Raw genomic sequence first — 85,466 nt, forward strand, 5'->3', positions numbered from 1 at the left:
CGCCCCCTCCGGCGTGCGCGAGAGCCGCGTGTCGCTCGCCCGTGCCTTGGGCGTCGCGGCCATGGCGGCGTCGAGAACCGGCACGGCGGCTTTTCCTCCCCCCGCGAGGCGCAGCGCCTGCGCGCGCACCTGCGCCACCCGCCGGGACCAGCCAGCGCCGAAGGTTTTCCAGGTCGAGAGCGCGCGCAGCATGGCAAGCCGCCGGTCGCACACCTCGCCAATCAGCGACGCCACGTCGCGACCCGCCAGCGCGGCCAGCGTCGCCTCGCCGATCTGCCCGTCGGCGGCGACGCCCAGCGCCCGCTGCAGCCATTTGGCGGCCTGCGCCGCGCCGGAATTCACCGCCGCGTCGAACAGGCAGTCGTCCAGCCCGGCCGGCAGGTCGTCGCCGCGCACCGCGACCCAGTATTGCACGCGATAGATCGCCCTGAGCTCGGCATCCGTGATCTGGCGCACGTTGCGGGTCTTCAGTCCGGCCCGCCGGCGCCAGCCGTCATAGACGCGCTGGGTCACGCCCTTCATGGTCGCCCCGCCGGGGTCGCGAGGATGGTCGGACCAGCCTCCCTCATGCACGAGGACGCGCGAAAGCGCCCCGTCGAAGCTCGACGCGGTCATGGCAGCTCCAGATCTTGGGTTGGTGGGCCCTTGGCGGGCGCAGTCTTCAGGCGGCGGGCGAGAGCAGTGGCTTCTCGTTGCGCCGGTTGAGCCTCTGGCGCAGCCGCGCCAGCGGGCGCTCCACCAGCCGGTACATCAACGCGCTATAGGCCCAGGTGCCGAGGATCACGAACGCCGCGCGGATGGCGGGATGCGCCTCGGGGAACCGGCTCTCGGCAATGCCGATGAACACGAAATGCACCAGATAGATGGTGAATGAATACAGCCCGATGGTCTGCATCGGCTTCGAGCGCAGCAGCCGGGTGACGACGGGGATGTCGGTCTGCAGCACATAGGAAAACAGCACGAACAGCGCGGCGCCCTGAACCGAGTAGCGGATCGTCTGCCGGAACTCCTCGTTGCGGATCGCGAACATCGCCAGCAGCGCGAGGAGAGCGACCCCGACTTGCCAGCGCGTCGGCCGCCACGCCGCGCGCCCCTCCAGCACCGGGTTCTGCCACAGCGCCAGCACGCAGCCGAACAGGATCGAGTCGATCCGAGTATGGGTCATCTTGTCGTTCGGCGCGACGATACCGAAACCGTAGACATTGGCCAGTCGCACCATCAGCACGGCGACGCAGGCGATCGCGCACCACAGCGCCAGCCGCTTCGGCCCAACGCGCGGCAGGAACAGCCCGACCACCAGCGGGAAGAAGAAGTAGAAATGCTCCTCCACCGCCAGCGACCACAGCGGCATGCCGGGAAAGCCGTCCAGCGTGGTGTAGACGTCGGTGTAATTGGTCAGGAACAGCACATCCGCCGCCACGCCCGGCCAGTCGATCGGCCGCCCGATCAGCCCGACGCCGATGCAGGCGAGGCTGAACGCCCCGGTGATCCAGAACGGCGGAATGATCCTGAGCACGCGCCGCGTGTAGAAGCCGGCATAGCTGATGCGGCCGCTATTGTGCATTTCCAGCCGCATCAGCGAGGTGATGAGGTAGCCGGAGAGAAAGAAGAAGATGGTGACGCCGAAACCGCCCGGCACGATGCGGTCGAGCCCGAGATGCGACAGCACCACGATACCTACCGCCACCGCGCGGATGCCGTCGAGGTCCGGCAGATGCGGCATGCGGGTGACCGCCAGCGCGTCGGGCACGGGCACAACCGATCCGGCCGCGGGCTTCGGGCGCTCTATCCTCACCACGTCTCCAGGGTCCCCGGCGCCGAGGCGCGGAATATCGAGGCGAGAGCTAGCATGCAACAATCCGGCCGTCGACATGGCGGGCCGTGGCGCGATGGTACCCGGCGCCGCAGGCTTCTTCGTTCTCACTCACAGCCGGCCGTCACTGCGACGCTGGCGCCGGCCATTCCTCCGGCGCGACCTCGCGCACCGGCAGGCCGGCGAGCCATGCGTGGCGCGTCGCATGCGCGGGGTCGACGAGCACCGCCTCCGGCAGCACCCAGCTCGTGCCGTCGCCGAGCGGGATCGGATCGAGCGCGGCGCCCGGCGCGGTCGGGCCGCGCACGGCATCGGCCTGTTGTTCGGTCAGGATGATCATGGCGTCACGGCTCCCACGGCGATCAGATAGGCGCGCAGCGCGTCGCGCAGGGTCAGCATCTCGGCCGCGCTCAGCCCGGCGCCCCAATGCGCGGCCGCGATCTGGTTGATGCCGTAGAAGGTGCCGGACCGCAGCACGTCGAGCGGGCTTCCTGGCAGCGCGCCGGCGGCCTCGCTCATGGTCGCCCCCGCCACGCCATCGGCATAGGCGGTCGCAAGGTCGCTCGCGGTACGCGACCAGGCGAGATGGCGCGCATAGGTGCCGTTGATGGTCATGGCCGCGCTCGCATGCACCGCGAACAGCGCCGCGCGCTCGGGACTGGAGCCGGGGCGAGCAATACTCAGCCGCGCATTCCCGGTGCTCGTGTGGTAGCCCACATCGTAAGAGGTGCTGGCCGTACCCACCGGTATGCTGGTCAGCGGCCACATGCCGAGATGCGCCGAGGTTGCGGTCATCCGGCTGCCGCCGCCGGTGGGGAGGAAGCCGCCGGCAAGCCGGCTGGTCGCCCCGTCGCCCTGCCAGCCGCGATCGGCGGCGAAGCTGGGCGAGTTCACCGCCGTCAGGTCATAGGCGTCCTGCACCCAGTTCAGCCGGCTCGCCTGCTCGTGATGGGCGGCGAGGATGTAGAGCGCGTCGAGCTTCGCCCACACCCCACCGGCCTTGAGCGCGCCGATCAGTGTCGAGACGAGGTGCAGGCGCTCCGGCGCGGGCGCCGTGGTCATGCGTGCGGCGAGCGCCTGCGCCTCCGGCAGCAGCAGGCGCCCGCCCTTCCGCCGCGCCGCCTGGGCGAGGCCGAGACCGATACCGAGCATAGGGGAGTGTCTCCTCATCTGCGGCCCCGCGGGCGCGCGGCGCGGCCCGCGGGGTCCGGCGCGCCTCAGTCGATGGTGTGGACGACGATGCCGGCGGTGGAGCCGGTCGCGTAGACGCGGCGCACCAGATATTCCGGCACGCTCGCCTGCCCGGTCGGCAGCGGCAGGGTCAGCGGCGCGTCGTCGGCCGCGTTCACCGGCAGCAGCTTGATCTGCGCCGAAGCAAGGCTTGCCGGCACGAACACGCGCAGACGCGCATAGCGGGCGAGGTCGAGCGTGTCGCTCGGCGTGACCAGCGTGCCGGCACGGCCGAGGCCGGTCGGTGAGACGGCGACACCGCGCCAGGGGTCCTTGGCGGAATCATAAGGCATGTCTGTTCTCCGAAGGATGGAACGTGAAGGCCCGGCTCAGGTCGGCGCGTTGAAGACGAGGGTGTAAAGCACCAGCTTCACCCGGCCGCCGGTGAAGCTGCCGCCGGCGGCGGTCACGCGCAGCGGCGTGTCGGCGTAGAAGGCCTGCGGGCCGATCGCCCCGACATTGCTCGCCCCGGCCGCGATGCCCAGCGTGCCGCCGAACTTGGTGGTCTCCCCGGCGATGCCGACGCCGTAGGAGGTCGCCCCGGTGATCGCGGTCACGGTGCGGCTCGCCACCGCGAGGCAGATCGCGCGGTTGGGGATGACGATGGTGGACGCGACGAAGCTGCCCGCCAGCACCAGTTCCTCCTCCACCGCCCGCAGCGCCGCCGCGCCGCCGGAGGCCGTGCCCGCCATAAGATCGGACCAGCCGGTGCCGTCATGGATCAGGCTGAGGCGCTCGGCGGCGACGAAGGCACGCCAGCCCGCGCGCGGCACGAGAAACCGCCAGCCGCCATCATACAGCGCGATCTGCCCGGCATGCCCCGCCCAGTCGCCGCTGCCCCCGGCGGCCACCAGATGGCGGTCGCCATTGACCGGAGCGCCGGGCGGGGTGGTTCGCGTGCGGTCGAGCACGGCCAGCTGCGTCGCCGCGTCCAGCAGCGTCAGCGCCTCATTATGGGTGACATGCTTCTGCGCCTGCGCGGCCGCGAGCAGCGGCAGCGCGAGAAGAGGTGTCGTCTCGCTCATGGCGTGTGTCGGTCCTGTTGGCGGTTCAGAGGGTCAGATGCGCGTCCAGCGGCGCGCCGGCGCCGACGCTGGCGGAGAGCTGCACCACGCGGATGTCGAGCGCCGCCTGCGGCCCGCCGAAATCGGCGGTCTCCTGCGCGCTCGCATAAAGCTGCGAGGGCATCGTGGTCTCGAAGCTGCGCACCACCGCGCCGCCCGAGAGGATGTCGAGCCGGTAACGTTCGCTCGCCTCGTTCAGCGGCACCTCGGCAAGGTCCCAGGAATCCCCGCCCGAGCGGGTCCGCCGGATCCAGCTCAGCGTCACGCCGCCCGCCCCGCGCCGCGCGCGGGCATGGACCGGGGCGAGCGGCAGCAGCGCCCGCGCGGTCAGGCGCGTCGAGACTTCAGTGACGCCGGCATCGCCATGCCCGCGATCCGAGCGCCCGACGCGCAGCGTCACGCTGCGGCCAAGCGGATCGAGGCCGGCCGCGATCGGCGCCAGATTGCGGTCGAGCCGCACCAGCGTGGTGCCGGCGGGCCAAACGTCGCGCGCCATCGCCTCGGTGCCGAGCTGTCCGCGCAGCAGGCCGCCGAGCCGCCAGCTATTGGCCCCGATCAGCGCGGCGTCGAGAAACTGCACGATCTCCGCCGCCCCGTCGGGCGCCACCAGCGCCAGCGTATTGGCGCCGCCGAGCACGTCGATCTCGCTCAGCCCCGCCAGCACCCCGCCATTGAGCGCTACGTCAAGGCTGACGCCCCGCCGCCAGCGCCACACCTCGTCCGGCGCCAGCGCCTCCAGCGTCCGGCCAAGGGTGGCGGGCGCGGCCAGGCTCGCCACCGCCTCGAAGCTCGCCCCGCTCAGGCTGCGCCACAGCGTCATCGCGCCGGGCCAGGGCCGGGCGAAGGCGGCGAGCCAGCCGAGCGGCGGCGCGGCCGGATCGCCGTCCGGCAGCGTCGGCAGCGCCAGCGCCACCAGTTCCGGCGGTCCCGAGGACTGCGGCAGCGGCAGGGGCGCGGCATGCCCCTCGCGCGCGGCGAGCCGGAACACGCCGGGATCGATGCTGCGCGCGCTCACCGCCCGCGCCTCGGCGTCCTCGATGCCGGTGATTTCCATCAGCCTCTCGCGCCCGTCGCGCGTGAGCCGCACCAGATCGCCCGGCTCCAGCGCGAGCCGCGAGGGCGCCAGCGCGAAACTCGCGCTCTCGCGGCTCGCCCAGGCGTCCTGCAGGTACATTTCCGCCAGCCCGGCGGCGAGGCCGGTATCGGCGACCATGGCGAGGTCCAGCGTCGCCTCGGCGCGGGCCGTGCCGGCCAGCCGGCGCGAGCCCGCCGTGGCGCGGCGATAATCCCCCGCCGCCTCGATGAAGCCGAGCGTCACGCTCAGCGGCAGTTCCGCGTCGCCGGCCCGCACCCGCCCGAGCGCCGGCTGGCCCTCGACGGCCACCAGATCGTCATCGCCGATCGCAATCGCCGTCCCCGCGCCGCGCATCCGCAGCGCCAGCCCGCCGCCGCGTTCCGCCAGCGCGAAGCCGAAGGCCCGCGCCAGCGGCTCCAGAGCGCCGCGCGCGCTGGTTGGCCGGTCGACCACATAGCCCTCGATCACCCCGGTCAGCCCCGCGCAGTCGATATCCGTCACGCCGAAATCGGCGGCGAGCCGCGCGCACAGCTCGCTGAGCGGCGCGGCGCCGAGCCGCCCCGTGAGCCAGTGCCCGGTGCGCCAGTTCGCACCATCCGCCCACACCGCCTCGGCGCGCGGGAACGCTGGAAACGGCCGCGCATCCCAGGTCCAGGCATAGAGCGTCGCGGGATCGACCATCCGCCCGCCCGGCAGGCCGCCATGGACCGGATTCACGCCGTCACTGTGGAAAGCGTCGAGCATCGCCTCCAGGTGCCGGCGCTGCATCAGGTCGTCGCGCTGGCCATTGGAGAACGGCGGCAATCCGCTTTCCACCGATTTCGGGTCGGGAAACACGCTCGGCCGGTTCGCGCCCTTGTCGACCGCCGCGCAGCCGATCTCGGTGAGCCGCATCGGCTTGGAACCCGGCACGTAGGCGGTCGGCGCCACTTGCCGCACCCCGCCGATCCGCTCGTGATGGGCATTGCCCCACCAGCTGGCGAGGTCCTTGACGCGGAACACCCACGGCTCGCCATAGGCCCCGTCGGTGATCGGGCTGCGCGCCTGCGCCGCCCGCGCGGCCTCGTCCGGGTAGAACCAGTCATAGCCGTCGCCGCCATTCACATTGCCGGCGAGATAGGCCCGGTCATAGCCGCTCTCGTAGAGCTGCGCGTCGAGATGGGCGTCGCCGTCGCGCCAGTCGGCCAGCGGCGCGTACCAGTCGATGCCGATGAAATCGATCGCCGGCGACGCCCACAGCGGATCGAGCGGAAAGCGCACATGCGCGCCGCCCTCCATCACATGGGCCCCGTATTCGGTCCAGTCGGCGGCATAGGACACGCGGGTGCCCGCCCCGACGACGCTTTTCACATCCGCCGCCAGCGCGGTCAGCGCGCTCACCGCCGGATAGCTGCCGGCGCCGGAGCGCACCCGGGTCAGCGCCGCCATCTCCGAGCCGATCAGCATCGCCTCGACCCCGCCCGCCGCCACCGCGAGCGTGGCGTAGTGCAGCACCATGCGCCGCAGCGTCCATTCTTCCGGCCCGGAATAGAGCACCTGCCCCGAGGTGACGGTGAAATGCCCCGGCGCCGCGCTGCCGAACAGCGCGTTCACCTGCGCCGCCGCGGCCGCGGTCGCGTCCGGCGATCCGGGACGGCCCGGCGCGGGGTGGCAGGTGATGCGCCCGCGCCAGGGATAAGCCGGCTGCGCGCCGGCCTCGCTCCATGGGTCGGGCAGCGTGTTGCCGGCGGCGATGTCCATCATCACGAAGGGATAGAGCGTCACCTTCAGCCCGCGCGCCTTCAGCGCCTCGATGGCGCGGCGCACGCTGTCGTCGGACGGCGTGCCGCCATAGGCTGGCTTGCCGTCATATTGCGTGACGAGATAGGCGTCGGCCCGCGTCTGGCCCGCGACCGCCCAGTCGATCGGCAGCACGCCGAGCCGGTTCGCCTTCACCCGCCGCTCGACGCCCGGCTGGATCAGGCAATTGCCGGCGCGCAGATCGGTGCCGAACCACGACACCACCAGCGCGACATGCTGGAGGTTCGGGCAGCAGGCGAGCAGCTGATCCAGCGAAGCGTCGAGATCGCTGGCGGCGAAGGTCACATGCCGGTTTTCCGGCGCATAGGCGCCCGGCCCTTCCAGCCGCGTCACCTCGCGCGGGTCATAGGCGAATTCCGAGGAGCCGGGGATCAGCGTCACCGCCGTCAGCCGGGTCTCCAGCTCGCCGATGGCGCGCTCGACCTCGACGGAGATCTGCGGCAGCCGGTTGCCATAGGGCGCCAGCGCCAGCCGCTCGAAGGCGATATAGGCGAGCCCGCGATAGGCCGGCGCGTTGCCCGCACCCTCGAAGGCTTCGATCATCGGGTCGGGCAGTTCGTCCTCGCCGCCGAGGTGCACCCGGATGTCGAGCCCCTGCCGGTCGAGTTCCTGCCCGTCGGCCCAGATGCGACCGATCCGGTTGACCCGCCCCTCGCAGATGCCGACCGCGAAGCGGCCGTAATAGCTGTAGGTGGTGGAGGTCGATCCCCCGCCCATTCCCGAGCTTTTGCCGCCGGAGGATTGGGTCTGCGTCGCGATCACCTCTTCCACCGGCGCCGCCCAGATCACCTGTCCGGCGAGCCGCGCGCGGCCATAAACGCGCGGCATCGAGGCGCCGTCGGTCGAGGTCATCGAGCCGAGATCGTCGAGGCGCGGGCCTTCCGCGTGCCGGCCCGGCGTCAGCAGCGTCTGGTCCAGCACCGCGCCGCCCAGCGCGCCGAGCGCCCGCCCCGCCACCGCGCCGAGCGGCCCGAACAGCGCCCCGCCAACCGCCGCACCCGCCGCGCCGAGAATGAGTGTCGCCATGATGCCCTCTCTTGTCCGATATGCGGGTCGCCCCTCGCACGCGCGCCGCGCGCCCTCTCCCGCCGCGAAGAGGGCCAGGTGAGGGCGGATGCCCCGCCATCATGTCCGGCGCGCCATTGCATTGACGCCGCCCGTGCGCCCCACGCGCGACGCACCCCCTCTCCCCGCCGGGGAGAGCGCTGGGGTCGGGGCCACGCGCAACAAGTCACGCCTGCCCTCGTCGCCTCGGACCGCCCTGCCCCGCGCGGGCCTCACGCCCCCGGAAACGCGAAGGCGTAGGCGAGCCGGCGCCGCCACCAGGGCGCGAGGAACACCTCGGCCACTGCCGCGCCGTCATGGGCGTGCACCATGCGCTCCGGCGTCACCAGAAGAGCCGCGTGCTTGGCCGGCACGCCGGGCCTGAAGCGGAACAGCAGCACGTCGCCCGGCCGGATCGCCTCGACCGCCACCGGGCGCAGATGGCGCATCCCGGCCTCCAGCATCTGCTCGGCCCCCGTGGCCTCGGCCCAGTCCGGCGTGTAGGCCGGCAGCGCCTCGGGCTCGTCGCCCAATACTGCCCGCCACACGCCGCGAATGAGGCCGAGACAGTCCGCCCCGTGGCCCTTGCAGGAGGCGCGGTGCAGATAGGGCGTGCCGATCCAGGCCCGCGCTTCCGCGACCAGCCTGCCGCGCATTTCTTCCGCCGTTCCGCCCATCACAGCCCTCCCGGCCGCGCCACCTTCAGCACGGCGTCGTTGCCGGGCATGTGCGGCATACCGCGAAAGTTCAGCGCATTGCCGAAGCGGGTCCGACAGGTGGCGAAGCGCTTGTCGCAGCCGGCGGTGACGGTAAAGGGATCGCCCGCCATCATCGGCTCGGGCGGGCGCTGCCACAGTTCCAGCCGCACCACGCCGCCGGCCGCGGCATGGGTCTTCACCTCGACCGAGACGCCGGTATTCGCACCGCTGGTGAAGGTCAGCCGCCCCTGCGTGAAGAAGCCGGCGGCGAAGCTCTCCAGCCCGCCGGCCCTGAGCAGCGCCGGCCCCTCCACCGCGCTGACGCCGCCGGTGCCGGTGAACCCGCCGGCCAGCGCCACGCCGCAGCGCGCATCGCCGAGATCGGCGTCGCAACTGCTGGCGAACAGCCGCCCGCGCACCACGTTCAGCGCCTCAGCGAGCCCGCGCAGCTCGGCGACGAAGCGCCCGTCCTCGCGTCGCACCTCGCCGATCCGCGCGCGCCGCAGCGCAATGAAATTGACCGGCGCCGACCAGTCCGCCAGCAGCAGCTCGACCCAAGCGCCGTCATAACGCCCGGCGTCGAGATCGGCCTCGGTCATCGCCTCGTCGGTCAGCGCGGCGGACATCTCGCCGCCATCGACCGCGAAGCCGAGCTGCGTCGCGGTCTCGCTGCCCGAGACGCCGCCCGCCGCGCGGAAAACCGTGCCATCGACGGCAAGGTCCTCGTCATGCTCGGTCAGTGCCAGCACCGCGCCGTCGCGGCGGGTGATGCGCCAGCAGCGCGCGAGCGTGGTCGCCCCGCCCGCCAGCGCGGCCGCGAATTCGGGGGGCAGCGTCTTCATGGCCGGATCTCCACGATCGGGATGCGGGGAATCTCGCCGGCCTCGAAGGCGGTGAGGTTCACCTCCAGGAAATCGCTGTCGAAGCGCACCGGCACGTCGAACTGGTAGCCCGCCGTCACCTGCGCCCCGCTCGCGGGCACATGGCCGGGCAGGAAGGTCACGATTCCGGTCGTCGCATCCAGCGTGAAGCCGGTGCCCGCCACCTTTTCGACGCCCGCCACCGCGACGCGCACCGTCCCGGCGACAGGCTTGCTGATCGGGCGGGTATAGGGCGCGTGCACGCCGCCATAGGTCTTCACCAGCGCGAAGGCCGCCTGCGCCCCAGTGCCGAGGCCGAGCCCCTGGTCGAACGGCGTCACCGCCGCCCCGGGCGCAGCCGAGGCATGGTCGAGCCGGTCACGCCAGCGAAAGCCGTAAAGCCGCCCGCGCCGCTCCTCGAAAAAGGCGACGATGGCCGAGAGCTGCGCGAGCGATTTCACGCCATAGCCGGCATCCCAGCGCCGCCGCGAATGCTTCAGCCTGGTGTTGCGTTCCTCGCGGCCGGTCAGCGTGGTCACGATCTCGGTCGCGCGCTCCGGCCCGCCTGCCGCGCCGAGCGCGACATCGAGCGGAAACAACGCCTCGTGGAAAGCGGCCATGCTCACAGCCTCCTCTCGCCGCGCGCCACCGCGCGCGAGACCAGCCCGGCGAGATAGGCTTCGGAGCGGCGGAACGAGGAGGCGTCCGGCGTCGAAACGTTCACCGTCACGTTCACCGCGCGCCCGCCGCTCCCCGCCGCGACGCCGAGCCGGCCGTCCGGCCCGCGCGACAGCGGCAGGATCGCCTCCGCCCCGGCCTCGCCCATCAGCCCGACATTGCCGCCGGCCATCGGGAAATAGGTCGGCGCCGCCACCACTCCGCCCGAGGCGAAGGGCAGCACCCGTCCGCCCGCGAGCGCGTCGCCATCGGCAAAGCCTGCAAGCCCGCCGGTGAGGTTGCCCAGCACGCCGGCGATCCCCTGCTCCACCGGCCGCAGTGCGACGTCGAGGGCGAGCGAGGACAGCCGGCCCGCCAGCGAGCGGAACACGTCGTCCGCCTCGCGGCCCTTGACCACGGTTCCGGTCAGCGCGTCGCCCACCGCCCGGCCGAAGCCGCGCGCCAGCCGCTCCGCCTCGCCGATTTCGCGGCGGAACGCCGAGGTATCGGCGGAAATCTCCACCGTCATATCGTCCAGTTCGGCCATGGAAGCCTCATTGATGAAAAAGGAGGGGGCGACGAAGTGCCCTCAGTCGGGAAACCGCGCCATCAGCCCTTGAAGCCCGGCGCGGTCCATCGCGGCGCGGGCCGGGCCGGCATGGGCGGTCATCGCCGCCGCCAGTTCGCGCGGCGTCAGCGTCCAGAAATCGCGGGAGGCGAGCCGCAGGCGGCCGAAGCCGAACGCCATCGCCTGTTCCCAGGGAAAGGCGGTCGCGCCGGCCTTCAACCCGCCTGCGGCGCCGTAGGGCCCGATGCCACCCCGCCCGGCTCGCCCGCGCCTGGCACCGTTCCGAAGGTCGCGGCGATCAACTCGCCGACGAGGCGCGCGAACCCCGCCGCCCCGCCGGGCGTGGTCATGCGCGCCACCTCCGCGTCGCTCACCTCCTCGCCTGCCCCACGCAAGCCTGCGGCGAGGATTGCCACCGCGTCCCGCGCCGACAGCCGCCCGCGCGAGAAGCGCTCGGCCAGCGCCATCAGGTCGCTCGCGCCAAGCGCGCCTTCCAGCTCGGCCAGCGCGCCGAGCGTCAGCACCAGCCGGCGCGGTCGCCCGTCGAGTTCGGCGGCGATCTCGCCGCGGTGCCGGTTCACCGGAGCCTGTGCCATCGCCCGCCCCTCACAGCGCCGCGAAGCTCAGTTCGCCCGCGCTCTCCAGCGCGATGTCGAACGTCACCTCGCGGTCGTGCTCGGCGGCGATCTCCAGCGCGGTGATCTGCAGCGGCCCGGTCACCGTGCCGAAATCCGGGATCACCACCTGGCAGTTGCGGATCACCCCGTCGAAGAAGCTCTGCCGCAGCAGCGCGTCAGAGGCGGCATCCTTGAACACGCCCGAGCCGGAGACCGAGGCGCGCTTCACGCCGCTGCCGGCCAGCAGCTCGCGCCAGCGCCCGGCGCTCTCGGCATGGGTAATGTCGACCGGCTCGGTGTTGAACGCGATCTGCCGTGAGCGCAGCCCGGCGACGGTCACATAGGCGGTGCCGTCATGCATCTTCAACAGCAGGTCCTTGCCCTTCTGCGCGGCCATGGGTTTTCCCTTCGTGGTAGTCAGGAACGGTTAACGTTGTTGGTCTAGAGTGAAGACATCGCGTGAGAATCCGGTCGGAATCGACTTACATTTTTGATTCCGAAATCCCGGCCAAGCGACTTCATGTTCAGAATCAGATTCAAGGCCGGAAGCTGAGTCTGCTCAGAGTCTTGGCGCCACTTTTTCATCTTCATCCAATTTCTCAATTTGACTCCGTCACCGCCCGCAGGCGGATGGCGGCCCGGTAGGTCTTCCCGCCCGCCTCCCGACGGGTCTCGGTCCCCGTCACCCGCAGGTTCACCAGCCGGTGGCCGGGCAGCGCCGGAGCCATCCCCTCCAGCACGTCGCGCACCAGCCCGGCGATCGCCTGCGCCTCGCGATGCCCGCCCTGGCGCGACCAGGCATGGAGCGTGAGCAGGTGCTCCTCGCCCTCTTCCGTCGCCGTCGACCAGTCGTTCACCCGCCCCTCGGCGAGCGTGACATAGGGCAGCTCGGCGCCGGCCGGCGGCTCGTCATGGACGCGGGCGCCGCCCAGCGCGGCGGTCAGCGCGGCATCGTTGGAGAGCGCGGCATGGATCGCCGCGCGCAGCAGGTTGGCGGCGCTCATCGGTCCCTCCTCGGAATGGTCGGCACAGGAAGGCGCCAGCGTCTGGGACTGCGTTTCAGCCGGGCGAGAAGTTTCACGGCGTCTCCTCCCGGCAGCGGCAGAGCAGGCGGCGCCCGCGCCCTTCCGGGTCGCTCACCGCCTCCACCTCGAAGCGCCGCACGCCCAGCCGCAGCCGGTCGCCGGGCTGCACCGTGGCGGGCGCGCGCACCGTGATGTCGTGCGTCAGCGCCGCGACCGCGCGGTCGGCACTCAGCTCCGGCCGCGCCCGCGTCTCGATCGCGCCCCAGAGCGCATCGACCGCGATGAAGGCGCGGGTCACCCCGCCCTGCCCGTCCGGCGTCTCCACCGGCGTCTCGTGCACCAGCCGGTGCCGCAGGCTCCCGAGCGCGCTCACAGCCGCATCACCCGATAGGGCGCGACCAGCGCGCCGAGCCGCTGGGGAAAGGCGGCGGCGGGGCCGGTCACGTCGCGGTGCTCGTAGAAATGCGCCAGCACCACCCGCACCGCCTCGATCAGCGCCGAGGGCACATGGTCCGCGCCCGCGCCATGGCCCGCCACGATGTCGATGGCGATGCCCGCGAGCGGACGCCCCGGCGCCGGCACCATGTGCCGGTCGACCCGGATCAGCCCCGGCAGCCGCGCGGCGTCGCACAGGAACGCCTCCGCCGGCACCGCGATCTCCGTGCCGGCGGCGTCGATCACATGGGCGGCGCTCACCTCGCGAAGCGGGTTCACCGGCGCGGTGATCAGCCCGCAGGCCGGCCAGGCATCGCGGACGATCCGCCAGCTCTGGTCGATCAGCACGCGCCGCGTCAGCGCCTCCACGGTGGCGCGGGCGGAGGTGATCAGCGCACCGATCAGCGCGTCCTCGGCGTCGTGGTCGACGCGCAGAAAGGTCTTGGCCTGCGCGAGCGTCAGCGGCTCGACCGCGGGCCCGGCAAGAAGCAGGGCGGACATGGGGGCTCCTGTTGTGTCGTGGTGAACATGCCGGCGCGGCCGCGGTTGACGGCACCGGCGCGGGCGGCGAGAACGGCGCTCAGCTCCACGCCGGAACCGCCCATGCTCCGCCTCGACCGCTTCCTCTCCCGCCCTCTGCCCCGCCGCCTTGCCCGGCCGCTTTCCGCCGCGCTCGCGCTCGGCGTCCTGCTCGCTCCGGGTCTGGCTCCGCCGGCGCAGGCCATTGTCGGGGGCGCGCCCGCGTCGCGTGACCTGGCGGCGCAGACCGCGATGATCGTCTCGACACGCGGCGCCTCCTGCACCGGCGTCGTTGTCGTGCCGAGCGTGGTGCTCACCGCGGCGCATTGCGTGCAGCCGGCGGCGGATTACGCGGTGGTGGTGTTCGAGGCCGGCACGCCCCGGCTGATCCCGATCACCCGCATCGCGCTGCATCCGCGCTTCGATCCGAATTCGTTCGAGACCCGGCGCCCGACGCCGGACCTCGCCTTGGTCAAGCTGGCCTCGCGGCTCCCCACCTCATTCCGCCCGGCCAGCCTGTCGGCGGAGGTGGCGCTGCCGGCGCGGCGCACCGGCTTCACGCTCGCCGGCTTCGGCGTCGCGCGCGATGGCGACGGCGCCTCGGCCGGCACCCTGCGCACCGTCGATCTGCCAAGCATCGGCACCACGGGCGGCATCATGATCCGCCTGTCCGACGGCGCGGCGAAAGGCGGCTGCACCGGCGACAGCGGCGGCCCGGTGTTTCTCGACGGCACGGTGGCCGGCATCATCGGCTGGTCGACGGCAGCGGGCGGTGCGCGCGGCTGTGGCGGCGTCACCGGCGCGACGCTGGTCGGCCCGCAGCGCGCCTGGATCGACGCGACCGCGCGGTCGATGGGGAACTGAGCGGTCCCGGCTTATCCTGCATCAAGGACGACACGGCGCCCGCGCCTATCCTGACAACAGGGAGGTCGGCCATGCCCCATGCGACGCCGCGTTTTGCGCCTTACCCGCTCGGGCGCGTCTACCAGCTCATCGAGCCCGGCCCGGTGGTGTTGCTTGCCACCTCCCGCGCCGGCACGCCCAATGTCATGACCATGTCCTGGCACATGATGGTGGAGTTCACCCCGCCGCTCATCGCCTGCATCGTCAGCCCCGGTGACCATTCCTTCGCCGCGCTGAAGGCAACGCGCGACTGCGTCATCGCCATCCCGCCGGTGGAGCTTGCCGACACCGTGGTCGGCATCGGCAATTGCTCCGGCGCGCACGTCGACAAGTTCGCCCGCTTCGGCCTCACGGCGCTGCCGGCCGAAAAGGTCGCCGCGCCGCTGATCGGCGAGTGCTTCGCCAATCTGGAATGTCGGGTGGTCGATACCCGCCTGGTGAACCGCTACAGCCTGTTCGTGCTGGAGGTGGTCGCGGCGTGGATCGACCCGAAGCGCGAGGCGCCCCGCACCATCCACCATGCCGGCTATGGCCGGTTCAGGGTGGATGGCGAGGAGATCCTCATCGACTCCCGCATGCCCTGAGCGGGCGAAGGCTCACGCCGCGAACTTCAGCAGCTTGATCGCGTCGAAGTCCTGCACGCCGCCGCCCACGCGCTTGGTGGTGTAGAACAGCACATAGGGCTTGGCCGAATAGGGGTCGCGCAGCACCCGCACCCCGGCGCGGTCGACCACCAGATAGCCGCGGCGGAAGTCGCCGAAGGCGATTGACAGGCTGTTATTGCCGATCGAGGGCATGTCCTCGGCCTCGTGGACCGGGAAGCCCAAGAGACTCGGCTGCGCGCCCGGCGCGGTCGGCGGCGCCCACAGATACTGGCCGTTCTCGTCCTTCAGCTTGCGCACCGCGCCTTGCGTGCGGCGGTTCATCACGAAGCTGCCGTTCTGGCGATAGCCGGCCTTCAGCGCATAAACGAGATCGACCAGCGGATCGGACGGGTTGGCGGCCGGGAAGTCGCCGGCCGCGCCGGTGGCGATGAAGCCCAGCTTGCCCCATTCCCAGGCGCTCTCGTCGACGCTGGTGTAGGAGAGGAAGCCCTTCGGCTTGTTCACGCCGTCGCCGGTCACGAAGGCGGTACCCTCCTGCGAGGCGAAGGCGGCCTCGACCTCGATCGCCAGCCACTCGTCGAGATTGACCGCCGCGTCGTCGAGCAGGGTCTGCGTCGCCGCCGGCATGGCGTAGAGCTCCATCGCCGGGAAGGCGAGCTCGGCCAGCACCGGGCTGGTGGTCTGCGGGCGGGCGGCGGTCTCGGCGACCCAGCCCACCGCCGGGCCGGAGGTCATGAACGGCTTCTTGTAGGTGCCGCCGGAAATCACGCGCACATCGGCGATGGCGCGGATCGGGGAGAGCGCCGTGAGGCGCTTGCCGATCTCGCGCTCGGTCTCGCTCGGCACGACATAGCCGCCATCCGCGCCGACACCGGCCGACATCGCCTTGGCCTCGATGCGCTTGAGCCCCGAGGCCTCGCCGAGCCGGACATAGGCATCGAACGCCGCCTTGTGCTCGCGGGCGGCGAGGTCCGCCACCATGTCGGCGCGCCCGCCGAGACCCGGCCGGCGCGACTTGAGCACCAGCTCGTCGATCAGCGCCTTCTGGCTGTCGAGCGCGGCATTGATGCGCTCCACCTTGTCGAGCGTCACCGCATCGACGCCGCGACGTTCCAGCTCGCCGAGCCGCTGGTCGTTGGCGTCCTTGAACGCCTCGAAGGCGCCCATGAATTCCTCGAAGGCCGCCGAGACTTCCGGGCCGGCGGACTTCACTTCGGGAGCGGGAGTACGAAGGGTCATGTGGCTCATATCCTTGTTCGGAAAGAAGAAACAAACATGCCGTCATCGCCGGGCTTGACCCGGGGATCGGTCCTACATCGCAGTCGCAGGCTTCACACGCCTCACGCCGGCAGCGGCGAAAGCCCCGGCAGCGCCCGCAGCCGCCGCGCGCCCCGCCGGATCGCGGCGGCGAGCGAGCCGCCGGCGCGCTTGACCCCGGCGATCCGCGCATCGGGCTGCTTGGGAAAGGTCACCACCGAGATTTCCCATAGGTCGATCCGGGCGAGCCGCCGCACCTTCGAGCGCGGATCGGTGCGCCCTTCCACGGCGCGGAAGCCGATGGAGAGCCCGTCGAGCGCGCCCGAGCGCATCAGCGCCAGCACCTCGCGGGCGCGGGCGACATCCAGCGTCAGCCGGCCGCGCACGAACAGGCCGCGCCCATCCTCGGCAATCTCGGTCCAGGTGCCGATCGGCTCGGCCGGGTCATGCTGGAACAGCATGCGCACCCCTTGCGTCCCGCGTTCGGCGAGCGAGCGGGCGAAGGCCCCGGGCAGGATCATGTCGCGCCCGAGATCGACCCGGCCGAACAGCGCGGCATAGCCCTCGAAGCTGCCGTCCGGCTGGATCGCGGCGAGCGCCCCGGCCGAGGCTTTGGTCTCCAGCGAGGGCGCGAAGCGGCGGGAAACACCGAGGCTCATGCGCCCTCTCCCTGTCCGCCCGGCTTGCGGGTGGCTGCCGCGCGCTCCAGCTTGCCGAGCGTGCGGGCGAACTGGCGGAACACCTGCGGCACGTCGCCCGCGCGGGTGGGCGCCGGCAGCTTCGGCGCGAGCCGGTGGAACTTGCCGGGCAGAAACGCCCGGATTCGGGGTGTGCCGGTCATGGATCGTCTCCGAACTGGCTGTTGAAGCGCGCGATCTCGCGCACGAAATCGTCGAAGCGGCGCACCGCCGCGCCGAGCTCACGAAAGGCGGCCCAGGCAAAGCCGGAGGCGCCGAGCGCCCACATCAGCAGCGCGAGATGGCCCAGATCGCCCCGCGCGGCGAAAGCCTCGATGAGGGTCTGCATGCGCGCGCCTTTCCTGATGCGATCGGTATGGGCACTGCCGAGACGCCCCGGGTGGGACCATGGCAATCACTGCGCCCCGGAGGGAGCCGAGAAAGCCCCGTTCATTGCGCGCCGCCTTGGCGCGCATGGCGCCGACGAGCACGGGGATGTCCCTAAGCGCACTTTGCTCCCCTCCTGTCGGGGAGAGGGCCGGGGTGAGGGGCCGATACCGGACAGCCCTGCACGGAACCCGCCCCACTCAAGCCTCATCCCGCCAGCAGCGCCGGGATTGTCCGAAGCCGGCGCGGCCATCCGGCCCGCGATCCCCGATCACCGCGTGCCCGGTATGAGCCGCTGAACATGGCAACCCGCCCACCCCTTCGGCACGAGGTGTATGCCGCCGCGGGTGTCTCCCTACATCCGCAAGTGGGTGTCCCGACCGCTCCCCGCCGGTGAGAGAGCCGAGGCCGGGCAGCCCCGCACGGAACCCGCCTCACTCAAACTTCATCCCGCCCGTAGCGCCGGGAGGGTCAACGACGGGGCGCGGCCATCCGGCCCGCGACCTCGATTCACCGCGACGCGGCGCGGGGACGCGCATCCGGGGATGACGGCGCCTTGGCTCCCGCCTTCACCCCACCCCGTATCCCACCGCCTGCCGCTTCTCCTCATCGGTGAGGAAACCAGCCTCCGAGACCCGTCGCCACAGCGCCTCGCGCTCGGTGGAGAGCGCCTCCACGGCGTCGAGGTCCGGCTCCAGCGTCAGCGGCCCGGTGCCATAGGCCGGCGCCAGCCAGCCGGCGAGCGCGGCGCCGATCCGGCGCGCCATGGGCAGCACGGTCTGGCGCCAGAACACCCGGTTGGCCTCGGCGTAATTGGCGTAGGTCGCGTCGCCCGGAATGCCGAGCAGCATGGGCGGCACGCCGAAGGCCAGCGCGATCTCGCGCGCCGCGGCGTTGCGCGCCTCCAGAAAGTCCATGTCCTTGGGCGAGAGCGAGAGCGGGCGCCAGTCGAGCCCGCCTTCCAGCAGCAGTGGACGTCCGGCATTGCCGGTGCCGGAGAAATTGCTCTCCAGTTCCTCCTTCAGCCGCTCGAACTGCTCGTCCGAGAGATTGCCCGCCCCGCCATAGACCAGCGCGCCGGAAGGCCGCGCGGCATTGTCGAGCAGCGCCTTGTTCCAGGCGCCGGCGGCGTTGTGGATGTCGAGCGCGATCTGCGCCGCCTCCAGCGGAGGCGCCCCGTAATGGTCGTCCAGCGGGTTGAACAGCGCGATGTGCAGGATCGGCGGAACCGCGCCAGCTCCCGCGACCTCCTGCTGGAAACGCACGCTCTGCCCGCCGGCCGTGTAGTCATAGGCCGCCGCCCAGCCATCGGCGCCGGGCACCACGCGCATGCGGTCGGGCCGCAGCACATGGAGTTCGCGCACCCGCCCCTCCAGGCTCACCGCCTCGACATAGCCATTGCCGGAGAGCAGCAGATGCGCGCTCAGCGCCTCCATCAGCACCGGCCCGCTCATCTGCGGGTTGGGCCGGGCCAGCAGCGCGGCGAGCGGGTGGCTGTCCGGCTCGCGGCCCGCCTCCATCAGCGTGAACACCACCTGCCCCGCGCTCTCGGCGATCATCCGCACGCAGCGATGGGCGATGGCGTTGCGCTGATAACCCTCGCGGGCCAGCGCCCCATAATCGCGCGGCGTCCAGCACGCACGATGCCCGGACAGCAGCGCCACCAGCCCCCCGGTCCGCGAGGCCTTGACCTCGGCCGGGGCCTGCGGGCGGGAGCGAAACGGCAGGCGAAGCGGCATGAGGAAGCTCCAGAAAATGAAAAAGCCCGGCGCGAGCCGGGCTTGATGGGAAGGGTCGGGTAGGTGGAGAGGGGTCAGGCGGCTTCGCGCCAGATAGAAGCCGGTCGAAATCAATGATCTTGGTCGTCGGAGGAGATGCCCCCTGCCTGCTGATAAGCTCCGTGAAGCTGCTTGGCGAGCATTGCGGAGAGCAGTTCTTCCATCTTCGACACGTCGATCCGGCCGTCGCGGAATGCCGCGTCGGCGGCGTCCAGCGCGTCGAAATAGGGTTGTCGATTCTTGGTGATCTGGTCGGGAATGGTCGGCAGTCCCGGCAGCACGGCGCCAAGGCGGATGCAGAGCACCACATAGGAGGTGATGCGCGAAGTGCGTCCGTTGCCATCGGCGAACGGATGAATCCAGTTCAGGCGCCACATCACATAAGAAGCAAGGTGGATCGCCGTCCGATCCCAATGATCATTCACATAATCGCAGAGCTCTTCGATCAGTTCCGGCACCACATGCGAGCCAGGCGGCTCGTGTTTGCTACCTTCGATCGCTACTCCGGCCGGCCGGAAATTGCCTGCATAGCTGCTGATGCCAGCCAGCGCTTCTCGCTGCAATCCGAGGAGATGAGAAACGCGTAACTTGAAGGCGCCACCCCTGTCCAATGCGGCTTGGATCATCGCCAACCCGGCATCATACTGGCGGAGGCCGTTACGGGCCTCCGCTTCCGCTTTCTTGACAGGATCGGTGATCAGTTCGGCTTCATCGGCGCGGCTATGGCGCTGAGCCGGCGTCTCACTGTCCGTCACGCACCTGCCTCGCCAATTTTTCGGCCTGCTCATTCACCATGTCGCGCGTGATGCGATCATTCTCGAACGAGGTATTTCCATAAGCAAAGCTGCGACGCTGCTGTTCGCGATGCTCCGCAGTGGGCTCCACGCGCTTGGCCGCCTCGATCAGCTTCTTCAAATCATTGGTCATTTCGGCCTCCCGCACGATGCAGCCTTGAGAAATGCCCGAACTGAACCATTCCAGATTCGGCATCTTCAATTCGCAAGCTTGGTATATGGGCCCTTTCCCGAAAGTTGCCAATTTGGCAAATAAGCCACATCCCCCCTCACACCCGCCTCACCCGCGGCGCCGTTTCCTTCGGGCCCAGCGCCAGCGCGGTGATCGCCCAGACCAGCGCGTCCATGCGGTCCGGGGAGCGGCCAGAGGAGAGGCCGCCGGTTCCAAAGTCGCACATCTCGTCCTCCAGCGCGGGAAACGCCCCGGCGTGGCGCACGCGGCCGCGTTCGTAGAGCGCGGCCACCGGCTCGGCGCGCAGCCATTTGCCGCGCGTCGCCCGCACCTCGCTCACCGGCACGCCGTCGTCGAGCGTGGCGAGGATGGTACGCACCATCTCCCCGCCCTGGTTCACCTCCACCACCACGCGGTCGGCGGCGAGCCGGTGATGCAGCGCCACCACCCGCGCCCCCCACTGGCTCGGCGTCAGCCCGTGCGCGCTCTCGTCGGCCAGCACATGCACCATGCCCTCGCCGTCGAGCCCGGCGGCGACGATGCCGCAGGCATCCGCCCCCTTGCGCGAGGAGGCGGGCGGGTCCACCGCGACCACGATGCGCGTGAGCGGCGGTGCCTCGTCCTCCCGCGCCTCCTCGATCGCCGCGCGGCGCCACAGCGCGTCCGGCCGGTCCTCGACCAGGTCGCCGTCGAGCTCCTGCCGCCCGAGCCGCGTGCCGGCATAGCGGCCCACCACGCCCTCCAGAAAGGTCGGCGCGAGGTGGACGGCGTTCTCCACCGTGGCCATCCGCGTCACGGCGCAGCGCGGGTCAGCGAGCAGGCGGCGGATGAGGGCGGTCGGGCGCGGCGTGGTGGTCACCATCTGGCGGGGATGGGTCCCGAGCCGCAGCCCGAATTGCAGCATGTCGAAGGCGGCCTCGGCATAGCGCCATTTCGCCAGCTCGTCGCACCAGGCGGCGTCGAATTGCGGGCCGCGCAGGCTTTCCGGGTCGTCGGCGGAAAAGCCCTGCGCGATCGCCCCATTGGGCCAGACCAGCCGGCGGCGCGTCGGCTCCCATTGCGGGCGCTCCTGGCGCGGGTGCACGGCGAGCAGGCCGGAGACCCCCTCCACCATCACCTCGCGCAGGTCGGAGAGGCTCTCCGCCACCAGCGCGATGCGCCCCGCCGCCGGGCCCTGCGCGCCGGTCGCCAGCGCGCGCACCCATTCGGCGCCCGCCCGCGTCTTGCCGGCGCCGCGCCCGCCCAGCATCAGCCAGATGGTCCAGTCGCCGCCGCCCTGCGCCTTGTCCGGGGCCATCTGCGCCGGGCGGCCGAGCAGCGGCCAGCAGTGCAGCAGCCACTGCGCCAGCTCCGGTGAGAGCGCGTCGAGCGCGGCGTCAAGCCGTCCGGTCCGCCAGCACGCGTTCAAGAGTTGCCGCAAGCTCGCGTCGGTAGGCTCCTGCGTCACGCGGCATCTCCTCGTCGTCGATCTCGTTGTCCTCGCCGCGCTCCAGCGCCGCGAGTTCGCGCAGCGAGCGCACCAGCACCGCCAGCGTACGCGCCGCGCGCTCGGTGTCGGCGGCGACCCCGCCCTCGACCTCCAGCCCGGCGCGGGCGACGAGGCGCTCGACGGCGGCGATCTCCGCCTCGATCCGCGCCACCAGCCGGGCGATCAGCGTCCGGCGCGGCAGCGGGTTGGCGGGAATGCCGCCCGGATGGCGGGCCCACCCCCATTTACGCGCCCGGCGAAACAGTGAGCGCGGCGAGATACCGAGCTGCGCCGCCACGTCCTTCAGCGGCACGCGCGTGTCCTCGTAGAGCCGCCGCGCCGTCTCGGTCGGGGTTGCGGCGGAATCGGAACCTGAGGATGCCATCGACACTCTCCCCGAAATGAAAAAGGCCGGCGCCCGATCCTGAAGCGATCGGTGCCGGCCTCGAAAAGCCTCGTCCCCGTCCGGCAGCCCGCCGGCCCCGGACGCATTTGTGGAGCATGGCCAAAAGCTACCCCGGCAGCGTTACGCTGTCAATGACTTTATTCCTATCGTGAGCAAATTTCCTTACAGCGGTTGGGAGGCCTTCCTGCCGGTACAATTGCAGGTCGGGTCAGCGATCCTTCCCATAGCGCGGTGCGATGGTTCCCGGCATGCCCCTCCCACTCTTGAAGGCGGCCGCCCGGCGCGGGAGATCCACACGGCACGCCCACCTCGCCCCGCAGCAGCCTCGGCGACCGCGAGTTCGGGTAGTGTCAGCCAGGCTCAAGCTCCCGCGCCACCAGCGCCGCCGCCTGCGCGACGATACGCCGGCAGTCCTGCGCGGAGGGCCGTTCCGACGCAAAAAGCGCGCGATGCAGCAGGTCCTGCACCGCCATGTCGTGGAACATCCGGGCGAGGTCCGCCCCGTGGGCCTCGTCAATGCCGGGGTGCCGCGCGCGGATGAACGCCGCCATCCGCCCCTGCGTCAGCCCCGGCCCGCTGCGATACCAGAGCGCGCCGAGCTGCGGAAACCTCCCGGTCTCCCCGATCACGAGGCGAAACAGCGCGAGATGGCGCGGCGTCAGCAGGAGATCGAGCAGCGCCTCGCCAAGCCGCGCCAGCCCGGCTTCCAGCTCCAGCCCGTCGAGCTCCACCTCATGGAACGGCGCGAGGATCTGCCCGCAGGCGTGCTCGATGGCGGCAAGGAACAGCCCCTCCTTGCCGCCGAAGAAAGCGTAGATATTGGTCTTGGAGCCCCCGGCCTGACGCACGATCGCGTCGAGGCTCACCCGGTCATAGCCACGGGTGACGAAAAGGCAGGCCGCCGTGGCGCGCAGCCGGTCGCAGGTGGCATGGCCGCGGCCGGTGCGACGAGCGAGAGCCCGCCGCCCGGCCGTCGCCGGGGAGACATCCGACGCGGGGAGGTTCGGCTCACCCGCGTCGCTATGGTCGTCGGCAGCCGTGTCAGGCCCCCTGCTTGAAATAGCCGACCAGTTCGATCTCCTTCAGCAGCGCGTCGACGCCGCCAAGCAGGAAGTCGCGGGTCTTCTCGTCGGTGAACACGCCGTCCTTCACCTTGTCGGCGACGCCCGGCACGGCGAGGTGCGGATAGGTCACCACCCGCGCACCCGTGGCCGAGAGCGTCTCGCGAAGCTGCGCCTGCGCGCGGATGCCGCCGGTGGAACCGGGGGAGGAGGTGAGCACCAGGGTCGGCTTGCCGATCAGCGCGCCCTTGGCATAGGGGCGCGAGCCCCAGTCGATGGCATTCTTCATCGCGCCGGAGGTGCCGTAATTATATTCCGGCGAGGCGACGATGATGCCGTCCGCGGCAGCGATCGCGGCGCGCAGGGCCACGGCCCCGGCCGGCGGCGTCGCGTTGTCCTCGTCCTGATTGTAGAACGGCACGTCGTTGAGCCGGAAAACCGTGAGGTCGGCCTTGTCGGCCAGCGCGTGTTTGAGCGCCTCCAGTAGCGCCGTCGAGAACGAGGCGGCGCGCAGGCTGCCGGAGATGCCGAGAATCTTGGGACGGGTGGACATGGGTCTGAACTCTCCTGCCGAGCATGGCCGCGCATGGGCCAGATGATACCCTTCAGTATCATCCCGCTCCGGCATCGGAAACGGCTTCGACGGCATTCCAGCCCGTGCATTTTCGCAATGGCACGCCGAAAAGCGCCGACGGCGGCGCCGATCAGGCCGGCTTCTTGGGCGGCAGCGGCACCGGCGGCGCGGCGGGCGCGTCGCGGGAGGCGGAAGCCGGCTCCGGCTCGGTGGCGCGGGCGGGAACCTCTGATCCGGCCGCGGCAGGACGCGCGCCCTGCCAGGCTGGGCTCAGGTCGTGCGCGTTCAGCGTGTCGGCGGCGGAAGATCCGGCCGCGCGCTCGGCCACCCGTCGCTTCTGCTCGGCGATCTGCTCGGTGATATAGCCGAGCACAAGTTGGGCTCCGGCTTGAGCCCGCTCGCCAAGCATGTCGATGATCTGGGAACCGATGGCGCAGGCCTGCGGCTGGCGGGTGCAGAATCCCCCGGCATCCGCGACAGCGGAGGACGCCGCCCCCAGCGCCTCCAAAGCTCCAACCTTGGGCTGCTCCCCGACCTTGGGCTGTTGTGCCGGGGTCGACGCCGCGTGTTCGCCCTCCACGCTCCGCCCGCTGCCCGAGTTGCCGGAAAGCCCCGGCAGCAGCAGGAACACGAGGGTCAGCCAGAATGCCACGCGCAACAGAAAGAACATGACAGGTCTCGCGAAGGTCGACGGTCGTCTGCCGCGGGACGCCCCTTGCGCCGCGGCCCGGAATGCCAGCCAGAACATAATAAACGCAAGGCGTTGCTCATCCGATGCCGGGATCGTTCGAATTCGCGCGATCGCGGAAAGCCGATGTTAAGCACGATGCCGGTTTTAGGGTTCGCTTAAGGCCCCTGTGGCACAGTCGTTTCATCGAGCGCCCAACGGCGCGCCAATCATTTTCAGGCTGCTTCATGCCCCGTTCCTATGCGAGCGATCTGCTGGCGAACGATATCGGCCTCGAAGGCGGACGCCTCGCCGATTATGTCCCGCGCAGCGAGCGACGCCGGTCCGACCTGCTGATGGTCTTCCTCGCCGCCGCCGCCTCGGCCGCCGTGCTGTTCAACGCGCTGGCGCTGCAAAATGGCCGTCGCGACGACATCACCTCGCTGTTCTCGCTGGTCTCCGCCCCCAAGCCGGCTCCGGTGCCCCGGAGCGCGCCGGCCGAGCTTCGCGCAGCCGAGCCCGCTCCGCCCGCATCCGCCCCGGCCGCGTCCGCCCCGGAGGCAACGCCGCCCGCTCCCGCGCCCATCGTGCTCGCACCCAGCATTCCGCTGCCCCCGGTGAAGCCCGCGGCCCCGCCGCCGAAGCCGCCCGCCCCGGTGCAGACCCAGCCCGTCCAAGCCCCGGTGCAGGCTCCCGTACCGCTCTACGGCACGCCGGCTCCGTCCGCCGCGACGCAGAACCCCGCGGCCTTCCGTCCGCCGGCGGAAATCGGAGCGTCGGCACGGGTCATGGAAATCCAGAAGGCCCTCGCCAGCATCGGCTACGGCCCGGTTCCCATCGATGGGCGCACGGGAACGGCTACCGAGCAGGCGATCCAGCGCTTTGAGCGCGACCGCCGCCTCCCCGTGACCGGAAACATCAGCGACAAGCTGATCCGCGAGCTCAATGCCGTCGGCGGCTTCTCGATCCGATAGGTCCGCACCATGCGCCTCAAGAGCGCCTTCTGGGTCGCCGCCCTGGTCCGCCGCGCCAATGGCGCGGGCGCGTTCGCGGCGGTGCGCCGTCATGGTTCCGACGAGGCCGGCGCGATCTTCGTGAAGGTGGCGACGCTCGACGGCAATGCCGCGCTCTATGCCCCGGCCTTGCCCTCGCTCGACGCGCGGGAGGACACGGGCGACCGCCTCTTCGAGCAGCGTCTGCCGCCCGGCACGCCCGAGCCCGAGGTGGAGGAGCGGATGCGCCGCGAGTTCGGCTATGATGCCGACCTGTGGTTCGTCGAGATCGAGGACCGCGAGGGCCGGCACTTCCTGGAAATCGCCAAAGACTGAAACGCTTGAACCGGAGCGCGGCTCAGGAGCGCAGCTTCTCCGCCTTCTCCGTTGCCGGTGCGGTGCTGGCGGCTGCCGGCCGGGCGATGGCGAAGTCGCGCATCGAGGGCGCATCCTCACCCTGCCGCGCCGGAGCACGTTTCGCCCCGCTGCGCCACGACGCCACCAGATACTGCGCGCTGGCATTGGGCAACCCGTCGAACATGTCGGCGAGCCGCGCCATGTCGGCGGCCGAGCGCCCGGTCACCGGGTGCAGCCGGAACAGCACGCGCGAGAGAATGGCGAAGGAGAGCCCGAGCGCCCGCGCCGCGACCGCCAGCGCCTGCCCGCTCTCGTCGGCAACGATGCGCGCGGCATTCTCGGCGCTCACGCCCAGCGCCTGCTCCAGCAGCGCGGCCACCGCCGCCGCATCGTCGCAGCGGGCGGCCTCCAGCAGGGCATCGGTGAAGTCCGGCCCCGGCGCACCGACGCGCTCGGCCAGCGGCAGCGGCGCCAGCGTCACGAGGCGCTGCACGATCAGCGCCCGGTCTTCCGGGCTCGCGGAAAGATAGTCGGCCCGTCCCATCGCCGGACGCGGCACGGCAGGTGCCGGCGCCTCGATGACGGCGGCCGGCGAGACTTCGGTCGCCAAGGCCGAGACTGGCTCCGAAGCGACCGGCTCGGGAACGACCGGCGCGGAAACGGCCAACTCGGGAACAGCCGGCTCCGGCACGATCGGCACCGCGATGTCCGCCACCTCCGAGACATCGCCCACGGCAACCGCCTCGCCGAGCATTAGCGAGGCCAGCATCTTGGCGAGGCCGGGCGACACGTCGCGCCGTACCGAAAGCGCGGCCAGATGGTCCTTGGTCGCCGCGCTGGCGATGGTCAGCAGCGTGTCCTCCTCCAGCACCGGCGACAGGCGCAGGATCGGCCCGGCCAGCGCCAGCGGTCCCTTGGCGAGGTGCAGCGCCAGTTCGCGCGGCAGGTCTGCCCGCTCGGCGAGACTGCGCACCACAGGAGCGGCGACGGACGGCCCCACGGCATCGATCAGCCGGATCGCCAGCGTCGCGAAGCGCTCCTGCTCGGTCGCATCATGGGTCGGCGCGGCGAGGTAGAGCCGGCCGAGCATGCGCAGCAGTTCGGGGCGCGTGTCCTGGTTCAGGCGGCGCGCATCATCGATCAGGACTTTGAGGCCGGAGCCGAAGGTGGCAGGCATTGCGTGGACGGGTCTTCCGGTAAATCGACACCGCGCGCCCAGGAACGGGGCGGCTGAAACCAGACTAGCCGCCGGAACGTTAGAAACCCGTTAACCATCATGGTTCGTACTGGGTCCGTACCGCGAAAAAACCCGGTTCGCACGACCCAGCGGAGGACGGAAATGGGATCGGTGGTGCCGTTTCAAATGCGCCGGCCGCGCCGGCTCCCGCAAGGCTCTCTCCCGCCCCTGCGGCCGGCGGAGGCGCAGATCGTCATCCTTCAGGTCGTGCAGCGCCTGCCGGCGCTTGCGAATGAGCCGGCCGCGCAGCTTCCCGCGCCGCGCCCGCCGTCATGATGCCGGCGCGCACATCGCGGTGCCGACCAGCGACCTGACGCCCTCGCGCGCGCCCGGTTCGCGCACCAGCGCGCGCACGAGGACGATGCCCTGATCGCTCGGCGATTCGACCACCAGACGGTCGGCCGCCGTCACCTCGTCATTCTCCGGCAACCCCGCCTTCTGCTTGGCGTTCATCAGGTCGAGTTCCACCATGTCACGGCCGGCGTTGCGGTCGTTGATCGCGTAGAACGGCACGCCATGACGGGTGAAGAACGAGATCGAGGCATAGTCCTCGGTCACCGGGGCCCGCACCTTCAAAGGGCCGTCGCTGAGATCGTACACGCAGACGGCGGTGACGAAGGCGGGGTCCATGCGGGGCAGCACGCCGCTCTTGGCGGAAGGGTCGTCCAGCAGCACCATCTCGTTGGGCTCGCCCACGGCGGCGAGGCGCGCATAGCCGTCCTGCTCGGCATAGAAGGGCAGGATCAGCACCGTGATCAGATGCACCAGCGCGCCCAGCACCAGCGCCACCAGCACCGGCATCACCAGCCAGCGCAGCCCGAGCCAGGAATCGGCCAGCCGCTTCAGCAGCGTCGGCGGCCGCGGCGTGTACCGGGACGGGGTGGTGCGCGAGGGAGCGGTGCGTGGGGAAATCGTGTTCATGGCAGTCTCACGGGCAGCGCTCGGTGATGAGACGCGGCATTTCCGGGGCGTCGCTGTCGCGCGTAGCGAGGCCGAACGGCGTGTCGTAGAGCCGGAGCGTCAGGCCGATGCGGGGCGCGCCCCCGGTCGGCAGCCAGTTCCCGGCGCGCGCGCGGGGGCCGAGCGCGACGTCGAGCGTGCCGTCGCGGTTCCACACCACCTCGGAGCTGGTGAAGCCGTTGCGTTCCGAACTGTGCTCGATCAGCCCGCCATCGGCGTCGGTGATCGTCAGCGTCCAGTAGCGCGCCTGCGGGATCGCGCCGGCGAGCCGGATTTCGCAGCGCCCGTCCAGCGCGCGGCCCTGATCGTCCCGCGTCGCGATAAAGGCGAGACCGTCGGCGAGTTCCAGCGGCAGCTCGCCGGTACGCGCCAGCGCGGCGCGGGCATAGGGGTCGGCCTCCTCGGTGCCGGCCTTGGGCCACACCCGCCACGGCCCGGCCTGCACCACGCCGGGGCCGTAGCCGCCCATGGTCGTGGTCCAGGTCAGCCCGAGGCCGATGGCGGCGCCGAGCAGCAGGGTCAGTATCAGGAGCAGTGCGCGCAAGGTCTGGCAGGGTCCGCTGGAACGAGCCGGCCACCCTTAGCGGGCGGCTGGCGGGAAAGGGGTCAATTATTGCCGGTCGCCGCGCCGAGATCGATCGAGGCGGTGGGTTGGCGCGGCGGCTGCTGGGCGGCCTCGCGCATCTGGGCGGAGAGCTTCATCAGCCGCGCGGCAGAGACCGGCGACAGGGTGACCGGGCGCTGCACGCCGTCGATTTCCAGCGGCGTCGCCTGCGCCACCGCGCCGTCGAGCTTGGGCGCCGGCTGGTTGCCGAGGCCCGGCGTCGGCTTCAGTTCGATGCCCTGATGGGCGAAGGCCATCACCTTCTGCCAGGTCATGGCCGGCAGCGAGCCGCCGGTCATTTTCTTGGTCGAGGTGTAGTCGTCATTGCCGAACCAGATGCCGCCGACATAATTGCCGGTGAAGCCCATGAACCAGGCGTCGCGATAGGCGTTGGTGGTGCCGGTCTTGCCCGAGACCTTGGTGCCCGGCAGCATGGCGCGCCGGCCGGTGCCGTTCTCCACCACGCTGTTCAGCATCGGGTTGATCATGGCAATGATCTCCGGCGGGATGATCTGGCGCGGCTTGGCCGCGTTCTGCGCGAAGTTCCACACCGGCTCACCGGCGGGGGTGCGCATCTCGACCACGGCGTGAGGCTCGACCGAGACGCCGCCATTGGCGAACACCGCATAGGCGGTGGTCATGTCCACCACGGTCACTTCGGCCGCGCCGAGCGGCAGCGCGCGGGTGATCTTGAGCTCGGTGCGCAGGCCCATGGAATGGGCGAGATCAACGATCCGCCCGCGCCCGATCGCCTCGGCGAGCTTGACCGCCACGGTGTTGAGCGAGCGGGTCAGCGCGGTGATCAGCGGCAGCGAGCCGGCATAGGAGCGGCCATAGTTCTGCGGGCACCAGTTGCCGATGCAGATCGGGCCGTCGACCACGATGGTGTTGGGCTTGTATTTCCCGGTCATCAGCGCGGCGGTGTAGACGAAGGGCTTGAACGAGGAGCCGGGCTGGCGCAGCGCATCGGTGGCGCGGTTGAACTGGCTCTCGCCATAGTCGCGCCCGCCGACCATGGCGCGCACGGAGCCATTCGGTTCCATCACCACCATCGCCGCCTGCTTGGCGCCGTAGTCCTTGCCGAACTCGCGCAACGAGTCGCGCACCGCCGTGTCGGCCGCCTTCTGGATGTTCGGATCGAGCGCGGTGCGCACCACGAAGGAGCGCTCGGCATAGCCCTTGGGCAGGGTGTCGACGATGCGCTTCACCTCGTCGAAGGCGTAGTCGAGATAATATTCGGGCACGTCGTCAAGCTTGCGGTCGACCGGGGTCGCCGGGTTGCGGCGGGCGCCGAATACCTGGCCCTCGGTCATGAAGCCGGCATCGACCAGATTGTCGAGCACCACGCTGGCGCGCCCGCGCGCCGCCGGCAGGTTGACGTGGGGGGCGAATTTCGAGGGCGCCTTGAACAGGCCAGCCAGCATCGCCGCCTCGGCGAGCGTCACGTCGCGCGCGGACTTGCCGAAATAATACTGCGCCGCCGCGTCCACGCCGAACGAGCCGCCGCCCATATAGGCGCGGTCGAGATAGAGCTTGAGGATCTGGTTCTTGGTGAGGTGGAACTCCAGCCACAGCGCCAGGAACGCTTCCTTGATCTTGCGCTCCAGCGTGCGCTCATTGGACAGGAACAGGTTCTTGGCGAGCTGCTGGGTGAGCGAAGAGCCGCCCTGCACCACGCCGCCCGCGCGCGCATTCGACAGCACGGCGCGGAAGGTGCCGGGGATGTCGATGCCGAAATGGTCGTAGAACCGCCGGTCCTCGGTCGCGAGCACCGCCTTGATCAGGTGGTCCGGGAACTCCTCCAGCGGCACCGTGTCGTTGTGGCGAATGCCGCGCTCGCCGATCGCGTTGCCGTAGCGGTCGAGGAAAGTGACCGACAGTTCGGCCCGCTTGAGCCAGTCGTCAGAGGTCTCGTGGAACGCCGGCACGGCGAGCGCCAGCATCAGCACCGCGCCGACCGCGCCCCAGGTCATGCCCTCGGACGCGATCTCGACGCCCCAGCGTGCCGGGCCCTGAAGATTGAAGCGCTCGGAGAAGGCGACGAAGCCCTCCCAGATCGCCCGCAGCCGGACGCCCGCCCCGTAGATCGAACTGTCGATCCAGGAATCGAGCGCCAGCAGCACATTCTTCAGCTTCTTCCCACGCGCCGAACCCTCGGCCGGCTCGGGGGCCGGCGTCGTCGGTTCATCCGCCTTCGGCGTGTCGTCCAATTCGCGCCTCTCCGAGAAGCTTCCGCGCCCCCGCCACACCTTATAGCGGAGCCGGCCCCACCATACGAGGGAGGCCACGGGGCTCGCTATCACAGCGCGGCGACGCTATCTAATGTTTGATTGCCGAACGGTGAAAGCGCGATGAATGCCGCGATTGCGCATGCGCACGCCCGGCGCCATGGAATGACGATGAGCCTGCCTGTTTCCGACGAACCGCCATTCTGGCAGACCAAGACCCTCGAACAGATGTCCCCGGACGAATGGGAGAGCCTGTGCGACGGCTGCGGGCGCTGCTGCCTCGTCAAGCTGCAGGACGAGGACACCGAGGCGATCGCCTATACCGATATCGGCTGCAAGCTGCTGGACGATTTCCACTGCAATTGCCGCGACTATGCCAACCGGCAGGCGCAGGTGCCGGACTGCGTGCGCCTCACGCCCGAGACGGTGCGCGCGCTCGACTGGCTGCCGCCTTCCTGCGCCTATCGGCTCGTCGAGGAGGGGCGCGATCTCTACTGGTGGCACCCCTTGGTCTCGGGCGACCGCGACAGCGTGCATGCCGCCGGCGTCTCGGTACGTTCGCGGGTCGCGGCGCTGGAGGACGAGGTGCCGCTGGCCGATTTCATCGATCATCTGGTGCGCTGGCCGCTGCGCCTGCCGCGCGGCGCCGCGCGCCGCAGCGTCGCCAGAAAAGTGCCGTCAGCGCAGCAGCGGTGAACCCAGCATCAGCGCCGCGAAAGCCGTCACCGCAGCTGCACCGAGCCGCGGCACGAGGCGCGAGCAGCCGCCTGCCGCCGCCGCGCGCCCCAGCACCGCGCCGAGCCCCACCCAGCCCAACGCGACCAGCATGGCGAGGACGGTGAAGCCCGCGAGGTAAAGCCCGACCCGCTGATGGCCGAACGGCACGACGCCGAGCGCGAACACCATCGCTTTCGGGTTGAGCAGCGTGGTGAGGAACACCCGAGCCGGCGTGATCACCCGTTCCCCGGCATTGGCCGCGCCACCGCGCCAGAGCTTGAGTGCCATCCAGATCAGATACAACCCGACCGCCACCCGCAGCGCGAGGCCAAGCGCGGGCACCGCGGTGACCATCGGGCCGAGCGCCAGCCCGAGCGTGGTGATGGCGATCAGATAGCCGGCCGCCTCGGCGGGAACGAGCATGAGCGCCCGTCCCAGCCCATCGCTCGCCCCGGCGGTCGCCAGCAGCGTGTTGGTTGGACCGGGCGTTCCCAGAAGCGCGAGAACGGCGAGGACGAAGAGAAGCGGATCGCTCATGTCGCCGCTATAGCGCCCGCCAACCCCGCCCGGCATCCGGCACTCTGCTTAACCGCCGGGACGCAGAAGCAGAACGGGGGAGGCTCTCGCCTCCCCCGCCCGTTATCAATACGCGACGCGCGTGCTCAGTGGTGGATCACCAGCGCGGTGAACGGCCAGACATAGGCCTGGAGCGTCACCAGAAGGCCGACCATCACCGCCAGCGCGACGGAGTGGAAGAACACGTAGCGCAGGATGGTGCCTTCCGAGTTCTGCCAGCCGGTGGCGGTGGAGGCGACGACGATCGACTGCGCGTCGATCATCTTGCCCATCACGCCGCCCGAGGAGTTCGCGGCCGCCATCAGGGTCGGCGACAGGCCGATCTGCTCGGCGGTGATCTTCTGCAGGCCGCCGAACAGCACGTTGGAGGCGGTGTCCGAGCCGGTGAGCGCGACGCCCAGCCAGCCCAGCATGGTGCCGAACAGCGGGTAGAACGGGCCGGTCATGGCAAAGGCGAGGCCCAGCGTGGCATCGAGGCCCGAGTAGCGGGTGAGGAAGCCCAGTGCCAGCATGATCGCGATGGTGGCGAGCGAGAAGCGCACCTTCCACAGCGTCCGGCCATAGATCTTCACCAGCGCCACCGGCGAGAAGCCCATGATCAGGCCGGCGATGACCGCCGACAGGAAGATGCCCGAGCCGGTCATCGACAGGATGTTGAAGTTGAACATCGCGGCTTCCGCGTGAGCGGTCGCAACCACCGGCGGCGTCTTGAACACCATGTTGTGGAGGCCGGTGATCTCGAACTTCTGGATGAACATGCCATCCAGCCAGCCCTTCATCTGGGGAATGCCCCAGGCGAAGACGAATACGGTGAGGATCGCCCAGGGCAGCCACGCCTTGACCAGCGCGCCGGTGGTCGGGCGGGCGGTGGAGAAGTCGGTCGCGCCCTTGCTGGTCGCCCCTTCCGAGCCGTCGCCGCCCTCGCGGCCCTTCAGCGCGGTCGAGGTCCAGATCTTCCTGGGCTGCCACACGCGCAGGAAGGCGATGAGGCAGACCATGGAGACAATGGCGGCCACCACGTCCACCAGCCACGGGCCGTGGAAGTTGGAGACCAGGAACTGGGGAACGGCGAAGGAGATGCCGCAGACCAGGATGGCCGGCCAGATTTCCAACATGCCGCGCCAGCCGGCGAACGCCCAGATCAGCCAGAACGGCACCAGCAGCGAGAAGAACGGCAACTGGCGGCCGATCATCGCGGAGAGGTCCATCAGGTCGATGCCGGTCACGGCGGAGAGCGCGATGACCGGGGTGCCGAGCGCGCCATAGGCCACCGGCGCGGTGTTGGCGATCAGCGACAGGCCCGAGGCGGCGAGCGGCGAGAAGCCGAGGCCGATCAGCAGCGCGGCGGTCACGGCAACCGGGGTGCCGAAGCCGGCCGCGCCCTCGAAGAACGCGCCGAAGGAGAAGGCGATCAGCAGGAGCTGGAGCCGGCGGTCGCCGGTGATGCCCGCGATCGAACGCTGGAGGGTGATGAACGACCCGTTGGCTTCCGTGAGCTGGTGCAGGAAGATGATGTTGAGCACGATCCAGCCGATCGGCATCAACCCGTACATCGCGCCATAGCCGGCGGCGAGGCCCGCCTTTTCGGCCGGCATGCCGAACAGGAACACCGCGATGACGAACGCCGCCACAAGGCCGGCGAAAGCAGCGACATGCGCCTTCATGTGCAGGAAGCCGAGGCCAACCAGCATGACGACGATCGGCACAGCAGCGAACAGCGTCGACAGCGCCAGGCTGCCGAACGGGTCATAGACTTGGTTCCAGGTCAAATTCGGTCTCCTCCAGGGACAAGCGGCGGAGTTTGGCTCCGTATATTGCGCGCGTTCGGCGATTGGGCGCGGCGGCAGCCGAGCCGGTCCCCCTCTCCCCGAGAGGGAAGGAGGTTACAAAGCAGTCATGCTTGGTAAATTCCTCTTACCAGGCGAGTCAATTGGTTAGGCGATTAGCTCTTCGTTGTAGACGCGGCCCGTGGAAAATGCCGATAAGCTGGTAAAAAACAGGGAGGAGCCACATGAGCGAAGGGCTGCGCACGCCAAAGCTGGCCGAGACCATCGCCGAACATATCGAGCGGCTGATACTGGAAGGCGTGCTCCGCCCCGGCGAAAGGCTGGCGAGCGAGCGCGACCTTGCCGAGCGGCTCGAAGTCTCGCGCCCGTCGCTGCGCGATGCGCTTCAGATGCTGGAAGCGCGCGGCCTGCTCGCCACCAGCCGCGACGGCACGCGGGTAACGCAGTTCCTCGCCCCGCTGACCGACCCGCTCGCCAGCCTGCTGCAATCGAGCGAGCGCGTCACCGCGGATTATTTCGAGTATCGCGAATCCGTGGAGCGCAAGGCGACCGGCCTCGCCGCGCGGCGCGCCACCGAGCCGGAACGCCAGGCCATCGCCGAATGCCTCAAGGAAATGCAGGACGCGCATCAGGCACAGGACGCCACGCGCGAGGCCGAGGCCGACATCGTGCTGCATCGCCTGATCTACGGTGCCTCGCATAATTTGGTCATTCTTCACGTCATGCGGGCGTTCTCGGAAATGCTCCGCCGTGACATTTTCTTCAACCGCACCAAGCTGTTCGCGCTCGCCGAATTCCGCGACGACCTGCTGAAGCAGCACCTTGCCATCGGGCAGGCGGTGATCGCGGGCGATAGTGCGGCGGCAGAAGAGGCCAGCCACCGGCATCTGCTCTATACTGGCCAGAGCGTGGAGCGCTTCCGCCGCGACGAGGAGCGCGTCAACCTCGCGGTGCGCCGCCTCACGCGCTCGACGCTGGTCGGCAACTGAGCCCTTCCCGATCAGCCAGGGCCATGCGTGCCGCCGGCAGGCGATTTCCCTGGCAGGTGCGTATATTCTTTTAGAACGATTCTGGCCGAACCCTCGCGGACCGCGTGCATGACGTTACGAATTTCCAGCGTGAGGAAGCTGTTCAAGGCGCGGATCAAGGAGCGCTCGGAGCCGCGCTACACGCTAAGGCCCGCCATGCCGACGGGAACGCCCACGGCCTTCGGCGGCATCGCCCGCTCGCTGCGCGAACTCTGCGTGCAGGAACTCATCGCCTCCACCCCGGCGACCTTCTCCCGTCCCGCCGCTGCGCCGGGTGCGGCGCGCATTCTGGTGCTGGGCAATTGCCAGGCGCCAAACCTCGCCCGCCATATTGCGTCGGGCTGCGAGGCAGCGGTGCTTGGCGTGGAGATGCTGATCTATCACAAGTTCCGACGGGCCTTCGACATTCTGTGCGAGGAATCCGACATCATCGTCACGCACCAGCTGTCGGACATGTTCCGGACCATCTCGACCGCCCACCTGCGGGACCGCTATTCCAATACCAAGAAAATCTACACCCATACCGCCATACACTTTACCGGCGATCATCCCGATCTCGTTTATCTCGGCGGCATGGGCAAGCGCGTGCAGTCGCCCATGGGCGACTATCACTCACGCATCACGCTGCGCAGTTTCATCGCCGGGGAGAGCGAAGAGGGCTGCCTCGCAGCCTTTAACGAGCAGACCTTTGCCGATCTCGGCTATTTCGAGGCGGCCGAGGAGAGTTTCCGCGAATGGGAACGGCGCGAGGCGGATGCCGATCTGCGCAGTTGCGCCTTCGCAAGAGACATCTGGCGCGACGAGCAGCTCATGATGACGGTCAATCATCCGCGGGGCCGCCTGCTGAAGCACGTCTCCGACCAGTTCCTGCGCGCGGAAGGCCTTCCCCCGGCGGGCTACGATCACGAGCTGACGCCGAACCTGCTCCTCAACGGTCCGATCTGGCCGGTCCATTCGCTCCTGATGAAGCATCACGGCAAGACCCACGCCACCCCGTCCCTGATGTGGAATCGCGGCAAGGCGCTGAGCCACGCGGAATTCGTGCGGCGCAGCTACGCGATGTACCGCAAGGTCGGCCGGGACGCGCTGCTGGCGGCAGCGACAGGCGACCAGCAGACCAACGTGCTGGGCGTCACCCGGAACAAGTGACGCGTCGCACCCGACCCGCCGCGCCTCACCCCGCCGCGCGCTGGCCGGCGAATTGGCCGCCATAAGCGCGCTCTGGCACGCCGAGTGTCTGCTCGACGATGAGCTGGCACACTTTCATCCCCGTGCGCAGCCGGATCGGGCGCGGGCCGAGATTGATGATTTCGAGCTGGATGCGCCCGGTAGAGCCGGCATGGATGGTCGGCGCGGTCAGATGCACGATCAACCCAATCCGGGCCAGCGAACTCTTGCCCTCGACGCGGGCGGCAAGGCGCGCGCGAGGGTCGAGATCCACTTTTTCCCAGGTCCAGCCCAGCACCAGCCGGCCGGGATCGAGCACGAAACCGTCCTCACCGATCTCGATATCGCCGGCCATGGCGGCGATGGCTTCCTTGAAGGAATAGCCCGGCCCGGCGGGATCGATCACCGGGTCTTCACCCTCTGCGGGGGGATTGTAAAGCGTCAGCCGGCTGTCGAGCCTCAGGTCGACGCCGTTCGGCGCATAGGCTTCCGGCGGCGGCGCGGGCAGAATGCTGAGCGTTCCCTCGCGCAGCGCGTCTTGAAGGTCCCGGTCGGTCAGGATCAAGGCCCACGGCCCTCCCACATCTTACGCGACAAAGTCTTACGCCACAAAGACTGGCACAACGTCATGATGGGTAACATGTCCGGCGTCCACGGGCGAGACCAGCGGACCGCGGCCATTGCACATGCCCGTCAACCGACCCTATATGCCCGGAACGCGCACCATCCATGAGCAGGCGATGTCAAAGATCGACAACATCATCGAGGATTTCGAGCTCCTGGATAACTGGGACGACCGCTACCGCTATCTCATCGAGCTGGGGCGGACGCTGCCGCCGTTCCCGGAAGAGGAGCGCACCGATGCCACCAAGGTGCAGGGCTGCGCCAGCCAGGTCTGGCTGGTGAGCCGCGCGACGCCCGCGCCCGAGGGCCCGCATCTCGGCTTCCTCGGCGATTCCGACGCGCATATCGTGCGCGGGCTGATCGCGATCCTGCTGGCGCTCTATTCCGACAGGTCGGCGTCGGAAATCGCGGCGATCGATCCCGCCGCGGTGTTCGGCCGCATCGGCCTCAAGGATCATCTCACGCCGCAGCGCTCCAACGGGCTGCGCTCCATGGTGGAGCGCATCCGCGCTGATGCGGTGCGCGCGCTCGCCACGCCCGCGCACTGAGCGGGATTAAGGTCCCGCCGCTCCCGTCGCGCCGCCGGGGGAAGCCGACCAGCTTCGCAGCCGCGCCCGCTCCGGCCCACGTATTTCGGAGGCAAGCCCGTAATGGCGCGCCAGCCGGTCGAGTGCGAGGCCCAGCACGATCTTCGCCGTGCGGGCCGGCCAGCCGCGCTCGCGCTCGACCTGCTCCATCCCCTTGAGGAAACAGCACACGTCGAGCAGCAGCCCGGAAAATTCCGGCCCGGCCGCTTCCAGCGCCCTGGAGAGCCGCTGCTTGGCGGCCGTCGCGACCTCCGACAGGTTCATGCCCGGCGCCGCCCGCCGCCCGCCGGAGCCTCCGACCCCGCTCCAGTCGGCGCTCATGCGCGGCATCATCTGCGCGCGGGTGAAATCCGCGCGCAGCCGCTCGCCGGCCAGAAGCTGAACCGGCGCGATCAGTGCGCGCCCGTCGCGCGCCCGCCGGCGCGCCAACCAGGCGAGCGGGCTCTCGTCGAGATCGACCGCCACATCGGCTCGCACGCCGTCCAGTTCGACCTCGACCGTTCCGATCCGGCGCTCACGCGTCATGTCGCGCGCCCTCCCCGCTGGTCGCGCGGCGCACCTCGTCCTCCAGCGTACCGATCCGCCGGTCCCAGTTCGACACCTCCCGCGATTCCTCGATGCGCCGGCAGGCATGGGCGACGGTCGAGCGATGCCGACCGAATCCGGCGGCGACCCGCGCGATCGGCAGGCCAAGCCCGACATGGGCGAGATACATGGCGAGCGCCCGCGCGCCCGCGCTGGCCCGGCTGCGCCGCGAGGGTTGGAACAGCTCGCCCAGCGGAACGCCCGCCGCCGATGCCGCGGTTCGGGCGGAGATGAGACAAGCTCGGGCATCCGGCGGCGCGAGAGCGGATTGCGATACATGCAGCACGACTACATCTCCCGGTTGAAGGAATATAAGCCTAACATGCCCCACGATAGCCGCAAGAACAAGAAAGGATTTTTACCCAATCCGGCGCTACCGCCGCCTCATTTGCGATTTTCATAAAGGGAATAGGATTTTTATCCGCACCCGCGCGGCCTCGCCGGATAATCGCCGCATCAACCCCGAAGGAGGATCGATGCGACAGGCAAGGCCAAGGCGCAGCGGCATACGCGCGCTGCGCATGGAAGACCCACAGGCCGCCATCGCCGCGCGGGCGGAGGCGTTACGCCCGTTTCTCGGCGGCACGGGCAAGGAGAAACTCGCCAGCCTGCGCCGGCTGCTGCGCGCCGAACGCCGGGCCGCCCGCGCCGGTTTCGGCTACGACGCGACCCGCCACGCCGCGCTGTGCCGGCTGCTCGCGGAATCGGAGCGCCCCGTCGACCGGCCGCACCGCACATGAAAAAGGCCGCCCTGCTTGCGCAGAACGGCCTTTTGAACGTCAGATGACGATGAAGGCGGAGATCAGCGGCGCGGACGGCGGCGCTGCTGGCCCAGGCCCATCTGCTTGGCGAGCGCCGAGCGCGCAGCCGCGTAGTTCGGCGCCACCATCGGATAGTCCGCCGGCAGGCCCCACTTCTCGCGATACTGCTCGGGGGTCATGTCATACTGCGTGCGCAGGTGGCGCTTCAGCGACTTGAACTTCTTGCCATCTTCCAGGCACACGATGAATTCCGGCATGACCGACTTCTTCACCGGCACCGCCGGCTTCAGCGGCTCGGCCACCACCTCGACCTCGCCACGCCCCACGCGCTGCAACGCAAGGTGCACATCGCTGATAAGGGCCGGAAGATCATTCGCGGAAACGGAATTGTTGCTCACATAGGCGGAGACGATATCCGCCGCGAGCTCGATAAAATTGTCGGCGTCCGTGGCTTCGTTCATGGCTCAATCTTCTAATGACATCGAAAATCACGAATGTCTGCAAGCGAGTCGCGTTACACGCCATCACATTGCACGACAATACGCATAATTTCAGCGTAGTTGATTATTCACGGGCATACAATTCGTCCAATAGAATTATTGTGAACCATGTCCAAGAAATTTTCGGTCGCGCACGGCCAATAACTGCGTCACCGGACGTGTTGCGCAGCGTCACGCTGCAATAGGCCAAGCTGAATGCCCCCGAGCACCGCCAAACCACTCGCCGCTTGGGCGCAGTGCCCGGTTCAAGGCTTGAAGTGACCACCGCGTGACACTATCTCGGTGCCATACATCAAGGAACATTCCCATGATTCAGGATCCCGCCTCTCGTCCCCCTCGGCCCAGGGTGGTGAAGACCGATGCGGAATGGCGCGCCCAGCTCACCCCGGAGCAGTATCGCGTAACGCGCGGCCATGGCACCGAATGCGCCTTCGGCGGCCCGCACCTCTCCCAGAAGCAGGCCGGCACCTATTCCTGCGTGTGCTGCGGCGAGCCGCTGTTCCGCTCGGACGCCAAGTTCGAATCCGGCACCGGCTGGCCGAGCTTCTTCCGCCCGGTCAGCGCCGAGGCGGTGGCCGAGTATCACGACCACTCCTACGGCATGCACCGCGTCGAGGTGCGTTGCGCGAATTGCGACGCCCATCTCGGCCATGTCTTCCCGGACGGGCCGCGCCCGACCGGCCTGCGCTACTGCATGAACGGCGTCGCCATGAACTTCACGCCGGATGCGGGCGAGGCCGCGAAATGAGCGTCGCGCAGGTGAAGGACGAAGCCGCCCACGCTCCTCTGGTCCGCGTGTTCCATGGCGAGACGCTGAGCGATCCCTATGCCTGGCTGCGCGCGGAGAACTGGCGCGAGGTGATGCGCGATCCCTCCGTGCTCGCCCCCGATATCCGCGCTCATCTGGAGGCCGAGAATGCGGCGGCCGATGCCTGGTTCGCGCCCCATGCCGAGCTGCGCAAGGCGCTGGTCGCGCAGATGCGCGGGCGCATCAAGGAGGATGACGCCTCCGTCCCCGCTCGCGACGGCGCCTTCGAGTACTTCACCCGCTTCCGCGAGGGCGGGCAGCATCCGCTGATCTGCCGTCGTCCGGCCGGCGCTGAAGGCGAGGAGACCATCGTGCTCGACGGCGACGCGCTCGCCGCCGGCAAGGCCTATTTCCAGTTCGGCGACGCCCGCCGCTCGCCGGACCAGACCCGCATGGCCTGGAGCGCGGACGAGGCGGGCTCGGAGTATTACACGCTGCGTGTGCGCGACATCGCCGCCGGCACCGACCTTGCCGACACCGTGTCCGAGACCACGGGCGATGTGCTCTGGAGCAATGACGGCGCCTTTCTCTACTACATCCGCCGCGATGAGGAGCATCGCCCGAGCTTCGTCTACCGCCATCGCCTGGGCACCACGCCGGATGAGGACGTGCTGATTTATGAGGAGGCCGACAAAGGCTTCTTCGTCTCTCTGGGCCGCACCCAGTCCGGCCGCTTCGGCCTGATTTCCTGCGGGGATCACGAGACCAGCGAAATCAGCCTGATCGACCTCGACGCCCCGCTTGAGGCCCCGCGCCTGGTCGAGCCGCGCGAGGTCGGGTTGCGTTACGGCGTCGAGCATCACCCGGCGATCGCGGGCGTAGAAAGCCTCGTCATCGAGACCAATGCCGACGGCGCCGAGGACTTCAAGATCGTCCTCGCCCCGCTCGCCACGCCCGGCCGCGCGCACTGGCGCGACCTCGTGCCCCACCGCGCCGGCCGGCTCATCCTGTCGCACAGCGCCTATCGCGACCATCTGGTGCGGCTGGAGCGCGAGGACGGGCTGCCGCGCATCGTGGTGCACGCGCTCGCCGACGGCGCCGAGCACGAGATCGCCTTCGCCGAGGACGCCTATTCGCTCGGATTCGATCCCGGCTACGGCTTCGACAAGACCGAGATCCGCTTCAACTATTCCTCCATGACCACGCCCGCCGAGGTCTGGGACTACGACCTCGCCACCCGCGCCCGCGTGCTGCGCAAGCGGCAGGAAGTGCCCTCGGGCCACGATCCCGCGCATTACGTCACGCGGCGCGTGCTGGCGCCGGCGGCCGATGGCGAGTTGGTCCCGGTGTCGCTGCTGTTCTCGAAGGACACCCCGCTCGACGGCTCCGCCCCGTGCCTGCTCTATGGCTATGGCGCCTACGGCATCTCGATCCCCGCCGGCTTCTCCACCTCGCGCCTGTCGCTGGTGGATCGCGGCTTCGTCTATGCCATCGCCCATATTCGCGGCGGCACCGAGAAGGGCTGGCGCTGGTATCGCGAGGGCAAGCTCGCCAATAAGACTAACAGCTTCACCGACTTCATCGCGGTCGCCGAGCATCTCATTGCCGAGCGCATCGTCTCGCCTGCGCGCATCGTCGCTCATGGCGGCTCGGCCGGCGGCATGCTGATGGGGGCGGTCGCCAATCTGCGGCCCGATCTGTTCGCCGGCATCGTGGCGGAAGTGCCGTTCGTAGACGTGCTCAACACCATGCTCGACGACACGCTGCCGCTCACCCCGCCGGAATGGCCGGAATGGGGCAACCCGATCGCCGATCCCGCGGCTTTCGATCGCATCCGCTCCTATTCGCCCTATGACAATGTGGCGGCGAAGGACTACCCGGCCCTGTTCGCGCTCGCCGGCCTCACCGATCCGCGCGTGACCTATTGGGAGCCGGCCAAATGGGTGGCGCGGCTGCGCGAGCTGAAGACGGATGCCAGTCCGCTTCTGCTCAAGACCAATATGGAAGCCGGCCATGGCGGCGCGGCCGGCCGCTTCGACCGGCTGGAAGAAACCGCACTGGTCTATGCCTTCGCGCTGGTGGTGGCGAAGGCCCTCCCCGCGGACTGACAATGGCGGCCCCGGTCGTTTCGTCGACCGGCGCTGAGCGGGCGTGACCTCAGGCTCGCAGGTCTCACTCGGGCCCTGAGGTCTGCCTCGCCCCCGGCAGGGCCAACGAAAAAGGGAGAGCGCGCCCAAGGCCCACTCTCCCTTTTCATGTCGTCACGGCGCTGCCTGCACCGGGCTGCTCCGCGCTTCAGCCTTCAGGCTTGGCGGAGCTGGCGGCGACGTGATCGCGCAGATCCTGCAGTGAGGCGAAACGCAGCGTGCCATCGGGCAGATCGGCTTCGATCGAGCCGTCGGAATACAGCTTGTAAGCCATGCCCCCGATCACGCCGGCCTTGAGCAGGGTCACCGGCGGCTCCTCGGGGGTCTCCTCGACCGGGTCATCCAGCAGGTCGGAGACGTTCAGGAAGGTCGGGGTATCATCCGCCACCGGCTCCGGCGCGGGAGGCGGCGGGGGCGGCGGTGCCGAGGCGAAGGGCGTGAACGGACGGCGTTCCGGCAGCGGCGGGCGCGGCTCGAACGGCTCGTCGCCGAAAGCCGGCGGCACCGGACGCTCGGTGGACATACGCTCGGTAGACGCGCGCTGCGTGGAGGGGCGTTCGACGGAAGGCCGGCTCAGCCCCTCGCGCAGGAAGGACGGCACCTCGCGGCGCAGGCTCTCCGAACTCAGCGGCGGCGGGACGGGTGCAGGCGCAGGAGCCGGCTCCTCGATCTCGACCACCGTTTCCTCGATCACGATCTCGGGCTCGGCCTCAGGCTCGGGCGCCGGCTTGCGGCGGAACCAGGACGGCAGGCCGCGACCGCCGGACGCCGTCTTCTCCTCGTCCACGACCGGCGCGGGGGCCGGCTCGGGCTCGGGCAGGCGCGCGCTCACCGGGGCAGGCTCCGGGGCGGCGGGGCGCACGGGCGGCAGCGGGTCGAGCCGCAGCGGCGGCACCACCGGCGCGGGCGCCTCCTCGGGCGCCTCGTGGCGCGCGGCGGCCAATGGGCGCTCGACCGGGTGCTCGGCGAGGTGCCCGTCAAGGTGCCCGTCAGGGCCGCTCAGCCCGCCATGCTCCTCTTCCGGCTCGAAGTGCAGCACCCCGTCCAGCTTGTTGGCAACATCCACGACTGCGCGCTGAATGGAGCCGAGCGCGAAAAGCACCAGCCCGCCGACGAAGACAATACTGCCGACCGTAAACAGGGCAGCCCCGGAAGTTGTCTCGGACGAGCCGAACCCAATAGCACCCAGGACGATACCGATGGCGGCAACCGCAACGCCGACGCCGATGATGACTGCACCCATAAAGAAACTCCGCCGAGCCGATTCGCCGTCGGCTTTTTCTACGCGACTTTACGTCTAGGACAGACTTTACGAAAGCTCTACGGTGCGCCTGCACGGATGAAGCGGCTTTCTTGAGGCACGGCGCCCGGAAACGGCACTTTCCCCAATCAATCGGCAGGCATTTCGTCGCAAGCGACACTTTTGGTTGTCGGTGAGCCCGGACCGACCTATCTAAATCAACGCCGATCCCGCGCGGTGCGCCCCGCATCCGTCGGGAAAGCCGCGCTGCGGCCGGCCGGATTTCATTTTGCGGAGAGCTGAAATGTCCTTCTCGCTGCCCGACCTGCCCTATTCCTATGACGCACTTGCGCCGTACATGTCGCGCGAGACGCTCGAATATCACCACGACAAGCACCACCTCGCCTATGTGAACAACGGCAACAACCTGCTGAAGGGCACCGAGTGGGAAGGCAAGTCGCTGGAGGAGATCGTCAAGGGTTCCTTCGGCAAGAACGCCGGCCTGTTCAACAATGCCGGCCAGCACTACAACCACCTGCACTTCTGGAACTGGATGAAGCCCAATGGCGGCGGCGCCATTCCGGGCGAGCTTGAGAAGAAGATCGTCGAGGACCTCGGCTCGGTCGAGAAGTTCAAGGAAGACTTCATCCAGGCCGGCACCACCCAGTTCGGCTCGGGCTGGGCGTGGCTCGCGGTGAAGGACGGCAAGCTCATCGTCGCCAAGACCGCCAATGGCGAGAGCCCGCTGGTCACCGGCGCCACCCCGATCCTCGGCGTCGACGTGTGGGAGCACTCCTACTACATCGACTACCGCAACCGTCGCCCGGACTACCTCAAGGCCTTCGTCGAGAACCTGGTGAACTGGGACTACGTAGCCGAGCTGTATTCCAAGGCGGTCTGACCCCGCTTTCCAGCCTGCATGAAGAAGGCCGCCGGCACCCCGTGCCGGCGGCCTTCCTGTTTCAGGGACGCTCCGCCGTGAGGGCGGTCAGTCGTCAGCGTGCAGCCAGCGCGCCACGAAGCCGGCAATCACCGCTCCGAGGATCGGCGCTACCCAGAACAGCCAGAGCTGGCCGACATATTCCCCACCGGCGAAAAGCGCCGGCCCCGTGCTGCGCGCCGGGTTCACCGACGTGTTCGTCACCGGGATCGAGACCAGGTGGATGAGCACCAGCGCCAGCCCGATCGGAATGCCGGCAAAGCCCACCGCCGCGCCCTTCGAGGTGGTGCCGATGACGATGAACAGGAAGAAGAACGTCAGCAGCACCTCGATCGCGAACGCCGAACCGAGGCTGTACTTGCCGGGGCTGAGGTCGCCATAGCCGTTGGACGCGAAGCCACCCGGCACCCAGCCGGCCTGGCCGGAGGCGATGACGTAGAGCACGGCGGCGGCGGCGATCGCGGCCACCACCTGCGCGACCACGTAAGGCAGGACATTGCCTGTCGGGAAGCGTCCCGCGGACCAGAGGCCGACCGTCACGGGAAACACCCCCGGAAATATGGCCGACGGCATAGGCCATGGTCAGCACCGAGAGAGGCGAAGGCTCGGCGTCGCGAAGCACCGCCCGCTTTCAGGCAGGAAAACTCCGTCAGCGCGCGGGCCGCGCTCTCAGCCGGCATAAGGCCGGCGCGGGCGCGGCTGGTCGCTCAGCACGCAGTAATCGTTCCAGAAATTGTACTGGAACGCCGAGCGCCACTGATAAAGCCAGTTGTCACACTCCGCGCGCGTGCGGAAGCATCCCGAGACGGTGCGCGTGTCGAGACGGTTGAGATTGAGACCCCATTGACGCTGGCCGGTGAAATGACCGTACCAAAGCTTCGAGGGCGGAATGCTCCGCGCCATCGCCGTGCAGTCGCCGCCGGGAAAGGTCCCGGTGAATTCGTAGGCTTCCGCCGCCCCTCCGAGCCCGGCCGCCAGCACGGCGGCGGCAAGCATTGTGCTCACGCGCATGATCGAACTCCCACCAGCCACTGCCGGCACGCCATTCTACGCCGGCAAGGGCCGCCGTTCCATGCGCTCAGATCCAGCGCGCCCAGCGGAACAGCCCGACGGCCATGGCGACGCCGGAAAGCGTCGCGAGTACCGTCACGGTCCAGAAGCCGGCGGGATCGTCGGAGCCGGGAATGCCGCCGACATTCATGCCCATCAGCCCGGTCATCAGCGTCAGCGGGGCGAACACCACGGTCACCACGGCGAGAATGAGCATGGAGCGGTTCATCTGCTCGGCGCGCCGTTCCACCATCTGGTCATAGATCACCGCCGCGCGGTCGCGCACCGAATCCAGCTCCTCGGCAAAGCGCGTCACCCGGTCCGCCGCCTCGCGCAGGCGGTTGCGGTCGCGCCCGGTCAGCCAGGCGGCGTCCTCGATGGAAAAATGGTTCAGCGCCTCGCGCTGCGGGGCGATGTAGCGGCGCAGGATGATGGCGACGCGCCGCAACTCCGCGACTTTCGGGCTGAGCGCCGAGAGCGTCATGTTGAAGACGTTCTCCTCCAGCTCGTCCGCCTGCTCCGCCAGCGTGGTGATCACCGTGTCCATGCGGTCGACGAGGCGCAGCGACAGGTCGGCGATGAATTCGCCCGGCGTGCGCGGCGCCCGCCCGCGCGCCAGGGCGTCCTCGAAATCCGCCACCGCCGACAGCGCATGGGTGCGGACCGAGATGATACGCGTCGGCTCGACCCAGAAGCGGATCGAATGCATCTCGTCGGGCAGCGAATAGGGCATCAGGTTGATGCCGCGCAGGTTGAGGAACGCGCCGCTGTCGAACAGCAGGCAGCGCGGGCGCGTCTCCTCGGCGGTGAGCGATTCCGCGATTCCCGGCTCGATGCCGGCATCGGCCTGAAGCCAGGGCTGGCGCCGCCGCTCCATCAATTGCAGGCTGATCCAGACGAAGGAGCCGTCGCCGACCCGGCAGCCGCCGCGCACCTCTTCCCAGGAAAGCCGCCGCGCCCCGCCCTGCCCGTCAAAGGCCCAGGCCGAGATCAGCCCCTCGCTATCGTAATCCGGCAATCGAGAGGCTCCGCGAACCGAGACCATGAACGGGCGATGAATAAGCCCACAGCCAATCGTTCAGTTTGATGAACCTTTTGCAACAGCCGGTTCAGTTTGGGTTCGTCCGGCACGGCGTAGCTTCACCCTCACAAACGGCCATTCCGGCCGGAGCGCACCGCGAAAGCACTGAGGACAATCGCCATGATCCGCTTCGCAAAGGCTACCAAGATTGCCGCCCTCGCCTGTGTCGGCCTCACCCTCGCCGCCCTGCCCGCCGCGGCGGGCGGCCGCCATGGTGGCTGGGGTGGTCCCGGCTGGGGCGGCCCCGGTTATGGCGGTCCGGGCTGGGGTGGTCCCGGCCCCGGCTATGGCCGCGGCTGGGGTGGCCCGCCGCGCGGCTATTACGGCCCGCGCCGCAACAATAACGGCGCCGCCATCGCCGCCGGCGTCATTGGCGGGCTGGTGCTCGGCGGTATCGCCGCCTCGGCCTACAACAACCAGCCGCGCTGCTGGGTCCAGCCCCAGACCTTCTATGACCGCTACGGCCGTCCCTTCTACCGGGACGTCGAGGTCTGCCGCTGAGTGTTTTCAGTTGAAGCGGTCGCAAGAGGCGGTGGCGCGATCCACCGCCTTTTTGCGTTTTCACGCGCCATCGAGCGGGTCCAGCTTGACGATGCCGCTGCGGTCGAGCCCCGCCAGCGCGTCGGTCACCTTCACGCCGCCGATCACGAGGTCGGGCGCCAACTCGCTAAGCGGGATCAGCGCGAAGGCGCGCTCCATCATGCGCGGATGCGGGATTTCGAGGTCAGGCTCGGCGATCACCTCGTCGCCATAGAACAGGATGTCGATGTCGATGGTACGCGGCCCGAAGCGCACCTCGCGCGTGCGGTCGCGCCCGAAGGCGTGCTCGACGCCGAGCGCCATGTTGAGCAGCTCCCGCGCGGAGAGTTCGGTCTCCACCGCCACCACAAGGTTCAGATAGGGCCCCTGCGGCACCGGCCCCCAGGGCGGGGTCTCGTAGAGCGAGGAGCGCGCGATGATCTTCAGCCCGATCCGCGCGATCAGCCCCACCGCTTTCGCCATGGTGCCGGCGCGGTCGCCGAGATTGGAGCCGAGGCACAGATAGGCGATGCGCTTGTGCACCTTGCGCGGCCGGCGGACGAAGAATTCGGGCGGCGAGGATTTAGCGGGCCGATCTTTAGGAAGCATTTCGGATCGCCTCCGTCACCCGCGCCGCCTGCACATGCTCGGCAACATCGTGGACCCGGATCATCGCACAGCCGGCCATGATGCCGATGACGTTGGAGGCGATGGTGCCCGGCAGGCGCTGCGCCGGCGTGGTGTCGATCACCTTGCCGATCAGCGATTTGCGCGAGGTGCCGAGCAGGATCGGGAAGCCGAGCCGGCCGATTTCGTTCAGGCTGGCCAAGGCCTTCAGGTTCTGCTCGAAGGTCTTGCCGAAGCCGATGCCGGGATCGAGGCTGAGGCGGTCGGGCCGGATGCCGGCCTTGGCCGCGCGCTCCAGCGCCTGCTCGAAAAAGGCCAGCATGTCGGCCACGATGTCGACCGAGCCGTCCACCACGGCGCGGTTATGCATCGCCACCACGCCCGCGCCATGGGCGGCCGCGACCGGCGCCATTTCCGGGTCGCCCATCAGCCCCCAGATGTCGTTGACGATATGCGCCCCGCGCTTCAACGCCGCTTCCGCCACCCGCGCCTTCTGGGTGTCGATCGAGATCGGCACGTTCACCGCCTCATCGCCCGCCAGCGCCTCCAGCACCGGCAGCACGCGCGCCATCTCTTCCTCGGCCGGAACCGGCGTATGGCCGGGCCTCGTCGATTCGCCGCCAATGTCGAGAATGTCCGCGCCCTCCGCCACCAGCCGCCGGGCATTGGCCAGCGCATCGTCCAGCGCCGCGCTGCGCCCCCCATCGGAGAACGAATCCGGCGTCACGTTGAGAATGCCCATCACCAGCGCGCGCCCGTCATAGGAGAGCGTACGGCCGCGCGCGTCGAACTGGCGGAGCGAGGGAGGGGTGAGAGCAGCCATGCGTTTCCGGCCTTGAGGATCGTGCTGTGTGACATCGCGCGCCGGGCGCCGGAAGGCAAGCGCGACCAAAGAGCCGCCTATACGACCCTCCCCGCGCGGCCGGCGTATTCGGCCGGAATGACGCACCGGCACGCTTGCCGAACCCGCCCCGGCTGCGCTCTATAGGCACACGAAAATTCGGTCGCGGGAGAAGCGCATGTCCGGGGATATCGACGGCAAGATCTTCGTCGGCCTGTCCGAGAAGCCCGAATATCTCACCCTCAAGCTCGCGAACCGCCACGGCCTCGCCACCGGCGCCACCGGCACGGGCAAGACCGTGACGCTGCAGACGCTGGCCGAAGGGTTTTCGCGCGCCGGCGTCCCCGTCTTCGCCGCCGACATCAAGGGCGACCTGTCCGGCGTCTCCATGCCCGGCGAGGGGCAGGAATGGATCCTCAAGCGCTGCGAGGAGATCGGCGTCGACTACATGCCCGACGAGTTCCCCGTGGTGTTCTGGGACCTGTTCGGCGAGCAGGGCCACCCGGTGCGCGCCACGGTCTCGGAAATGGGGCCGCTGCTGCTGGCACGGCTGATGAACCTCAACGACGTGCAGGAAGGCGTGTTGAACGTGGTGTTCCGCATCGCCGACGAGCAGGGCCTGCTGCTGCTGGACCTCAAAGACCTGCGCGCCATGCTCGCCTTCACGGCCGAGAACGCCTCCAAGCTCACCACCACCTATGGCAATGTCTCCTCCGCGACGGTGGGCGCCATCCAGCGTTCGCTGCTGGTTCTGGAAAATCAGGGCGCCGACAAATTCTTCGGCGAGCCGGCGCTGAAGATTTCCGACCTGATGCGGGTGGACCGCCGCTCGGGTTACGGCACCATCAACCTGCTGGCGGCCGACAAGCTGATGGGTTCGCCCCAGCTCTACGCCTCGTTCCTTTTGTGGCTGCTGTCGGAACTGTTCGAGGAGCTTCCCGAGGTCGGCGACCCGGACAAGCCGAAGATCGTGTTCTTCTTCGACGAGGCGCATCTCCTGTTCGACGAGGCGCCCAAAGCCCTGCTGCAGAAGGTCGAGCAGGTCGTGCGCCTCATCCGCTCCAAGGGCGTCGGCGTCTATTTCGTTACCCAGAACCCGCTCGATGTGCCGGAGAGCGTGCTCGCCCAGCTCGGCAACCGGGTGCAGCACGCGCTGCGCGCCTTCACCCCGCGCGACCAGAAGGCGGTCAAGGCCGCCGCCGACACCTTCCGGCCCAATCCGAAGCTGAACACCGCGCAGGTCATCACCGAGCTCGGCAAAGGCGAGGCGCTCATCTCCATGCTGGAAGGCAACGGCACGCCCTCCATGGTCGAGCGCACGCTGATCGCTCCGCCGGCCGGGCGCGTCGGCCCGGTGACGCCGGAACTGCGCAAGCTCGCCATCGAGCGCTCGCCGCTCAAGGGCATCTATGACGAGACGCTGGACCGCGAGTCGGCCTATGAGGTCCTCACCAAGCGCGCCGAGGAGAACGCGGCCGACGAGGCTCCGCCGGCCGGCAAATCCGGCACCGTGAAGCCGGGCCCCGCCAACGCCCCGGTGGAGGCAGATGCCGGCGGCGGCGGGCTGCTCGGCAGCGTGCTCGGCGGCATTTTCGGCACGCCCTCGCGCGGGCGCATGAGCGTAGGCGAACAGGTCACGCGGCAGGTCGCGCGCGAAGTCACCAATCAGGTCACCAAGGCCATTCTACGCAACGTGCTCGGCGGCGCGCGGCGCCGGTGAGCATGCATGTCCGTTCGTCGCCAATCCGGCCGCAGCCGGAGGCGCAGAGCCGGGATCGCTCTCCAGTTTCGCGCGATCTCGGATACCGCCTTTGGCCGTCCGGGATGACGGCGTAAGAATTCCAGGAAAAGGACCCTTCCAATGACCGATCTCGACCGCGTTCTCGCGCAGGTGGACGCCGATCTCGACGCCAGCCTGGAGCGCCTGTTCGCCTTCCTGCGCATCCCGTCGATCTCGACCGACCGCGCCTATGCCGAAGACTGCCGCCGTGCCGGCCAGTGGCTGGTCGACGACCTCGCCTCGCTCGGCCTCAAGAGCACGCTGAACGACACGCCCGGCCACCCCATCGTCACCGGCCGCTCCGAGATGGGTGCGGGCAAGCGCGTGATGTTCTACGGCCATTACGACGTGCAGCCGGTCGACCCGCTGAACCTGTGGGACAACCCGCCCTTCGAGCCGAAGATCGTCGACGGGCCGGACGGCACAAAGCGGATCGTCGCGCGCGGCTCCTCCGACGACAAGGGTCAGGTCATGACCTTCGTCGAGGCCTGCCGCGCCTATCTCAAGGTCGCCGGCACGCTTCCGGTGGACGTCACCATCATGGTCGAGGGCGAGGAGGAGAACGGCTCCGGCAACCTGCCGCCCTTCCTCGCCGCCAACAGGGACGCGCTCCAGGCCGACCTCGCCCTCGTCTGCGACACCGGCATGTGGGACCCGCAGACCCCCTCCATCGTCATCTCGCTGCGCGGGCTGATGCATGACGAGATCGTCGTCACCTGCGCGGATCGCGACCTGCATTCCGGCTATTACGGCGGCGCCGCCGCCAACCCGATTCACGTGCTCGCGAAAATTCTCGGCGAGGTGCACGGTGCCGACGGGCGCATCACCATTCCCGGCTTCTATGACGGCGTGATCGAGCCGCCCGATCACGTGAAGGCGGAGTGGGCGAAGCTCGACCTCACGCCGGAGAACTTCCTCGGCCCGATCGGCCTCGCCCATCCCATCGGCGAGAAGGACCGCTCGCTGGTCGAGATGATCTCCTCGCGCCCGACCTTCGAGGTCAACGGCATGTGGGGCGGCTATCTCGGCGAGGGCTCCAAGACCGTCATCCCCTCCATCGCCACCGCCAAGATTTCCTGCCGCCTCGTCGCCGATCAGGACCCCGTACAGGTGCGCGACGCGGTACGCGCCTATGTGCGCTCCCGTCTCCCGGCCGACTGCAAGGTCGAGTTCCTCGGCGGCGAGGGTTCGCGCGCGGTGGCGGTCTCCCACGACAACCCGGACCTCGCCAAGGCGGCGCAGGCGCTGGCGGACGAATGGGGCAAGGCCCCCGTCACCGTCGGTGAAGGCGGCTCGATCCCGATCGTCGGCCATTTCAAGAAGACGCTCGGGCAGGACACGCTGCTGGTCGGCTTCGCGCAGGACGACGACCGCATTCATTCCCCGAACGAGAAGTACGATCTCGCCTCGTTCCATAAGGGCATCCGCAGCTGGGTGCGCATACTCGCCGCGCTGGCGGCGTGAGGACAACATCATGAGCAACTGGTCGCAGACCTGGACCTTCCTCGACGGCGAATGGCAGGAAGGCAATGTCGCCATCATGGGCGTGCGCACCCATGCCGCCTGGCTCGGCACTTCGGTGTTCGACGGCGCCCGCTATTTCGAAGGCGTGATGCCCGACATCGATCTCCACGCCGCCCGCGTGAACCGCTCGGCCGTCGCCATGGGGCTCAAGGCCGTGGTGCCGGTGGAACAGTGGATCGAGCTGGCATGGCAAGGCGCGAAGAAGTTCGCGCCCGAGACCGCGCTCTATATCCGCCCGATGTACTGGGCGGAGAGCCCGGGCGCGCGCACGGTCGACGCCGACCCGGACTCCACCCGCTGGTGTCTCAGCCTCTACGAGGCGCCGATGCCGGAGCCGGGGCGCGGCACCTCGATCACGCTCTCTCCGTTTCGCCGCCCGACCATCGAATGCGCGGTGACCGACGCCAAGGCCGGCGCGCTCTATCCCAATAATGGCCGCGCGCTGGTCGAGGCCCACAAGCGTGGCTTCGACAATGCCGCCCTGTGCGATTTCCTGGGCAATGTCGCCGAGCTGGCAACCGCCAACGTGTTCATGGTCAAGGATGGCGTCGCCTTCACGCCGGCAATCAACGGCACCTTCCTCGCCGGTGTTACCCGGCTGCGCAGCATCGGGCTGATGCGCGAAGCGGGCATCGAGGTGCGCGAAATGGCGCTGAAGTGGGACGACTTCAAAGGCGCGGACGAGGTGTTCACCACCGGCAATTATTCCAAGGTCGCCCCGATCACCCGCGTCGAGGACCGCGACCTCCAGCCCGGCCCGGTGTTCCGCAAGGCCCGCGAACTGTATTGGGATTTCGCGCACGGCTGAACGGGCGCTGAAACAGTCATGGCCGGGACGAGCCCGGCCATGATCTCGTCAGTTTGGGCACGTTCCTCACATGCGGAAGCGGGTGCCCCAGTCGTCGACCTGCCGCTTGGCTTCGTCCTTGGCGAGGCCGTAGCGCTCCTGAAGGACGCCTTCCAGCTCCTCGCGCTTGCCATGCAGGCGGTCGAGGTCGTCATCGGTCAGCTTGCCCCACTGCTGGCGCACCTGACCCTTGATCTGCTTCCAGTTTCCTTCGATCCGATCCCAGTTCATCGCTGTTCTCCTGATACGGGGAATGGTGTGAGCCGGGCCTCGTCAGGCGACGCTCCGGCTGCTTGAGGCCACAGCGCTCGCCAAACGTTCGGATGTTCCATCCGGACGGGAAGCGCTCTAGCATCACCTTGATAACGCGCAGGTCCGGCTTTTGATCCAGAACACCCTCCTTCCCTCGCCCGAACAGCTCGCCGACGGCGTGCGCGGCGGCAGTCGCGCCATGCTGGCGCGCGCCATCACGCTGGTGGAATCGCGCAAGGAGAGCCACCGCGCGCTCGCCGAGCAGCTGCTGCAGCTGCTGCTGCCGGAAACCGGCCGTGCCGCGCGGGTCGGCATCACCGGGGTTCCCGGCGTCGGCAAGTCGACCAGCATCGATTCACTCGGCGCCTATCTGCTCGGCGAGGGCCACCGGGTGGCGGTGCTGGCGGTCGATCCCTCCTCCACCCGCACCGGCGGCTCGATCCTCGGCGACAAGACCCGTATGGCGCGGCTCTCCATGGACGAGCGCGCCTTCGTGCGCCCCTCCCCGTCCGCCGGCACGCTTGGCGGCGTCGCGGCGCGCACGCGCGAGACCCTGCTGCTGTGCGAGGCCGCCGGCTATGACGTGGTGCTGGTGGAGACGGTCGGCGTCGGCCAGTCCGAGACCGCGGTCGCCGACATGACCGACACCTTTCTGGTGCTGATGCTGCCGGGCGCCGGCGACGAATTGCAGGGCATCAAGAAGGGCATCATCGAGCTCGCCGATATCGTCGCGGTGAACAAGGCCGACGGCGAGAATGCCGTCCGTGCCAAGGCGGCGGCGAGCGAATATCGCGCCGCGCTCCATGTGCTCGGCGGACGCGAAGCACATTGGCAGGTGCCGGTGCTCACCTATTCCGGCCTCACCGGCGAGGGCATTGCCGCGCTGTGGGGGCAGGTGCTGCTGCATGGCGAGCGGGCGCGGGCGGCGGGCGCCTTCGCAGCCAAGCGCCGGGCGCAGCAGGTGAAATGGATGTGGACCCTGTTCGACGACCGCCTCCGCGCGCGCATGGCGAGCGCCCCCGAGCTTCGCGCCCGCGTGCCGGAGATCGAGCAGGCCGTGGCCGACGGCCGGCTGGCGCCCGCGCGCGGCGCGGGAAAAATCGCGGGCCTGCTGGGATTTTGAGACAATGGTGGCGCCTCGCCGCAGTTCAACCGTAGTGTTGTGGCAATGGAAGAGCCGCAGGCATTCATCGCGCGCCTCGGCCCACCTGATTTTTTGACAGCGATCATCCGGCGACAGCGCCGGAGACGGGGAAGCGACGCAATGACGAGCCCGGACCGCCTGAACGGCGCGCGCATCTTCATCGTTGAGGACGAGTCCCTCGTGGCCCTGATGATCGAGGCCATGGTCGAGGAGCTGGGCGCTCGCGTCGTCGGCAGCGCGCGGCGCATCGACGAGGCGCTGGAGTTCGTCGGCTCCAGCCACGAGGACATCGACATCGCCCTGCTCGACATCAATCTCGGCGGCACGCACAGCTACGAGATCGCCCATGCCGTCGCCGGGCGGGGCATCCCGCTGGTGTTCTCCACCGGCTATGACGACGGCTCGATCGTCGAGGAATGGCGCGGCCAGCCGCTCTTGAGCAAGCCGTTCCAGCTCGCGGAGCTTCAGGCCGCGCTCGGCAGCGCCATCGCCTCGCGCGCGCGCGCCGAGACCTGAGCATCGCACCACCTCGCGATGAACGCGATCCGCCCGCGTATCCTCGTCACCGGCTTCGGCCGCTTTCCCGGCGCGCCGGTCAATCCGTCCGCCGCCCTCGCGCGTCTGCTGGTTCGGCCGGGCAAGGGCGCGCGCGAGTTGCTGGTGCTTCCCACCACCTGGGCGCAAGCGCGGGACTTCGGCGCCGAGCTGGAGCGCCGCCAGCCGGACATCGTGCTGATGATCGGCCTCGCCGCGCGCCGGCGCGCGCTGTGCATCGAGACCCGCGCGGTCAACCATGCCGGCGGCTTCCCGGATGTGCTGCGCCGCCGCCCCGCCGGCCGCGCGCTGCGGCGCTTCGGCCCGCGCGAGATCGCCTGCGCGGCGACAGCGGTGCCGCTGGTCCACGCCCTGCGGCAGGCCGGCCTGCCGGCGCGGGCCTCGCGTGATGCCGGGCGCTACATCTGCAACGCGCTCGCCTACGAGGCCTATGGCTGGGCGCGGCGCGAGCCCGGCCGGCTCGCCGTCTTCGTCCACATCCCCTCGCCCCGCCCCAGCCTGCCCCGCGCGCGGATGGCCCTTGGCATGGAAATGGTGCTGAAGGCGCTGGAGGCGCAGTTCGCCGCCCGGCAGCGGGCGGGTCGCGCGTCTATTGCGGCACCTGCACGGTAATCTCGATCGAGGCGTACCAGGCGGCGAGGTTGGCGATGTCGGTATCGCTGAGCTCTTTCGTCACCACCGTCATCATCTCGTTGCTGCGCTTTCCGGAGCGAAACTCCTCCAGCGCCTTGGCGAGATACATCTCGACCTGCCCGGCGAGATTGGGCGCCTCGGGGTGCTGGGACATCCCGTTGGTGCCGTGGCAAACGGCGCATTGGGCGGACGCCATCGCCCGCCCGGCCTTGGCATCCTGCGCGAAGGCGGGCGCGCACAGCATCATCGACACCGCCACGAGCGGCACGGCATAAAAATGCGGCATATAGGTTTCCCGGCGAAGGTCAGAAGGAAATATTCCGCCCCGCGGCCGGTTCAACGGTCGCGGGGCGGTCGGCGCGGTCACTCGCCGTAGGAGATGCGGTAGATCGCGCCGGAGGTGTCGTCGGCGACCAGCAGCGAGCCATCATTGAGCTGCGCCACCGAGGCCGGCCGCCCGAGATACTCGCCGTTCTTCAGCCAGCCTTCCGCGAAAGGCTCGCTCTTGGCCGCCGTGCCGTCCTCGTTCAGCGTGGTGAACATCACCCGCGCCCCGACCGGCGTGGTGCGGTTCCACGAGCCGTGCTGGACCGAGAAGATGCCGCCCTTGTACTTCGCCGGGAACTGGTTGCCGGTGTAGAAGGTCATGCCGAGATCGGCGGCATGCGCCACCATTTCGACTTCCGGCTTCACCGAATCCGCCGGCGGGGTCTTGTCCTTGTATTCGGCCGTGCGCACCGAGCCGCCGCCATAATAGGGGAAGCCGAAGGTCTGGCCGGCCTTCACCGCGCGGTTCAGTTCGCCGGGCGGGATGTCGTCACCCATGCCGTCGACCTGATTGTCGGTGAACCAGAGGGTCTTGTCCTTCGGGTTGAAGTCCATGCCCACCGAGTTGCGCACGCCCCAGGAATAGACGTTGCGATTCTTGCCGTCGCGGTCCATCTGCACGATGCCGCCGATGCCCCACTTCTTGTAGAGGTCGTATTTCTCCGGCGCGAACACGTTGAAGGGCTGGCCGAGCGTGATGTAGAGCTTGTCGTCCGGCCCGATGCGGCAGACGCGGGCGGTGTGGTTGTAGGATTCCTCTTCCTTGGGGATCAGCTCGCCCTGCTTCACCACCTCGAAGGCGGCGACGTCCGGCCCCTCATAGAAGAACTCCGCCGCCGGGAACAGCAGCACGCGGTTCTGCTCGGCGACGAACAGGAAGCCATCCTTCGAGAAGCAGACGCCGTGCGGCAGCTTCATCTGGATGGAGGGCGCGAACGGCTTCACCTCGTCGGCGACGCGATCCTTGTCGCGGTCGGTCACGGCCCAGACCTTGGTCTTGCGCGTGCCGACGAACACGACGCCGGTGGTCGGGCCGACCGCCATCTCGCGCGCATCCGGCACGATGGCATAGAGCGCGATCTTGAAACCGTCGGGCAGCTTGATGCCGGCCAGCGTCTTGTTCAGCGCGGCGGCGCGGGGCCCGCCCTGCGGCACCGTCACCATTTCCAGCGGCGTTTCGGTCGCCTGAAAATTGGAAAGCTTGTTCAGGTTTTCGGTGGATTGGGCGAGGGCCGGGGCCGTCGCGGCCGAACCGGCCAGAAGGGCTCCCGCGAACATCGTGGACGCGAGCATAGACGCGCGCGACTTCATGGCCGCCCGCGGGCAGCGCCGGTTATTCATCATGTGGTCCTCCCAGAACTCGAACCTCGAACGGGCTCGTTGAACGGGCGACACGCTAGCATGACGGGAATTTACGTTAAGTCAGAAACAGTGACCTAACTGACGAATACATGTTCTGTATTTGAAAAATAGTACGATTTATCAAATCAGTACAATGATGCCTCAAAGAACACACTATAACTTATAATCTCCTACATTATTTTTCATACCACGAACAGCGCGCGGCGCGATGGATAGGCGGCGCCGCGCCTTGCCGCGCCGCGCGATCATCCCCTGTTAGCGAAATCCTGCTAAGCGGGGGGCGTCATCCCAAGCGGACGGGAATCATCTGGCGTGACGATCTACCTGCCGATCGCCGAACTTCCGGTGAACATCTTCACCCTGCTGGCGCTCGGCATCGCGGTCGGGTTCATCTCCGGCATGTTCGGGGTCGGCGGCGGGTTCCTCATGACGCCGCTGCTGATCTTCCTCGGCGTCTCCCCGGCCGTGGCGGTGGCGAGCGTCTCGACCCACATGGCGGCCTCGTCCTTCTCCGGCACGCTGAACTATCTCAGGCGCAAGCTGGTGGACGTCCAGCTCGGCATGGTCCTGCTCTCGGGCGGCCTCACCGGCACATTGGCCGGCGTGTTGGTGTTCATGGTGCTGCGCCGCTACGGCCAGCTCGATCTGGTGATCGCGGTTTCCTACATCACGCTGCTCGGCGCCATCGGCTCGCTGATGGTGATCGAGAGCCTGCGCGCGCTCATCCGCAACTGGCGCGGCGAGGCGGCGACGGTGAAGCGCCCCGGCGCGCATCCGTGGTTCCTGCGCATGCCGTTCAAGATGCGGTTCCGCCAGTCGCGCATCTATGTCTCGATCATCCCGGTGGTGACGATCGGCTTCGCCATCGGCTTCCTCGGCGCGCTGATGGGTATTGGCGGCGGCTTCATCCTGGTGCCGGCGCTGATCTATCTGCTGCGCGTGCCGACGCTGACCTCGGTCGCCACCTCGCTGCTGCTCACCCTTGTCACCATGGTCTTCGCCATCGTGATGCACGCCGTGCTCAACCAGACCGTCGACGCCGTGCTCGGGCTGATCCTGATGATCGGCGGCACGATCGGGGCGCAGTTCGGCGCGCGGGCCGGGCAGTCGATGAAGGCGGAGAATCTGCGCCTGCTGCTCGGTCTTCTGGTGCTCGCCGTCGGCATCCGCGTCGCGGTCGACCAGATCGCCCGCCCGGCGGATCTCTATGCCGTCACCGTCAACGAGAGCGCGCGATGATCGCTCCCCTCGCCCGCCTCCTCGTTTTCGGTCTGCTGCTCGGTGCCGGCCCGGCGGGCGCGTCGGAGCTGGTGCTCTCGCTCTCCAAGCCGCGCGTCACCATCACCTCCAGCTTCGCCGGCGACAGTATCGTGCTGTTCGGGGTGATCGAGCCGGGCGCCGATGCGCCGGCCGATCTGGCCTATGACGTGGTGGTCACGGTGCGCGGCCCCAATGAGAGCTTCGTCACGTGGCGCAAGGAGCGGCGCTTCGGCCTGTGGACCAATGGCGACAGCCGCACCTTCGTCGCCGCCCCCTCCTATCTCGCCGTGCTCAGCAATCGCCCGCCCTCGGAGATGGCGGCGCCCGACCTGTTGCGGCAGGAGCAGGCCGGCTTTGCGCAGAACCGGCTGCTGCAGCGCCTTGGCACCGACTATGCCGACGTCGTGCCCGGCGATCCGTTCCGGCAGGCTTTCCTGCGGGTGAAGCAGACGCAGGGCCTCTACCTCGAACGCACCGATGCCGTAAGCTTCCTCGCCCCGCGCGTGTTCCGCGCCGCCATCCCGCTGCCCGGCACCGCCCCGATCGGGCGCTACGAGGTGGTGGTGAAGGTGTTCGCGGGCGGCGAGATGCTCAAGCGCGGCGCCACGACGCTCGATGTCGGGAAGATCGACTTCGAGCAGGCGGTCGCGACCGCCGCGCAGGATCACGCCTGGCTTTACGGCCTCGTCACCGCGCTCGGCGCGCTGATGGTCGGCTTCATCGGCAACATCGTGTTCCGCCGCGACTGAGCTAGCACAGCGCCGGCTCGGGCGCATAGGCGATGCCCGAGGCCTCCAGCGCGGCGGCGGCCCGCAGCGCGATGTCCTCCCGCCACGGCGCCGCGATAAGCTGCACCGCGATCGGCAGCGGGTCGTCGCCCGGGATCGGGGCGGCGGCGACCGGCAGGCCGATGAAGGAGATCGGCTGGGTGTAGATGCCGATATTCGGCCGCACCAGCATTTCCTTGCCATCGAGCACGAAGGTCTTCTGCCCGCTCAACGGTGCCGGCACCGGGGTCGCCGGGGCAATCAGCACGTCATACTGTGCGAACAGCTCCAGCGCGCGGGCGTGGAACCAGCGGCGGAATTTCTGCGCCTTGGCGATCCAGTGCGCGGGCAGCGCCGCGCCCGCCAGCAGCCGCTCGCGCACCGCCGGGTCGAAATCCGGCCCGCGCTCGCGAAGCCGGTCGATGTGCAGCGAAGACCCTTCGGCCATGGAGATGATGAAGGCGCTGGCCCGCGCCCGCTCGACCTCGGGCAGCTCCACCGTGTCGACGGCGCCGAGCACCTCGGCCGCGCGGGCCACCGCCGCGAAAGCCTGCGGCAGACCCTGGCGGGCGAACCAGCCGCCCAGCACGGCGACACGCAGGCCGTCCGCTCCGCGCGCCAGCTCCGGCAGGGTCGGCCTCGCCGGAATGTCGGGCATGGCCTCGTCATCAGGATCATGGCCCAGCATCGCATCATAGGCGCTCGCCAGATCGGCGACGTTGCGGGCGAAGGGACCCAGATGATCGAAGCTCGCGACGAAAGGAAAGGTGCGGGCACGCGAGAGCCGGCCATAGGTCGGCTTCAGCCCGAAAATGCCGCTGAAGGAAGACGGCACGCGGATCGAGCCATTGGTGTCCGAGCCGAGCGAGAGCGGCACCAGCTTGCCGCCCACCGCCGCGCCCGAACCGCCCGACGAGCCGCCGGACATATGGGCGAGGTCGTGCGGGTTGCGGGAATCGCCGTCATGGGCGTTCTCCCCGGTGAAATCATAGGCGTACTCGCCCATGTTCAGCGCGCCGACGCAGATCGCCCCGGCCGCCTCCAGCCGCTCCACCAGCGCGGCGTCGCGGCCGGCAGGGGCATGGTCGCGGTTGATCTTCGAGCCGGCGACGGTGACGACGCCCGCAAGGTCGAACAGGTTCTTCACCGCGAAGGGCACGCCGGCCAGCGGGCCCAGCGCCTCGCCCTTCGCGCGGGCGGCGTCCAGCGCGTCGGCGCGGGCGCGGGCGCGCTCGGAGGCGACATGGGTGAAGGCGGTGAGCAGCGGATCGGCCTGCGCGATCCGCGCCAGAGTCGCCTCGACGATGGCGCGGGCCGACACCTCGCCCCCGCGTACCGCTGCCGCGATGGTGAGCGCGGGTCCGGCGGAGAGGTCGCTGGCGTCGAGGCTGACGGCTGTATCAACGCTCATGGCACATAGACCGGAGCGGGCTCCGCCTCGTCGGACATGGGAAAGCTCATCACCAGATCGCCCATTTGCGCGGCAATGGTGAAGTGCATGAGCACCCTTTCGCGCAGCTCCGGCTCGACCGGCAGTGCCAGGAGGTCGAGCGCCGCGTCGAGATAGGTCGCGAGCCGCGGGTCCGGCCCTTCCGTCGGTTTGACTTCGCTCACGTCGCGTCCCCTGAACCCCGGCGGGACGGCCTGTCCCCCACGCCATTGCATACAGGAAGCATGCCATAATCGCAGAGCTGGCGAAGTGGGCTGGGGATGTTTTCCACTCCCCGCAACAGCGCGCCGCAGCGGCCTTGCAAAGCGTGAACTCCCCGAGTAGGTTCCGCGCCGTTCTGGCATGCAGCTGTAGCTCAGTTGGTTAGAGCGCCGGTCTGTGGAACCGGAGGTCGGTGGTTCGAGCCCACCCAGCTGTACCAGAGAATGATGCCGGGCCTGGGCAAGCGCCCCCGGCGATCCCGAACTCCCCGTCTTGATAATTCCTGCCGCACCGGCATGGCGTCTTGAATCGTTCCAAAGCATGATGCCGGTCTCCCGGCACCGTAGCGACGCCGGTTCGGGAGGCGTGGGGGCGTCGTTCCCATGCGTGCCGGCGTTCGTGCGGACCTGTGCCCATGTCTTCCCGCTTCGCCGTCCCCCGCACGGCGCTCCACCTCGCCGGCCTTGCCTTCGCCGCCGGACTTCTGGTCCTCCCTCTGTCGCTGCTGGCGCAGTCCGCGCCGCCGCCGGAAAAGGTCGTGGTCTGGGATGTCCCGGCCATCGACGAGCTGCCGGACGACGCTTTCGGCCGGCTCGCGCGCTATGGCCGCTCGGTGATCGAGGCGACCTATGCCCATGTCGGCCCGGCGGTGGCCGATCCACAGGCACGCTATGCCGGCAACAATCTCGCCTGCGCCAATTGCCACCTTCAGGCGGGGCTCAAGAAATTCGGCCTGCCGCTGGTCGCCGCCTCGGCGGACTACCCGGCCTATAGCACGCGCAGCGGCGAGGTCGCCTCGCTGTTCGACCGCGTGAACCAGTGCATGCGGCGCAGCATGAACGGGCGCCCCATGCCGGCAGATGCCCGGCCGATGCAGGCGATTCTTGCCTATCTGGACGTGCTCTCCAGCAACATTCCCCATGACGCGACGATTGCCGGGGGCGGCGCGGGCCACATGCCGGAACTCGCCCGCGCGGCGGATCCGGCACGTGGCGCGCCGCTCTATCAGCAGCATTGCGCGGATTGCCATCGCCGCGACGGGCTTGGCGTGCGCCGCAACGAGGCGCTGCCGGACCGCGGCTATGCGATCCCCCCGCTCTGGGGCCCCGACAGCTTCAATGACGGCGCCGGCCTGTCGCGACTGATCACGCTGGCGAACTTCGTCCATGACAACATGCCGAACGGCACCTCCTGGGTCGAGCCGCGCCTCTCACCCGAGGAGGCGTGGGACGTCGCCGCCTATGTGCTCTCCCAGCCGCGCCCGGCCATGACGGGGCTCGATGCGGATTTCCCCGACCTGCTGCTGAAGCCGGTCGACGCGCCCTACGGCCCCTATGCCGATCGCTTCCCGCCGGCGCAGCACCGCTTCGGTCCCTTCGCCCCGATCCGCGCCGAGATCGCCCGGCTGAAGGCCGAGCGCGGCAGCGTCCCGAACCCGAACGCGCGCTAACAGCATCTGGCCACTGTCACCGCCGCCCGCTAGATTTCGCGGACGATTCCTCCACCGGAGCCTGCCGTGTTTCGCGAGCCTGAACCGCTTCCGGCCATCGCGAAACGCCCGTCCTATGTCTGGATCGTGGTCGGCACCGTGTGCATTGGCGCCTTCATGGGCCAGCTCGACGCCAGCATCACGCAGCTTGTGCTGCCGGCGCTGGAGGACAGCTTCGGCAGCTCGGTCGACGTGGTGAGCTGGGTCGCGGTGATCTATCTGGTCACCGCCGCCGCCACTCTTCCGGTCTTCGGCCGCCTCGCCGATCTTTATGGCCGCAAGCTGCTCTATACGTTCGGCTTTCTGGTGTTCGTACTTGGCTCCGGCCTGTGCGGCTTCGCCACCTCACTGGAAGCGCTGATCGCGGCGCGGGCGCTGCAGTCGATCGGCTCGGCCATGCTCACCGCCAACAGCGTCGCCATCGTAGTCTCGATCGCCACCCATTCCAATCGCGGCAAGGCGCTCGGCATCCAGGCGGCGATGCAGGCGGTCGGCCTCTGCGCCGGGCCGACGCTGGGCGGGCTGATCCTTAGCGCGCTGGACTGGCGCTGGGTGTTCTAGGTCAACGTGCCCGTGGGGCTGGCCGGCGCGGCGATCAGCTGGTGCGTGCTGCCGGTGACGCAGCTGCCGGAGCGGCGCGGCCGGTTCGACGGCTTCGGCGCGGTGCTGCTGGTACCCGGCCTCGGCGCTCTGATGCTGGCGGTCAATCAGGCCGGGACCTGGGGGATCGGCTCACCGGCCATCCTTGCGAGCGGCGGCGCCGCGCTTCTCCTGCTCGGCCTGTTCGTCTGGCACGAGGCGCGCACCGCCGACCCGCTGGTGTCGCTCGCCTTGTTCAAGCGTCCCGCCTTCGGCCTCGGCAATGTCGCGAGCCTTCTCGCCAACGCCATCCTGTTCGCCTTGTTCTTCCTCATGCCCTTCGCCTATCAGCGCGTGTTCCATCAGGATGTGCTGGCCGCCGGGCTTTACCTCACGGCCATCCCCATCGCGCTCGCCGTGCTCGCCCCGCTCAGCGGCGCGCTGTCGGACCGCATGGGCTATCGCGCGCTGTGCACGGCCGGCATGCTGGTGGCCGCGGCCGGCCTCGTGCTGCTGCACACGCTGCTCGCGAGCACGGACGCCAGCGTCGTCATGATCACGCTGGCGCTTGCGCTGATCGGCGTCGGGCAGGGCCTGTTCTTCGCGCCGAACAACAACGCCATCATGGGCAGCGCGGCGGCGGCGGAGACCGGCGAAGCCGGCGGCGTGATGAACGTCACGCGCAATATCGGCACCAGCCTCGGCATCGCGGTCGCGGCGGCGCTGCTGTCGTGGCAGCTGCGTGCCGGCGGCGCGGCGGTCGCCTCGACCCATCTCGCCCCACCGGCCGAGCTGCTGTCGGCGATCCGCCTCGTGGTCGCAGTGCTGGCAGCGTGCGCCTTGGTGGCGGCGCTGGCGTCGCTGGTCCGCCCCTCCCCGGCTGAGCCGAACACGCGCAAATGAGCCTGCCGTTACGTCGAGTGTGGTAACAAGGCGTGGCGTGCCGGCGGGCTGATTTGCCCAATCCCCGCCGCGCCGGCCAAACGAACCGAATGCAAGGACCTGTCATGCGCGCCGTGCTGCTTTCCCTCCCCCTCGCTTTGCTCGCCGTCCCCGCCTTCGCGCAGGGCATGCCGAACTCGCTGAACATGACCTGCTCGGCCGCCCGGGCCATGGTCCAGCAGCAGGGCTCGGCGGTCATCGCCACCGGCCCGTACGAGTATCAGCGCTATGTCGTCGATCAGCGCTATTGCGACTATGGCGAGACCACCTATCCGGCCTGGGTGCAAACGCAGGACCAGTCGCAGTGTTACATCGGCATGCAGTGCAAGCAGCCCATGCACAGCGACCGCTGAGCATCGCACGCCATGAAAAAGACCGGCCCGGACGTTCCGGGCCGGCCTGAGGCGCCTCGCGGCGCGGCGGAGAAGCGGGACGCTCGCCGGCGACGCGTTCAGTGCGCCAGCAGCAGCGGCACGGTCATGCGGTCGAGCATGTCGCGCGTCACGCCGCCCAGCACGAATTCCCGCAGCCGCGAATGGCCGTAGCCGCCCATCACCACGAGGTCGATGTCGCGCGCCGCCACTTCCTTCAGCAGCACGTCGACAATGCCCTCGTCGCCGGTCGGCACCAGCCGGCGCAGTTCCACGTTCTTGTCGTGGCGCGACAGATGGCGGGCGAGGTCGGCGCCCGGCAGCGCGTTCGGCTTGGAGCGGCCGGTCTCGACCACCACGGCTTCGATAAAATCGGCATGTTCGAGGAACGGGCGCGACTCGGCCACCGCGCGCGCGGAGGCGCGACCGCCGTCCCATGCCACCATGATGCGCTTCGCCGAGAACGGCTTGGACTGGCTGCGGGGCACCAGAAGCAGCGGCCGGCCGGAATCGAACAGCACCGCCTCGGCGATCACTTCCTCGGAGCCGAGATTTTCCGGGTCGGCCTGGCTGACGATGGCGAGGTCGTAGAGCCGCGCCATGATGGCGATCTGCTCCGCCGCGCCGCCCGGCGTGCCGTCGATGGTGCGCACCTCGCCGGTGATCTCCAGCGAGCGCGTGGCCTCGCCGAATCGCGCGACCGCCTGATCCGCCAGTCGCTTGCCCTCGGCGCGCTGCGCCTCGATGAAATCGGTCGAGAACGCCTCGGTATAGACCGGAGGAACGTCGATCTCATAGCTCACCGCGACGCCGGTGAGATGGGCCCCCAGCCGCGCCGCAGCGGACACCGCATAGTCCACCGTATTGTCCGGCCCCTCGCCGCTGCGCAGGCTGACGAGAATGTCCTTGATCATATGCACTCCTCCCGCTCTTGCTTTCCTGAGCTTATGCACCCGTTCACATGTCGCGGCATTGACGCGCGTCAATGGAGTTACCTTGCGTCACCCACAAATCTCGCATGACACTCTACCATGACACCATGCCGGCCGGTCGCACTGAAACGGTACGCCCTCTATAAGAGCACAGCTTTGCCGGAACCCAAGTCGCTGGAAGCCTACCCCATGAATGCCACACGATCCGGGACCGCCCCGCGCGCCCTGGCCGCCGTCGGCCGAACGCTCGCCGTCAGCCTCGCGCTGCTCGGCCTGTGGGAAGCGGTGGTGCGCTTTCTGGCGATCCCGGCCTATATCCTGCCGGGTCCGCTGCGCATCGGCGCGGCGATGTGGGACAATGCCGGGGTGCTGGTTCACAATGCCGGGATCACGCTCGGCGAGATGCTGCTCGGCCTGATCAGCGGCAGCGCGCTCGGCATGGGCTGCGCGCTGCTGATGGCCGGCTCCATGACGGCGCGGCGGGCGCTGCGCCCGGTGCTTCTGGTGGCGCAGGCGCTTCCGGTGTTCGCCATCGCCCCGCTTCTGGTGATCTGGTTCGGCTTCGGCCTCGCTTCCAAGATCGTGATGGCGAGCCTCATCATCTTCTTTCCAGTCGCTTCCGCCTTCCATGACGGCCTTGCCCGCACCGATCAGGGCCTGATCGACATCGCGCGGCTGCACGGCGCCGGCCCGCTCGCCACGCTGCGCCATATCCGCCTGCCGGCGGCGCTGCCGGCTTTGGCGTCCGGCCTGCGCGTCGCCACCGCCGCCGCGCCGATCGGGGCGATCGTCGGCGAATGGGTCGGGGCGTCGGCCGGGCTCGGCTATCTCATGATCTATTCCAATGCGCGGATGCAGACCGACATGGTGTTCGCCGCGCTCGCCATCCTGCTGGCGGTGGCGCTCGGCCTGTTCGCGATCGTCGACCGCGCCCTCACCCGCGCGCTGCCCTGGGCGCCGGAGACACTGACGCGGTGAACCCGCCGCTTCCCGCTTGGAACGAAACAGGAACTTTGCCATGATGAACCATGCCGATTCACCTCTCCAATGAAGATGCCCGCCGCATCTTCCTCGCCCGGCAGGGCCTGTCCGCGCCGCCCGGCCGCGCGCTTTCCAAGACGGCGCTGCTGGAGCTAATCCATGAGATCGGCTTCGTGCAGGTCGACAGCATCGCGACGGTGGAGCGGGCGCATCACCACATCCTGTTCGCGCGGGCGCAGGGCTACCGGCACGAGCAGCTGACGCGGCTGCTCGAAAAGGACCGCGCCCTGTTCGAGCATTGGACCCACGACGCCGCGATCATCCCCAGCGCCTTCTTCCGCTACTGGAAGCACCGCTTCGCCCGTGCCCGTAGCAGTCTGGCGGAACGCTGGCGCAGCTGGCACGAGAACGGCTTCGAAGCTTACGTCGACCACGTCCATGAACGCATCACCCGCGAAGGCCCGCTGATGGCGCGGCACTTCGAGGCGGAGAAGCGCCCGCCCGGCGGCTGGTGGAACTGGCACCCGGAGAAGACCGCGCTGGAATATCTCTGGCGCACCGGCGCGCTCTCCATTGCCGGGCGCGAGGGCTTCCAGAAGGTCTATGACCTGACCGAGCGCGTCATCCCCGCCGCCGACCGCGAAGGCGAGGTGCCGGAAGACGTCTTCATCGACTGGGCCTGCACCAGCGCGCTGGAGCGGCTCGGCTTCGCCACCCATGGCGAGATCGCCGCGTTCTGGGATCTGGTTTCGCCCGAGGAAGCGAGAGCCTGGGTCGCCGCCAATGCGGAGCGGCTGGAGCCGGTGATCATCGGCTGCGAGGACGGACGCACCCGCGCCAGCCATGCGCTCGCCGGCAGCCGCGCCGTGTTCGACGCCCTGCCCGCCGCCCCTTCGCGGCTCCGCGTGCTCTCGCCCTTCGACCCGCTGCTGCGCGACCGGGCGCGGGCGCAGCGCCTGTTCGGCTTCGACTACCGCATCGAGGTGTTCGTCCCGGCGGAGAAGCGCGTCTATGGCTATTACGTGTTCCCGATCCTCGAAGGCGACCGGATGGTCGGCCGCATCGACATGAAGGCCGAGCGCAAGGCCGGCGTGCTGGAGGTGAGGCGCCTGTGGCTGGAGCCGGGCGTGCGCGGCTCCGCCGGCCGCCTCGCGGCGCTCGACGCCGAGCTCACACGCCTTGCCCGTTTCACCGGCGTGGAAGGCGTGCGCTATCTGGAGGGCTGGCGCGGCGCGTGAATGCGCGCCCCCGCCCATTTGCCGTGGCATACCGAGCCTGCTAACCTTTGCCTGTCCGAGGGGTGTCCCGCGATTCAGCGATGGATCAAGGGGCTGAGATGGCATCCGCCAGACCCTTTGAACCTGATCCGGGTCATGCCGGCGAAGGGACGGAGCCAAGGCAGGGCCGCTCACGCGTTCATTGGAACCGGGCCGCCGCCGGAAGATCCCCCAAGCTCATGTGCCGGGTCTCCATTCTGGGAGGAGATCCATGTTGAAGAACACTTTCGCCGCCGCCGGCCTCGCCTGCGCGCTCGCCCTCGCCGCCGTGCCCGCACACGCTGCCGAGAAGCTGACCGTGCTGCTGGACTGGTATGTGAACCCCGACCACGCGCCGCTGATCGTCGCCAAGGAAAAGGGCCTGTTCGAGCAGCACGGGCTCGACGTGACGCTGGTGCCGCCGGCCGATCCCTCCGCCCCGCCGCGCCTTGTCGCCGCCGGGCAGGCCGAGATCGCGGTCAGCTATCAGCCGAGCCTCTACCAGTCGGTGGCCGAAGGCCTGCCGCTGGCGCGCGTCGGCACGCTGGTCTCGACCCCGCTCACCGCGCTGGTCGCGCTGAAGGACGGGCCGGTGAAGACGCTCGCCGATCTCAAGGGCAAGACCGTGGGCTTCTCGGTCGCTGGCTTCGAGGATGCGCTGCTCGGCACCATGCTGACCGACGCCGGGCTGAAGCCCTCCGATGTCACCATGATCAACGTCAACTTCGCCCTCACTCCGGCGCTGATGGCCGGCAAGGTGGATGCGGTGATCGGCGCCTATCGCAATTTCGAGCTCACCCAGATCAAGCTGGAAGGCAAGGAAGGCGTCGCTTTCTTCCCGGAAGAGCACGGCGTGCCGGTGTTCGACGAGCTGATCTACGTCGCGCACAAGGACAAGCTGAGAGATCCGCGGCTCAAGAAGTTCCTCGCCGCCGTCGAGGACGCGACCATCTACATCCTCAACCACCCGGACGAGGCGTGGGGCGTGTTCGTGAAGGCGAACCCGAAACTCGACGACGAGCTGAACCGCACCGCCTGGACCGACACGCTGCGCCGCTTCGCCCACGCCCCGGCGGCGCTGGACAGCGAGCGCTATGCCCGCTTCGCCGAGTTCATGAAAGAGCACAAGCTGATCGAGAAGGTCGAGCCGGTGTCGACCTACGCGCCGGTTCTGCCATAGGCGACCTTCGCGCGGCGCCTGAAGCATCGTCATCCCGGAACGGCCCGCTGGCCGCCTCCGGGATCAGGCCGCCGCCAGCCGCGCCGGTCCGTCCGCGTCGCGCTCCAGCCGGACATGACGCTGGTGCAGATCGATCAGCGTCGAGCGGTGGCCTATGGAGAGGATCGCGGCCTGCGGCAGCCGCCCGGCGATCAGCCGATACAGCGCCGCCTCGCCCGGCTCGTCGAGTGCCGAGGTCGCCTCGTCCAGCAGCAGCACGTCCGGCTTGATCAGCAGCGCCCGCGCCACCGCGAAGCGCTGCTGCTCGCCGCCCGACAGGATCGACGACCACAGGCCGCGCTCGTCGAGGCGACCCGCAAAGGCGCCGAGCCCCACCGCCTCCAGCACCTCGCGCAGCGCCTCGTCGGAATGCTCGACGCTCGCATCGGGATAGGCCAGCGCCCCGCGCAGCGAACCGACCGGCAGATAGGGCCGCTGCGGCAGGGTGAGCACGCGGGCGTCGGGCGCCAGCGCCATCTCGCCATGGCCATAGGGCCAGATGCCGGCCATGGCGCGCAGCAGCGTGCTCTTGCCGGAGCCCGAGGGCCCGGTCAGCAGCACCCGCTCGCCGCGATCGAGGCGCAGCCCGTCGGCGGTGACCAGCACGCGCCCGTCCGGCAGGCGCACCTCGAAGCCGTCGAGCCCGAGCATCGCGCCATCGCCGCCGGTCACGCGCCGGAAATCGATCCGCCGCGACTCGGCCTGTGTGGCCGCGACCGAAGTCTCGAAGCCGACCAGCCGGTCCACCACCGCCTTCCACTCCGCCAGCGAGGAATAGGCGGTGATGAAGAACGAGAACGAGCCCTGCACCTGACCGAAGGCCGAGGAGGTCTGCATGAGCTGGCCGAGCGTGATGCCGCCGGCGAAATAGGCCGGCGCTACGACCAGGAACGGAAACACGTTGGAAATCTGGCCATAGCCGGCGGTGAACCAGGTCAGCCGCTTCTGGGCGATCATGATGCCCCAGAAATTATGCACCACATGGGAGAACCGGGAGAGCAGCCGCGCCCGCTCGGTCGCCTCGCCGTCCATCAGCGCGATCTGTTCGCCATTTTCGCGCACGCGCACCAGATCGACGCGGTAATCCGCCTCGTAGCGCTGCTGGTTGTAGTTCAGCCCGACCAGCACCCGGCCGATGAGATGGGTCAGCCAGGTGCCGACCGCGGCATAGGCGAACGCCGCCCAGACCAGATAGCCGGGAATCCGCCAGTCGCCGCCGAACAGGCTGAAGCTGAAATCGCCCGAGAGCCCCCACAGGATCACCGCGAAGGAGGTCAGCGTCATCACCGCGTTGAGAAGCCCCATGAAAAGGCTGAGCGTCTGGGCGATATAGGCCTGCACGTCCTCGGCGATACGCTGGTCGGGGTTGTCGGCGGTGTCGCCCTTTAGCCGCATCAGGTAATGCGTCTTGTCCGCCAGCCAGCCGGAAAGATAGCGTTCCGTCATCCAGGTGCGCCAGCGTATTTCCAGCCATTGCCGCAGATAGAGCTGGTACACCGCGACGACGATCGCGCCCGCCGCATAGAGCATGAACAGCCAGAGCTGATGAGTGAAGGCGGCGAAGTCCTTCTCCTGGATCGCATTGTAGAACGCGTTGTTCCACTCATTGATCAGAACGATGGCGTAGACCCAGGCGACCTCCAGCCCGATCACCGCCGCCAGCAGCGCGCCGCCGCGCCATTTGTCCTCGCTGCGGAAATAGGGCGAGGAAAGACGCCAGAAATCGGCGAGCAGAGAGAGGACAGCACGCAAGCGGAACACTCCGGCCTCAAGGATGCACAAAGAAAAACGGCGCGCACGGGACGCGCCGTCTCAAACAGTCATTGAAAAGGATGCAGGCGGGAGAATGACGATCAAATTAATAATCGGAAAGCTTCGAGCGAATATTTGGCGACGGCACTTAGCTGCCGACGGAAAGGCCCTCGCTCAGGAGCGCGTGTCGCGCGCCGAGGCGAGCAGCGCGGCGCTGTCGCCCTCGAACATCGCCGGCTCCACCAGCACCCGCGCCGGCGCGTACGCCGCCATATGCAGCGACGCCTCGCTCGTCTCATCCCGCCGGTCGGCGTAAAAACCCGCGGCCCCAATGATCGCGATCGAGGACAGGGCGAGGAAAAGCTTGGCGATCATGAGCTTGTGCATGGCGTCTCTCCATCCCTCAAGGCCCGCCTCTGCGGCCGAACCTTGATATGGGGACATTACACCATGCACATGCGCCGCTCACGATACCAGAACGCACCGCTATGATTGCGTTCGTGCAATTTGAAAACGCCGTCAGCCTTTAGACTTGGCGGGAGTGGCAGCCGGCGACTTCTCCGGCGCGATCTTATGCGTGTGGAACATCCGGCCCCAGGGCTACCTGGATTCATGCAGCGTCTGCCAGAACGCTTTACGATCATCCTTGCTACGGCCACCGGCAGAGGCGGCGGTGATGCCGAACGTGGCGATCAGGGCGGCGGCTACGAGGACGCGGAACGCGGCTGGGCGCGCGAGATCAAGACGAGACATGGCGTTTCTCCTATCAGCGCCGTGTCGGATTGGAACGGCAGCGTTAAGAGAGAGCTATGTCGTCCGCGACTGGATCGTTACGGATGTTTTTGCAGCCCTGCCCACCGCCCCATGCACGGGCAGCGCGGCTCAAATGAAGCGCTTGCGGATGTTCTGGCTGATCATGTCCAGCAGCGAGACGGTGAGCACCACGATGATCAGGATCGCCGAGGCCTGCGAGTAGAGGAAGCCGCGCATGGTCTCGTTGAAGGTCATGCCGATGCCGCCGCCACCGACGATGCCGAGCACCGTGGCCGAGCGGACATTGGATTCGAAGCGGTACAGCGCATAGGAGATCCACAGCGGCATCACCTGCGGCAGCACGCCGTAGATGATTTCCTGCAGCCAGGTGCCTCCCGTGCCGCGAATACCCTCCACCGGCGCGGGGTCGATCGCCTCCACCGCCTCGGAGAACAGCTTGGCAACCACGCCGGTGGTGTGGATGAACAGCGCCAGCACGCCGGCGAACGGACCGAGGCCGACGGCGGCAATGAAGATCAGCGCGAACACCAGCTCGTTGATGGCGCGGCAGGCATCCATGACCCGGCGGATCGGGAACGCCACCCAGTGCGGCACCACGTTCTCCGCCGAGAGAATGCCGAAGGGGATGCCGACGATCACCGCCAGCACCGTGCCCCAGATCGCGATCGCCAGCGTCTCCAGCATCGCGTTGAAATAGACGTCCCAGTCGGTGAAGTCCGGGCGCAGGAAATCGGCGCCGAGCGTCGCCATGTTGCCGGCGTCGCGCAGCAGCTGCGCCGGGTTCATCTCGGCTTCGTACCAGGCCGCCACCAGCACCGCGATCACGAGGGCGGCCAGCGCGAGGCGCGTCAGCCGGGTGACAATCGGCGTCACCGGCGGGGCGGGCATCGTGGCGAGATCGGCGGCGGTGCGGCGGGCGGCGTGGGAGACGGACATCTCGTCATTTCCTGCGTCATCCCGGCCGCGTGCGCAGCCGGAGAGCCGGAGCGCTGCCCCGGCGGGATCGGTTATCCCGGAGCGGCCTCGCGGCGCTCCGGGATGACGTTGCGTGTCTGATGGCGGCGAACCGGCAGGCCCGCCGGCGCCTCACATGGCGGGCAGCTTCTTCTGCTGCGCGTCGAGATCGGCGAGCTGGGCATCGATCTTCTTCAGCTCGGCGGCCTTCTCGTCGGCGGAGAGCTTGTCGTTCTTCTCGGCCTTGACGCGGGACTTGAACAGTTCGAGCTGGCGGATCGGGATCAGCTGCGCGTCGGAGGAGGCGAGGAACGGGCCCCAGCCGTCCGAGGTCTTGGCGAGCACGGCGCGGGCATGCTCGATTTCTTCCGGCGTGCCGTTGCGGCCATAGGTCATGAAGAAGGTGTAGATCTTGGCCTTGAGGTCGGCCGGCAGATCCTTGCGCCACACGATCGGGTCGCCGGCGATCATGGGCGAGCGCCACACTTCCTTGATCTTCGCCGCCTCATCCGGGCGGGTCTGCTGCAGGCGGGTCATGTTCTCGGTGTTGTTGGTCGCGAAATCGACCTGCTTGTTGGCGACCGCGAGCAGGTTGCCTTCATGGTTCGAGGTCACGACGCGCTTGTAGCACTTCGTCGGGTCCACATTGTTCATGGCGAACACGTAGTAGCTCGGCACCAGGTTGCCCGAGGTGGAGTTCGGGTCGCCATTGCCGAAATTGTAGCCCTTGGTGCAGTCGAGGATGTCCTTGAGGCCGTTGATGTCGTTGCGGTCGACATTGGTGACGATCAGCGAATAATAGCCCGAGGAACCGTCCGGCTTGGCGGTCTTCACGAAGACTTCGCCGTTGGAGCGGTCAACCGCCTCCATGGCCGACTTGTTGCCGAACCACGCCACATCGACCTTCTTGAAGCGCATGCCTTCGATCACGCCGGCATAGTCGCCAACGAAGAACGGCTTCACCGGGACGCCGATCGCCTTTTCCATGTCCTTGAGCAGGGGCTCGAAGCTCTTGGCGAGGTTGGCGGAGGATTCGGTGGAGATGAAGCCGAAGTTCAGCTCCTTGACTTCCTGCGCCGCCAGCGGGGCGGTGAGGCCGGCAAGCACGAGGCCGGCCGCGAGAATGCGCTTCATGGGGGTCGCTCCTGTCAGGATACGGTCTGGGTAACGTGGGTCTCGGCCGGCACGGAGGCGCCGACAGCGAACTGGCTGGGCAGGATCAGCTCCTCGGCGCTGGCGCCGTAGAGCTCGGTCAGGAACGCGGCGTTGATCTGCGAGGCCGGCCCGTCGAACACGACGCGGCCGGCATCCATCGCGATCACGCGGTCGAAATAGGCGGTCGCGTAGTCGACCTGATGCAGCGAGACCACCAGCGCGATGCCGTGGTCGCGGCTCATGGTCACCAGCGTGTCCATCACGCGCTTGGCCGATTTCGGATCGAGCGAGGCGATGGGCTCGTCGGCCAGCACGAGCTTGGCGCCCTGCACCAGCGCGCGGGCGATGGCGACGCGCTGCTGCTGGCCACCGGAAAGTTCGCGGGCGCGCTTGGCGGCATGGGCCTGGATGCCCACCTCGGCGAGCGCGGCATAGGCGGTGCGCCGTTCATCGGTATTGAACAGCCCGAGCGTGCCGCGCAGCGCGCTCATCCGACCCAGCGCGCCGACCAGCACATTGGTCAGACCGTCAGGCGGCCCGAGAGCGCGAATTGCTGGAACACGAGGCCGATATGGCGGCGGGCGCGACGCACATCGCTCGCCAGCCGGCCGCCCTGCTGCACGTTCACCCCGAAGGAGCGCACCACGCCGGTGCCCGGCGCGCCCTTGTCGGCCAGCACGAGGCCGGAGGCGATACGGATCAGTGTCGACTTGCCGGAGCCTGACGCCCCGATCAGCGCGACGCGCTCGCCGTCCTGAATGGTGAGCGTGACATTGTCCACGGCGCGGAGCTGCGTGCCCGCGCCGGCGCCGTAGGTCTTGCTCACGCGGTCGAGTTGTAGCGCTGCCGCCATCGGTCTCCCCGCCGGCTCGTTGGACACGGGCTTGGGGTAGCGACGGCACGTGACGCGTGGATGAACCTTACATTTCAGTTCAGTGACGAAGCGTCACCGCCCATCGTCACGAAGACGGGGCGCGCGGGTTTGAATTGCGGACGACGGTCGCGGTCTTGCTTTCTTCCCGGCCCGGATCGCATTGACTTTGCCATCCCTGCCGGCAAGTTTCGCTCTTCCGCGCGACGTCCCGTCCGGCGCGGATTCGGATCGCGCCGACGCTGCGGCGCCGCCCGTGAGGCAAGGTGTCTCCATGATCTATTACGCGACCATCCTGCTCACCATGGTAGTGCTGCCGCTCGTCAGCATCTCCACGGAGATGGCGACCTCGACCGGCATGGAGGGTCTCCTCGTCGTCTCCATCAAATGGTTCGCGTTCTGGGCCGTGGGGGTGCGGCTGCTTCTCGCGGGCGTGTCGCAGATCCTGCGGCCGGGCTACACGCTCAAGCATATTCTCGGCGTCGACGAGCCGCGCGCCTATGTCATCGCGCAGGAGCTGGGCTTCGCCAATGTCGCCATCGGCGCGGCGGGGCTGATTTCGCTTCTGCTGCCTGGCTGGGCGCTGCCGGTCGCTTTTGTCGGCGGCGTGTTCCTCGGCCTCGCCGGCTACAATCATCTGCGCCGCCCGCGCCGCAACATGCGCGAGAACGTGGCGATGGCCAGCGACCTGTTCGCCGCCGCCATCCTGCTCATCGCTTTCGTGCTCAGCCTGTTCTGAAAAGCCGCCGGAGGCGGAAGATCATCCCCGCCTCATTCCGTCACGGGCGGCGGATCGATGAAGACATGAAGCTCCACGATCAGGTCGTCCGCGATCCGAGCGACGTCGGCGCCGGTGACGATGACCTGGCCGGGAGGGCCGCCCTGCCAGCGCGCGATCGCGATGCCATGGTGCCCGAGAGGCGTTCCCACCGGCTCGAAGCGAAACCCCTCCGGCAATTGTCCGAGCAGCGCCCCGACCGTCTCGGAAATCCCCGCGTGGCCGGTCACCTCGCGATCGGGTTCATACAGCACCGCGTCGGGATGATAGAGCCGGTTCAGCGCGGCCATCCGGCGCGCGGGGTCTCGTTCGTTCCAGACCTCGGCGAGGTTGGTTTCGAGCAGTCCTGCCGCGTCCATGCCCATCATGCGCCTCCGAACCGGTCGCCACCCGGATGAAGCCGCTCGTCGCGGGTTCCCGGCCGATGGCTGTGCTGGTCGGGGATGCTAGCCCGGCGCCCCCGCCCTGCCCAGCCGCGCGCTGTCGGTTTCGACCTCACATATTGGGGTAGTTCGGCCCGCCGCCGCCCTCGGGGGCGACCCAGGTGATGTTGCCGTTCGGGTCCTTGATGTCGCAGGTCTTGCAGTGCACGCAGTTCTGCGCGTTGATCACGAAGACCTCGTCGCCATCCTTCTCCACCCACTCATAAACGCCGGCCGGGCAGTAGCGTGCCGAGGGACCGGCATAGACGTCGTGCTCGGACGCCTTCTGCAGCGCCATGTCGGCCACCTTCAGGTGCACCGGCTGGTCTTCCTCATGGTTGGTGTTCGACAGGAACACCGAGGACAGCTTGTCGAAGGACACGAGGCCGTCCGGCTTGGGATAGTCGATCTTCTTGGACGCCGCCGCCGGCTTCAGGCTGGCGGAATCCGGCTTGCCGTGCTTGAGCGTGCCGAAGGGCGAGACGCCGAGCAGCGTGTTGGCCCACATGTCGAGCCCGCCGAGCGCGATGCCGGCATAGGTGCCGAGCTTCGACCAGAGCGGCTTCACATTGCGCACCCGCCACAGATCGCGGCCGATGTCGGAGGCGCGCCAGCCGGCCTCGTAGCCTTCCAGCACGTCATGCTGGCGCCCGGCACCGAGCGCGGCAGCGGCGTGCTCGGCGGCCTGGATGCCGGAGAGCACGGCGTTATGGCTGCCCTTGATGCGCGGCACGTTGATGAAGCCGGCGGCGCAGCCGATCAGCGCCCCGCCGGGGAATGCCAGCTTGGGCACCGACTGGAAGCCGCCCTCGGTGATCGCCCGCGCGCCATAGGCGAGGCGCTTGCCGCCCTCAAAGGTGGAGCGCACCAGCGGATGGGTCTTGAAGCGCTGGAATTCCTCGAACGGCGCCAGCCACGGATTCGAATAGTTCAGGTGGACCACGAAGCCCACCACCACCTGCCCGTCCTCCAGATGGTAGAGGAACGAGCCGCCGCCCGTGGCATTGCCGAGTGGCCAGCCGAATGAATGCTGCACCAGGCCCGGCTGGTGCTTTTCCGGCGCCACCTTCCACAATTCCTTGAGCCCGATGCCGAATTTCTGCGGCTCGCGACCCTCGTCGAGCTTGAAGCGGGCGATGAGCTGCTTGGAGAGCTGGCCACGCGCGCCCTCCGCGAACAGCGTGTACTTGCCCCGCAACTCCATGCCGCGCGTGTAGCGGTCGGTCGGCTCGCCGTCGCGGCCGATACCCATGTCGCCCGTGGCGACGCCCGCCACCGCGCCGTCCTCGTAGAGAACCTCGTTCGCGGCGAAGCCCGGATAGATCTCGACGCCCAGTTCCTCCGCCTTGGCCGCCAGCCAGCGCGCGACATTGCCCAGCGAGCCGATATAGGCACCGTGATTGTTCATCAGCGGCGGCATCAGCGCGTTGGGCAGGCGCACCGAGCCGGCGGGGCCGAGCAGATAGAAGCGGTCGTCGGTCACCGGCGTCTTCAGCGGCGCGTCGGGATTATCCCGCCAGTCCGGGAACAGCCGGTCGAGGCCGATGGGATCGATCACCGCGCCGGAGAGGATATGCGCGCCGACCTCGGAGCCCTTCTCGACCACGACCACCGACAGATTTTCGTCGAGTTGCTTGAGGCGGATCGCCGCCGACAGCCCGGCCGGGCCCGCACCGACCACGACGACGTCATAGTCCATCGCCTCGCGTTCGGGCAGTTCGGCCGCACTCATTCCATCCTCCGGGCATGCACAGATCAGGGGCATCACGCTGATTGGACTTCTTCCACGCTTGAGCCGACCTGACAATCGGCTGTTGGATCGAATAGAATGGCCGGCATGAGCCTTGCCCCCACCGAACGCGACATCCTTTCCGACATTCTCGCCTTCCATGTCGAAGCGGGGGTGGATGCCGCGCTCGGCGACACGCCGGTCGACCGCTTCGCCGAGAGCGCGGCGGAGAAATCCGCGCGCGCCACGGCACGCCCCGCACCGCTACCGGCCACCGCCGCCGAGCCCCGCCTCGCACCGGCCGCGCGCGCGGTGCCCGCCGCTCCCCGGCCGCCGGCCGCCATCCCCTCGCCCGAGCTGGCCCCGCCCGACCTTGCCGCCACCGAGGCGCGCGAAGCCGCCGCCGCTGCGCCGACGCTGGACGCGCTGCGCGATCTCCTGGAGCGCTTCGACGGCTGCCCGCTCAAGCACACCGCGACCCGCCTCGTCTTCGCCGACGGCAATCCGCAGGCGCGGCTGATGCTGGTCGGCGAAGCGCCGGGGCGCGACGAGGACATCGAGGGCAAGCCGTTCGTCGGGCGCTCGGGCAAGCTGCTGGACCGCATGCTCGCGGCAATCGGCATCGACCGCTCCTCGGCCTATATCGCCAATGTCGTGCCGTGGCGCCCGCCGGGCAACCGTACCCCGACCCCGCAGGAAACGGCGATCTGCCTGCCCTTCATCCGCCGGCAGATCGAGCTCGCCAACCCGGACGTGCTGGTGTGCCTCGGCGGCCCCTCGGCGCAGACGCTGCTCGGCATCAAGGACGGCATCACCAAGGCGCGCGGGCGCTGGATGGAATACGACACCGGCACGCGGACCATTCCCGCGATTCCCACCTTCCATCCGGCCTATCTGCTGCGCACCCCGCTCGGCAAGCGCATGGTCTGGCGCGATCTCCTCGCGATCGAGGCGCGGCTGAAGCAGGCTTAGAGCGCTAGGATCAGGACGCGATCTCGACCGTTCGCGCCAGCCTTGCGCGGATCGGGGCGAAGGAGACGCGATGGTGTTCGCACACGCCGAGCGCCTCCAGCGCGCTGGCATGCTCGGCGGTGCCGTAACCCATGTGCCGCTCGAAGCCATAGCCGGGATGCCGGCGGCCGAGTTCGCCCATCAGCCGGTCGCGCGTCACCTTGGCGACGATCGAGGCCGCCGCGATGGAGGCCACCAGCCCGTCGCCGCCGATGATCGCCCGCGCCGCACAGGTAACGGGGGGCACGTCGCGCCCGTCCACCAGCAGCAGGCGCGGCGCGCGCGGCAGGCCGGCGCAGGCCCGCGCCAGCGCCCAGAGCGTCGCCTGGCGGATGTCGGTGGAATCGATCCGCGCCGGCGGGGCGAAGGCGAGCGCGACCTCGGCGCTGGCGCAGATGATCTCGAACAGCGCCTCGCGCCGGGCCGCGCTCAGTTTCTTGGAATCGTCGAGCCCCTCGGGCACGCGCTCGGGATCGAGGATCACGGCGGCGGCCACCACCGGCCCGGCCCAGGGCCCGCGCCCCACCTCGTCCGCGCCCGCGACCGGTGCCTCGCCGGCGGCCAGCGCCGCGCGCTCGGTGGCAAAGTCCGGCCATGTCCGCGCCGTCGCCCTCGGTGCCCGCATGCCGCCCTCTCCCTCGCCGCTCGGCGGCCTCGAATCCGCCCGCATCCACGCCCACCCCATAGCACAGCACGTAATGTGTTGGGCCATCGGGCGTGAATGGCCTATGTGGGTGACCGGCGACGCAGCAGGCGGGTCAGGGATGAATTGGTCGGAGCGTATTCAGGAATTCGTCACGCTGTGGGTGGTGATCGACCCACTCGGCACGCTGCCGGTGTTCTTCGCCGCGACGGCGATGCTGGACGCGGCAGGGCGCAAGCGCGCGGCCTATCTGTCGGTCGCCATCTCCTTCGGCGTGCTGGTGTTCTTCGCCCTTGCCGGCCACTGGCTGCTGCGGGCGATGGATGTGTCGATCGAATCCTTCCAGATCGCCGGCGGCATCGTGCTGTTCCTGTTCGCGCTGACCATGATCAGCGGCTCGGGGCACGGCAATCCCGACCCGCAGGTCGAGACCAATCCTCTCGATGTCGCGATCTACCCGCTCGCCATCCCCTCCATTGCCAGCCCCGGCGCCATGCTGGCGGCGGTGGTGCTGACCGACAATGCCCGCCATAATTTCCCGGATCGGCTGTTCACCATCGCCACCATGGCGATCGTGCTGGCAGTCACGCTCGTCATCCTCTTGTTGGCTGGCCGCATCTCGCGCCTCATCGGGCGCGGCGGTGGCTCGATTATCAGCCGCGTCATGGGCATGATCCTCGCCGCGCTGGCGGTCGACCTCATCCTCAGCGCCTCGGCGAAGTGGCTGAACCTGCCGCCGATCTGAGCGGCTTTCAGATTTCCACCGGCGGCGGCGCGCCCAGATGTTTGGCGAGAAACGCCCCGGTGCGGGTCCAGGCCAGTTCCGCCGCCTTGGGGTCGTAGCGCGCGGGATTGGTGTCGTTGTTGAAGGCGTGGTTGGCGCCGTCATAGACATGGACGGTGTAGTCCTTGCCCGCCGCCTTCAGCGCCGCCTCATAGGCCGCGATGCCTTCGTTGATGCGGGCGTCGAGCCCGGCATATTGCAGCAGCAGCGCGGCCTTGATGTCCGGCACGCGGTCGAGTGGGGGCTGCGCGCCGTAATAGGCGACGCCGGCCTTCAGCTCCGGGCTCGCCTCGGCCAGCAGGTTCACCAGTCCCCCGCCCCAGCAGAAGCCCACGGCGCCGACATTGCCGGTCGAGGCCGTATGGGCTTTGAGGAACCGCACCGCGTCCACCGCGCGCGCCACCGTGGTCGGCCGGTCGAGCGCGGCGATCATCTCGCGCGCCTTGTCCTCGTCGGCCGGCGTGCCGCCGTCGGGTGACAGCAGATCGACACCGAAGGCGAGATAGCCTTCCAGCGCGAGGCGGCGGGTGACGTCCTTGATATGGGGATTGAGCCCGCGGTTCTCGTGGATCACCAGCACGGCCGGCCGCTTGGCGTCGACGCGGCGGGCGCGGACCAGAGTGCCGGTGACCGGCGTTCCCGCCGAGAGATATTGCTCGGTGGCGATATCGAGCCGAGCATCGTCCTCCGGCACGATCGCGGCGCGGGCATAATCGTTCTGGAGCAGCGGCAGCATCGCGGCGGCGGCGGCGAGGCTGCCGGCCAGCGTCGCGAGCCGGTCCATGAATTCCCGCCGGCCGATCTGGCCATGGGTGAAGCGGTCGTAGAGATCGATGATGCGCTGGTCCATCGGCACGCCTCCCTGTTCGCGCCAGCCTGGACCCGAAACACGGCGCACGCACATCAGAATTAGGGGAGCGGTATCGAGGGACCGATAACGGCGGCGAAGCGACCGCAACCCGCCCGGTCGCATGGCCGGGCCCTATCGCAGGCGTCATCCTGGACGGCCGAAGCACCGATCCGGGATCGCATGAACATCGGGATGCGCTCTGGCTCGGCACGGCGCTCCGGTCAGGGTGACGGCTTAAGACCTCGCCACCAAACGAAAAGGGCGCAGCTCGCGCCGCGCCCTTCCGTAAATCGAACGGACAGACTTCCTCGGAAATCCATGCCGCCACGTGAACCCGGCTTGCCGGGTTCACGCACTAGAAACCGCGTTGGCGGAGTGGACTTCCTCAGAAATCCATGCCGCCCATGCCGCCGCCCGCCCAAGTCGGCTGTTGCCGACTTGGAACTCATGCGTAAAGCCGGGCGGCTTTCGGACTTCCTCAGAAATCCATGCCGCCCATGCCGCCGCCCGGCATGGCGGGAGCCGCCGCGGGGGGCTTCGGCAGGTCGGCGACCATGGCCTCGGTCGTGATCAGCAGGCCGGCGATCGAGGCGGCGTCCTGAAGGGCGGTGCGCACGACCTTGGCCGGGTCCACGATGCCGGCGGCGATCATGTCCACGAACTCTTCGGTCTGAGCGTTGAAGCCGAAGTTCTGGTCCTTCGATTCCTGCACCTTGCCGACCACGATCGAGCCTTCCACGCCGGCGTTCTCGGCGATCTGGCGGATCGGCGCCTCAAGCGCCTTCAGCACGATCTTGATGCCGGCCTGGATGTCGGGGTTGTCGGAGGTCAGCTTCTCGACCGCCTTCTTGGCGCGCAGCAGGGCGATGCCGCCGCCGGGGACGATGCCTTCCTGCACCGCCGCGCGGGTGGCGTTCAGCGCGTCGTCCACGCGGTCCTTCTTCTCCTTCACCTCGACCTCGGTCGCGCCGCCGACGCGGATCACCGCGACGCCGCCCGCGAGCTTGGCCAGACGCTCCTGGAGCTTCTCGCGGTCGTAGTCCGAGGTGGTCTCCTCGATCTGCTGCTTGATCTGGCCGACGCGGGCCTCGATGTCCTTCTTCTTGCCGGCGCCGTCGACGATGGTGGTCTTTTCCTTCTCGATCACCACCTTCTTGGCGCGGCCGAGCATGGCGAGCGTGACGCTCTCCAGCTTGATGCCGAGCTCTTCGGAGATCACCTGGCCGCCGGAGAGGATGGCGATGTCCTCAAGCATGGCCTTGCGGCGGTCGCCGAAGCCCGGCGCCTTGACGGCCGCGACCTTGAGGCCGCCGCGCAGCTTGTTGACGACGAGCGTGGCCAGAGCCTCGCCTTCGACGTCCTCGGCGATGATGACCAGCGGCTTGCCGGACTGCACCACGGCTTCGAGAACCGGCAGGATCGCCTGGAGGCCCGAGAGCTTCTTGTCGAAGATCAGCAGATAGGCGTCTTCCAGATCCACGAGCATCTTCTCGGGATTGGTGACGAAGTACGGCGAGAGATAGCCGCGGTCGAACTGCATGCCCTCGACCACGTCGAGCTCGGTCTCGGCGGTCTTGGCTTCCTCGACGGTGATGACACCCTCGTTGCCGACCTTCTGCATCGCGCCGGCGATCATCTCGCCGATCGACGAGTCGCCATTGGCGGAGATGGTGCCGACCTGCGCGACTTCGCCGGTGGACTTCACCTTCTTGGCGCGCTTCTCGATGTCCCTGATGGCCTCGGCGCTGGCGAGGTCGATGCCGCGCTTGAGGTCCATCGGGTTCATGCCGGCGGCCACGGACTTGGCGCCCTCGCGGACGATCGCCTGGGCCAGCACGGTGGCGGTGGTGGTGCCGTCGCCGGCGAGGTCGTTGGTCTTCGAGGCCACTTCGCGCACCATCTGCGCGCCCATGTTCTCGAACTTGTCTTCGAGCTCGATCTCCTTGGCGACAGTCACGCCGTCCTTGGTGATGCGGGGAGCGCCGAAGCTCTTGTCGATCACGACGTTACGGCCCTTCGGGCCCAGCGTCACCTTCACCGCATTGGCGAGGATGTCGACGCCGCGCAGCATCTTGTCGCGCGCATCGCCTGCGAATTTTACGTCCTTGGCGGCCATGAGGCTCACTCCTGAATGGGGGGCGTTCAGCCCGCCTTGAGGCGGGCCGTTGCGTCAGGCAATCAAGCCGGCCTCAGCCGACGATGCCCATGACGTCGGATTCCTTCATGATCAGCAGGTCCTGGCCGTCGATCTTGACCTCGGTGCCGGACCACTTGCCGAACAGCACCTTGTCGCCCGCCTTCACGTCGAGCGGAACCAGCTTGCCGGCCTCGTCGCGGCCACCCGGGCCCACGGCGACGACTTCACCCTGCGAGGGCTTTTCCTTGGCGCTGTCGGGGATGATGATGCCGCCAGCGGTCTTCTCTTCCGCGTCGAGGCGCTTCACCACGATACGGTCGTGCAGGGGGCGGAATTTCAGCTTGGCCATCGGTGGTTCCTCGGTCTTCCTGTCTCGCGCCGGCGCGGCGCTCACTGAGCGGACATCTTGGCACTCATCGACAGCGAGTGCCAGCCGCTGCCGAGATAGGCAGGGGGCACGGGAGTGTCAAGCGGACACCGCCAAGACGCGTCAGTCTGCCTGCGTGTCGTAAGGTGTAATATGGTCGATCGCGCGCGCAAGCTTCGCGCTCTCGGTCTCCACGTCATAGGCCTGCTGAAAGTTCAGCCAGAAGTTCGGCGTGGTGGAGAAGAAGCGGCCAAGCCGAAGCGCGGTATCGGTGGAGATGCCGATCTCCTCGCGCACGATCCGCTCGATCCGGGTGCGCGGCAGATCAAGAGCCTTCGCAAGCTTGCCGGCGCTCATATTGAGCGGAATAAGATACTCCTCGCGAAGGAACTCGCCCGGGTGCATCGGGCGCGCAAACGTCACAGCCATGATGAATCTCCTCACCCTCAATCGTGATAGTCGACGATTTCGACATCTTCCGGGCCGGCGGATGTCCAGCGAAAGCAGATGCGCCACTGGCCGTTAATCCCGATCGAGTGCTGCCCCTTTCGATCTCCCTTGAGGGCTTCCAGCTTGTTGCCGGGCGGCGAACGAAGGTCTTCGATCAGAACCGCGGCATCAACAGCACGCAAACGACGCTCGGCGCTGCGAAGGAGATCGGGCGGGAACCCCTTCGGTACCATGCCGGAGATGACGGCCTCGACCATCTTGCCTTTCGTCGAAACGATCATCGCCGCCCTCTGAGATGTGTATCATATAACGATACACTCCGGCGTCAATAGAAACGTATCACAAAGCGATACAGCCAGCCGACCGGGCATCCCGTTCTGGGTCACACGCACGAAAAACCCGGCCTGCGGAACAGGCCGGGTTCTCAACTCTACGCAACGCTTACGCAACAGCCAGGAGGTCAGCTGACCTTCTTGATGTTCTTCTCGACCGAGGCCTTGATCGGCTCGGCGGTCTCGGTCGCGACCTTCTGCGCGATCACCGACAGCTCCTTGGCCTGGGCCGAGAGCACGTCGAACTGCTTGCGCAGGTGGCCGGTGGAGAGCTCCACGGCCTCGGAGACGCTCTTGGTGCCGAGCAGGGCGCCGAAATAGTCGAAGGTGGCGTTCACATTGGCGCGCAGCGACTCGAGCGCGGCGGCGTTGTACTCGGCGACGCCCTTGGAGGCGGTCGAATAGGTGTCTTCGAGCAGGTCCGTGGTTTCCTCGGCGCTCGTCTTCAGCTTTTCATACGCCTCGCGCGCGTTCTGCACGCTCTTCTCGGCGATTTCGCGCACGGCGGCGGGAACTTCGAGATTGGCGAGATCGATCTTCGGCACCGCCGCTTCGAAAGCAGTGGTGGCGGCCTTGACGGTCTTTTTCGGGGAAGGAGCAGCAGCCTCAACCATTGGTTTTTCCTCGGTGGTTCGCGATTGCATCGGGAAGCCGGCCTTGTCTTCGCGAGCGGACAAGCTGGCGCGCGACCCGGAAAGACGTGGCCAACAGCGTCCCGCCATTGCCCTTCCCGACATCGCATCAAACTAATTGTGCACTGCAATATCATATTGCAATGCACAATCAAGAAAATTCTTCAGGAAAACGCACAAGGGCGGCGTTTGGTTCGCCCCGCCCGGCTTTTGCGGTGCACGCGGATCGGCGTCAGAAGTTGAGGCCCGGCGTGGAACCGGCGCGGCCGATGGCCTTGGCCTGCTCGGCGAGGCGATGCGCCTGCTCGGTGACAAACTCGGCGTGAAGGCGGGTCCATTCCTCGACCGTCTGCGCCTTGGCAAGGCGCGAGGCGAAGTCGAAGCTGGCGGCGATATTGGCCTCGGCAAAACCAACGCTGGTGCGCCCCAGCTCGCGAGCATTGTCATGGGCGGCGTCCACCTGCCTCCCGGCATCGTCGAACGCCTTGTGCGCAGCGGAAAGAAAGCCGTCGATCGCCGCGCGCGCCTGATCGACGCCCTGCTCGGCGATGGTCCGCAGTTCGTGCGGAATTTCAAGCTTCGGATTCTCGGCCATCTGCACCTCCCGTTAAGTTACCTGCTCAATCTAACGGCGGTCGGCATATGTACCATTCGCGCTGATGCCTACGACTAAAGTAGACATCCGATGTCGGAAAGGCAACGCGCCTTACCGATCGCGGCGGTAGAATTTCCGTTAACCTGTATCGGTGGCCAGAAGTTAACCGGAAGATGCGAAGCTGAGATGTCGCCGGCATGCCGCCATGGCAAGGAACACCGGCGGGCATTATGGTGCATTCCTGCGGCCGCGGACCGCGTAACAGGCCGGCATTTCGCCGGGGGCAATGACTGGCGAGCATGAGCATTCCGACCGACGGCCCCGCCTCTTCTGCCGCTTCCGTAGCGGATGAGGCCTTGCGTGCGCAGGCGGCGGCCGCTCTCGGTGCGGCGGCGCCGGCGCTGCTGGTGCGCGCCGACGGGCGGCTCCTCGCCGCCAACCCGGCCGGCCGCGCGCTGCTCGGCGCGCGCGAGCTTGGCGAATTGGCGCCGGTCCTTTCCCGGCTCGCTCCCACGCTGCGGCCCGGCCGCGCGCCCCGGCTGGAGCGCCTGCGCCTGCCCGGCCGGCTGACGCCCACCACCTTTGCCTGTTCGCTGATCGCCGCCGACGGCGCCAGGGCGCTGCTGATGACCTCGCTCGACGCCGCGCGCCCGCTGGCGGCTGCCAGCACCGAGCCCCAGTCCCGCGAGCCGCGGTCACGCGCGGGCGGGGATGCGCTCCCGGCCGGCATAGCGCCCTCCCCGCCGCGCACCGAGCCGGAGCGCCCCGCCCCGCCGGCCCTCACCTTCTCCTTCCCGCTGCGCTTCACCTGGCAGACCGACGCGGATGCGCGGCTGAGCCATGTCGATCCGCGCCTCGCCACCGCGCTCGGCATGCCGGCGGAAAGCCTGCGCGGGCGCGACTGGCGCGCGCTCGGCGCTGTCCCCGCTCATGAGGCCGTGCTGGCGGGGCGCAGCTTCAGCCATCTGCCGATCACGCTCACCGCCCCGCGCGGCGAGGCCTTCGCCGTCGAGCTGGGCGGCGCCCCGGCGCGCGAGGAAGGCATGCGCGGCTTCGGCGTGGTGAAGCAGCGGATTGACGCGGCGCCGGCCTCGGTCCCGCCGACCGTGATCGAGCCTCCGGTCGCCGAAGTCTCGACCGCAGAGCCCCCGACAGACACGACGCCTGCGCTTGCGCAACCGATCGCGCCGGAACCGGCAGCAACTCACTTGCCCGTCGCGGAACCCGAAGCACCGGCCGACGCTGCGCGCCCCCTCCCCCCGGAGCCCGCCGCGCCGGAAGCCGCGACGCCCGCGCCGCAGC

At 68.8% G+C, this 85,466-nt stretch carries 98 protein-coding genes, 1 tRNA gene, 2 pseudogenes and 1 riboswitch; of the genes and pseudogenes, 33 read left to right on the plus strand and 68 right to left on the minus strand.

The window, feature by feature from the left end:
* The 17 genes from VRZ77_RS12655 to VRZ77_RS12735 form a co-directional block, all read right to left on the minus strand.
* A partial coding sequence (locus VRZ77_RS12655) for a glycoside hydrolase family 108 protein (RefSeq protein WP_414593016.1) occupies window positions 1-615 on the minus strand: 615 nt, incomplete at its 3' end.
* A gap of 46 nt (window positions 616-661) precedes the next feature.
* Window positions 662-1,756: an acyltransferase family protein gene (locus VRZ77_RS12660; protein WP_414593017.1), complete on the minus strand. Its 1,095-nt coding sequence runs from the start codon at window positions 1,754-1,756 to the stop codon at window positions 662-664.
* Between the two features lie 181 nt (window positions 1,757-1,937).
* Window positions 1,938-2,153, minus strand: coding sequence for a hypothetical protein (locus tag VRZ77_RS12665; RefSeq protein WP_414593018.1), 216 nt, complete (start codon window positions 2,151-2,153; stop codon window positions 1,938-1,940).
* Window positions 2,150-2,965: a hypothetical protein gene (locus VRZ77_RS12670; RefSeq protein ID WP_414593019.1), complete on the minus strand. Its 816-nt coding sequence runs from the start codon at window positions 2,963-2,965 to the stop codon at window positions 2,150-2,152. The genes VRZ77_RS12665 and VRZ77_RS12670 overlap by 4 nt, the downstream gene beginning before the upstream one ends.
* Window positions 2,966-3,030: 65 nt before the next feature.
* A complete protein-coding gene (locus VRZ77_RS12675) occupies window positions 3,031-3,336 on the minus strand; it encodes a hypothetical protein (protein WP_414593020.1) in 306 nt (101 codons plus the stop codon).
* A 36-nt stretch (window positions 3,337-3,372) separates the two neighbouring features.
* Entirely contained in the window at window positions 3,373-4,068 is a 696-nt protein-coding gene (locus VRZ77_RS12680; RefSeq protein ID WP_414593021.1) for a DUF2793 domain-containing protein, read from the minus strand.
* 25 nt (window positions 4,069-4,093) lie between these two features.
* On the minus strand, window positions 4,094-8,008 hold the full coding sequence (locus tag VRZ77_RS12685) for a baseplate multidomain protein megatron (RefSeq protein ID WP_414593022.1): 3,915 nt from the start codon (window positions 8,006-8,008) through the stop codon (window positions 4,094-4,096).
* Between the two features lie 251 nt (window positions 8,009-8,259).
* Window positions 8,260-8,703: an NlpC/P60 family protein gene (locus VRZ77_RS12690; RefSeq protein WP_414593023.1), complete on the minus strand. Its 444-nt coding sequence runs from the start codon at window positions 8,701-8,703 to the stop codon at window positions 8,260-8,262.
* Window positions 8,703-9,566, minus strand: coding sequence for a DUF2163 domain-containing protein (locus tag VRZ77_RS12695; protein ID WP_414593024.1), 864 nt, complete (start codon window positions 9,564-9,566; stop codon window positions 8,703-8,705). The genes VRZ77_RS12690 and VRZ77_RS12695 overlap by 1 nt, the downstream gene beginning before the upstream one ends.
* Window positions 9,563-10,204, minus strand: coding sequence for a TIGR02217 family protein (locus VRZ77_RS12700; protein ID WP_414593025.1), 642 nt, complete (start codon window positions 10,202-10,204; stop codon window positions 9,563-9,565). Before VRZ77_RS12700 ends, VRZ77_RS12695 begins: the two co-directional genes overlap by 4 nt.
* Window positions 10,205-10,206: 2 nt before the next feature.
* Window positions 10,207-10,788, minus strand: a complete 582-nt coding sequence (locus tag VRZ77_RS12705; RefSeq protein WP_414593026.1) for a phage tail tape measure protein — start codon at window positions 10,786-10,788, stop codon at window positions 10,207-10,209.
* 42 nt (window positions 10,789-10,830) lie between these two features.
* Window positions 10,831-11,028 carry a rcc01693 family protein gene (locus VRZ77_RS12710; RefSeq protein ID WP_414593027.1) on the minus strand — a complete coding sequence of 66 codons (198 nt, stop codon included), beginning with the start codon at window positions 11,026-11,028 and terminating at the stop codon, window positions 10,831-10,833.
* Window positions 11,025-11,405 (minus strand): gene transfer agent family protein, encoded by a 381-nt coding sequence (locus VRZ77_RS12715; protein ID WP_414593028.1) that lies wholly within the window; start codon window positions 11,403-11,405, stop codon window positions 11,025-11,027. The genes VRZ77_RS12710 and VRZ77_RS12715 overlap by 4 nt, the downstream gene beginning before the upstream one ends.
* Window positions 11,406-11,415: 10 nt before the next feature.
* Window positions 11,416-11,823, minus strand: a complete 408-nt coding sequence (locus VRZ77_RS12720) for a phage major tail protein, TP901-1 family (protein WP_414593029.1) — start codon at window positions 11,821-11,823, stop codon at window positions 11,416-11,418.
* Between the two features lie 202 nt (window positions 11,824-12,025).
* Window positions 12,026-12,430: a DUF3168 domain-containing protein gene (locus VRZ77_RS12725; protein ID WP_414593030.1), complete on the minus strand. Its 405-nt coding sequence runs from the start codon at window positions 12,428-12,430 to the stop codon at window positions 12,026-12,028.
* 73 nt (window positions 12,431-12,503) lie between these two features.
* Window positions 12,504-12,824, minus strand: a complete 321-nt coding sequence (locus VRZ77_RS12730; protein WP_414593031.1) for a phage head closure protein — start codon at window positions 12,822-12,824, stop codon at window positions 12,504-12,506.
* Entirely contained in the window at window positions 12,821-13,387 is a 567-nt protein-coding gene (locus VRZ77_RS12735) for a head-tail connector protein (protein WP_414593032.1), read from the minus strand. Before VRZ77_RS12735 ends, VRZ77_RS12730 begins: the two co-directional genes overlap by 4 nt.
* Before the next feature lie 102 nt (window positions 13,388-13,489).
* Here VRZ77_RS12735 and VRZ77_RS12740 point away from each other — a divergent pair, with 102 nt between their 5' ends.
* Window positions 13,490-14,269 (plus strand): S1 family peptidase, encoded by a 780-nt coding sequence (locus tag VRZ77_RS12740; protein WP_414593033.1) that lies wholly within the window; start codon window positions 13,490-13,492, stop codon window positions 14,267-14,269.
* Window positions 14,270-14,340: 71 nt separating this feature from the next.
* Entirely contained in the window at window positions 14,341-14,892 is a 552-nt protein-coding gene (locus tag VRZ77_RS12745; protein WP_414593034.1) for a flavin reductase family protein, read from the plus strand.
* 12 nt (window positions 14,893-14,904) lie between these two features.
* Here VRZ77_RS12745 and VRZ77_RS12750 read toward each other — a convergent pair whose 3' ends face one another.
* The 12 genes from VRZ77_RS12750 to VRZ77_RS12805 form a co-directional block, all read right to left on the minus strand.
* On the minus strand, window positions 14,905-16,161 hold the full coding sequence (locus tag VRZ77_RS12750) for a phage major capsid protein (RefSeq protein WP_414593035.1): 1,257 nt from the start codon (window positions 16,159-16,161) through the stop codon (window positions 14,905-14,907).
* A 92-nt stretch (window positions 16,162-16,253) separates the two neighbouring features.
* Window positions 16,254-16,829 carry an HK97 family phage prohead protease gene (locus VRZ77_RS12755; RefSeq protein ID WP_414593036.1) on the minus strand — a complete coding sequence of 192 codons (576 nt, stop codon included), beginning with the start codon at window positions 16,827-16,829 and terminating at the stop codon, window positions 16,254-16,256.
* Window positions 16,826-17,011 carry a hypothetical protein gene (locus tag VRZ77_RS12760; RefSeq protein WP_414593037.1) on the minus strand — a complete coding sequence of 62 codons (186 nt, stop codon included), beginning with the start codon at window positions 17,009-17,011 and terminating at the stop codon, window positions 16,826-16,828. Before VRZ77_RS12760 ends, VRZ77_RS12755 begins: the two co-directional genes overlap by 4 nt.
* Window positions 17,008-17,196 (minus strand): hypothetical protein, encoded by a 189-nt coding sequence (locus VRZ77_RS12765; protein ID WP_241620090.1) that lies wholly within the window; start codon window positions 17,194-17,196, stop codon window positions 17,008-17,010. Before VRZ77_RS12765 ends, VRZ77_RS12760 begins: the two co-directional genes overlap by 4 nt.
* 607 nt (window positions 17,197-17,803) lie before the next feature.
* Complete coding sequence (locus VRZ77_RS12770) at window positions 17,804-18,973, minus strand: phage portal protein (RefSeq protein WP_414593038.1); 1,170 nt, start codon at window positions 18,971-18,973, stop codon at window positions 17,804-17,806.
* Between the two features lie 110 nt (window positions 18,974-19,083).
* Entirely contained in the window at window positions 19,084-19,767 is a 684-nt protein-coding gene (locus VRZ77_RS12775; RefSeq protein WP_414593039.1) for a Fic family protein, read from the minus strand.
* Window positions 19,754-20,002 carry a hypothetical protein gene (locus tag VRZ77_RS12780; RefSeq protein WP_414593040.1) on the minus strand — a complete coding sequence of 83 codons (249 nt, stop codon included), beginning with the start codon at window positions 20,000-20,002 and terminating at the stop codon, window positions 19,754-19,756. Before VRZ77_RS12780 ends, VRZ77_RS12775 begins: the two co-directional genes overlap by 14 nt.
* Window positions 20,003-20,075: 73 nt before the next feature.
* Window positions 20,076-21,386, minus strand: a complete 1,311-nt coding sequence (locus VRZ77_RS12785; RefSeq protein WP_414593109.1) for a DNA-packaging protein — start codon at window positions 21,384-21,386, stop codon at window positions 20,076-20,078.
* The gene (locus VRZ77_RS12790) at window positions 21,355-21,831 is read right to left on the minus strand and encodes a hypothetical protein (RefSeq protein WP_414593041.1); all 477 of its coding nucleotides are present in this window, start codon (window positions 21,829-21,831) and stop codon (window positions 21,355-21,357) included. The genes VRZ77_RS12785 and VRZ77_RS12790 overlap by 32 nt, the downstream gene beginning before the upstream one ends.
* A 371-nt stretch (window positions 21,832-22,202) precedes the next feature.
* Window positions 22,203-22,913, minus strand: a complete 711-nt coding sequence (locus VRZ77_RS12795; RefSeq protein ID WP_414593110.1) for a TetR/AcrR family transcriptional regulator — start codon at window positions 22,911-22,913, stop codon at window positions 22,203-22,205.
* Entirely contained in the window at window positions 22,894-23,466 is a 573-nt protein-coding gene (locus VRZ77_RS12800; RefSeq protein ID WP_414593042.1) for an NADPH-dependent FMN reductase, read from the minus strand. Before VRZ77_RS12800 ends, VRZ77_RS12795 begins: the two co-directional genes overlap by 20 nt.
* Window positions 23,467-23,617: 151 nt before the next feature.
* Window positions 23,618-24,157, minus strand: coding sequence for a DUF5330 domain-containing protein (locus tag VRZ77_RS12805; RefSeq protein ID WP_414593043.1), 540 nt, complete (start codon window positions 24,155-24,157; stop codon window positions 23,618-23,620).
* 245 nt (window positions 24,158-24,402) lie between these two features.
* On the opposite strand from VRZ77_RS12805, the gene VRZ77_RS12810 reads away from it, so the two are divergent.
* The gene (locus VRZ77_RS12810; RefSeq protein WP_414593044.1) at window positions 24,403-25,128 is read left to right on the plus strand and encodes a peptidoglycan-binding domain-containing protein; all 726 of its coding nucleotides are present in this window, start codon (window positions 24,403-24,405) and stop codon (window positions 25,126-25,128) included.
* Window positions 25,129-25,137: 9 nt separating this feature from the next.
* Complete coding sequence (locus tag VRZ77_RS12815) at window positions 25,138-25,482, plus strand: DUF1491 family protein (RefSeq protein WP_414593045.1); 345 nt, start codon at window positions 25,138-25,140, stop codon at window positions 25,480-25,482.
* 22 nt (window positions 25,483-25,504) lie between these two features.
* Here VRZ77_RS12815 and VRZ77_RS12820 read toward each other — a convergent pair whose 3' ends face one another.
* The 4 genes from VRZ77_RS12820 to VRZ77_RS12835 all read right to left on the minus strand — a co-directional run bounded on the left by VRZ77_RS12820 (window position 25,505) and on the right by VRZ77_RS12835 (window position 30,514).
* On the minus strand, window positions 25,505-26,680 hold the full coding sequence (locus tag VRZ77_RS12820; protein ID WP_414593046.1) for a DUF2336 domain-containing protein: 1,176 nt from the start codon (window positions 26,678-26,680) through the stop codon (window positions 25,505-25,507).
* 330 nt (window positions 26,681-27,010) lie between these two features.
* Window positions 27,011-27,661 (minus strand): DUF1254 domain-containing protein, encoded by a 651-nt coding sequence (locus VRZ77_RS12825; protein ID WP_414593047.1) that lies wholly within the window; start codon window positions 27,659-27,661, stop codon window positions 27,011-27,013.
* A 7-nt stretch (window positions 27,662-27,668) separates the two neighbouring features.
* Window positions 27,669-28,244, minus strand: coding sequence for a DUF1214 domain-containing protein (locus VRZ77_RS12830; protein ID WP_414593048.1), 576 nt, complete (start codon window positions 28,242-28,244; stop codon window positions 27,669-27,671).
* 62 nt (window positions 28,245-28,306) lie between these two features.
* Window positions 28,307-30,514, minus strand: a complete 2,208-nt coding sequence (locus VRZ77_RS12835; protein ID WP_414593049.1) for a transglycosylase domain-containing protein — start codon at window positions 30,512-30,514, stop codon at window positions 28,307-28,309.
* A 183-nt stretch (window positions 30,515-30,697) separates the two neighbouring features.
* Here VRZ77_RS12835 and VRZ77_RS12840 point away from each other — a divergent pair, with 183 nt between their 5' ends.
* Window positions 30,698-31,228: a YcgN family cysteine cluster protein gene (locus tag VRZ77_RS12840; protein WP_414593050.1), complete on the plus strand. Its 531-nt coding sequence runs from the start codon at window positions 30,698-30,700 to the stop codon at window positions 31,226-31,228.
* On the opposite strand, the gene VRZ77_RS12845 is transcribed toward VRZ77_RS12840, so the two are convergent.
* Together VRZ77_RS12845 and VRZ77_RS12850 are read right to left on the minus strand one after the other, a co-directional pair.
* Window positions 31,211-31,822 carry a LysE family translocator gene (locus VRZ77_RS12845; protein WP_414593051.1) on the minus strand — a complete coding sequence of 204 codons (612 nt, stop codon included), beginning with the start codon at window positions 31,820-31,822 and terminating at the stop codon, window positions 31,211-31,213. The two genes, VRZ77_RS12840 and VRZ77_RS12845, sit on opposite strands and share 18 nt — an antisense overlap.
* A gap of 89 nt (window positions 31,823-31,911) precedes the next feature.
* Complete coding sequence (locus VRZ77_RS12850; protein WP_414593052.1) at window positions 31,912-33,594, minus strand: L-lactate permease; 1,683 nt, start codon at window positions 33,592-33,594, stop codon at window positions 31,912-31,914.
* 242 nt (window positions 33,595-33,836) lie between these two features.
* On the opposite strand from VRZ77_RS12850, the gene VRZ77_RS12855 reads away from it, so the two are divergent.
* Together VRZ77_RS12855 and VRZ77_RS12860 are read left to right on the plus strand one after the other, a co-directional pair.
* Entirely contained in the window at window positions 33,837-34,601 is a 765-nt protein-coding gene (locus tag VRZ77_RS12855) for a FadR/GntR family transcriptional regulator (RefSeq protein WP_414593053.1), read from the plus strand.
* A 108-nt stretch (window positions 34,602-34,709) separates the two neighbouring features.
* Window positions 34,710-35,789 carry a WcbI family polysaccharide biosynthesis putative acetyltransferase gene (locus tag VRZ77_RS12860; RefSeq protein ID WP_414593054.1) on the plus strand — a complete coding sequence of 360 codons (1,080 nt, stop codon included), beginning with the start codon at window positions 34,710-34,712 and terminating at the stop codon, window positions 35,787-35,789.
* Window positions 35,790-35,814: 25 nt separating this feature from the next.
* Here VRZ77_RS12860 and dcd read toward each other — a convergent pair whose 3' ends face one another.
* On the minus strand, window positions 35,815-36,372 hold the full coding sequence (dcd, locus tag VRZ77_RS12865) for a dCTP deaminase (RefSeq protein WP_414593055.1): 558 nt from the start codon (window positions 36,370-36,372) through the stop codon (window positions 35,815-35,817).
* Window positions 36,373-36,547: 175 nt separating this feature from the next.
* Between dcd and VRZ77_RS12870 the strand changes: the two genes are divergently transcribed.
* Window positions 36,548-36,979 (plus strand): SufE family protein, encoded by a 432-nt coding sequence (locus VRZ77_RS12870; protein WP_414593111.1) that lies wholly within the window; start codon window positions 36,548-36,550, stop codon window positions 36,977-36,979.
* 6 nt (window positions 36,980-36,985) lie between these two features.
* Here VRZ77_RS12870 and VRZ77_RS12875 read toward each other — a convergent pair whose 3' ends face one another.
* Together VRZ77_RS12875 and VRZ77_RS12880 are read right to left on the minus strand one after the other, a co-directional pair.
* A complete protein-coding gene (locus VRZ77_RS12875) occupies window positions 36,986-37,543 on the minus strand; it encodes a DUF6456 domain-containing protein (RefSeq protein ID WP_414593056.1) in 558 nt (185 codons plus the stop codon).
* Complete coding sequence (locus VRZ77_RS12880) at window positions 37,533-37,889, minus strand: helix-turn-helix domain-containing protein (protein WP_414593057.1); 357 nt, start codon at window positions 37,887-37,889, stop codon at window positions 37,533-37,535. The genes VRZ77_RS12875 and VRZ77_RS12880 overlap by 11 nt, the downstream gene beginning before the upstream one ends.
* A gap of 190 nt (window positions 37,890-38,079) precedes the next feature.
* On the opposite strand from VRZ77_RS12880, the gene VRZ77_RS12885 reads away from it, so the two are divergent.
* Window positions 38,080-38,343 carry a hypothetical protein gene (locus tag VRZ77_RS12885; protein ID WP_414593058.1) on the plus strand — a complete coding sequence of 88 codons (264 nt, stop codon included), beginning with the start codon at window positions 38,080-38,082 and terminating at the stop codon, window positions 38,341-38,343.
* A gap of 62 nt (window positions 38,344-38,405) precedes the next feature.
* Here the strand turns inward: VRZ77_RS12885 and VRZ77_RS12890 are convergent, their stop codons facing one another.
* Window positions 38,406-38,825 (minus strand): MucR family transcriptional regulator, encoded by a 420-nt coding sequence (locus VRZ77_RS12890; RefSeq protein WP_414593059.1) that lies wholly within the window; start codon window positions 38,823-38,825, stop codon window positions 38,406-38,408.
* A gap of 346 nt (window positions 38,826-39,171) precedes the next feature.
* Between VRZ77_RS12890 and msrB the strand changes: the two genes are divergently transcribed.
* The gene (msrB, locus tag VRZ77_RS12895) at window positions 39,172-39,612 is read left to right on the plus strand and encodes a peptide-methionine (R)-S-oxide reductase MsrB (protein WP_414593060.1); all 441 of its coding nucleotides are present in this window, start codon (window positions 39,172-39,174) and stop codon (window positions 39,610-39,612) included.
* The gene (locus VRZ77_RS12900; protein WP_414593061.1) at window positions 39,609-41,720 is read left to right on the plus strand and encodes a S9 family peptidase; all 2,112 of its coding nucleotides are present in this window, start codon (window positions 39,609-39,611) and stop codon (window positions 41,718-41,720) included. The genes msrB and VRZ77_RS12900 overlap by 4 nt, the downstream gene beginning before the upstream one ends.
* Window positions 41,721-41,907: 187 nt before the next feature.
* Here the strand turns inward: VRZ77_RS12900 and VRZ77_RS12905 are convergent, their stop codons facing one another.
* The gene (locus VRZ77_RS12905; RefSeq protein ID WP_414593062.1) at window positions 41,908-43,002 is read right to left on the minus strand and encodes a hypothetical protein; all 1,095 of its coding nucleotides are present in this window, start codon (window positions 43,000-43,002) and stop codon (window positions 41,908-41,910) included.
* A 301-nt stretch (window positions 43,003-43,303) separates the two neighbouring features.
* On the opposite strand from VRZ77_RS12905, the gene VRZ77_RS12910 reads away from it, so the two are divergent.
* Entirely contained in the window at window positions 43,304-43,900 is a 597-nt protein-coding gene (locus tag VRZ77_RS12910; RefSeq protein WP_414593063.1) for a superoxide dismutase, read from the plus strand.
* Between the two features lie 87 nt (window positions 43,901-43,987).
* On the opposite strand, the pseudogene aqpZ reads toward VRZ77_RS12910, so the two are convergent.
* The 3 genes and pseudogenes from aqpZ to VRZ77_RS12925 all read right to left on the minus strand — a co-directional run.
* Window positions 43,988-44,531: pseudogene (aqpZ, locus tag VRZ77_RS12915) on the minus strand (aquaporin Z); the annotation flags it as partial.
* A gap of 77 nt (window positions 44,532-44,608) precedes the next feature.
* Window positions 44,609-44,950 (minus strand): hypothetical protein, encoded by a 342-nt coding sequence (locus VRZ77_RS12920; RefSeq protein ID WP_414593064.1) that lies wholly within the window; start codon window positions 44,948-44,950, stop codon window positions 44,609-44,611.
* A 67-nt stretch (window positions 44,951-45,017) separates the two neighbouring features.
* On the minus strand, window positions 45,018-46,007 hold the full coding sequence (locus VRZ77_RS12925; protein ID WP_414593065.1) for a zinc transporter ZntB: 990 nt from the start codon (window positions 46,005-46,007) through the stop codon (window positions 45,018-45,020).
* 183 nt (window positions 46,008-46,190) lie between these two features.
* On the opposite strand from VRZ77_RS12925, the gene VRZ77_RS12930 reads away from it, so the two are divergent.
* On the plus strand, window positions 46,191-46,571 hold the full coding sequence (locus VRZ77_RS12930) for a hypothetical protein (protein ID WP_414593066.1): 381 nt from the start codon (window positions 46,191-46,193) through the stop codon (window positions 46,569-46,571).
* Window positions 46,572-46,631: 60 nt separating this feature from the next.
* On the opposite strand, the gene folK is transcribed toward VRZ77_RS12930, so the two are convergent.
* The gene (gene folK / locus VRZ77_RS12935; protein ID WP_414593067.1) at window positions 46,632-47,198 is read right to left on the minus strand and encodes a 2-amino-4-hydroxy-6-hydroxymethyldihydropteridine diphosphokinase; all 567 of its coding nucleotides are present in this window, start codon (window positions 47,196-47,198) and stop codon (window positions 46,632-46,634) included.
* Entirely contained in the window at window positions 47,188-48,039 is an 852-nt protein-coding gene (folP, locus tag VRZ77_RS12940; RefSeq protein ID WP_414593068.1) for a dihydropteroate synthase, read from the minus strand. Before folP ends, folK begins: the two co-directional genes overlap by 11 nt.
* Window positions 48,040-48,235: 196 nt before the next feature.
* On the opposite strand from folP, the gene VRZ77_RS12945 reads away from it, so the two are divergent.
* The 3 genes from VRZ77_RS12945 (at window position 48,236) to VRZ77_RS12955 (ending at window position 52,169) form a co-directional block, all read left to right on the plus strand.
* Entirely contained in the window at window positions 48,236-49,777 is a 1,542-nt protein-coding gene (locus VRZ77_RS12945) for a helicase HerA-like domain-containing protein (RefSeq protein WP_414593069.1), read from the plus strand.
* Window positions 49,778-49,918: 141 nt separating this feature from the next.
* On the plus strand, window positions 49,919-51,301 hold the full coding sequence (locus tag VRZ77_RS12950; protein WP_414593070.1) for a dipeptidase: 1,383 nt from the start codon (window positions 49,919-49,921) through the stop codon (window positions 51,299-51,301).
* A gap of 10 nt (window positions 51,302-51,311) precedes the next feature.
* Window positions 51,312-52,169: a branched-chain amino acid aminotransferase gene (locus VRZ77_RS12955; RefSeq protein ID WP_414593071.1), complete on the plus strand. Its 858-nt coding sequence runs from the start codon at window positions 51,312-51,314 to the stop codon at window positions 52,167-52,169.
* A gap of 66 nt (window positions 52,170-52,235) precedes the next feature.
* Here VRZ77_RS12955 and VRZ77_RS12960 read toward each other — a convergent pair whose 3' ends face one another.
* Window positions 52,236-52,439, minus strand: coding sequence for a CsbD family protein (locus tag VRZ77_RS12960; protein WP_414593072.1), 204 nt, complete (start codon window positions 52,437-52,439; stop codon window positions 52,236-52,238).
* Window positions 52,440-52,590: 151 nt separating this feature from the next.
* On the opposite strand from VRZ77_RS12960, the gene meaB reads away from it, so the two are divergent.
* The 3 genes from meaB to VRZ77_RS12975 all read left to right on the plus strand — a co-directional run bounded on the left by meaB (window position 52,591) and on the right by VRZ77_RS12975 (window position 54,771).
* Window positions 52,591-53,583 (plus strand): methylmalonyl Co-A mutase-associated GTPase MeaB, encoded by a 993-nt coding sequence (gene meaB / locus VRZ77_RS12965; RefSeq protein ID WP_414593073.1) that lies wholly within the window; start codon window positions 52,591-52,593, stop codon window positions 53,581-53,583.
* A gap of 141 nt (window positions 53,584-53,724) precedes the next feature.
* The gene (locus tag VRZ77_RS12970; protein WP_414593074.1) at window positions 53,725-54,120 is read left to right on the plus strand and encodes a response regulator; all 396 of its coding nucleotides are present in this window, start codon (window positions 53,725-53,727) and stop codon (window positions 54,118-54,120) included.
* A gap of 18 nt (window positions 54,121-54,138) precedes the next feature.
* Window positions 54,139-54,771, plus strand: a complete 633-nt coding sequence (locus VRZ77_RS12975; protein WP_414593075.1) for a peptidase C15 — start codon at window positions 54,139-54,141, stop codon at window positions 54,769-54,771.
* Here the strand turns inward: VRZ77_RS12975 and VRZ77_RS12980 are convergent.
* Together VRZ77_RS12980 and VRZ77_RS12985 are read right to left on the minus strand one after the other, a co-directional pair.
* Window positions 54,749-55,078, minus strand: coding sequence for a c-type cytochrome (locus tag VRZ77_RS12980; RefSeq protein ID WP_414593076.1), 330 nt, complete (start codon window positions 55,076-55,078; stop codon window positions 54,749-54,751). The two genes, VRZ77_RS12975 and VRZ77_RS12980, sit on opposite strands and share 23 nt — an antisense overlap.
* 77 nt (window positions 55,079-55,155) lie before the next feature.
* Window positions 55,156-56,412: a PQQ-dependent sugar dehydrogenase gene (locus VRZ77_RS12985; protein ID WP_414593077.1), complete on the minus strand. Its 1,257-nt coding sequence runs from the start codon at window positions 56,410-56,412 to the stop codon at window positions 55,156-55,158.
* A 381-nt stretch (window positions 56,413-56,793) separates the two neighbouring features.
* Here VRZ77_RS12985 and VRZ77_RS12990 point away from each other — a divergent pair, with 381 nt between their 5' ends.
* Both VRZ77_RS12990 and VRZ77_RS12995 read left to right on the plus strand, forming a co-directional pair.
* A complete protein-coding gene (locus tag VRZ77_RS12990; RefSeq protein WP_414593078.1) occupies window positions 56,794-57,720 on the plus strand; it encodes a sulfite exporter TauE/SafE family protein in 927 nt (308 codons plus the stop codon).
* Window positions 57,717-58,490, plus strand: coding sequence for a TIGR02186 family protein (locus VRZ77_RS12995; protein ID WP_414593079.1), 774 nt, complete (start codon window positions 57,717-57,719; stop codon window positions 58,488-58,490). The genes VRZ77_RS12990 and VRZ77_RS12995 overlap by 4 nt, the downstream gene beginning before the upstream one ends.
* 1 nt (window position 58,491) lies before the next feature.
* Here VRZ77_RS12995 and VRZ77_RS13000 read toward each other — a convergent pair whose 3' ends face one another.
* Window positions 58,492-59,919 carry an AtzE family amidohydrolase gene (locus VRZ77_RS13000; protein WP_414593080.1) on the minus strand — a complete coding sequence of 476 codons (1,428 nt, stop codon included), beginning with the start codon at window positions 59,917-59,919 and terminating at the stop codon, window positions 58,492-58,494.
* Complete coding sequence (locus VRZ77_RS13005; RefSeq protein ID WP_414593081.1) at window positions 59,916-60,122, minus strand: DUF4089 domain-containing protein; 207 nt, start codon at window positions 60,120-60,122, stop codon at window positions 59,916-59,918. Before VRZ77_RS13005 ends, VRZ77_RS13000 begins: the two co-directional genes overlap by 4 nt.
* Window positions 60,123-60,302: 180 nt before the next feature.
* Here VRZ77_RS13005 and VRZ77_RS13010 point away from each other — a divergent pair.
* The 5 genes from VRZ77_RS13010 (at window position 60,303) to VRZ77_RS13030 (ending at window position 63,522) form a co-directional block, all read left to right on the plus strand.
* Window positions 60,303-60,379, plus strand: a tRNA-His gene (locus tag VRZ77_RS13010).
* Window positions 60,380-60,574: 195 nt separating this feature from the next.
* On the plus strand, window positions 60,575-61,609 hold the full coding sequence (locus VRZ77_RS13015; RefSeq protein ID WP_414593082.1) for a c-type cytochrome: 1,035 nt from the start codon (window positions 60,575-60,577) through the stop codon (window positions 61,607-61,609).
* A 66-nt stretch (window positions 61,610-61,675) separates the two neighbouring features.
* Window positions 61,676-62,209, plus strand: a complete 534-nt coding sequence (locus tag VRZ77_RS13020) for an MFS transporter (RefSeq protein WP_414593083.1) — start codon at window positions 61,676-61,678, stop codon at window positions 62,207-62,209.
* A 6-nt stretch (window positions 62,210-62,215) separates the two neighbouring features.
* Window positions 62,216-63,130 carry an MFS transporter gene (locus tag VRZ77_RS13025; RefSeq protein ID WP_414593084.1) on the plus strand — a complete coding sequence of 305 codons (915 nt, stop codon included), beginning with the start codon at window positions 62,216-62,218 and terminating at the stop codon, window positions 63,128-63,130.
* A 104-nt stretch (window positions 63,131-63,234) separates the two neighbouring features.
* Window positions 63,235-63,522, plus strand: a complete 288-nt coding sequence (locus VRZ77_RS13030; RefSeq protein ID WP_414593085.1) for a hypothetical protein — start codon at window positions 63,235-63,237, stop codon at window positions 63,520-63,522.
* A gap of 98 nt (window positions 63,523-63,620) precedes the next feature.
* On the opposite strand, the gene VRZ77_RS13035 is transcribed toward VRZ77_RS13030, so the two are convergent.
* Entirely contained in the window at window positions 63,621-64,454 is an 834-nt protein-coding gene (locus tag VRZ77_RS13035) for a universal stress protein (protein WP_414593086.1), read from the minus strand.
* 207 nt (window positions 64,455-64,661) lie between these two features.
* Between VRZ77_RS13035 and VRZ77_RS13040 the strand changes: the two genes are divergently transcribed.
* The 3 genes from VRZ77_RS13040 (at window position 64,662) to VRZ77_RS13050 (ending at window position 67,889) form a co-directional block, all read left to right on the plus strand.
* The gene (locus VRZ77_RS13040; RefSeq protein ID WP_414593087.1) at window positions 64,662-65,450 is read left to right on the plus strand and encodes an ABC transporter permease; all 789 of its coding nucleotides are present in this window, start codon (window positions 64,662-64,664) and stop codon (window positions 65,448-65,450) included.
* 50 nt (window positions 65,451-65,500) lie between these two features.
* Window positions 65,501-66,691: a winged helix-turn-helix domain-containing protein gene (locus VRZ77_RS13045; RefSeq protein WP_414593088.1), complete on the plus strand. Its 1,191-nt coding sequence runs from the start codon at window positions 65,501-65,503 to the stop codon at window positions 66,689-66,691.
* A gap of 48 nt (window positions 66,692-66,739) precedes the next feature.
* Window positions 66,740-66,858, plus strand: a riboswitch (TPP riboswitch).
* An 83-nt stretch (window positions 66,859-66,941) separates the two neighbouring features.
* Window positions 66,942-67,889, plus strand: coding sequence for an ABC transporter substrate-binding protein (locus VRZ77_RS13050; protein WP_414593089.1), 948 nt, complete (start codon window positions 66,942-66,944; stop codon window positions 67,887-67,889).
* Window positions 67,890-67,952: 63 nt separating this feature from the next.
* Here VRZ77_RS13050 and VRZ77_RS13055 read toward each other — a convergent pair whose 3' ends face one another.
* The 7 genes from VRZ77_RS13055 to VRZ77_RS13085 all read right to left on the minus strand — a co-directional run bounded on the left by VRZ77_RS13055 (window position 67,953) and on the right by VRZ77_RS13085 (window position 73,416).
* Window positions 67,953-69,680 (minus strand): ABC transporter ATP-binding protein/permease, encoded by a 1,728-nt coding sequence (locus tag VRZ77_RS13055; RefSeq protein ID WP_414593090.1) that lies wholly within the window; start codon window positions 69,678-69,680, stop codon window positions 67,953-67,955.
* A gap of 174 nt (window positions 69,681-69,854) precedes the next feature.
* Entirely contained in the window at window positions 69,855-70,067 is a 213-nt protein-coding gene (locus VRZ77_RS13060; protein ID WP_414593091.1) for a hypothetical protein, read from the minus strand.
* A 213-nt stretch (window positions 70,068-70,280) separates the two neighbouring features.
* Window positions 70,281-70,433: a hypothetical protein gene (locus tag VRZ77_RS13065; RefSeq protein WP_414593092.1), complete on the minus strand. Its 153-nt coding sequence runs from the start codon at window positions 70,431-70,433 to the stop codon at window positions 70,281-70,283.
* A 129-nt stretch (window positions 70,434-70,562) separates the two neighbouring features.
* Window positions 70,563-71,390: a phosphonate ABC transporter, permease protein PhnE gene (gene phnE, locus VRZ77_RS13070; protein WP_414593093.1), complete on the minus strand. Its 828-nt coding sequence runs from the start codon at window positions 71,388-71,390 to the stop codon at window positions 70,563-70,565.
* 150 nt (window positions 71,391-71,540) lie between these two features.
* Window positions 71,541-72,542 (minus strand): phosphonate ABC transporter substrate-binding protein, encoded by a 1,002-nt coding sequence (gene phnD / locus VRZ77_RS13075; protein WP_414593094.1) that lies wholly within the window; start codon window positions 72,540-72,542, stop codon window positions 71,541-71,543.
* Between the two features lie 14 nt (window positions 72,543-72,556).
* Window positions 72,557-73,054: a phosphonate ABC transporter ATP-binding protein gene (locus VRZ77_RS13080; RefSeq protein ID WP_414593095.1), complete on the minus strand. Its 498-nt coding sequence runs from the start codon at window positions 73,052-73,054 to the stop codon at window positions 72,557-72,559.
* Window positions 73,055-73,083: 29 nt separating this feature from the next.
* Window positions 73,084-73,416: an ATP-binding cassette domain-containing protein gene (locus tag VRZ77_RS13085; RefSeq protein WP_414593096.1), complete on the minus strand. Its 333-nt coding sequence runs from the start codon at window positions 73,414-73,416 to the stop codon at window positions 73,084-73,086.
* A 292-nt stretch (window positions 73,417-73,708) separates the two neighbouring features.
* On the opposite strand from VRZ77_RS13085, the gene VRZ77_RS13090 reads away from it, so the two are divergent.
* On the plus strand, window positions 73,709-74,173 hold the full coding sequence (locus tag VRZ77_RS13090) for a DUF6790 family protein (protein WP_414593097.1): 465 nt from the start codon (window positions 73,709-73,711) through the stop codon (window positions 74,171-74,173).
* Between the two features lie 32 nt (window positions 74,174-74,205).
* On the opposite strand, the gene VRZ77_RS13095 is transcribed toward VRZ77_RS13090, so the two are convergent.
* Both VRZ77_RS13095 and VRZ77_RS13100 read right to left on the minus strand, forming a co-directional pair.
* The gene (locus VRZ77_RS13095) at window positions 74,206-74,580 is read right to left on the minus strand and encodes a nuclear transport factor 2 family protein (protein ID WP_414593098.1); all 375 of its coding nucleotides are present in this window, start codon (window positions 74,578-74,580) and stop codon (window positions 74,206-74,208) included.
* A 127-nt stretch (window positions 74,581-74,707) separates the two neighbouring features.
* Entirely contained in the window at window positions 74,708-76,366 is a 1,659-nt protein-coding gene (locus VRZ77_RS13100) for a 4Fe-4S dicluster domain-containing protein (RefSeq protein WP_414593099.1), read from the minus strand.
* Window positions 76,367-76,471: 105 nt separating this feature from the next.
* On the opposite strand from VRZ77_RS13100, the gene VRZ77_RS13105 reads away from it, so the two are divergent.
* The gene (locus VRZ77_RS13105; RefSeq protein ID WP_414593100.1) at window positions 76,472-77,335 is read left to right on the plus strand and encodes a uracil-DNA glycosylase; all 864 of its coding nucleotides are present in this window, start codon (window positions 76,472-76,474) and stop codon (window positions 77,333-77,335) included.
* Between the two features lie 10 nt (window positions 77,336-77,345).
* On the opposite strand, the gene VRZ77_RS13110 is transcribed toward VRZ77_RS13105, so the two are convergent.
* Complete coding sequence (locus VRZ77_RS13110) at window positions 77,346-77,999, minus strand: ribonuclease HII (RefSeq protein WP_414593101.1); 654 nt, start codon at window positions 77,997-77,999, stop codon at window positions 77,346-77,348.
* Window positions 78,000-78,138: 139 nt separating this feature from the next.
* On the opposite strand from VRZ77_RS13110, the gene VRZ77_RS13115 reads away from it, so the two are divergent.
* Window positions 78,139-78,762, plus strand: a complete 624-nt coding sequence (locus tag VRZ77_RS13115) for a MarC family protein (RefSeq protein WP_414593102.1) — start codon at window positions 78,139-78,141, stop codon at window positions 78,760-78,762.
* 7 nt (window positions 78,763-78,769) lie between these two features.
* Here VRZ77_RS13115 and VRZ77_RS13120 read toward each other — a convergent pair whose 3' ends face one another.
* From VRZ77_RS13120 to VRZ77_RS13150, 7 genes are all read right to left on the minus strand, one after another.
* Window positions 78,770-79,651 carry a dienelactone hydrolase family protein gene (locus tag VRZ77_RS13120; RefSeq protein WP_414593103.1) on the minus strand — a complete coding sequence of 294 codons (882 nt, stop codon included), beginning with the start codon at window positions 79,649-79,651 and terminating at the stop codon, window positions 78,770-78,772.
* Window positions 79,652-80,129: 478 nt separating this feature from the next.
* Window positions 80,130-81,767 (minus strand): chaperonin GroEL, encoded by a 1,638-nt coding sequence (gene groL / locus VRZ77_RS13125; RefSeq protein ID WP_414593104.1) that lies wholly within the window; start codon window positions 81,765-81,767, stop codon window positions 80,130-80,132.
* A 73-nt stretch (window positions 81,768-81,840) separates the two neighbouring features.
* Complete coding sequence (groES, locus tag VRZ77_RS13130) at window positions 81,841-82,137, minus strand: co-chaperone GroES (protein WP_013165451.1); 297 nt, start codon at window positions 82,135-82,137, stop codon at window positions 81,841-81,843.
* Between the two features lie 141 nt (window positions 82,138-82,278).
* On the minus strand, window positions 82,279-82,584 hold the full coding sequence (locus VRZ77_RS13135; protein WP_414593105.1) for a HigA family addiction module antitoxin: 306 nt from the start codon (window positions 82,582-82,584) through the stop codon (window positions 82,279-82,281).
* A 17-nt stretch (window positions 82,585-82,601) separates the two neighbouring features.
* A complete protein-coding gene (locus VRZ77_RS13140) occupies window positions 82,602-82,886 on the minus strand; it encodes a type II toxin-antitoxin system RelE/ParE family toxin (protein WP_414593106.1) in 285 nt (94 codons plus the stop codon).
* A 179-nt stretch (window positions 82,887-83,065) separates the two neighbouring features.
* A complete protein-coding gene (locus VRZ77_RS13145) occupies window positions 83,066-83,551 on the minus strand; it encodes a phasin (RefSeq protein WP_414593107.1) in 486 nt (161 codons plus the stop codon).
* A 250-nt stretch (window positions 83,552-83,801) separates the two neighbouring features.
* On the minus strand, window positions 83,802-84,164 hold the full coding sequence (locus VRZ77_RS13150) for a phasin family protein (RefSeq protein WP_414593108.1): 363 nt from the start codon (window positions 84,162-84,164) through the stop codon (window positions 83,802-83,804).
* A 299-nt stretch (window positions 84,165-84,463) separates the two neighbouring features.
* Between VRZ77_RS13150 and VRZ77_RS13155 the strand changes: the two are divergent.
* Window positions 84,464-85,466: pseudogene (locus VRZ77_RS13155) on the plus strand (hypothetical protein); the annotation flags it as partial.

This window comes from Ancylobacter sp. G4_0304 (genome assembly GCF_047501495.1).
Lineage (GTDB): Bacteria > Pseudomonadota > Alphaproteobacteria > Rhizobiales > Xanthobacteraceae > Ancylobacter.

What these genes read in the sequence shown, in the direction of transcription:
- VRZ77_RS12665 (WP_414593018.1), bottom strand. Translation starts at nt 2,153, where the DNA reads ATGATCATCCTGACCGAACAACAGGCCGATGCCGTGCGCGGCCCGACC.
- VRZ77_RS12670 (WP_414593019.1), bottom strand. Translation starts at nt 2,965, where the DNA reads ATGCTCGGTATCGGTCTCGGCCTCGCCCAGGCGGCGCGGCGGAAGGGC.
- VRZ77_RS12675 (WP_414593020.1), bottom strand. Translation starts at nt 3,336, where the DNA reads ATGCCTTATGATTCCGCCAAGGACCCCTGGCGCGGTGTCGCCGTCTCA.
- VRZ77_RS12680 (WP_414593021.1), bottom strand. Translation starts at nt 4,068, where the DNA reads ATGAGCGAGACGACACCTCTTCTCGCGCTGCCGCTGCTCGCGGCCGCG.
- VRZ77_RS12685 (WP_414593022.1), bottom strand. Translation starts at nt 8,008, where the DNA reads ATGGCGACACTCATTCTCGGCGCGGCGGGTGCGGCGGTTGGCGGGGCG.
- VRZ77_RS12690 (WP_414593023.1), bottom strand. Translation starts at nt 8,703, where the DNA reads ATGGGCGGAACGGCGGAAGAAATGCGCGGCAGGCTGGTCGCGGAAGCG.
- VRZ77_RS12695 (WP_414593024.1), bottom strand. Translation starts at nt 9,566, where the DNA reads ATGAAGACGCTGCCCCCCGAATTCGCGGCCGCGCTGGCGGGCGGGGCG.
- VRZ77_RS12700 (WP_414593025.1), bottom strand. Translation starts at nt 10,204, where the DNA reads ATGGCCGCTTTCCACGAGGCGTTGTTTCCGCTCGATGTCGCGCTCGGC.
- VRZ77_RS12705 (WP_414593026.1), bottom strand. Translation starts at nt 10,788, where the DNA reads ATGGCCGAACTGGACGATATGACGGTGGAGATTTCCGCCGATACCTCG.
- VRZ77_RS12715 (WP_414593028.1), bottom strand. Translation starts at nt 11,405, where the DNA reads ATGGCACAGGCTCCGGTGAACCGGCACCGCGGCGAGATCGCCGCCGAA.
- VRZ77_RS12720 (WP_414593029.1), bottom strand. Translation starts at nt 11,823, where the DNA reads ATGGCCGCGCAGAAGGGCAAGGACCTGCTGTTGAAGATGCATGACGGC.
- VRZ77_RS12725 (WP_414593030.1), bottom strand. Translation starts at nt 12,430, where the DNA reads ATGAGCGCCGCCAACCTGCTGCGCGCGGCGATCCATGCCGCGCTCTCC.
- VRZ77_RS12735 (WP_414593032.1), bottom strand. Translation starts at nt 13,387, where the DNA reads ATGTCCGCCCTGCTTCTTGCCGGGCCCGCGGTCGAGCCGCTGACGCTC.
- VRZ77_RS12740 (WP_414593033.1), top strand. Translation starts at nt 13,490, where the DNA reads ATGCTCCGCCTCGACCGCTTCCTCTCCCGCCCTCTGCCCCGCCGCCTT.
- VRZ77_RS12745 (WP_414593034.1), top strand. Translation starts at nt 14,341, where the DNA reads ATGCCCCATGCGACGCCGCGTTTTGCGCCTTACCCGCTCGGGCGCGTC.
- VRZ77_RS12750 (WP_414593035.1), bottom strand. Translation starts at nt 16,161, where the DNA reads ATGAGCCACATGACCCTTCGTACTCCCGCTCCCGAAGTGAAGTCCGCC.
- VRZ77_RS12755 (WP_414593036.1), bottom strand. Translation starts at nt 16,829, where the DNA reads ATGAGCCTCGGTGTTTCCCGCCGCTTCGCGCCCTCGCTGGAGACCAAA.
- VRZ77_RS12760 (WP_414593037.1), bottom strand. Translation starts at nt 17,011, where the DNA reads ATGACCGGCACACCCCGAATCCGGGCGTTTCTGCCCGGCAAGTTCCAC.
- VRZ77_RS12765 (WP_241620090.1), bottom strand. Translation starts at nt 17,196, where the DNA reads ATGCAGACCCTCATCGAGGCTTTCGCCGCGCGGGGCGATCTGGGCCAT.
- VRZ77_RS12770 (WP_414593038.1), bottom strand. Translation starts at nt 18,973, where the DNA reads ATGCCGCTTCGCCTGCCGTTTCGCTCCCGCCCGCAGGCCCCGGCCGAG.
- VRZ77_RS12780 (WP_414593040.1), bottom strand. Translation starts at nt 20,002, where the DNA reads ATGCCGAATCTGGAATGGTTCAGTTCGGGCATTTCTCAAGGCTGCATC.
- VRZ77_RS12790 (WP_414593041.1), bottom strand. Translation starts at nt 21,831, where the DNA reads ATGGCATCCTCAGGTTCCGATTCCGCCGCAACCCCGACCGAGACGGCG.
- VRZ77_RS12800 (WP_414593042.1), bottom strand. Translation starts at nt 23,466, where the DNA reads ATGTCCACCCGTCCCAAGATTCTCGGCATCTCCGGCAGCCTGCGCGCC.
- VRZ77_RS12805 (WP_414593043.1), bottom strand. Translation starts at nt 24,157, where the DNA reads ATGTTCTTTCTGTTGCGCGTGGCATTCTGGCTGACCCTCGTGTTCCTG.
- VRZ77_RS12810 (WP_414593044.1), top strand. Translation starts at nt 24,403, where the DNA reads ATGCCCCGTTCCTATGCGAGCGATCTGCTGGCGAACGATATCGGCCTC.
- VRZ77_RS12815 (WP_414593045.1), top strand. Translation starts at nt 25,138, where the DNA reads ATGCGCCTCAAGAGCGCCTTCTGGGTCGCCGCCCTGGTCCGCCGCGCC.
- VRZ77_RS12820 (WP_414593046.1), bottom strand. Translation starts at nt 26,680, where the DNA reads ATGCCTGCCACCTTCGGCTCCGGCCTCAAAGTCCTGATCGATGATGCG.
- VRZ77_RS12825 (WP_414593047.1), bottom strand. Translation starts at nt 27,661, where the DNA reads ATGAACACGATTTCCCCACGCACCGCTCCCTCGCGCACCACCCCGTCC.
- VRZ77_RS12840 (WP_414593050.1), top strand. Translation starts at nt 30,698, where the DNA reads ATGACGATGAGCCTGCCTGTTTCCGACGAACCGCCATTCTGGCAGACC.
- VRZ77_RS12845 (WP_414593051.1), bottom strand. Translation starts at nt 31,822, where the DNA reads ATGCCGGGCGGGGTTGGCGGGCGCTATAGCGGCGACATGAGCGATCCG.
- VRZ77_RS12855 (WP_414593053.1), top strand. Translation starts at nt 33,837, where the DNA reads ATGAGCGAAGGGCTGCGCACGCCAAAGCTGGCCGAGACCATCGCCGAA.
- VRZ77_RS12860 (WP_414593054.1), top strand. Translation starts at nt 34,710, where the DNA reads ATGACGTTACGAATTTCCAGCGTGAGGAAGCTGTTCAAGGCGCGGATC.
- VRZ77_RS12870 (WP_414593111.1), top strand. Translation starts at nt 36,548, where the DNA reads ATGTCAAAGATCGACAACATCATCGAGGATTTCGAGCTCCTGGATAAC.
- VRZ77_RS12875 (WP_414593056.1), bottom strand. Translation starts at nt 37,543, where the DNA reads ATGACGCGTGAGCGCCGGATCGGAACGGTCGAGGTCGAACTGGACGGC.
- VRZ77_RS12885 (WP_414593058.1), top strand. Translation starts at nt 38,080, where the DNA reads ATGCGACAGGCAAGGCCAAGGCGCAGCGGCATACGCGCGCTGCGCATG.
- VRZ77_RS12890 (WP_414593059.1), bottom strand. Translation starts at nt 38,825, where the DNA reads ATGAACGAAGCCACGGACGCCGACAATTTTATCGAGCTCGCGGCGGAT.
- msrB (WP_414593060.1), top strand. Translation starts at nt 39,172, where the DNA reads ATGATTCAGGATCCCGCCTCTCGTCCCCCTCGGCCCAGGGTGGTGAAG.
- VRZ77_RS12900 (WP_414593061.1), top strand. Translation starts at nt 39,609, where the DNA reads ATGAGCGTCGCGCAGGTGAAGGACGAAGCCGCCCACGCTCCTCTGGTC.
- VRZ77_RS12905 (WP_414593062.1), bottom strand. Translation starts at nt 43,002, where the DNA reads ATGGGTGCAGTCATCATCGGCGTCGGCGTTGCGGTTGCCGCCATCGGT.
- VRZ77_RS12910 (WP_414593063.1), top strand. Translation starts at nt 43,304, where the DNA reads ATGTCCTTCTCGCTGCCCGACCTGCCCTATTCCTATGACGCACTTGCG.
- VRZ77_RS12920 (WP_414593064.1), bottom strand. Translation starts at nt 44,950, where the DNA reads ATGCGCGTGAGCACAATGCTTGCCGCCGCCGTGCTGGCGGCCGGGCTC.
- VRZ77_RS12930 (WP_414593066.1), top strand. Translation starts at nt 46,191, where the DNA reads ATGATCCGCTTCGCAAAGGCTACCAAGATTGCCGCCCTCGCCTGTGTC.
- folK (WP_414593067.1), bottom strand. Translation starts at nt 47,198, where the DNA reads ATGCTTCCTAAAGATCGGCCCGCTAAATCCTCGCCGCCCGAATTCTTC.
- folP (WP_414593068.1), bottom strand. Translation starts at nt 48,039, where the DNA reads ATGGCTGCTCTCACCCCTCCCTCGCTCCGCCAGTTCGACGCGCGCGGC.
- VRZ77_RS12945 (WP_414593069.1), top strand. Translation starts at nt 48,236, where the DNA reads ATGTCCGGGGATATCGACGGCAAGATCTTCGTCGGCCTGTCCGAGAAG.
- VRZ77_RS12950 (WP_414593070.1), top strand. Translation starts at nt 49,919, where the DNA reads ATGACCGATCTCGACCGCGTTCTCGCGCAGGTGGACGCCGATCTCGAC.
- VRZ77_RS12955 (WP_414593071.1), top strand. Translation starts at nt 51,312, where the DNA reads ATGAGCAACTGGTCGCAGACCTGGACCTTCCTCGACGGCGAATGGCAG.
- VRZ77_RS12960 (WP_414593072.1), bottom strand. Translation starts at nt 52,439, where the DNA reads ATGAACTGGGATCGGATCGAAGGAAACTGGAAGCAGATCAAGGGTCAG.
- VRZ77_RS12970 (WP_414593074.1), top strand. Translation starts at nt 53,725, where the DNA reads ATGACGAGCCCGGACCGCCTGAACGGCGCGCGCATCTTCATCGTTGAG.
- VRZ77_RS12975 (WP_414593075.1), top strand. Translation starts at nt 54,139, where the DNA reads ATGAACGCGATCCGCCCGCGTATCCTCGTCACCGGCTTCGGCCGCTTT.
- VRZ77_RS12980 (WP_414593076.1), bottom strand. Translation starts at nt 55,078, where the DNA reads ATGCCGCATTTTTATGCCGTGCCGCTCGTGGCGGTGTCGATGATGCTG.
- VRZ77_RS12985 (WP_414593077.1), bottom strand. Translation starts at nt 56,412, where the DNA reads ATGCTCGCGTCCACGATGTTCGCGGGAGCCCTTCTGGCCGGTTCGGCC.
- VRZ77_RS12995 (WP_414593079.1), top strand. Translation starts at nt 57,717, where the DNA reads ATGATCGCTCCCCTCGCCCGCCTCCTCGTTTTCGGTCTGCTGCTCGGT.
- VRZ77_RS13000 (WP_414593080.1), bottom strand. Translation starts at nt 59,919, where the DNA reads ATGAGCGTTGATACAGCCGTCAGCCTCGACGCCAGCGACCTCTCCGCC.
- VRZ77_RS13015 (WP_414593082.1), top strand. Translation starts at nt 60,575, where the DNA reads ATGTCTTCCCGCTTCGCCGTCCCCCGCACGGCGCTCCACCTCGCCGGC.
- VRZ77_RS13030 (WP_414593085.1), top strand. Translation starts at nt 63,235, where the DNA reads ATGCGCGCCGTGCTGCTTTCCCTCCCCCTCGCTTTGCTCGCCGTCCCC.
- VRZ77_RS13035 (WP_414593086.1), bottom strand. Translation starts at nt 64,454, where the DNA reads ATGATCAAGGACATTCTCGTCAGCCTGCGCAGCGGCGAGGGGCCGGAC.
- VRZ77_RS13040 (WP_414593087.1), top strand. Translation starts at nt 64,662, where the DNA reads ATGAATGCCACACGATCCGGGACCGCCCCGCGCGCCCTGGCCGCCGTC.
- VRZ77_RS13045 (WP_414593088.1), top strand. Translation starts at nt 65,501, where the DNA reads ATGCCGATTCACCTCTCCAATGAAGATGCCCGCCGCATCTTCCTCGCC.
- VRZ77_RS13050 (WP_414593089.1), top strand. Translation starts at nt 66,942, where the DNA reads ATGTTGAAGAACACTTTCGCCGCCGCCGGCCTCGCCTGCGCGCTCGCC.
- VRZ77_RS13060 (WP_414593091.1), bottom strand. Translation starts at nt 70,067, where the DNA reads ATGCACAAGCTCATGATCGCCAAGCTTTTCCTCGCCCTGTCCTCGATC.
- VRZ77_RS13065 (WP_414593092.1), bottom strand. Translation starts at nt 70,433, where the DNA reads ATGTCTCGTCTTGATCTCGCGCGCCCAGCCGCGTTCCGCGTCCTCGTA.
- phnE (WP_414593093.1), bottom strand. Translation starts at nt 71,390, where the DNA reads ATGTCCGTCTCCCACGCCGCCCGCCGCACCGCCGCCGATCTCGCCACG.
- phnD (WP_414593094.1), bottom strand. Translation starts at nt 72,542, where the DNA reads ATGAAGCGCATTCTCGCGGCCGGCCTCGTGCTTGCCGGCCTCACCGCC.
- VRZ77_RS13080 (WP_414593095.1), bottom strand. Translation starts at nt 73,054, where the DNA reads ATGAGCGCGCTGCGCGGCACGCTCGGGCTGTTCAATACCGATGAACGG.
- VRZ77_RS13085 (WP_414593096.1), bottom strand. Translation starts at nt 73,416, where the DNA reads ATGGCGGCAGCGCTACAACTCGACCGCGTGAGCAAGACCTACGGCGCC.
- VRZ77_RS13090 (WP_414593097.1), top strand. Translation starts at nt 73,709, where the DNA reads ATGATCTATTACGCGACCATCCTGCTCACCATGGTAGTGCTGCCGCTC.
- VRZ77_RS13095 (WP_414593098.1), bottom strand. Translation starts at nt 74,580, where the DNA reads ATGATGGGCATGGACGCGGCAGGACTGCTCGAAACCAACCTCGCCGAG.
- VRZ77_RS13100 (WP_414593099.1), bottom strand. Translation starts at nt 76,366, where the DNA reads ATGAGTGCGGCCGAACTGCCCGAACGCGAGGCGATGGACTATGACGTC.
- VRZ77_RS13105 (WP_414593100.1), top strand. Translation starts at nt 76,472, where the DNA reads ATGAGCCTTGCCCCCACCGAACGCGACATCCTTTCCGACATTCTCGCC.
- VRZ77_RS13110 (WP_414593101.1), bottom strand. Translation starts at nt 77,999, where the DNA reads ATGCGGGCACCGAGGGCGACGGCGCGGACATGGCCGGACTTTGCCACC.
- VRZ77_RS13115 (WP_414593102.1), top strand. Translation starts at nt 78,139, where the DNA reads ATGAATTGGTCGGAGCGTATTCAGGAATTCGTCACGCTGTGGGTGGTG.
- VRZ77_RS13120 (WP_414593103.1), bottom strand. Translation starts at nt 79,651, where the DNA reads ATGGACCAGCGCATCATCGATCTCTACGACCGCTTCACCCATGGCCAG.
- groL (WP_414593104.1), bottom strand. Translation starts at nt 81,767, where the DNA reads ATGGCCGCCAAGGACGTAAAATTCGCAGGCGATGCGCGCGACAAGATG.
- groES (WP_013165451.1), bottom strand. Translation starts at nt 82,137, where the DNA reads ATGGCCAAGCTGAAATTCCGCCCCCTGCACGACCGTATCGTGGTGAAG.
- VRZ77_RS13135 (WP_414593105.1), bottom strand. Translation starts at nt 82,584, where the DNA reads ATGGCTGTGACGTTTGCGCGCCCGATGCACCCGGGCGAGTTCCTTCGC.
- VRZ77_RS13140 (WP_414593106.1), bottom strand. Translation starts at nt 82,886, where the DNA reads ATGATCGTTTCGACGAAAGGCAAGATGGTCGAGGCCGTCATCTCCGGC.
- VRZ77_RS13145 (WP_414593107.1), bottom strand. Translation starts at nt 83,551, where the DNA reads ATGGTTGAGGCTGCTGCTCCTTCCCCGAAAAAGACCGTCAAGGCCGCC.
- VRZ77_RS13150 (WP_414593108.1), bottom strand. Translation starts at nt 84,164, where the DNA reads ATGGCCGAGAATCCGAAGCTTGAAATTCCGCACGAACTGCGGACCATC.